The sequence below is a fragment of the Sphingopyxis sp. 550A genome (assembly GCF_053569535.1).
Window position 1 is genome coordinate 3,911,930 of the sequence record NZ_CM131615.1, and the last position, 109,489, is coordinate 4,021,418.

General features: G+C 65.4%; 118 protein-coding genes and 1 tRNA gene (2 of these 119 cut by a window edge). 48 read left to right on the forward strand and 71 right to left on the reverse strand.

Features of this window, described 5'->3' with window-relative positions; translation table 11 throughout:
- The 23 genes from rpsE to rpsL form a co-directional block, all read right to left on the reverse strand.
- Nucleotides 1-480: the 5' portion of a 30S ribosomal protein S5 gene (gene rpsE / locus ACVENA_RS18905; protein ID WP_297664171.1), read on the reverse strand. The gene continues 225 nt to the left of window position 1, outside the view; the window shows 480 of its 705 coding nt (coding positions 1-480); the start codon lies at nt 478-480; the stop codon falls past the left edge of the window.
- 2 nt (nt 481-482) lie between these two features.
- A complete protein-coding gene (gene rplR, locus ACVENA_RS18910) occupies nt 483-836 on the reverse strand; it encodes a 50S ribosomal protein L18 (RefSeq protein WP_105999115.1) in 354 nt (117 codons plus the stop codon).
- A 3-nt stretch (nt 837-839) separates the two neighbouring features.
- Nucleotides 840-1,373: a 50S ribosomal protein L6 gene (gene rplF / locus ACVENA_RS18915; RefSeq protein WP_449326638.1), complete on the reverse strand. Its 534-nt coding sequence runs from the start codon at nt 1,371-1,373 to the stop codon at nt 840-842.
- Nucleotides 1,373-1,777 (reverse strand): 30S ribosomal protein S8, encoded by a 405-nt coding sequence (rpsH, locus tag ACVENA_RS18920; protein ID WP_058454357.1) that lies wholly within the window; start codon nt 1,775-1,777, stop codon nt 1,373-1,375. Before rpsH ends, rplF begins: the two co-directional genes overlap by 1 nt.
- Nucleotides 1,778-1,789: 12 nt before the next feature.
- On the reverse strand, nt 1,790-2,095 hold the full coding sequence (gene rpsN, locus ACVENA_RS18925; protein WP_257546109.1) for a 30S ribosomal protein S14: 306 nt from the start codon (nt 2,093-2,095) through the stop codon (nt 1,790-1,792).
- 50 nt (nt 2,096-2,145) lie between these two features.
- The gene (rplE, locus tag ACVENA_RS18930; RefSeq protein ID WP_137892237.1) at nt 2,146-2,724 is read right to left on the reverse strand and encodes a 50S ribosomal protein L5; all 579 of its coding nucleotides are present in this window, start codon (nt 2,722-2,724) and stop codon (nt 2,146-2,148) included.
- Nucleotides 2,717-3,034, reverse strand: coding sequence for a 50S ribosomal protein L24 (rplX, locus tag ACVENA_RS18935; protein WP_257546113.1), 318 nt, complete (start codon nt 3,032-3,034; stop codon nt 2,717-2,719). Before rplX ends, rplE begins: the two co-directional genes overlap by 8 nt.
- A gap of 2 nt (nt 3,035-3,036) precedes the next feature.
- A complete protein-coding gene (gene rplN / locus ACVENA_RS18940; RefSeq protein ID WP_056341829.1) occupies nt 3,037-3,405 on the reverse strand; it encodes a 50S ribosomal protein L14 in 369 nt (122 codons plus the stop codon).
- A gap of 58 nt (nt 3,406-3,463) precedes the next feature.
- The gene (gene rpsQ / locus ACVENA_RS18945; RefSeq protein WP_449326639.1) at nt 3,464-3,736 is read right to left on the reverse strand and encodes a 30S ribosomal protein S17; all 273 of its coding nucleotides are present in this window, start codon (nt 3,734-3,736) and stop codon (nt 3,464-3,466) included.
- A gap of 12 nt (nt 3,737-3,748) precedes the next feature.
- A complete protein-coding gene (gene rpmC / locus ACVENA_RS18950) occupies nt 3,749-3,952 on the reverse strand; it encodes a 50S ribosomal protein L29 (protein ID WP_257546124.1) in 204 nt (67 codons plus the stop codon).
- A gap of 5 nt (nt 3,953-3,957) precedes the next feature.
- Nucleotides 3,958-4,389: a 50S ribosomal protein L16 gene (rplP, locus tag ACVENA_RS18955; protein WP_257546126.1), complete on the reverse strand. Its 432-nt coding sequence runs from the start codon at nt 4,387-4,389 to the stop codon at nt 3,958-3,960.
- Nucleotides 4,390-4,400: 11 nt separating this feature from the next.
- Nucleotides 4,401-5,108, reverse strand: a complete 708-nt coding sequence (gene rpsC / locus ACVENA_RS18960; protein ID WP_257546128.1) for a 30S ribosomal protein S3 — start codon at nt 5,106-5,108, stop codon at nt 4,401-4,403.
- A gap of 1 nt (nt 5,109) precedes the next feature.
- The gene (gene rplV, locus ACVENA_RS18965) at nt 5,110-5,490 is read right to left on the reverse strand and encodes a 50S ribosomal protein L22 (RefSeq protein WP_054589690.1); all 381 of its coding nucleotides are present in this window, start codon (nt 5,488-5,490) and stop codon (nt 5,110-5,112) included.
- Nucleotides 5,490-5,765: a 30S ribosomal protein S19 gene (rpsS, locus tag ACVENA_RS18970; RefSeq protein WP_037556370.1), complete on the reverse strand. Its 276-nt coding sequence runs from the start codon at nt 5,763-5,765 to the stop codon at nt 5,490-5,492. The genes rplV and rpsS overlap by 1 nt, the downstream gene beginning before the upstream one ends.
- A 3-nt stretch (nt 5,766-5,768) precedes the next feature.
- On the reverse strand, nt 5,769-6,605 hold the full coding sequence (gene rplB, locus ACVENA_RS18975; RefSeq protein WP_297664148.1) for a 50S ribosomal protein L2: 837 nt from the start codon (nt 6,603-6,605) through the stop codon (nt 5,769-5,771).
- Nucleotides 6,606-6,627: 22 nt separating this feature from the next.
- Entirely contained in the window at nt 6,628-6,936 is a 309-nt protein-coding gene (locus ACVENA_RS18980; RefSeq protein WP_033074355.1) for a 50S ribosomal protein L23, read from the reverse strand.
- Nucleotides 6,929-7,555, reverse strand: coding sequence for a 50S ribosomal protein L4 (rplD, locus tag ACVENA_RS18985; RefSeq protein ID WP_257546142.1), 627 nt, complete (start codon nt 7,553-7,555; stop codon nt 6,929-6,931). Before rplD ends, ACVENA_RS18980 begins: the two co-directional genes overlap by 8 nt.
- A gap of 2 nt (nt 7,556-7,557) precedes the next feature.
- The gene (rplC, locus tag ACVENA_RS18990; protein WP_257546144.1) at nt 7,558-8,331 is read right to left on the reverse strand and encodes a 50S ribosomal protein L3; all 774 of its coding nucleotides are present in this window, start codon (nt 8,329-8,331) and stop codon (nt 7,558-7,560) included.
- Between the two features lie 318 nt (nt 8,332-8,649).
- Nucleotides 8,650-8,961, reverse strand: coding sequence for a 30S ribosomal protein S10 (rpsJ, locus tag ACVENA_RS18995; RefSeq protein ID WP_011543089.1), 312 nt, complete (start codon nt 8,959-8,961; stop codon nt 8,650-8,652).
- 147 nt (nt 8,962-9,108) lie between these two features.
- Nucleotides 9,109-10,302, reverse strand: coding sequence for an elongation factor Tu (gene tuf, locus ACVENA_RS19000; RefSeq protein WP_257546154.1), 1,194 nt, complete (start codon nt 10,300-10,302; stop codon nt 9,109-9,111).
- Between the two features lie 118 nt (nt 10,303-10,420).
- On the reverse strand, nt 10,421-12,514 hold the full coding sequence (gene fusA, locus ACVENA_RS19005) for an elongation factor G (RefSeq protein WP_257546156.1): 2,094 nt from the start codon (nt 12,512-12,514) through the stop codon (nt 10,421-10,423).
- Between the two features lie 96 nt (nt 12,515-12,610).
- Nucleotides 12,611-13,081 carry a 30S ribosomal protein S7 gene (gene rpsG / locus ACVENA_RS19010; protein ID WP_257546171.1) on the reverse strand — a complete coding sequence of 157 codons (471 nt, stop codon included), beginning with the start codon at nt 13,079-13,081 and terminating at the stop codon, nt 12,611-12,613.
- A 73-nt stretch (nt 13,082-13,154) separates the two neighbouring features.
- The gene (gene rpsL, locus ACVENA_RS19015; RefSeq protein WP_037515637.1) at nt 13,155-13,526 is read right to left on the reverse strand and encodes a 30S ribosomal protein S12; all 372 of its coding nucleotides are present in this window, start codon (nt 13,524-13,526) and stop codon (nt 13,155-13,157) included.
- Between the two features lie 320 nt (nt 13,527-13,846).
- On the opposite strand from rpsL, the gene ACVENA_RS19020 reads away from it, so the two are divergent.
- Entirely contained in the window at nt 13,847-14,341 is a 495-nt protein-coding gene (locus ACVENA_RS19020; RefSeq protein ID WP_449326640.1) for a DNA-deoxyinosine glycosylase, read from the forward strand.
- Here the strand turns inward: ACVENA_RS19020 and ACVENA_RS19025 are convergent.
- Complete coding sequence (locus ACVENA_RS19025; protein ID WP_449326641.1) at nt 14,338-16,728, reverse strand: S8 family serine peptidase; 2,391 nt, start codon at nt 16,726-16,728, stop codon at nt 14,338-14,340. The genes ACVENA_RS19020 and ACVENA_RS19025 overlap by 4 nt on opposite strands.
- A gap of 121 nt (nt 16,729-16,849) precedes the next feature.
- On the opposite strand from ACVENA_RS19025, the gene ACVENA_RS19030 reads away from it, so the two are divergent.
- Nucleotides 16,850-17,527: a pyrimidine 5'-nucleotidase gene (locus ACVENA_RS19030; protein ID WP_449328968.1), complete on the forward strand. Its 678-nt coding sequence runs from the start codon at nt 16,850-16,852 to the stop codon at nt 17,525-17,527.
- Nucleotides 17,524-18,363, forward strand: a complete 840-nt coding sequence (dapD, locus tag ACVENA_RS19035) for a 2,3,4,5-tetrahydropyridine-2,6-dicarboxylate N-succinyltransferase (protein WP_449326642.1) — start codon at nt 17,524-17,526, stop codon at nt 18,361-18,363. The genes ACVENA_RS19030 and dapD overlap by 4 nt, the downstream gene beginning before the upstream one ends.
- A gap of 88 nt (nt 18,364-18,451) precedes the next feature.
- Here dapD and gpmA read toward each other — a convergent pair whose 3' ends face one another.
- On the reverse strand, nt 18,452-19,138 hold the full coding sequence (gene gpmA / locus ACVENA_RS19040; RefSeq protein WP_449326643.1) for a 2,3-diphosphoglycerate-dependent phosphoglycerate mutase: 687 nt from the start codon (nt 19,136-19,138) through the stop codon (nt 18,452-18,454).
- Nucleotides 19,139-19,338: 200 nt separating this feature from the next.
- Between gpmA and ACVENA_RS19045 the strand changes: the two genes are divergently transcribed.
- Nucleotides 19,339-19,791, forward strand: a complete 453-nt coding sequence (locus ACVENA_RS19045) for an Hsp20 family protein (RefSeq protein WP_449326644.1) — start codon at nt 19,339-19,341, stop codon at nt 19,789-19,791.
- 101 nt (nt 19,792-19,892) lie between these two features.
- Here ACVENA_RS19045 and ACVENA_RS19050 read toward each other — a convergent pair whose 3' ends face one another.
- From ACVENA_RS19050 to ACVENA_RS19105, 12 genes are all read right to left on the reverse strand, one after another.
- Nucleotides 19,893-20,360 (reverse strand): GNAT family N-acetyltransferase, encoded by a 468-nt coding sequence (locus ACVENA_RS19050; RefSeq protein WP_449326645.1) that lies wholly within the window; start codon nt 20,358-20,360, stop codon nt 19,893-19,895.
- Nucleotides 20,357-21,466: a M14 family metallopeptidase gene (locus ACVENA_RS19055; RefSeq protein ID WP_449326646.1), complete on the reverse strand. Its 1,110-nt coding sequence runs from the start codon at nt 21,464-21,466 to the stop codon at nt 20,357-20,359. The genes ACVENA_RS19050 and ACVENA_RS19055 overlap by 4 nt, the downstream gene beginning before the upstream one ends.
- A complete protein-coding gene (locus ACVENA_RS19060; protein WP_449326647.1) occupies nt 21,463-22,074 on the reverse strand; it encodes a DUF4136 domain-containing protein in 612 nt (203 codons plus the stop codon). Before ACVENA_RS19060 ends, ACVENA_RS19055 begins: the two co-directional genes overlap by 4 nt.
- Before the next feature lie 69 nt (nt 22,075-22,143).
- Entirely contained in the window at nt 22,144-22,818 is a 675-nt protein-coding gene (locus ACVENA_RS19065) for a cell wall hydrolase (protein ID WP_449326648.1), read from the reverse strand.
- Nucleotides 22,819-23,015: 197 nt separating this feature from the next.
- Complete coding sequence (locus ACVENA_RS19070; protein ID WP_449326649.1) at nt 23,016-23,354, reverse strand: DUF1491 family protein; 339 nt, start codon at nt 23,352-23,354, stop codon at nt 23,016-23,018.
- Nucleotides 23,355-23,370: 16 nt separating this feature from the next.
- A complete protein-coding gene (locus ACVENA_RS19075; RefSeq protein WP_257546215.1) occupies nt 23,371-23,835 on the reverse strand; it encodes a PTS sugar transporter subunit IIA in 465 nt (154 codons plus the stop codon).
- A gap of 164 nt (nt 23,836-23,999) precedes the next feature.
- A complete protein-coding gene (gene hpf, locus ACVENA_RS19080) occupies nt 24,000-24,575 on the reverse strand; it encodes a ribosome hibernation-promoting factor, HPF/YfiA family (RefSeq protein ID WP_449326650.1) in 576 nt (191 codons plus the stop codon).
- A 43-nt stretch (nt 24,576-24,618) separates the two neighbouring features.
- On the reverse strand, nt 24,619-25,317 hold the full coding sequence (dnaQ, locus tag ACVENA_RS19085) for a DNA polymerase III subunit epsilon (RefSeq protein WP_449326651.1): 699 nt from the start codon (nt 25,315-25,317) through the stop codon (nt 24,619-24,621).
- Nucleotides 25,318-25,336: 19 nt separating this feature from the next.
- Nucleotides 25,337-25,960: a dephospho-CoA kinase gene (gene coaE / locus ACVENA_RS19090; RefSeq protein ID WP_449326652.1), complete on the reverse strand. Its 624-nt coding sequence runs from the start codon at nt 25,958-25,960 to the stop codon at nt 25,337-25,339.
- Nucleotides 25,957-26,772: a shikimate dehydrogenase gene (aroE, locus tag ACVENA_RS19095; RefSeq protein ID WP_449326653.1), complete on the reverse strand. Its 816-nt coding sequence runs from the start codon at nt 26,770-26,772 to the stop codon at nt 25,957-25,959. Before aroE ends, coaE begins: the two co-directional genes overlap by 4 nt.
- Nucleotides 26,769-27,368 (reverse strand): Maf family protein, encoded by a 600-nt coding sequence (locus ACVENA_RS19100; RefSeq protein WP_449326654.1) that lies wholly within the window; start codon nt 27,366-27,368, stop codon nt 26,769-26,771. Before ACVENA_RS19100 ends, aroE begins: the two co-directional genes overlap by 4 nt.
- Nucleotides 27,365-28,177: a pyruvate, water dikinase regulatory protein gene (locus ACVENA_RS19105; protein ID WP_449326655.1), complete on the reverse strand. Its 813-nt coding sequence runs from the start codon at nt 28,175-28,177 to the stop codon at nt 27,365-27,367. The genes ACVENA_RS19100 and ACVENA_RS19105 overlap by 4 nt, the downstream gene beginning before the upstream one ends.
- Nucleotides 28,178-28,537: 360 nt before the next feature.
- On the opposite strand from ACVENA_RS19105, the gene hemE reads away from it, so the two are divergent.
- The 8 genes from hemE to ACVENA_RS19145 all read left to right on the forward strand — a co-directional run bounded on the left by hemE (nt 28,538) and on the right by ACVENA_RS19145 (nt 34,062).
- Nucleotides 28,538-29,563: a uroporphyrinogen decarboxylase gene (gene hemE, locus ACVENA_RS19110; protein ID WP_449326656.1), complete on the forward strand. Its 1,026-nt coding sequence runs from the start codon at nt 28,538-28,540 to the stop codon at nt 29,561-29,563.
- A 9-nt stretch (nt 29,564-29,572) separates the two neighbouring features.
- Nucleotides 29,573-30,016: a CopD family protein gene (locus ACVENA_RS19115; protein WP_449326657.1), complete on the forward strand. Its 444-nt coding sequence runs from the start codon at nt 29,573-29,575 to the stop codon at nt 30,014-30,016.
- Nucleotides 30,017-30,211: 195 nt separating this feature from the next.
- The gene (gene rho / locus ACVENA_RS19120) at nt 30,212-31,468 is read left to right on the forward strand and encodes a transcription termination factor Rho (protein ID WP_257546235.1); all 1,257 of its coding nucleotides are present in this window, start codon (nt 30,212-30,214) and stop codon (nt 31,466-31,468) included.
- Nucleotides 31,469-31,478: 10 nt separating this feature from the next.
- The gene (locus ACVENA_RS19125; protein ID WP_449326658.1) at nt 31,479-31,772 is read left to right on the forward strand and encodes an antibiotic biosynthesis monooxygenase family protein; all 294 of its coding nucleotides are present in this window, start codon (nt 31,479-31,481) and stop codon (nt 31,770-31,772) included.
- Complete coding sequence (locus ACVENA_RS19130) at nt 31,772-32,425, forward strand: YjbE family putative metal transport protein (RefSeq protein ID WP_449326659.1); 654 nt, start codon at nt 31,772-31,774, stop codon at nt 32,423-32,425. The genes ACVENA_RS19125 and ACVENA_RS19130 overlap by 1 nt, the downstream gene beginning before the upstream one ends.
- Nucleotide 32,426: 1 nt before the next feature.
- A complete protein-coding gene (locus ACVENA_RS19135) occupies nt 32,427-33,146 on the forward strand; it encodes a YjbE family putative metal transport protein (protein ID WP_449326660.1) in 720 nt (239 codons plus the stop codon).
- A gap of 48 nt (nt 33,147-33,194) precedes the next feature.
- The gene (locus ACVENA_RS19140) at nt 33,195-33,629 is read left to right on the forward strand and encodes a hypothetical protein (RefSeq protein WP_449326661.1); all 435 of its coding nucleotides are present in this window, start codon (nt 33,195-33,197) and stop codon (nt 33,627-33,629) included.
- Between the two features lie 31 nt (nt 33,630-33,660).
- Nucleotides 33,661-34,062 (forward strand): DUF1489 family protein, encoded by a 402-nt coding sequence (locus ACVENA_RS19145; protein WP_449326662.1) that lies wholly within the window; start codon nt 33,661-33,663, stop codon nt 34,060-34,062.
- A gap of 91 nt (nt 34,063-34,153) precedes the next feature.
- On the opposite strand, the gene ACVENA_RS19150 is transcribed toward ACVENA_RS19145, so the two are convergent.
- The 3 genes from ACVENA_RS19150 to ACVENA_RS19160 are packed head-to-tail and all read right to left on the reverse strand — an operon-like array spanning nt 34,154 to nt 36,847.
- A complete protein-coding gene (locus ACVENA_RS19150) occupies nt 34,154-35,731 on the reverse strand; it encodes an FMN-binding glutamate synthase family protein (RefSeq protein ID WP_449326663.1) in 1,578 nt (525 codons plus the stop codon).
- Nucleotides 35,732-35,744: 13 nt separating this feature from the next.
- Complete coding sequence (locus tag ACVENA_RS19155; protein WP_449326664.1) at nt 35,745-36,143, reverse strand: nuclear transport factor 2 family protein; 399 nt, start codon at nt 36,141-36,143, stop codon at nt 35,745-35,747.
- The gene (locus ACVENA_RS19160; RefSeq protein ID WP_449326665.1) at nt 36,140-36,847 is read right to left on the reverse strand and encodes a dienelactone hydrolase family protein; all 708 of its coding nucleotides are present in this window, start codon (nt 36,845-36,847) and stop codon (nt 36,140-36,142) included. The genes ACVENA_RS19155 and ACVENA_RS19160 overlap by 4 nt, the downstream gene beginning before the upstream one ends.
- Before the next feature lie 96 nt (nt 36,848-36,943).
- Between ACVENA_RS19160 and ACVENA_RS19165 the strand changes: the two genes are divergently transcribed.
- The 9 genes from ACVENA_RS19165 to ACVENA_RS19205 all read left to right on the forward strand — a co-directional run bounded on the left by ACVENA_RS19165 (nt 36,944) and on the right by ACVENA_RS19205 (nt 47,998).
- Nucleotides 36,944-37,240: a DUF6489 family protein gene (locus tag ACVENA_RS19165; RefSeq protein ID WP_449326666.1), complete on the forward strand. Its 297-nt coding sequence runs from the start codon at nt 36,944-36,946 to the stop codon at nt 37,238-37,240.
- 44 nt (nt 37,241-37,284) lie between these two features.
- Nucleotides 37,285-38,568: a tRNA uridine-5-carboxymethylaminomethyl(34) synthesis GTPase MnmE gene (gene mnmE, locus ACVENA_RS19170; RefSeq protein ID WP_449326667.1), complete on the forward strand. Its 1,284-nt coding sequence runs from the start codon at nt 37,285-37,287 to the stop codon at nt 38,566-38,568.
- Nucleotides 38,569-38,834: 266 nt separating this feature from the next.
- Nucleotides 38,835-40,697, forward strand: a complete 1,863-nt coding sequence (gene mnmG / locus ACVENA_RS19175) for a tRNA uridine-5-carboxymethylaminomethyl(34) synthesis enzyme MnmG (RefSeq protein WP_449326668.1) — start codon at nt 38,835-38,837, stop codon at nt 40,695-40,697.
- A 67-nt stretch (nt 40,698-40,764) separates the two neighbouring features.
- Nucleotides 40,765-41,649 (forward strand): 16S rRNA (guanine(527)-N(7))-methyltransferase RsmG, encoded by an 885-nt coding sequence (gene rsmG / locus ACVENA_RS19180; protein WP_449326669.1) that lies wholly within the window; start codon nt 40,765-40,767, stop codon nt 41,647-41,649.
- Entirely contained in the window at nt 41,649-42,431 is a 783-nt protein-coding gene (locus tag ACVENA_RS19185; RefSeq protein ID WP_449328969.1) for a ParA family protein, read from the forward strand. The genes rsmG and ACVENA_RS19185 overlap by 1 nt, the downstream gene beginning before the upstream one ends.
- The gene (locus tag ACVENA_RS19190; RefSeq protein ID WP_449326670.1) at nt 42,432-43,388 is read left to right on the forward strand and encodes a ParB/RepB/Spo0J family partition protein; all 957 of its coding nucleotides are present in this window, start codon (nt 42,432-42,434) and stop codon (nt 43,386-43,388) included.
- Between the two features lie 269 nt (nt 43,389-43,657).
- A complete protein-coding gene (locus ACVENA_RS19195; RefSeq protein ID WP_449326671.1) occupies nt 43,658-44,152 on the forward strand; it encodes a DUF4402 domain-containing protein in 495 nt (164 codons plus the stop codon).
- Nucleotides 44,153-44,359: 207 nt separating this feature from the next.
- Complete coding sequence (locus ACVENA_RS19200; RefSeq protein WP_449326672.1) at nt 44,360-45,190, forward strand: fimbrial biogenesis chaperone; 831 nt, start codon at nt 44,360-44,362, stop codon at nt 45,188-45,190.
- 33 nt (nt 45,191-45,223) lie between these two features.
- Nucleotides 45,224-47,998 carry an MSCRAMM family protein gene (locus ACVENA_RS19205; RefSeq protein WP_449326673.1) on the forward strand — a complete coding sequence of 925 codons (2,775 nt, stop codon included), beginning with the start codon at nt 45,224-45,226 and terminating at the stop codon, nt 47,996-47,998.
- A gap of 7 nt (nt 47,999-48,005) precedes the next feature.
- Here ACVENA_RS19205 and ACVENA_RS19210 read toward each other — a convergent pair whose 3' ends face one another.
- Nucleotides 48,006-48,368, reverse strand: coding sequence for a glycine zipper 2TM domain-containing protein (locus tag ACVENA_RS19210; RefSeq protein ID WP_449326674.1), 363 nt, complete (start codon nt 48,366-48,368; stop codon nt 48,006-48,008).
- 122 nt (nt 48,369-48,490) lie between these two features.
- Complete coding sequence (locus ACVENA_RS19215; RefSeq protein WP_449326675.1) at nt 48,491-49,105, reverse strand: glutathione S-transferase family protein; 615 nt, start codon at nt 49,103-49,105, stop codon at nt 48,491-48,493.
- Nucleotides 49,106-49,214: 109 nt separating this feature from the next.
- Here ACVENA_RS19215 and ACVENA_RS19220 point away from each other — a divergent pair, with 109 nt between their 5' ends.
- The 4 genes from ACVENA_RS19220 (at nt 49,215) to ACVENA_RS19235 (ending at nt 53,830) form a co-directional block, all read left to right on the forward strand.
- Nucleotides 49,215-49,910, forward strand: coding sequence for a helix-turn-helix transcriptional regulator (locus ACVENA_RS19220; RefSeq protein WP_449326676.1), 696 nt, complete (start codon nt 49,215-49,217; stop codon nt 49,908-49,910).
- 111 nt (nt 49,911-50,021) lie between these two features.
- Nucleotides 50,022-51,542: an NAD(P)/FAD-dependent oxidoreductase gene (locus ACVENA_RS19225; RefSeq protein WP_449328970.1), complete on the forward strand. Its 1,521-nt coding sequence runs from the start codon at nt 50,022-50,024 to the stop codon at nt 51,540-51,542.
- Nucleotides 51,543-51,545: 3 nt separating this feature from the next.
- Nucleotides 51,546-52,001, forward strand: a complete 456-nt coding sequence (locus ACVENA_RS19230; protein WP_257546273.1) for a GtrA family protein — start codon at nt 51,546-51,548, stop codon at nt 51,999-52,001.
- Nucleotides 51,998-53,830 (forward strand): hypothetical protein, encoded by a 1,833-nt coding sequence (locus tag ACVENA_RS19235; protein ID WP_449326677.1) that lies wholly within the window; start codon nt 51,998-52,000, stop codon nt 53,828-53,830. Before ACVENA_RS19230 ends, ACVENA_RS19235 begins: the two co-directional genes overlap by 4 nt.
- On the opposite strand, the gene msrB is transcribed toward ACVENA_RS19235, so the two are convergent.
- The 4 genes from msrB to ACVENA_RS19255 all read right to left on the reverse strand — a co-directional run bounded on the left by msrB (nt 53,831) and on the right by ACVENA_RS19255 (nt 58,074).
- Nucleotides 53,831-54,319, reverse strand: coding sequence for a peptide-methionine (R)-S-oxide reductase MsrB (gene msrB, locus ACVENA_RS19240; RefSeq protein WP_449326678.1), 489 nt, complete (start codon nt 54,317-54,319; stop codon nt 53,831-53,833).
- A 70-nt stretch (nt 54,320-54,389) separates the two neighbouring features.
- Nucleotides 54,390-55,646, reverse strand: coding sequence for a cytochrome P450 (locus tag ACVENA_RS19245; RefSeq protein ID WP_449326679.1), 1,257 nt, complete (start codon nt 55,644-55,646; stop codon nt 54,390-54,392).
- A 248-nt stretch (nt 55,647-55,894) separates the two neighbouring features.
- Nucleotides 55,895-57,127 carry an ABC transporter permease gene (locus tag ACVENA_RS19250; RefSeq protein ID WP_449326680.1) on the reverse strand — a complete coding sequence of 411 codons (1,233 nt, stop codon included), beginning with the start codon at nt 57,125-57,127 and terminating at the stop codon, nt 55,895-55,897.
- Complete coding sequence (locus ACVENA_RS19255; RefSeq protein WP_449326681.1) at nt 57,124-58,074, reverse strand: ABC transporter ATP-binding protein; 951 nt, start codon at nt 58,072-58,074, stop codon at nt 57,124-57,126. The genes ACVENA_RS19250 and ACVENA_RS19255 overlap by 4 nt, the downstream gene beginning before the upstream one ends.
- Before the next feature lie 68 nt (nt 58,075-58,142).
- Between ACVENA_RS19255 and queG the strand changes: the two genes are divergently transcribed.
- Entirely contained in the window at nt 58,143-59,195 is a 1,053-nt protein-coding gene (gene queG, locus ACVENA_RS19260; RefSeq protein ID WP_449326682.1) for a tRNA epoxyqueuosine(34) reductase QueG, read from the forward strand.
- 55 nt (nt 59,196-59,250) lie between these two features.
- Here the strand turns inward: queG and ACVENA_RS19265 are convergent, their stop codons facing one another.
- Together ACVENA_RS19265 and ACVENA_RS19270 are read right to left on the reverse strand one after the other, a co-directional pair.
- Nucleotides 59,251-59,628, reverse strand: coding sequence for a hypothetical protein (locus ACVENA_RS19265; protein WP_449326683.1), 378 nt, complete (start codon nt 59,626-59,628; stop codon nt 59,251-59,253).
- On the reverse strand, nt 59,625-60,302 hold the full coding sequence (locus ACVENA_RS19270; protein WP_449326684.1) for an EI24 domain-containing protein: 678 nt from the start codon (nt 60,300-60,302) through the stop codon (nt 59,625-59,627). The genes ACVENA_RS19265 and ACVENA_RS19270 overlap by 4 nt, the downstream gene beginning before the upstream one ends.
- 108 nt (nt 60,303-60,410) lie before the next feature.
- On the opposite strand from ACVENA_RS19270, the gene ACVENA_RS19275 reads away from it, so the two are divergent.
- The gene (locus ACVENA_RS19275; protein WP_449326685.1) at nt 60,411-61,409 is read left to right on the forward strand and encodes an adenosine kinase; all 999 of its coding nucleotides are present in this window, start codon (nt 60,411-60,413) and stop codon (nt 61,407-61,409) included.
- A gap of 123 nt (nt 61,410-61,532) precedes the next feature.
- Here ACVENA_RS19275 and ACVENA_RS19280 read toward each other — a convergent pair whose 3' ends face one another.
- The 3 genes from ACVENA_RS19280 to tsaD all read right to left on the reverse strand — a co-directional run bounded on the left by ACVENA_RS19280 (nt 61,533) and on the right by tsaD (nt 65,171).
- Nucleotides 61,533-63,071, reverse strand: a complete 1,539-nt coding sequence (locus ACVENA_RS19280; RefSeq protein WP_449326686.1) for a lipopolysaccharide biosynthesis protein — start codon at nt 63,069-63,071, stop codon at nt 61,533-61,535.
- 76 nt (nt 63,072-63,147) lie between these two features.
- The gene (locus tag ACVENA_RS19285) at nt 63,148-64,140 is read right to left on the reverse strand and encodes an NAD(P)H-dependent glycerol-3-phosphate dehydrogenase (RefSeq protein WP_449326687.1); all 993 of its coding nucleotides are present in this window, start codon (nt 64,138-64,140) and stop codon (nt 63,148-63,150) included.
- Nucleotides 64,137-65,171 (reverse strand): tRNA (adenosine(37)-N6)-threonylcarbamoyltransferase complex transferase subunit TsaD, encoded by a 1,035-nt coding sequence (gene tsaD / locus ACVENA_RS19290; protein WP_449326688.1) that lies wholly within the window; start codon nt 65,169-65,171, stop codon nt 64,137-64,139. The genes ACVENA_RS19285 and tsaD overlap by 4 nt, the downstream gene beginning before the upstream one ends.
- A gap of 347 nt (nt 65,172-65,518) precedes the next feature.
- Between tsaD and hemC the strand changes: the two genes are divergently transcribed.
- Genes hemC through ACVENA_RS19315 form a run of 5 tightly spaced genes read left to right on the forward strand, consistent with a single transcriptional unit; the run spans nt 65,519 to nt 70,439 of the window.
- Nucleotides 65,519-66,472 carry a hydroxymethylbilane synthase gene (hemC, locus tag ACVENA_RS19295; protein ID WP_449326689.1) on the forward strand — a complete coding sequence of 318 codons (954 nt, stop codon included), beginning with the start codon at nt 65,519-65,521 and terminating at the stop codon, nt 66,470-66,472.
- Nucleotides 66,469-67,155: a uroporphyrinogen-III synthase gene (locus tag ACVENA_RS19300; RefSeq protein WP_449326690.1), complete on the forward strand. Its 687-nt coding sequence runs from the start codon at nt 66,469-66,471 to the stop codon at nt 67,153-67,155. The genes hemC and ACVENA_RS19300 overlap by 4 nt, the downstream gene beginning before the upstream one ends.
- Nucleotides 67,156-67,177: 22 nt before the next feature.
- Nucleotides 67,178-68,080 (forward strand): hypothetical protein, encoded by a 903-nt coding sequence (locus ACVENA_RS19305; RefSeq protein ID WP_449326691.1) that lies wholly within the window; start codon nt 67,178-67,180, stop codon nt 68,078-68,080.
- A gap of 42 nt (nt 68,081-68,122) precedes the next feature.
- Entirely contained in the window at nt 68,123-69,325 is a 1,203-nt protein-coding gene (locus ACVENA_RS19310) for an acyl-CoA dehydrogenase (RefSeq protein ID WP_449326692.1), read from the forward strand.
- Nucleotides 69,318-70,439 (forward strand): CaiB/BaiF CoA transferase family protein, encoded by a 1,122-nt coding sequence (locus ACVENA_RS19315; protein WP_449326693.1) that lies wholly within the window; start codon nt 69,318-69,320, stop codon nt 70,437-70,439. Before ACVENA_RS19310 ends, ACVENA_RS19315 begins: the two co-directional genes overlap by 8 nt.
- Before the next feature lie 56 nt (nt 70,440-70,495).
- On the opposite strand, the gene ACVENA_RS19320 is transcribed toward ACVENA_RS19315, so the two are convergent.
- Nucleotides 70,496-72,754, reverse strand: a complete 2,259-nt coding sequence (locus ACVENA_RS19320; RefSeq protein ID WP_449326694.1) for a TonB-dependent receptor — start codon at nt 72,752-72,754, stop codon at nt 70,496-70,498.
- Between the two features lie 194 nt (nt 72,755-72,948).
- On the opposite strand from ACVENA_RS19320, the gene ACVENA_RS19325 reads away from it, so the two are divergent.
- A complete protein-coding gene (locus tag ACVENA_RS19325; RefSeq protein ID WP_449326695.1) occupies nt 72,949-73,584 on the forward strand; it encodes a TetR/AcrR family transcriptional regulator in 636 nt (211 codons plus the stop codon).
- Nucleotides 73,585-73,783: 199 nt separating this feature from the next.
- Here the strand turns inward: ACVENA_RS19325 and metW are convergent, their stop codons facing one another.
- Together metW and metX are read right to left on the reverse strand one after the other, a co-directional pair.
- On the reverse strand, nt 73,784-74,371 hold the full coding sequence (gene metW, locus ACVENA_RS19330) for a methionine biosynthesis protein MetW (RefSeq protein ID WP_449326696.1): 588 nt from the start codon (nt 74,369-74,371) through the stop codon (nt 73,784-73,786).
- A gap of 4 nt (nt 74,372-74,375) precedes the next feature.
- Complete coding sequence (metX, locus tag ACVENA_RS19335) at nt 74,376-75,497, reverse strand: homoserine O-acetyltransferase MetX (RefSeq protein WP_449328971.1); 1,122 nt, start codon at nt 75,495-75,497, stop codon at nt 74,376-74,378.
- 91 nt (nt 75,498-75,588) lie between these two features.
- On the opposite strand from metX, the gene hisC reads away from it, so the two are divergent.
- Together hisC and ACVENA_RS19345 are read left to right on the forward strand one after the other, a co-directional pair.
- Nucleotides 75,589-76,704 carry a histidinol-phosphate transaminase gene (gene hisC / locus ACVENA_RS19340; protein WP_449326697.1) on the forward strand — a complete coding sequence of 372 codons (1,116 nt, stop codon included), beginning with the start codon at nt 75,589-75,591 and terminating at the stop codon, nt 76,702-76,704.
- Nucleotides 76,704-77,606, forward strand: a complete 903-nt coding sequence (locus ACVENA_RS19345; protein WP_449326698.1) for a prephenate/arogenate dehydrogenase family protein — start codon at nt 76,704-76,706, stop codon at nt 77,604-77,606. Before hisC ends, ACVENA_RS19345 begins: the two co-directional genes overlap by 1 nt.
- A 144-nt stretch (nt 77,607-77,750) precedes the next feature.
- Here ACVENA_RS19345 and ACVENA_RS19350 read toward each other — a convergent pair whose 3' ends face one another.
- From ACVENA_RS19350 to ftsE, 4 genes are read right to left on the reverse strand one after another with little or no spacing between them, the layout of a single operon-like run.
- Nucleotides 77,751-78,485, reverse strand: coding sequence for a lysophospholipid acyltransferase family protein (locus tag ACVENA_RS19350; RefSeq protein WP_449326699.1), 735 nt, complete (start codon nt 78,483-78,485; stop codon nt 77,751-77,753).
- Nucleotides 78,486-78,496: 11 nt separating this feature from the next.
- Complete coding sequence (locus tag ACVENA_RS19355) at nt 78,497-79,027, reverse strand: YdcF family protein (protein ID WP_449326700.1); 531 nt, start codon at nt 79,025-79,027, stop codon at nt 78,497-78,499.
- Entirely contained in the window at nt 79,024-79,929 is a 906-nt protein-coding gene (locus ACVENA_RS19360; protein ID WP_449326701.1) for a cell division protein FtsX, read from the reverse strand. The genes ACVENA_RS19355 and ACVENA_RS19360 overlap by 4 nt, the downstream gene beginning before the upstream one ends.
- A gap of 7 nt (nt 79,930-79,936) precedes the next feature.
- Nucleotides 79,937-80,659 carry a cell division ATP-binding protein FtsE gene (ftsE, locus tag ACVENA_RS19365; protein WP_449326702.1) on the reverse strand — a complete coding sequence of 241 codons (723 nt, stop codon included), beginning with the start codon at nt 80,657-80,659 and terminating at the stop codon, nt 79,937-79,939.
- A 158-nt stretch (nt 80,660-80,817) separates the two neighbouring features.
- On the opposite strand from ftsE, the gene ACVENA_RS19370 reads away from it, so the two are divergent.
- Nucleotides 80,818-81,594 (forward strand): zinc-ribbon domain-containing protein, encoded by a 777-nt coding sequence (locus tag ACVENA_RS19370; protein WP_449326703.1) that lies wholly within the window; start codon nt 80,818-80,820, stop codon nt 81,592-81,594.
- A 39-nt stretch (nt 81,595-81,633) separates the two neighbouring features.
- On the opposite strand, the gene ACVENA_RS19375 is transcribed toward ACVENA_RS19370, so the two are convergent.
- Nucleotides 81,634-82,695: a YeiH family protein gene (locus ACVENA_RS19375; protein WP_449326704.1), complete on the reverse strand. Its 1,062-nt coding sequence runs from the start codon at nt 82,693-82,695 to the stop codon at nt 81,634-81,636.
- A 313-nt stretch (nt 82,696-83,008) separates the two neighbouring features.
- On the opposite strand from ACVENA_RS19375, the gene ACVENA_RS19380 reads away from it, so the two are divergent.
- Nucleotides 83,009-84,349: a tyrosine-type recombinase/integrase gene (locus ACVENA_RS19380; protein ID WP_449326705.1), complete on the forward strand. Its 1,341-nt coding sequence runs from the start codon at nt 83,009-83,011 to the stop codon at nt 84,347-84,349.
- A 611-nt stretch (nt 84,350-84,960) separates the two neighbouring features.
- Here the strand turns inward: ACVENA_RS19380 and ACVENA_RS19385 are convergent.
- On the reverse strand, nt 84,961-85,134 hold the full coding sequence (locus ACVENA_RS19385; protein ID WP_449326706.1) for a hypothetical protein: 174 nt from the start codon (nt 85,132-85,134) through the stop codon (nt 84,961-84,963).
- A gap of 257 nt (nt 85,135-85,391) precedes the next feature.
- Here ACVENA_RS19385 and ACVENA_RS19390 point away from each other — a divergent pair, with 257 nt between their 5' ends.
- From ACVENA_RS19390 to ACVENA_RS19430, 9 genes are all read left to right on the forward strand, one after another.
- A complete protein-coding gene (locus tag ACVENA_RS19390) occupies nt 85,392-86,525 on the forward strand; it encodes a hypothetical protein (protein ID WP_449326707.1) in 1,134 nt (377 codons plus the stop codon).
- Nucleotides 86,526-86,837: 312 nt separating this feature from the next.
- Nucleotides 86,838-87,449, forward strand: a complete 612-nt coding sequence (locus ACVENA_RS19395) for a hypothetical protein (RefSeq protein ID WP_449326708.1) — start codon at nt 86,838-86,840, stop codon at nt 87,447-87,449.
- The gene (locus tag ACVENA_RS19400) at nt 87,446-88,192 is read left to right on the forward strand and encodes an HAD-IIB family hydrolase (protein WP_449326709.1); all 747 of its coding nucleotides are present in this window, start codon (nt 87,446-87,448) and stop codon (nt 88,190-88,192) included. The genes ACVENA_RS19395 and ACVENA_RS19400 overlap by 4 nt, the downstream gene beginning before the upstream one ends.
- Before the next feature lie 154 nt (nt 88,193-88,346).
- Complete coding sequence (locus tag ACVENA_RS19405; RefSeq protein ID WP_449326710.1) at nt 88,347-90,617, forward strand: glycosyltransferase family 4 protein; 2,271 nt, start codon at nt 88,347-88,349, stop codon at nt 90,615-90,617.
- 12 nt (nt 90,618-90,629) lie between these two features.
- Nucleotides 90,630-91,931 (forward strand): glycoside hydrolase family 130 protein, encoded by a 1,302-nt coding sequence (locus ACVENA_RS19410; protein WP_449326711.1) that lies wholly within the window; start codon nt 90,630-90,632, stop codon nt 91,929-91,931.
- Nucleotides 91,932-92,060: 129 nt separating this feature from the next.
- A complete protein-coding gene (locus tag ACVENA_RS19415) occupies nt 92,061-92,714 on the forward strand; it encodes a DUF72 domain-containing protein (RefSeq protein WP_449326712.1) in 654 nt (217 codons plus the stop codon).
- A complete protein-coding gene (locus ACVENA_RS19420) occupies nt 92,714-93,673 on the forward strand; it encodes an NAD(P)/FAD-dependent oxidoreductase (RefSeq protein WP_449326713.1) in 960 nt (319 codons plus the stop codon). The genes ACVENA_RS19415 and ACVENA_RS19420 overlap by 1 nt, the downstream gene beginning before the upstream one ends.
- A gap of 81 nt (nt 93,674-93,754) precedes the next feature.
- Nucleotides 93,755-95,902, forward strand: a complete 2,148-nt coding sequence (locus tag ACVENA_RS19425) for a catalase (protein ID WP_449326714.1) — start codon at nt 93,755-93,757, stop codon at nt 95,900-95,902.
- Between the two features lie 12 nt (nt 95,903-95,914).
- Complete coding sequence (locus ACVENA_RS19430; protein WP_449326715.1) at nt 95,915-97,147, forward strand: NAD(P)/FAD-dependent oxidoreductase; 1,233 nt, start codon at nt 95,915-95,917, stop codon at nt 97,145-97,147.
- 7 nt (nt 97,148-97,154) lie between these two features.
- On the opposite strand, the gene ACVENA_RS19435 is transcribed toward ACVENA_RS19430, so the two are convergent.
- The 5 genes from ACVENA_RS19435 to ACVENA_RS19455 form a co-directional block, all read right to left on the reverse strand.
- Entirely contained in the window at nt 97,155-97,289 is a 135-nt protein-coding gene (locus ACVENA_RS19435) for a hypothetical protein (RefSeq protein WP_449326716.1), read from the reverse strand.
- A gap of 408 nt (nt 97,290-97,697) precedes the next feature.
- The gene (locus tag ACVENA_RS19440) at nt 97,698-97,919 is read right to left on the reverse strand and encodes a hypothetical protein (protein ID WP_449326717.1); all 222 of its coding nucleotides are present in this window, start codon (nt 97,917-97,919) and stop codon (nt 97,698-97,700) included.
- 8 nt (nt 97,920-97,927) lie between these two features.
- Nucleotides 97,928-98,236: a hypothetical protein gene (locus tag ACVENA_RS19445; RefSeq protein WP_449326718.1), complete on the reverse strand. Its 309-nt coding sequence runs from the start codon at nt 98,234-98,236 to the stop codon at nt 97,928-97,930.
- Nucleotides 98,237-98,830: 594 nt separating this feature from the next.
- The gene (locus ACVENA_RS19450) at nt 98,831-100,021 is read right to left on the reverse strand and encodes an IS91 family transposase (RefSeq protein WP_257546699.1); all 1,191 of its coding nucleotides are present in this window, start codon (nt 100,019-100,021) and stop codon (nt 98,831-98,833) included.
- A gap of 5 nt (nt 100,022-100,026) precedes the next feature.
- The gene (locus ACVENA_RS19455; RefSeq protein WP_257546696.1) at nt 100,027-100,935 is read right to left on the reverse strand and encodes a tyrosine-type recombinase/integrase; all 909 of its coding nucleotides are present in this window, start codon (nt 100,933-100,935) and stop codon (nt 100,027-100,029) included.
- Between the two features lie 628 nt (nt 100,936-101,563).
- On the opposite strand from ACVENA_RS19455, the gene ACVENA_RS19460 reads away from it, so the two are divergent.
- Nucleotides 101,564-101,640 (forward strand) — tRNA-Arg (locus ACVENA_RS19460).
- Here the strand turns inward: ACVENA_RS19460 and ACVENA_RS19465 are convergent.
- The 5 genes from ACVENA_RS19465 to ACVENA_RS19485 all read right to left on the reverse strand — a co-directional run bounded on the left by ACVENA_RS19465 (nt 101,611) and on the right by ACVENA_RS19485 (nt 107,574).
- Nucleotides 101,611-103,218, reverse strand: a complete 1,608-nt coding sequence (locus ACVENA_RS19465) for a recombinase family protein (RefSeq protein ID WP_449326719.1) — start codon at nt 103,216-103,218, stop codon at nt 101,611-101,613. The two genes, ACVENA_RS19460 and ACVENA_RS19465, sit on opposite strands and share 30 nt — an antisense overlap.
- A 366-nt stretch (nt 103,219-103,584) precedes the next feature.
- A complete protein-coding gene (locus tag ACVENA_RS19470) occupies nt 103,585-104,667 on the reverse strand; it encodes a site-specific integrase (protein WP_449326720.1) in 1,083 nt (360 codons plus the stop codon).
- Entirely contained in the window at nt 104,664-106,424 is a 1,761-nt protein-coding gene (locus ACVENA_RS19475; protein ID WP_449326721.1) for a tyrosine-type recombinase/integrase, read from the reverse strand. Before ACVENA_RS19475 ends, ACVENA_RS19470 begins: the two co-directional genes overlap by 4 nt.
- 88 nt (nt 106,425-106,512) lie before the next feature.
- Complete coding sequence (locus ACVENA_RS19480) at nt 106,513-106,755, reverse strand: helix-turn-helix domain-containing protein (protein WP_449326722.1); 243 nt, start codon at nt 106,753-106,755, stop codon at nt 106,513-106,515.
- 303 nt (nt 106,756-107,058) lie between these two features.
- Entirely contained in the window at nt 107,059-107,574 is a 516-nt protein-coding gene (locus ACVENA_RS19485; protein ID WP_449326723.1) for a hypothetical protein, read from the reverse strand.
- A gap of 336 nt (nt 107,575-107,910) precedes the next feature.
- On the opposite strand from ACVENA_RS19485, the gene ACVENA_RS19490 reads away from it, so the two are divergent.
- On the forward strand, nt 107,911-108,510 hold the full coding sequence (locus ACVENA_RS19490) for a hypothetical protein (protein WP_449326724.1): 600 nt from the start codon (nt 107,911-107,913) through the stop codon (nt 108,508-108,510).
- Nucleotides 108,511-108,753: 243 nt separating this feature from the next.
- Here the strand turns inward: ACVENA_RS19490 and ACVENA_RS19495 are convergent, their stop codons facing one another.
- Nucleotides 108,754-109,489 carry the 3' portion of an IS110 family transposase gene (locus tag ACVENA_RS19495; RefSeq protein ID WP_449325887.1) on the reverse strand. 290 nt of this gene lie beyond the right edge of the window, so the window shows 736 of its 1,026 coding nt (coding positions 291-1,026); its start codon lies beyond the right edge, outside the window; the stop codon is at nt 108,754-108,756.

Here is a 109,489-nt window from a genome sequence, read left to right on the forward strand (position 1 = left end):
CGGGCCGCCGGCGATGATGCCGGTCCCGGCGGGCGCCGAGCGCAGCGTGACGTTGCCGGCGCCGAACACGCCACGGCCGTCATGATGCAGCGTGCGGCCGTCGCGCAGCGGAACGCGGATCATCGCCTTCTTCGCGGCAGCGGTCGCCTTCGAAATGGCTTCGGGCACTTCGCGCGCCTTGCCATGACCGAAACCGGCGCGGCCCTTGCCGTCGCCGACGACGACGAGCGCGGCGAAACCGAAGCGCTTGCCGCCCTTCACCGTCTTGGACACGCGGTTGATGTGGACGAGCTTTTCGATCAGCTCTTCGCCGCCATCCTCGTCGCGCGGGCGACGATCGTCGCGGCGGCCACGGCCACCATCACGACCGCCACGGCCGCCGTCGCGGCCACCGCCACGACCGCGGCGCGGAGCCTGGCCTTCGGTGGGGGCGGGGGCTGCCTCGGGGGCGCCTTCGGCGTTCTGAACTTCGTCTGCCATGATTAGAACTCCAATCCGCCTTCGCGCGCCGCGTCGGCCAGCGCCTTGATGCGCCCGTGGAACAGGAAGCCGCCGCGGTCGAACACGACCTGCGTCACGCCCGCTTTCTTGGCGGCGTCGGCAAGGCGCTTGCCGACGTCGGCTGCCGCCGCCGCAGTGGCGCCGGTCTTGCCGCGGACATCCTTGTCGAGTGTCGAAGCCGCTGCCAGCGTCTTGCCAGCGGCGTCATCGATGAGCTGCGCATAGATGTGGCGGCCCGAACGGTGCACCGAAAGCCGCGGCCGACCGGCGGCGCGCTGACGGAGCGCGGTGCGGACGCGCTGGCGGCGTTTTTGGAAAGTGGTAAGATGTGCCATGGCTTACTTCTTCTTGCCTTCTTTGCGGAAGATGTACTCGCCGCGATATTTGATGCCCTTGCCCTTATAGGGTTCGGGCTTGCGCCAACGGCGGATTTCCGCCGCGACCTGGCCGACCTTCTGCTTGTCGATACCGCTGATCTCGATCGTCGTATTGTCCGGCGTCTTGATCTCGATACCCTCGGGCACCGCGAAATCGACATCGTGGCTGTAGCCGAGCTGCAGCTTCAGATTCTTGCCCTGCGCGTTGGCGCGATAGCCGACGCCGGTGATCTCGAGCACCTTGGTGAAGCCTTCGGTCACACCCGTGATCAGATTCTGCACCAGCGTGCGCTGCATGCCCCAGAAGGCACGCGCCTCGCGGCTGTCGTTCGCAGGCTGAACCGAGATGCTGCCTTCGCCGACTTCATATTTGATGTTGTCGGAAAGCGGCATCGCGAGCGTGCCCTTCGGCCCCTTGACCGACAGCGTGCCGCCGTCGATCGCGGCGGTGACACCGCCGGGAACCGCCACTGATTTTTTACCGATGCGCGACATCAGAACACCTCCGCCAGCACTTCGCCGCCGACATTATGTTCGCGGGCTTCGGCGTCCGAAAGAACGCCGCGCGGGGTCGACACGATGGTGATGCCCAGGCCGTTGCGCACGATCGGCAGCTCTTTCGAGCCCGAATAGACGCGGCGGCCCGGCTTCGAGACGCGGGCCACGTGGCGGATCGCCGGCTGGCCCTCGAAATATTTGAGTTCGATGCGGATGCCCTTGTGCTGGCCCTTCGCGCCCAGCGATTCCTCGCTGTAGCCGCGGATATAGCCTTCGCGCTGGAGCACATCGAGAACGCGGACGCGCAGGGTCGAGGCGGGGGTCAGGACGCTGTCCTTCTTCGCCTGCTGGCCGTTGCGGATGCGGGTGAGCATATCACCCAGGGGATCGGTCATTGCCATCTTGTCAGTCCCTTACCAGCTCGACTTCACAACACCGGGGATCAGGCCCTTGTTGGCCAGATCGCGGAGCTGCACGCGGCACAGCCGGAATTTGCGGTAGTAAGCGCGCGGGCGGCCCGTCAGCTCGCACCGGTTGCGGATGCGGGTCGGGTTACCGTTGCGGGGGATTTCCGCCATCTTGAGGCGCGCGATCAGACGCTCGCCATCGTCGAGCGAGGTGTCAGCGGCCATCGCCTTCAGCTTCGCGTAACGGCCGGCATATTTCTTCACCAGCTTCTTGCGACGCTCGTTCTTGTTCGTCGAACTCAGTTTCGCCATGACTTAAGTTCTCTTTCCTTCTTGAAAGAGCCTGCCTGGTCCCAAAGGGATCAGGCGGCTTCCTTTTCCTGCGCTTCGATCGGGAAGGGGAAGCCGAACAGCTTGAGCAGTTCGCGGGCTTCCTCGTCCGTGCGAGCGGTGGTGGTGACGATCACGTCCATGCCGCGCACCTGGTCGATGCGGTCATAGTTGATCTCGGGGAAGATGATCTGTTCCTTGAGGCCCATGGCATAGTTGCCGCGGCCGTCGAAGCTCGTCGCCGACACGCCGCGAAAGTCGCGGATGCGCGGCATCGCGATCGTGATCAGGCGATCGAGGAACTCGTACATGCGTTCGCGGCGCAGGGTCACCTTGCAGCCGATCGGCATGCCTTCGCGCAGCTTGAACTGCGCGATCGACTTCTTCGCCTTGGTCACGACGGGCTTCTGGCCCGCGATCAGTTCCATCTCGGCGGCCGCGCTCTCGACCTTCTTCTTGTCCTGCGTGGCTTCGCCGACGCCCATGTTGAGCGTGATCTTCTCGATCTTCGGCACTTCCATCGCATTCTTGTAACCGAACTTCTCGGTCATCGCCTTGACGATCACATCGTCATAGCGCTTGCGCATGCGCGGGGTGTAATTGTCAGCCATTGATCGTCTCCCCGGACTTCACGGCCACGCGGACCTTCTTGCCGTCCTTGGTTTCAAAGCGGACGCGCGTCGGCTTGCCGGTCTTGGGATCGGCGAGCGCGACCTTGCTCGCGAAGAGCGGCGCTTCCTTGCGCTCGAGGCCGCCCTGCGGGTTCTGCTGGGTCGGCTTGCGGTGACGGGTGATGACGTTGACGCCCGCGACGACAACCTTGCCGTCCTTCGGCAGGCTCTGCGTCACTTCGCCGGTCTTGCCCTTGTCCTTGCCGGACAGGACGACGACCGTATCACCCTTCTTGATCTTGTTCGCCATGATCAGAGAACCTCCGGCGCCAGGCTGATGATCTTCATATAGCCGCGGCCGCGCAGTTCGCGGACGACGGGGCCGAAGATACGGGTGCCGATCGGCTCCTCATTCTTGTTGACGAGCACGGCGGCGTTGCTGTCGAAACGGATCACCGAGCCGTCAGCGCGGCGCACGTCCTTCGCGGTGCGAACGATGACGGCGCGATGCACGTCGCCCTTCTTCACCTTGCCGCGCGGCTGGGCTTCCTTGATCGACACGACGATCACGTCGCCAACGCCGGCAACGCGACGCTTCGAGCCGCCAAGCACCTTGATGCACTGGACGCGCTTCGCACCGCTGTTGTCGGCGACTTCCAATTGTGACTGCATCTGAATCATCGATGCACTTCCTTCTTCCTTGGCCTACCGGGGCACCCCGGCGGTTCCGTGAAACTCTTTACGCGATCTCGTCGGCCTTTTTCGCCTTGGTCGAGATTTCGACCTTGTCGAGAACCTTCCAGGTCTTCAGCTTCGAAATCGGCTTCGTTTCCTCGATGCGGACGGTTTCGCCAGCCTTGATGGCGTTGTCCTCATCGTGGGCGTGATACTTTTTCGAACGGCGGATGATCTTGCCGTAGAGCGGGTGCTTCACCTTCCGCTCCACCTTCACCACGACGGTCTTGTCGCCCTTGTCGGACACCACCGTGCCGGTCAATATGCGCTTCGGCATGGGTTGGTCTCCTTATTTGGCGGCCGAGCGCGCGCGCCCGGTCTGCTCGGTCTTGACGCGCGCGATGGTGCGACGCACTTCCTTGACCCGCGATGCCTTTTCCAGCTGGCCGGTGGCGGCCTGGAAACGGAGGTTGAACGCCTCCCGCTTCAGTTCGCCAAGCTGTTCGGCGAGCTGGTCGTCGGTCTTCTTGGTCAGATCTTCGGTCTTGGCCATGGCCCTCAACCCTCCAGGTGCGAGGTGTCGCCGAGGCGGGCAACGACCTTCGTCTTGATCGGCAGCTTCATCGCCGCGCGTTCGAACGCCAGCGCGGCCACCGGACCGGGGACGCCGTCGAGTTCGAACAGAATGCGGCCGGGCTTGACGCGGGCGGCCCAGAATTCAGGCGAGCCCTTGCCCTTGCCCATGCGGACTTCGGCGGGCTTCGACGACACGGGGACGTCAGGAAACACGCGGATCCAGAGGCGGCCCTGGCGCTTGATCGCGCGGCTGATCGCGCGGCGGGCCGCTTCGATCTGGCGCGCGGTGATGCGCTCGGGTTCCATCGCCTTCAGCCCGTAGGAGCCGAAGTTCAGGCTGGTGCCGCCCTTGGCGAGGCCATGGATGCGGCCCTTGAAAGCCTTGCGGAACTTGGTTTTTTTCGGTTGCAGCATGTCAGCAGTCCTTAGCGGCGATCGTCACGGGCCGGACGGACGCCGGTCGTCTGCGCATCGAGCATCAGACGGTCGGTCGCCATCGGGTCATGACCCAGGATCTCGCCCTTGAAGATCCAGACCTTGATGCCGCAGACACCGTAAGCGGTGTGCGCTTCGGCCTCGGCATAGTCGACGTTGGCGCGCAGCGTGTGCAGCGGCACGCGGCCCTCGCGATACCATTCGGTGCGCGCGATTTCCGCGCCGCCGAGACGGCCGGCGCAGTTGATGCGGATGCCTTCGGCGCCGAGACGCATCGCCGACTGCACCGCGCGCTTCATCGCGCGGCGGAAGGCAACGCGGCGCTCGAGCTGATCGGCAATGCCCTGTGCGACGAGCTTGGCGTCGACTTCGGGCTTGCGGATCTCGACGATGTTCAGCGACACGTCGCTGCCCGTCATCGCGCCGAGCTGCTTGCGCAGCTTTTCGATGTCGGCGCCCTTCTTGCCGATGATGACGCCCGGACGGGCGGCATAGATCGACACGCGGCACAGCTTTGCCGGACGCTCGATCACGACCTTCGAGATCGCGGCCTGCGGCAGGTGCTTGAACACGAACTTGCGGATCTTCAGATCCTCGACAAGCATGCGGCCATAGTCCTGGCCCTCGGCGAACCAGCGGCTGTCCCAGGTGCGGTTGACCTGCAGGCGCAGGCCGATCGGATTGCTCTTCTGGCCCATCTTACGCCTCTTCTTCCTGTTCGCGGACGACGATGCGGATGCGGCTGAAGGGTTTGACGATCCGGGTCGACTTGCCGCGGCCGCGAGCGTGCCAGCGCTTCATCGAGATCGACTTGCCCACGCTCGCTTCCTTGACGACCAGCGCGTCAACGTCGAGGTTGTGGTTGTTCTCCGCGTTGGCGACGGCGCTGGCGAGAACCTTGCGCACGTCGACGGCCATCGCCTTCTTCGAGAAGGCGAGGACGTTCATCGCGTCTTCGACCTTGCGGCCGCGGATCAGCGCAGCGACGAGGTTCAGCTTCTGCGCCGAGCCGCGAATCTGCGTGCCGACCGAGAGCGCCTCATTGTCCGCAACGCGGCGGGGGGACTTTTCCTTGCCCATTAGCGTTTGCCCTTCTTGTCGGCCGCGTGGCCGGGGAAGAAGCGCGTCGGCGCAAATTCACCCAGCTTCATGCCGACCATGTCTTCATTGACCGACACCGGCACGAACTTGCGGCCGTTGTAGACGTTGAAGGTCAGCCCGACGAACTGCGGCAGGATGGTGGACCGGCGCGACCAGGTCTTGATCGGCGCAGAGCTGCCGCCGTCCTGGGCCGTTTCGGCTTTCTTGAGGAGATGAAGGTCGACGAACGGACCCTTCCAGACCGAGCGAGCCATGGCTTACCTCTTCTTCTTCGCGTGACGCGACCGGATGATCATCTTGTCGGTCGACTTGTTGTGGCGGGTACGGGCACCCTTGGTCGGCTTGCCCCACGGGGTCACCGGATGACGGCCACCCGAGGTGCGGCCTTCACCACCGCCGTGCGGGTGATCGACCGGGTTCTTGGCAACGCCGCGAGTCAGCGGGCGCTTGCCGAGCCAGCGGCCGCGGCCCGCCTTGCCCAGATTGGTGTTCTGGTTGTCGGGGTTCGACACCGCGCCGACCGTGCCCATGCACTCGCCGCGAATGTAGCGCTGCTCGCCCGAACCGAGACGCACGATGACGAGGCCGCGGTCACGACCGACGACCTGCGCATAGGTGCCCGCCGAACGGGCGATCTGGCCGCCCTTGCCCGGCTTCATCTCGATATTGTGGACGATCGTGCCGACCGGCATCTGCGACAATTCCATCGCATTGCCCGGCTTCACGTCGGTCTTCTTGCCCGCGACGACGGTGTCGCCGACGGCCAGACGCTGCGGCGCCAGAATATAGGTCTGTTCGCCGTCCTCATATTTCACGAGGGCGATGAACGCCGTGCGGTTGGGGTCATATTCCAGACGCTCGACGGTGGCCGGCATGTCCCACTTGCGACGCTTGAAGTCGATGAAGCGGTACTTCTGCTTGTGGCCGCCCGCGATGCCGCGCGAGGTCACATGACCCTTGTTGTTGCGGCCGCCGGTCTTGCGCTTGCCTTCGGTCAGCGCCTTGACGGGCTTGCCCTTCCACAGCGACGACTTGTCGACGAGGATCAGGCCGCGCTGCGCGGGGCTGGTCGGGTTATAATGTTTGAGTGCCATTTTCTCTGCCTTCCCGAGCCGCTCAGACGCCCGTGGTGACGTCGATCGACTGGCCTTCGGCCAGGCGAACGATCGCCTTCTTCACGTCGCTGCGGGTGTAGGGCTTGCCCTTCCAGCGCTTGGTCTTGCCCTTGGTGACGAGCGTGTTGACGCCGACGACCTTGACATCGAACAGCGCCTCGACGGCCGCCTTGATCGCGGGCTTGGTCGCGTCATTCGCGACCTTGAACACCACGGCGTTGTTTTCGCTGAGCAGCGTCGACTTTTCGGTGATCACCGGAGCGAGGATCACGTCATAATGACGCGCATCGACAGTTTTTGCCTTAGCCATTGAAACGGGCCTCCAGCTTTTCGACCGCCGCGCGGGTCAGGACCAGCGTGTCGGCGCGGATGATGTCATAGACATTGGCGCCTGCTGCCGGCATCGCGTCGATGCCGATCAGGTTAGCCGATGCCATCGCGAAGCTGGCGTGGACCGCGTCACCGTCGATGAACAGGGCGCGGTTGCCGAGGTCGAGCTTGCCGAGCTTGCCGGCGAGCGCCTTGGTCTTCGCGTCCTTGAGCTCGAGCGTGTCGAGAACGACGATCTTGCCGCCCTTCGCCTTGTCGCTGAGCGCCATCTTCAGGCCGAGCGCGCGAATCTTCTTGTTCAGCGAGTGGCCGAAGGTGCGGGCCCGCGGGCCGTGCGCCTTGCCGCCGCCGATGAAGATCGGCGCCTTGCGGTCGCCGTGACGGGCGGTACCGCCGCCCTTCTGGCGACCGAACTTCTTGCCGGTGCGGGCAACGTCGCTGCGCTCGCGGGCGGCGCGGGCGGGACCGCGGCGCTTTTCGAGCTGCCACGCGACGACGCGGTGCAGGATGTCGGCACGTGCGTCGACGCCGAAGACGTCGTCGTTAAGATCGATGTCGGCGCCAGCCTTGCCATCGAGGGTCTGAACCTTGACCTTCATGATCAGGACTCCTGTGCGCCGTCGGCGGCCGCGGTGTCGACGACGGTTTCTTCGACCGGCGTTTCGACCGGCGCGTCAGCCGGGGCATCGTTGGTGTTGGCCGCGCTCTTGATGCCCGCCGGATAGGGGGCCTCGGGGTGACGCGGCAGCTTCACCGCATCGCGGACGAGCAGCCAGCCGCCCTTCGAGCCCGGGACCGAGCCCTTGACGAAGAGAAGGCCGCGCTCGACGTCGGTGCGGACGATTTCGAGATTCTGCTGGGTGCGATTGCGCGCGCCCATGTGGCCGGCCATCTTCTTGTTCTTGAAGACGCGGCCCGGATCCTGACGGTTACCGGTCGAACCATGCGCACGGTGGCTGATCGAAACACCGTGGGTCGCGCGCATACCGCCGAAACCCCAGCGCTTCATCGCACCGGCAAAGCCCTTGCCCTGCGTCACGCCCTGGATGTCGACGATCTGGCCGGCGACGAAATGGTCGGCCGAAAGCTCGGCACCGACGTCGAGCGTCGCGTCGTCGGCGACGCGGAATTCGACGAGCTTCGCCTTGGGCTCGACCTCGGCCTTGCCATAGGCGCCACGCTGCGGCTTGGCGACGTTCTTCGCCTTGGCCGAGCCGGCACCCAGTTGAACGGCCACATAGCCGTCGCGGTCCTTATCGCGCACGGAGACGACCTGGCAGCCTTCGAGGCTCAGGACAGTAACCGGCACGTGGCGGCCGTCGTCCTGAAACAGGCGGGTCATCCCCATTTTCTTCGCGATCACGCCAGTACGCATGATCATACTCCTCAACAGAGGCCGGGCGGACCATTCCGCACGGCTTGCGGGAAGCCGACAGGCAAAGCCCGGCGACTACCCTCCCAGCCCATGATTTCGATGCATCGCCCCGTCCGGGCTGAGGTGCCGCCTTCCTGCGAAGGTTGGCGGCGAGACGGGGGACGCAGCCCGGACCAAATCTCTTCCGAAGAAGACGTCCGGCGGTATCCTCCGAAACCTGATTGGTTCCTGCGAAAGCAGGAACCCAGGGCGGTTTCAGCGCGGCCTGTCGACCGCTTTACCCTGGGCTCCGGATCAAGTCCGGAGCACGCCGGCCATTTAGGCCAGCTTGATCTCGACGTTCACACCCGCGGCGAGGTCGAGCTTCATCAGCGCGTCGACCGTCTGCGGGGTGGGCTGCACGATGTCGAGCAGCCGCTTGTGGGTACGCACCTCGAACTGCTCGCGCGACTTCTTGTCGATGTGCGGACCGCGGTTCACGGTGAATTTCTCGATGCGCGTCGGCAGCGGGATCGGGCCGCGAATGAGAGCGCCCGTGCGACGTGCCGTATCGGCAATGTCGGTGGTGGCCTGATCGAGCACGCGGTGATCAAAGGCCTTCAGGCGAATGCGAATATTCTGCGTTTCCATGACTTATCCAGTCGAATCCCGTCTGACGATGCGAAAGAGCCGAAATGGCCTGCACCGAACTCCCTCGCGGAAGCCGGTCGGCCATCAAAAACCTTTAAGCTACGAGCCGCGCGAATCGATCCGAATCGCGCGGCTCGCGGCCCTATATTACTTTGTGATCGTCGCGACAACCCCCGCGCCGACCGTGCGGCCGCCTTCGCGAATCGCGAAGCGCAGACCCGGGTCCATGGCGATCGGAGCGATCAGCTTGACCGACAGCTGGACGTTGTCGCCCGGCATGACCATCTCGGTGCCCTCGGGGAGGATGACCTCGCCGGTGACGTCGGTGGTGCGGAAGTAGAACTGCGGACGATAGTTGGCGAAGAACGGCGTGTGACGGCCGCCCTCGTCCTTCGACAGGACATAGACTTCCGAGGTGAACTCGGTGTGCGGCGTGATCGAGCCGGGCTTGGCCAGAACCTGGCCGCGCTCGACTTCTTCACGGCCGACGCCGCGGATCAGCGCACCGATGTTGTCGCCAGCCTGGCCCTGGTCGAGCAGCTTGCGGAACATTTCGACGCCGGTGACGGTCGTCTTCTTGGTGTCCTTGATGCCGACGATTTCGACTTCTTCACCAACCTTGACGATGCCGGTCTCGACGCGGCCGGTGACGACGGTGCCGCGGCCCGAGATCGAGAACACGTCTTCGATCGGCATCAGGAAGGGCTTGTCGAGCGGACGTTCCGGCTGCGGGATCCAGCTGTCGACGGCTTCCATCAGCTTCAGGATCGCGTCCTTGCCGATGTTGTCGTCGCGGCTTTCCAGCGCGGCGAGGGCCGAACCGGCGATGATCGGAATATTGTCGCCGTCGAAGTCGCGCTTCGAAAGCTCTTCGCGGATTTCGAGTTCGACGAGCTCGAGCAGCTCGGGATCGTCGAGCTGGTCGACCTTGTTGAGGAAGACGACCATGGTCGGAACGCCGACCTGCTTCGCGAGCAGGATGTGCTCCTTGGTCTGCGGCATCGGGCCGTCGGCGGCCGACACGACGAGGATCGCACCGTCCATCTGCGCGGCGCCGGTGATCATGTTCTTCACATAGTCGGCGTGACCCGGGCAATCGACGTGCGCATAGTGGCGACCGTTGGTCTCATATTCGACGTGCGCGGTCGAAATGGTGATGCCGCGCTCGCGCTCTTCGGGCGCCTTGTCGATGTTCGCGAAGTCGACGGCCGCGTTGCCGGCGATGTTTTCCGCGAGCACCTTGGTGATCGCTGCGGTCAGCGAGGTCTTGCCATGGTCGACGTGACCGATGGTGCCGATGTTGCAGTGCGGCTTCGTCCGCTCAAATTTAGCCTTGGCCATGATGGTATAACCTTCTTGTTCAGTGTTTGCGTTGATCAGTCGCGGACGAGCCTGCTGAATCAGGCGCCGCCCTTAGAGGGTCTTGCCGCGCGGCGCAAGTCCGCGCGGCTTCGATCCGTCAGGCCATCTTGGCCTTCACTTCTTCGGCCACGTTGTTCGGCACTTCTTCATAGTGCGAGAACTGCATGGAGTATTGCGCGCGGCCCTGGGTGAACGAGCGGAGCTGGTTCACATAGCCGAACATGTTGGCGAGCGGGACCATGGCCTCGACCACCTGGGCGTTGCCCCGGCTGTCGGTGCCCTGAATCTGGCCGCGGCGGCTGTTGAGGTCGCCGATCACGTCGCCCATGAACTCCTCGGGAGTCACGACCTCGACCTTCATCACCGGTTCGAGCAGCTTGATGCCGGCCTTCGCCGCCACTTCGCGCATCGCCGCACGGCCCGCGATTTCGAATGCCAGCGCCGACGAGTCGACGTCGTGATAGGCGCCGTCCGTGAGCTTGATTTCGAAGTCGATGATCGGGAAGCCGATCATGTGACCGTTTTCGGCCGATTCGCGCATGCCCTTTTCGACCGACGGGATATATTCGCGCGGAATGTTGCCGCCCTTGATCTCGTCGATGAAGGTGATGCCCGAACCGCGCTCACCGGGAGCGACGCTGACCTTGACGCGGCCGAACTGGCCCGAGCCGCCCGACTGCTTCTTGTGGGTATAGTCGACGTCGACCGGCTTCGCGAGCGATTCGCGATACGCCACCTGCGGCGCACCGACGTTCGCTTCGACCTTGAACTCGCGCTTCATGCGATCGACGAGGATGTCGAGGTGAAGCTCGCCCATGCCCTTGATGATCGTCTGGCCCGATTCATGATCGGTCGAAACGCGGAACGAGGGATCCTCGGCAGCCAGGCGGTTGAGCGCGATGCCCATCTTTTCCTGGTCGGCCTTGGTCTTGGGCTCGACCGACAGCTCGATCACCGGCTCGGGGAATTCCATCCGTTCGAGGATGATCGGCGCGTTGGTCGCGCAGAGCGTGTCCCCGGTGGTGGTTTCCTTGAGGCCCGCCAGCGCGACGATGTCGCCCGCATAGGCTTCCTCGATATCCTCGCGGCTGTTGGCATGCATCAGCAGCATGCGGCCGATCTTTTCCTTCTTGTCCTTCACCGAGTTCAGATAGGTGCCCTTGGTGAGGGTGCCCGAATAGATGCGGGCGAAGGTGAGCGAGCCGACGAACGGATCGTTCATGATCTTGAACGCGAGCAGCGAGAGCGGCGCCGAGTCCGACGTCGCGCGCGAGTCGGGCTGGTCGTTCGCCGGGTTGATGCCCTGAACGTCGGGAATGTCGAGCGGCGAGGGCAGATAGTCGACGACCGCGTCGAGCAGCGCCTGGACGCCCTTGTTCTTGAACGACGAGCCGCACAGCACCGGCACGAAGGCCTGCGCCAGCGTGCCCTTGCGGAGCAGCGCCTTCAGCGTCGCGACGTCGGGAAGCGTGCCTTCGAGATAGGCCTCCATCGCGGCGTCGTCCTGTTCGACGGCGAGCTCGACCAGCTTTTCGCGATATTCGGCGGCCTTGTCCTTGAGATCGGCGGGGATCTCTTCATAGAAGAATTCGGCGCCCAGGCTTTCGTCCTTCCAGATGATCGCGCGCTCGTTGACGAGGTCGACGAGGCCGACGAAATCGCTTTCGGCGCCGATCGGCAGATAAAGGACGGCCGGAACCGCGCCCAGACGATCGATGATCGTCTGCACGCAATAATAGAAATTGGCACCGGTGCGGTCGAGCTTGTTGATGTAGCACATGCGCGGCACGCCGTATTTTTCGGCCTGGCGCCACACGGTTTCCGACTGCGGCTCGACGCCGGCAACGCCGTCGAACGCGGCGACCGCGCCGTCGAGGACGCGCAGGCTGCGCTCGACCTCGATGGTGAAGTCGACGTGTCCGGGGGTGTCGATGATGTTCAGGCGATGCTCGGGGCCCTTGCCTTCATCGGCCTTCCACAGACAGGTGGTTGCCGCGGACGTGATGGTGATGCCGCGCTCCTGTTCCTGTTCCATCCAGTCCATCGTCGCGGCGCCGTCGTGGACTTCGCCGATCTTGTAGGACTTGCCGGTGTAATAGAGGATGCGCTCGGTCGTCGTGGTCTTGCCGGCGTCGATGTGCGCCATGATACCGAAATTGCGATAGCGTTCGAGCGGATGGCTGCGTGCCATGGTCTTTTCCTTGGATTTGGGGAGCGGCCGGTTGGGCCGCTCCCGATATAGGAAGAATATTTACGATTGCGAGACGCCAGGGCGTCCCGCTTTCCCTTACCAGCGGTAGTGGCTGAAGGCGCGGTTCGCTTCGGCCATGCGATGGGTGTCTTCGCGCTTCTTCACGGCGTTGCCGCGGTTGTTCGACGCGTCGAGCAGCTCGCCCGACAGGCGCGCGGCCATCGTGGTTTCGCTGCGGTTGCGCGCCGCGGCGATCAGCCAGCGGATCGCCAGCGCCTGCGCGCGGTCGGGACGGACCTCGACCGGAACCTGATAGGTCGCACCGCCGACGCGGCGGCTGCGGACTTCGATGTTCGGGCGGATGTTCGCCAGCGCTTCGTGGAACACGCCGATCGGTTCCTTCTTGGCGCGGGCTTCGACCGATTCCAGGGCACCGTAAACGATGCTCTCGGCGACGGACTTCTTTCCGTCCAGCATGACGCTGTTCATGAATTTCGACAGCACGATATCCCCGAAACGGGGATCGGGCAGGATTTCGCGGCGCTCAGGACGACGACGACGAGCCATGGGTAATTCCTTTTACAACAGCATCCCGCCGCCAGAGCGTCGCGGGATGATCAAATAGCCGAAAAAGCGGACCTTATTTGGGTCGCTTCGCGCCGTATTTCGAACGGCTCTGCTTGCGGTCCTTCACACCCTGCGTATCGAGCACGCCGCGCAGGACGTGGTAACGCACACCGGGAAGGTCGCGGACACGACCGCCGCGGATCAGCACGACGCTGTGTTCCTGGAGGTTGTGGCCTTCGCCGGGGATATAGGTGATGACTTCGCGCTGGTTGGTCAGGCGGACCTTGGCAACCTTGCGGAGCGCCGAGTTCGGCTTTTTCGGGGTCGTCGTGTAGACACGGGTGCAAACGCCGCGCTTTTGCGGGTTTGCGTCCATCGCCGGAACCTTGGACTTCACCTTCTGGGGAGTCCGGCCCTTGCGGACCAGCTGGTTGATCGTGGGCATGAATGCTTCACCTTTATGTGTCCGCCCATCAGAGCGAACGGTTACTGTACCGCGGTGGATGAAGCTCCGGCCGCTTACCCGCCGAAAATGGCGGAAAACGGCCGACCTGATAACAGCAAAAGACCCCGGCGGAATCGCATTGATCCTCCGGAGGCTCCATCCGCGCCAGCAATGTTCAAGCGCTGTTGTAACTGAAAAAGGCGGCAAACCGCCCTTTTCGGTCGAGCGCGCCCCTAGCGGCGATTCCCCCGTCGGTCAAGGGGCGAGGCTTCGCGGTCGGTAATATTGTTGCGCCGCCGCGTCCGCGCTATCCCCTTGCCATGTCCGCGCCGCGCCACGCCAGCTTTGCCCCGCACGTCGCCCGCGATACGCGCCTGCTGATCCTCGGCAGCCTGCCCGGTGCGCGATCGCTCGCCGAACGGCAATATTATGCGCATCCGACCAATCAGTTCTGGCGCCTGCTCGGCGACGTCGTCGCCCGGCCGCTCGCGGCGATGCCCTATGCCGAGCGGCTGGCGGAACTGCACGCGATGAAGGTCGGGCTGTGGGACGTGATCCGCAGCGCCGAGCGGCACACAAGCAGCGACTCGCTGATCCGCGAAGCCGAGCCGCACGACCTGGCGGTATTGGTCGCCGATCTGCCCGCCCTCCGCATGATCGCGTTCAACGGCGGCAAGGCGGCGGCGATCGGCCGGCGCCAACTGCCGCCGCTCGAAGGCATTGCGATCGTCGACCTGCCGTCGAGCAGCGCCGCGCACACGATCGGCTTTGCGGCGAAGCGCGATCGCTGGCTCGCGTTGCGCGCCGCGCTTTAGAACCCCATCGCGAAACGGAGCGCCACGCCCTTGTCGTCGGGCAGCGCCGCGATGTGACCCGGATCCCCGCGCCACCATATGTTGGCGATGAGATCACCGCCGAACAGCGACAGCGCGTAGCTCGCCTCGGCCACCAGTTCGCGGCCGGTCGGGGCGAGATTATAGGTGCGCCGCGCAAAGGTTGCGGCGCCGGTGTCATAATCATAGGCGACGGGCAGCATCAGATCGAGGCCGCCATGCGTGACGCGCAGTGGCTGCGCTAGGCGCAGCGCGCCCCGATCGCCGGGCCCGAACAGCCCCGCCTTGGCAATGTCGAACGAAAAGGCGGCCGAGCGGAGCGTGCCGCCCGCGATCAACCCGCCGCGATCGGGCCGCGTCCACATCCGGCGCCACGCCCCCGACAGACTCCAGCCGCCGTCGAGATCGAGTCCGAGACTAGCGTCGCCGACGAGGCTGACCGCGCCGCCGGCTCCGAACACCGGACCGAGCCGCGCACCGAGAAGACTGTCCGATTCGCGAACCCAACTGCCCCCCAGGGCTGCGCGAAGGCGGCCGAAGCGCCCGTCCCACGCCGCCCCCAGCCGCTGATAGCGGCTGTCGCGGCCCGAGCGATAGCGAAGCAGCGGATCGTCCTGCCAGCGCGATCCCGACACCCAGCCATTCTCGGCGGTGAAGCTGAGCCTTTGTCCATGGCCGAGATCGCGACGAAGCAACAGCCCGGCACCCGGGCTCGCCGCGAAGCCGAGCCCCTCCTGCGCGGCGTCGCCGATCAGCATCGCGTGGTTCGATTCGCCGCGTTCGCCGGCAACGAGGCCGCTGAGGCCGCGCCCGGCGGCGAAGCCGATCCGCGTCCGATCGTCCAGCCGCGCGATCATCGACGCCGCGATCGTGCGCGCCTGCCGCGCATCGCGGTACGACAGCCCGGCCAGGGCATCGCCGCCGGGCGCGGTCAGGACCGAAAGCGCCAGCGCGTCCGACGCGGCGCTCTGCTGACGGACGAGACCGCCGATCGCGCCCGACAATTTGAAATCGGGGCGCCGCGGCATCAGCGATGCACCGAAATCGACGTTGAAGGCCCGGCCATATCCGTCGGTGACGAGCCCGACCGCGCGCCCCGCGCGCCCTACCCCCGCATCGCCCATCGGGCCGCCGAGCAAACCGAGCGCAGTGTCGAGCCGCACCGCGCGCGAGGTGCCCGCCAGGGTCGTGGCACCCATCGGCTGAAAGGCCCGGGCAATATCGAGAATGCCCTGCCCGAACACCGCGTCGTCGCCCGCCGCCCCCGCGTCGCGCGCCGACTGGTAAAGCAATTGCACGATCTGCTGGCTGGTCAGGTTCGGAAAGGCCTGCGCGATCAGCGCGACGGCGCCCGCGATCTGCGGCGCGGCAAAGCTGGTGCCGCTCAGCACGAAGACGAAGTTGCCTTCGGTCTCGAGCACCCCATCCTTATAGGCGCAGCACACATCCTCGCCGAGCGCCGCGAGATAGGATCCGGCATAGCTGCCGGCGCGGTTGCTGAAGCTGGAAATCACCCCCTGGTCGTCGACCGATCCCGCGATGATCACCAGCCCGCCGCCGGCATCGCGCAGGCCCTGCGCGAAAGGCTCGGGATTGTTCGGATCATTGCCGTTCGCGGTCGTATCGCCTTCGTTTCCGGCCGAGAGGACGACGATGATCCCCGCCGCGGTCGCGCGTGCCACCGCGGCGCGCAGCCCCGCTCCGGGCGGGTCTTCGCCGCCCAGCGAGATGTTGACGACGCGCGCGCCGGCGCTGATCGCGCGGTCGAGCCCCGCCGCGATCGCGCTGTCGCCGAAACGGCAACCGCTTTCGTCGTCATCGGGATCCTCGGTCGCACAGCTTCCCGGCCGGTCGGCGCGCAGCACGAGCAGGCTGGCGTTGAAGGCGATGCCGAAGGTGCCGGCATCATTCTTGCCGCCGAGCAGCACCTGCGCGACGTTGGTTCCGTGCGTTCCCTCGGCATTGATGCCGCGCGATCCGGCGAGGTCGGCCGAGGCGGACGAAATGCGCCCGGAAAATTCGGGGCTGTCCTCGTCGATCCCGTCGTCGATCACCCCCGCCAATATGCCCTGCCCGGTCGCGCCCGCCTGATAGGCGGTGATCGCACCATGGAAATTCACCCCGTCCGAGCGCCGCGTCTCGGCGGTGTCGAAATTGCCTGTCGGCGGCGGCGTGGGAGTCGGCGTGGGCGCTGGAGCAGGGGTAGGAGTCGGAGCGGGAGTAGGGGCCGGAGGCGGCGCAGGGGTCGGCGACGGCCGCGCTCCACCGCCGCCGCAACCGGCGAGCGACAGGGCAGCGACGCTCAGAAGCAGCGGCAGAGGTCGCCGGGCAATCTCCCGGACCGAACGGCGCCGCACGCTCTCCATCATCGCCCGTCTCCCCTATCCCCTCATGATCGTAGCATTTTCCGGTTTAGGCCCAAAGCCGTTGCCGCAAAGTAAAGCATCCGCCTTGCCGCCGCGCCGCCCGGCCCTTATGCGGCCGATCACCATGACCGTGCCGATCGACCATATCGACAATTGGATCTTCGATCTCGACAACACGCTCTATTCGCCGTCGGCGAAGCTGTTCGACCTGATCGACGCGCGCATGGGCGCCTTCATCATGCGGCTGCTCGATGTCGATGCGGTCGAGGCGCGGCGGGTGCAGAAGCAATATTTCCACGACCATGGCACGACGATGGCGGGGTTGATGCGGCACCACGGCGTCGATCCCGAGGCTTTTCTGGTCGACGTCCACGATATCGCGCTCGACCGGCTGACGATCGACACGCGGTTGCGCGCGGGCCTCGAACGGCTGCCGGGGCGAAGGCTGGTCTTTACCAATGCCGACGCCGACTATGCCGCACGCGTGCTCGAAGCGCGTGGGATCGCCGACCTGTTCGACGGCATCTGCGACATTCGCGTCACGCGCTACACGCCCAAGCCCGACGCGGGGGCCTATGCCGCGATGATCGACCATCTCGGCGTCGATCCGGCGAAGAGCCTGTTCGTCGAGGATATGGCGCGCAACCTGACCCCCGCCAAAGCGCTCGGCATGACGACCGTCTGGCTGGACAATGGCAGCGAAAGCGGCCATCGCGACCACCTGCCGGGTCATGTCGACTTTCACGTCAACGACATCGCCGATTGGCTCGACGACCTTCCTTTACCTTGGGGACTTTCATGACCGACCTGCAAACGACGATCAAAGCCGCCTGGGACGCGCGCGACACGCTGGGACTGGCCACGACCGGCGCGGTGCGCGAGGCGGTCGAGGCCGCGATCGCCGGGCTCGACGACGGCAGCTTCCGCGTCGCCGAGCGCGACGCCAGCGGAACGTGGCAGGTCAATCAGTGGCTCAAGAAAGCGGTGCTGCTGTCGTTCCGCCTCAATGACATGGAGATCATCGAGGGCGGGCCCGGCGGCGCGACCTGGTGGGACAAGGTGCCGTCGAAATTCGCCGGTTGGGGCGAAAACCGTTTCCGCGACGCCGGCTTCCGCGCCGTGCCGGGATCGATCGTCCGCCGCGGCGCCTATATCAGCAAGGGCGCGGTGCTGATGCCGAGCTTCGTCAATATCGGCGCCTATGTCGGCGAGGGATCGATGGTCGATGCCTGGGCCACCGTGGGAAGCTGTGCGCAGATCGGCGCCAACGTCCATTTGTCGGGCGGCGCGGGGATCGGCGGCGTACTCGAACCGCTGCAGGCAGGGCCGGTGGTGATCGAGGACGGCGCCTTCATCGGCGCGCGCGCCGAAGTCGCCGAGGGCGTGGTCGTGCGCGAGGGCGCGGTGCTGTCGATGGGCGTCTATCTCGGCGCCTCGACCAAGATCGTCGACCGCGCGACCGGCGAGGTCTTCATCGGCGAAGTGCCGCCCTATGCCGTCGTCGTCCCCGGATCGTTGCCGGGCAAGCCGCTCCCCGACGGGACGCCGGGCCCGTCGCTCTATTGCGCGGTGATCGTCAAGCGCGTCGACGCGCAGACGCGTGCGAAGACCGGCATCAACGAACTGCTGCGCGACTGATCCTGTCGTCGCCCCCGCAAAGGCGGGGGCCGCTATCGAGATAGTCCAAGGCCGACAGCGGCCCCCGCCTTCGCGGGGGCGACGGTTTTCAGCGTTCGCTCAGATAATAACGTTCGCGCGCCGTCAGGTCATCGCTCAGGTCATAGACGATCGGCTGGCCGGTCGGGATCTCCAGCCCGGTGATGTCGGCATCCGAAATGCCCGACAGATGCTTGACCAGCGCGCGCAGGCTGTTGCCGTGCGCCGAGATCAGCACCGTCTTGCCGGCCTTGAGCTCGGGCGTGATCGCGCTTTCATAATAGGGCAGAACGCGGGCGATCGTGTCCTTGAGGCTTTCGGTCGACGGGATCGCGATGCCGGCGTAGCGCGGGTCTTTCGACAGATCCCAGGGCGAATCGGCGGCGAGCGGCGGGGGCGGGGTGTCGAAGCTGCGCCGCCAGATCTTGACCTGTTCGTCACCGTGCTTCGCCGCGGTCTCGGCCTTGTCGAGCCCGGTGAGGCCGCCGTAATGGCGCTCGTTGAGGCGCCAGTCCTTGGTCACCGGTAGCCACAGGCGGCCCATCGCCTCGAGCGCCAGATTCAGCGTCTTGATCGCGCGCGTCTGGACCGAGGTGAAGCCGACGTCGGGGGCGATGCCCTTGTCCTTCATCAGCTCGCCCGCCGCCCACGCCTCGGCCGCGCCCTTTTCGGTGACGTCGACATCCCACCAGCCGGTGAAGCGGTTTTCGAGATTCCACTGCGACTGGCCGTGGCGGATGAGGATGAGCTGCGGCATGGTCTGTCCTTCGGCTGGAGGGGATTCGCCGCCCCATAGCGCGGGTTTTTGCCGAACGCCAATCGCCCCCTTGAAATGGTTTCATCCGTTACCAGATGGGGGGCATCCGGCCGCCGATACGGGGCCGGACGGCGATCGCGGCGCGTCGCATGATTCGGGCCGCGGTCCCTTTGCTTCGCTTTGACAGGAAGGAATGACCCATGCGTAACAGCTTCGACTGGACCCCCTATCGCCGTTCGACCGTCGGCTTCGACCGACTGTTCGATTTCCTCGAATCGAGCGGTTCCGCGGACAATTATCCGCCCTTCGATATCGAGAAGATCGCCGACGACCATTTCCGCATCACGGTCGCGGTCGCGGGCTTCAAGAATGACGAGATCGACATCACCGCGCAGCAGAACATGCTGACCGTCAGCGGCCGCAAGGCGCCGGTGAAGGAAGGCGAAGGCCGCCAGCTTCTCTACAGCGGCATCGCGACGCGCGCGTTCGAGCGCCGCTTCCAGCTCGCCGACTTCGTGCGGGTCGACAAGGCCGATCTCGCCGACGGGCTGCTCATCATCGACCTGGTGCGCGAAGTACCCGAGGCGATGAAGCCGCACAAGATCGCGATCGGCGGCGTGCAGCCGGTGATCGAGGACAAGAAGGCCGCCTGAGCCTTTTGAGCCTTGCCCTTCGGGGCATAGAACGGGGTCCGGCTCCCTCTCCCGGACCCCGTTTTCATAAGGTATTTTCGCGTCTTCGCGGCGACGCCGCGTTAGAGCCGCCGGGTCATGAAGCGGCTGAACGGGTCCGGCCGATAATCGGCGAAAGGCTCGCAATCCTCGAAACCGTGGCGCCGGTAGAGCGCCAGCGCGGGTTCGAAGGCTGCGCCCGATCCGGTTTCGAGGCTGAGCCGCTCGGCGCCGTGCCTCCGCGCTTCGGCGATGATATGGCCGAGCATCCGCGCGGCGACGCCCTGACGAAGGAAAGCGTCGGCGGTGCGCATCGACTTGATTTCGCCGTGCGTGCCATCCAGCATCTTGAGCGCGCCGCAGCCTGCCAGCACCCCCTCCTTGTGGATCGACCAGAAAGTCACGCCGCCTGCGCGCAGGCCGTCGAAATCGAGGAAGTGACAGCTTCCGGCCGGCGAATTGGCTAGCATCCCAGCGAAATGCCGTTCGAGCAGCGCCCGAATGGGCGCACCCGACAGATCATCCTCGACGATCCGCCAGCTATCGCTCACAGCATCTGGTCGAGCGTCTGAAGACAGGCGTGCGCGAGCAGCTTCGAGCGTTCGGGCGACCAGCCCTGCACCGGGTCGGGCAGGTCGCGATTATCCTTGAACGGCATTTCGAGCGTCATCGACACCGCACCGAAACGCTCGGCAAGCTGCGTCGTCGACATGCTGAGATTCGCCTGGCCCGGCGCCGAAAATTCATAGCCGAGCTCGACCTGAAAATCGGGGGTATTCGCGGCAAGCGCGGTCTGGAACGCCCGATATTTCGCGATCTGCGCGTCCTTCAGCGACGGAATGCCTTCAAAACCCGCGAGGAAGACCGCGGGGATCGCCTCGTCGCCATGGACGTCCATCGCCCAGTCGACGCCGCTTTCGTCCATCGCATTCCGCACGCACAGCACTTCGGGACTGCGCTCGATGGTGGGATTGTCCCATTCGCGGTTGAGGTTCACCCCGGCATAGTTGGTGCGCAGATGGCCGCGCCGCGACCCGTCGGGATTCATGTTCGGGACGATATGGAAGCGGCATTTGCCCAGCAGCGACCGCGCATGAGGGTCAGCGGGATCGGTGAGCTTTTCGAGCGCGCCTTCCATCCACCATTCGGCCATCGATTCGCCCGGATGCTGGCGCGCATAGAGCCAGACCTGCGTATCGCCGCTGCCCATTTCGAGGCAGTCGATCGGCTGGCCCTCGAGGCTGGTGCCGAGGCAGCGATAGGCCACCCCCTCGCATTCGGCGATCGTTGCGACCAGATCATGGTGGCGCTCCATCGAATAGGGCGCGAAATAGGCGATCCAGAGCAGCGGTCCTTCGGCGGTATGGCGGACCGTCAGCGTGCCGGCATCATAGCTGGTGTCGAGGCGGAACCAATGCTCGCGGTCATAGCTCGCGGCGGCGGCATAGCCGGGCCAGCCGTCGGGATAGGCCGAGTTCGCTAGGCCGGTGATCGCCAGTTCCAGCGGGTCGCCGACGCTGCAGGCGACGCGAAAGTGGAACCATTGATAGAAATCGGATTCGCGATCCTTGCGGATGGAAAGACGCGCCGAAGGGCCCTCGACGCTGTCCACGACGATATTGCCGCTGTCGAACGCGGCGTTGATGCTGATAGTCATGGGACGCTGATAGTGCGTCCCGATTCGCCGGGAAAGTCCTTGAATAGAGCTCCGGCCAATTTTGCGGCGGCGAGCGACGGCTGCGCGGCGGGCGCCTTCACCGGCACCGCGGTCAGCGCGCGGCCTTCCCAGATCGCCTGTCCGGTCGCGGCATCGTCGATGCGTACCGACAACTGGAGATCGGCCATGCGCTTCGGTCCGCCGCCGAGATTGATCCCGAGCCCGAGTCCGACCCCCGATCCATAGCTGCCGGTCGAACCGCCGCCCCCCACCGAGACGGGCGAGCGGCGGGCAGCAGGCGGCGGCTCGCTGCGCTCGAACGCGATGCGAACGAGCAAAGGCGCCTTTTCGTTGCTGCCCGCCGCGACGAGTCCTTGCCGCTGGAGCTGCTGATCGACCGCAGCACGGTAGCTGTTCCATTCGAGCGAGGGCATAGCCGCCGCCGCGCCGTCGAGTGGCGCCGTCGCAACCGCGTAGCGCGTGCCCGGCGCCCAGCCGGGAACGGCGTTATGGAAGCGGGTGACTTCGACGGGCGGGACCGCAGTCGCGCAGCCGCCTAGCGCAAGCGCCGCTGCACCGAGCAGGGCGACGGAAAGATGACGCATCATCTGCGCATCATGCGCCACAAAAAATGGCCTGGCAATGAACGGGATGCGGGTCGCGCCCCGTTCAAGGAATCAACGATAGAAGATATGATTGTCGATCGACGCGATGCGCGTCTTGCGCCAGCCCGGCGAGACATAGCGCGCGTGGAAGAAGAGGGCGCCCGGCGCCTGGGTCTTCCAGCTTCCGTCGCGCGCGATCTGCGCGATGGCGACGGCGTTGTTCCACTGGGCCGCGTTGCGGATCGCAGGCATCTTGCCGCCGCGCACGAAGCTGAACTGGCTCGGCTGGTGGACGACACCGCACAGGCTCTTGGGAAAGCGGCCCGACTTGGCGCGGTTGAGCACGACATGCGCGACCGCGAGCTGGCCCGCCAGCGATTCGCCGCGCGATTCGAAATAGACGGCGCCGGCAAGGCAGCGGAGTTCGGGATCGATGTCGGCCGGACGGTCGGTCGCGGCGACGAGTTCGGCGAGCGAGTCGACATCCAGCGTCGGCTTCGGCTCGGCCGCGGACTCGTCCCTGCTTTCGGAAAGGGGATTTTGGGGAAGTGTCACGACCGGCTGTTCGCTTGTCGTCGTGGCATCCGCCGGGTCGCTCTGCGGCGCATCGGCGCCCGGCAGGGTGATGGCGGGAAGATTCGCGCTCTCCGCGAGATCGCTCGCGAAGCCCGGTTCGGCCAGCAGCAGCATCGCGGTGGCCGTCATGCCGACGGCAGCCACGCTGGCGGCGTTCAAAATGCGACTCATATAATCCGTCAAAAGGGCGGCTGATGGACCGAAACCTCAAGACAGGCGGGTGAGCTATATTTGGCTCTATGCCGCCTGCGGCCATCATCCGACTGCGTGTCCGAACCGTTTTTCGGGCCCCTTGCCAAGGCAGGGCAACCCACGGAACGACCTACGCGTTATGGAATGGGCGCGACTTATTGTGCGCCGCAACAGAGTCAAGTTAACGCAGCCCACTCCGCGACGAGTTGTGGCGCATCTGCGATATCCAGTTCGACGATCCACAGGTCGGGATCGGCCTTTCGCCGCCGTTCCTGATAGTTTGCGCGGGCTTCACCATCTTTTGGGTCATCGGGGCCCACGGCCTGCCAGATATAGTGTCCGTCCAGCGAAAAGCGGCGTTCCAGCAACGGTCCGGGCTCGCCGCGATCGCTGCATTGGATGAGGATGGTCCCCGAGGTTTCGTCCCCCCGCGCGAGGATCGCCGCGAAGCCGCCGGCCGCTTCGGTGCGGCGGAGGAGGAGGTCGACGAGAAAGCGACTCTTGAGCCGAGCCACGGAAACGGTCGCGCGTCTAGGCCGCGTCGCGCGTTTCGGCGTCGACGAGCATCGCATAGAGCGCCTCGTCGCTTTTCGCGCCGCGCAGCCGTTCGGCGATGCTGTCGTTGCGGAGCATCCGCGAAACGCCGGCGAGCGCCTTCAGATGATCGGCGCCCGCATCGAGCGGCGACAGCAGCACGAACAGCAGGTCGACCGGCAGGCCGTCGACCGCCTGGAAATCGATCGGGCGGGCCAGTTGCAGGAACAGGCCGCGCACCCCGGTGAGGTCGGCCATCTTCGCGTGCGGAAGCGCGATGCCGCGCCCGAAGCCGGTCGAGCCGAGGCGCTCGCGCTCGAGCAAGGCTTCGCTGACTTCGCCGGCGTCGAGGCCGAGCGAGCGCGCGGCAAGATCACCGACGAGCGGGAACAGCGCCTTTTTCGAATCGAGCTGGACATGCGCGCGCACGGTCGCGGGATAGAGAAGGGAAGATAGGTTCATCGCTTTGGTCAAATCATATCCGCCGGGCGCCGCCCGGTTCATCCTGTTGGCAAACGATCATGGGATCGGTCGTGTGGCAGGCCCCGCCATCCGGGTATCAATGGGCGCGGCCCTTAGGCCGGATGGCGGAGAAAATCCAGTCCTATTGTCTGCAAGCTGCCGCCCTAGCGCGGCTCGACCCAGCCGATCGTGCCGTCGTCGCGGCGATAGACCATATTGTGCGAGCCGGTCTTGCTGTTGACGAACAAGAGCGCGTTGGTGTTGCGAAGGTCGAGCATCATCACCGCGTCGGACACGCTGCTGGTCGGGATATCGACGCGCGTTTCGGCGATGATCGCCGGCGCGTCGCCGGCCTCATCCTCCTCAGCACCGCCGTCGAACACGACATAGCTCGCATTTTCCACGAAATCGTCGATCGACGCGGCGGATTGGCCGTTGAGGTTTCCGCGGTCCTTCAATCGTCGCATATAGCGTCGAAGCTGTTTTTCGATGCGCTCGGCGGCCGCCTCGAAGGCGACATGCGCGTCCTGCGCCTGGCCGTGCCCCTTGAGCACGAGCCCCTGCATCACATGCGCGACGATATCGCACTGGAAGCTGTCGTGCGGCCCCTTGCCGAAGGTCGCGTGCGCGCCGAGCGCGCGGGAGAAATATTTATCGGCAATCGCGTTCATCCGGTCCGACACATGCGCCTGGAGCGCTTCGCCGGTTTCGATCTGGTGTCCAGAGACGCGGATTTCCATTTTTCTTCTCCTTCCAGAATCGCGGCGGCGGCCGGGGCCGCCGTCACGGACTATCGTGCCACAGCGGTCCTGTGAGCTTGGCGACGAATTCGGCATGGCGCGCCAGTTCGGCCGCGCTGGCGGCATGGGCGCGCGGTTCACGAAAGGCGCGCGGCGGCGCGGCGGCGCGAACGGGATCGGCGGCGGCATGCGCGGCCGGCGCGGTTTCCGCCGCCAGGCCGAGGCCGATCTGCCGCCCGCCGGTCATTTCGATATAGAGATGCGCGAGCAGTTCAGCGTCGAGCAGCGCGCCATGCTTGACGCGGTGGCTGCGGTCGATGCCGTAGCGCGTGCAGAGCGCGTCGAGGCTGTGCTTGGCGCCCGGATGGAGCTTGCGCGCCATCTGTACGGTGCAGCACATGCGCGCCATGTCGAGCGCGGGACGTCCGGCGCGCGCGAGCTCGGCATTGATGAAGCCGAAGTCGAAAGCGGCATTGTGCGCGACCATCGGCGCGTCGCCGAGAAAGTCGATCAGTTCGTCGACGCGGGTCGCAAACAGCGGCTTGTCGGACAGGAACTGGATCGACAGACCGTGTACCGCTTCGGCCTCGGCCGGCATATCGCGTTCGGGATGAAAATAGGCATGAAAGGTCCGGCCCGATTCGCGGCGGTCGATCAGTTCGATGCAGCCGATTTCGACCAACCTGTGCCCCGCTCTGGGGTCGAGTCCCGTAGTTTCCGTATCGAAGATTATCTCACGCATCTTCGAATCAATATTGCCCCTATCGGGCGCGGAAACAAGAGGCGATGGCGCGGATCTGACGGTGCGTCTCGCTTTTGGGGCGGCCCGTTTCGATCACGAAATCGGCGCGCGCGCGCTTGACGCGGTCGGCCACCTGCAGATGGCGGATCGCCTTCAGCTTGGCGCGCGTCATGCCGGGACGGCGCATCACCCGCTTGCTCTGCATCCACGTCGGCGCCGAGACGACGGCGATCGCCCCGACCTTGCGCCAGCCGCCCTTCTCGAACAGCAGGGGAATATCGAGGATGACGACCTCGCGGGCGCGATGCCGCATCAGGAATTTATGCTGCGCCTTCGCCACCGCGGGGTGAACGATCGCCTCAAGCGCCGCCAGCTCGTGCGTGTTGCCGAGCACGCGCGTGCCAAGCTCTTGCCGGTCGACGCCGTGCGGGCCGGTGGTGCCCGGGAAGCGCGCCTCGATCGCTGCGACCAGCGCACCGCCAGGCCCTTGAAGCCGGTGCACCTCGGCATCGGCGTCGAAGACGGGGACGCCCTCGCGCTCGAACATCGCCGCCGCGGTCGACTTGCCCATGCCGATCGAGCCGGTGAGGCCGAGGATGAAGGGGCGGCGCAATCGCGCGCCGATGGGGGTTCGGAAGCTCATGTGGTCAGCAGCGCGCGCAACTCGTCGTCGCGGCCTTCGGGCGGCGCCTTGCCGAAAAAGAGCTCGAAAGCGAGCGCCGCCTGCCCGATCAGCATGTCGAGCCCGTCGACGGTGTCGAGTCCGCGCGCTTCGGCGGCCTTCAGCAATCCCGTTTGCAGCGGCGCGTAGACCAAATCGTAGACGATCGCGTCTTCGGGAAGCGGCGACAGGTCGAGGTCGAGCGGCGGTTGCCCGATCATGCCGAGGCTGCTGCTGTTCACGAGCAGCGACACCGGGGGCAACCCGGCGTCGAGCGCGGCGACCTCACCCTTGAGGCCGAAGGCCGCCAGCAGGCCCATCGCTTTCAGCGGCGAGCGGTTCAGGATCGTCACAGGACCGACCTTGGCGCGGGCCAGCGCGAACAGGACCGCGCGCGCGGCACCGCCAGCACCGACGACCGCAACCGGGGCGCCATCGAGATCGAGCTCGGCGAGCGGCGCGTAGAAGCCCGCAGCGTCGGTGTTGGTCCCGACCAGCGCGCCGTCGGGCTGGCGCACGACGGTGTTCATCGCGCCGATCGTGCCGCGAATATCGCCGGGATCGTCGACGAAATCCATGATCGCGAGCTTGTGCGGAATCGTCACGTTGCAACCGCGCCAGTCGGGGTCGTCGCAGCGTTCGGCGATATAGGCAGCCAGATCTTCGGGCTTCACATGCGCGCGGCGATATTCGCCGTCGATCCCGAGCGCCTTCAGCCAGAAGCCATGGATCAGCGGCGATTTCGACTGGGCGATTGGGTCGCCAATTACCTCGGCATAGGGGATGCCGCTCATGCCGGGGCCAGCCCGGTCGCGCGCAGCCACGCCATCAGCGGCAGCATCGGCATACCGATGATCGTCCAGGGATCGCCCTCGACCCGGTCGAATAGTTGCACGCCCGCCCCCTCTATCTCATAGCAGCCGACGGTCCAGCGGATGCTGTCCCAGTGGCGCGCGACATAGTCGGCGATGAAGGCGTCCGGCAAGGGGCGCATCCACAGCTTTGCCTCGCCCACCGCGCGCCAAACAGGCGCACCGTCGCGCGCGGCGACCGCGGCGCTGAACAGGCGGTGCCGCGTTCCGGCCATGCGGCGGAGATGATCGGCGGCCTCTGCGGGGTCCGCGGGTTTCGTCAGCATCGACCCGTCGTCGAGCGCCAGCGTGGTGTCGGCGCCGATCACCGTGACACCGGGAAGCCGCGACGAAATCTTGACCGCCTTCGCTTCGGCGAGCGCGTCAGCGATATTGCGCGGCGTTTGCCCTGCCACGAGCAGCGAAGCGGTCAGCGCCTCCTCATCGACATGGGCGGCGGTCGTCTCGAAGGTGAGCCCGGCGGCGCGGAGCATCGCGGCGCGGCCGCTGCTCTGCGAGGCGAGAAGAAGCTGTGTCATGCCGTGCCGCGATCCTCGATCAGCTTGATCACCGCGGCGGCGGTCTCCTCGATCGAGCGGCGCGTCACGTCGATTACCGGCCAGCCGTTGTCGGCGAACATGCGCCGGGCATAGGCGATCTCGGCCTTGACCCTTTCGTCGTCGACATAGGCGGTTTCGGGTGCCTGATTGAGCGAGAGAAGGCGGTTGCGCCGTACCTGCACCAGCCGGTCGAGCCCGGTGGTCAGTCCAACGACGAGCGGGCGCTTCAGATTGTAGAGCGCGTCGGGTGGCGGCGATTCGGGAACGATCGGGATGTTCGCGGTCTTGTATCCGCGGTTGGCGAGATAGATGCTCGTCGGGGTTTTCGAGGTCCGCGATACCCCGGCGAGCAATATGTCGGCCTGCTCCCAATTCTCCCAGCCGATGCCGTCATCGTGCGCGACGGTGAATTGAATCGCCTCGACCCGCGCGAAATAGGCGGCGTCGAGCACATGCTGGCGGCCGGGGCGCGCCTTCGCTTCCTGTCCCAGCATTCGCGACAGCGCATCGGTGACCGCGTCGAGCGCGGGAACGAGCGGAAGGTTGAGCGCCTCCGCGCGCCGTTCGAGGCTGGCACGCAACTCGCCGTTGACCAGGGTGAACAGGATCATGCCGGGGCTCGCCTGCACTTCGGCGATGATCCGATCGAGATGCGATTCGGATCGCACCATCGGCCAGAAATGGCGCACGACCTCGACATCGTCGAACTGCGCGATCGCCGCCTTGGCGATATTTTCGAGCGTTTCGCCGGTGGAATCGGATATAAGGTGCAGGTGGAGCCGGTCCATAGCCCATATTTCGCAGCGGCGAAGGAAAAGGCAAGCGTGCAGGCTCGTTGCCCCCGCACAGGCAGAGCGACGGACACACGCTGTGGATAAGTTTCGGCATAACCGCCGGGACAAGATCGGCACGCAGGATTCATCCCCGACGCTGCCGATTCCACTCCACCGCTTGTCCACAAGCGATGAAATTTATCCACAGGCTGTGAATTAGGGGGAAAGCGGCCGGCGACTCCGTGACGTTACCTGTGACGCGTAGAGTCAATATGTTGGCAAAAGGGGCGCCCGCGCCTAAAGCCCCGCAATCCGCCGACCAACAAACCACTACAATCATCTTTAAATATATATGAAGAGAGAAAGAGGGACCGCGTGAAGGCGTCGTCGAAAAGCTTGCTGGCAACGCTGCGCGGGGTGCGGCAGGAGCAGCCCGCGCTGTGGCTGATGCGCCAGGCGGGGCGCTATCTCCCCGAATATCGCGCGCTCCGGGAAACCAAGGGGGGCTTCCTCGAACTCTGCTACGACAGCGAGGCTGCGGCCGAGGTCACCTTGCAGCCGATCCGCCGCTTCGGCTTCGACGGCGCGATCCTCTTTTCCGACATTCTCGTCGTTCCGCACGCGCTCGGACAGGATCTGTGGTTCGAGGCGGGTGAGGGACCGCGGCTCGCGCCGCCGCTCGTCGATACTACCCTGGCGTCGCTCGCCGCGATGCCGCAGCGGCTCGACCCGGTATACGCCACCGTCGCGCGCGTCGCCGATGCCTTGCCCCCCGAAACGACCTTCCTTGGCTTTGCCGGCAGCCCGTGGACCGTCGCGACCTATATGGTGGCGGGGCAGGGGTCGAAGGACCAGGCCGCGGCGCGGCGGATGGCGTTCGGCGATCCGGCTGCGTTCGGCGCGATCGTCGAGGCGATCGTCGATTTGTCGGTCGCCTATCTGTCAGGCCAGATCGAACAGGGCGTCGAGGCGGTCCAGCTCTTCGACAGCTGGGCGGGCAGCCTCAGCCCCGCGCAGTTCGAGCGCTGGGTCATCGCCCCCAATGCCGAGATCGTCCGCCGGCTGAAGGCGATCCATCCCGACACACCGGTCATCGGCTTTCCGAAGGGCGCGGGCGGCAAGCTCGCATCCTACGCGAACGAGACCGGGGTCGATGCGATCGGGCTCGACGAGACGGTCGATCCGGCCTGGGTCGACGCGGCGCTGCCACCGCATCTGCCGGTGCAGGGCAATCTCGACCCGCTCGCGCTCGTCGCGGGGGGCGACGTGCTCGACGCCGCGATCGATCGCATCCTTGCGGCTTTCCCCGATCGCCCCCATATCTTCAATCTCGGCCATGGCATCGTGCCCGACACGCCCATAGCCCATGTCGAACATCTGATCCGGCGCGTCCGTGGGTAGGCGGGACTTATGGCAGGTTTTCTGGGGGTAACGATGCTTTGGGTCAAAGCCGCGCACGTGATTTTCGTCATCTTCCTGATGGCGGGGCTGTTCATGATGCCGCGCTTCTTCGTCTATCACCACCAGTGCGCGGTCGGATCGGACGAGGACAAGAAGTGGATCGAGCGCGAGGATCGCCTGCGCAAGATCATCCTCAACCCGTCGATCATCCTCGTCTGGGTGTTCGGGCTGATGCTCGCCTTCAACGGCGATGTTTGGCGCGAGGGCTGGTTCCACGGCAAATTGCTGCTCGTCATCCTGCTCTCGGCCTATCACGGTTGGCTGATCGGCTATTTCAAGAAATTGCGCCGCGGCGAACGCCCGCTGACCGAAAAAAAACTTCGCCTCCTCAACGAGGTGCCGGGGATCGCCGCGGCAATCATCGTCATACTGGTGGTCGTGCGACCGTTCTGAGCCGCCGCCCCGACGCAGCCGCGATTGACTTGCGCAAAAGCGGGTTATAGGGGCCGATCAACCCCGCTTTCCACGCGGACGGTGCTTCCCGCGCCGAAGCTATCGCAAACGGCCGTCCCCCGGCCGGATAGGCATCCCTGCGGATGCACTGAAAACAAAGATTATTTCTCCTGAATTTCATCCTGGAATCCATCCATGCATCTTAAAGAACTCAAGACCAAATCGCCCGCCCAGCTCGTCGAAATGGCCGAGGAACTGGGCGTCGAGGGCGCCTCGACGCTGCGCAAGCAGGATCTGATGTTCTCGATCCTCAAGGAACTCGCCGAAGAGGGCGAGGAAATCATCGGGTCGGGGACGATCGAAGTCCTGCCCGACAGTTTCGGCTTCCTCCGTTCCTCCGACGCCAATTATCTCGCCGGGCCCGACGACATCTATGTCTCGCCGAACCAGGTTCGCAAATATGGCCTGCGCACCGGCGACACCGTCGAGGGCGAGATTCGCGCCCCGCGCGACGGCGAACGCTATTTCGCGCTGACCAGGCTGATCAGCGTCAATTTCGACGATCCCGAGGCGGTGCGCCACCGCGTCAATTTCGACAACCTCACCCCGCTCTATCCGAACCAGAAATTGTCGCTCGACACGGTCGATCCGACCGTGAAGGACAAGTCGGCGCGGGTCATCGACCTCGTCAGCCCGCAGGGCAAGGGCCAGCGCGCGCTGATCGTCGCGCCGCCGCGCACCGGCAAGACCGTGCTGCTCCAGAATATCGCCAAGGCGATCACCGACAATCATCCCGAGGTTTACCTCATCGTTCTGCTCGTCGATGAACGCCCCGAGGAAGTCACCGACATGCAGCGCAGCGTGAAGGGCGAGGTCGTCTCCTCGACCTTCGACGAGCCTGCGACGCGCCACGTCCAGGTCGCCGAAATGGTGATCGAAAAGGCGAAGCGCCTCGTCGAGCACAAGAAGGATGTCGTCATCCTGCTCGACTCGATCACGCGTCTCGGACGCGCCTACAACACCGTCGTGCCGTCGTCGGGCAAGGTGCTGACCGGCGGTGTCGATGCCAATGCGCTCCAGCGTCCGAAGCGTTTCTTCGGCGCCGCGCGCAACATCGAGGAAGGTGGTTCGCTCTCGATCATCGCCACTGCTTTGATCGATACCGGCAGCCGCATGGATGAAGTGATCTTCGAGGAATTCAAGGGCACGGGTAATAGCGAAATCGTCCTCGACCGCAAGGTTGCCGACAAGCGCATCTTCCCGTCGCTCGACGTCGGCAAGTCCGGCACCCGCAAGGAAGAATTGCTCGTCGAAAAGGGCAAGCTTTCGAAGATGTGGGTGCTGCGCCGCATCCTCATGCAGATGGGCACCGTCGATGCGATGGAATTCCTGCTCGACAAGATCAAGGACAGCAAGACGAACGAAGATTTCTTCGATTCGATGAACCAGTAAGTCCGCGCGCGTGGCGGTGGTCGAACTTGCCTTGCTGCCGGTTCGACCGGGGTCCGAAGCCGCGTTCGAGGCGGCCGTCGCCGAGGCGCGGCCGCTGATCGAGGCTTCGCCGGGTTTCCTCGGGCTCGAAATCCGTCCGCCGCTCGACGCCGGCCAGCCCTATCTGCTGATCGCGCACTGGCGCGCAGTCGCGGATCATCGCGAGGGGTTCCGGCGTTCGGACAGGTATGAGCGGTGGCGCGCGCTGCTGCATCCCTTTTATGATCCGGTTCCCACGGTCAGCTATTATGGAGAGCCGCTCTGATGGATTTTTCGGCGATCTTCACCGTCTCGGGGCTCGTGCTGCTCGGGCAGATCATCATCGGCGACCTCACCATGGCGGGCGACAACGTGCTGATCATGGGGACGATCGCCGGCCGGCTTCCCGAACGCGAACGCAAGCGGGTGCTGATGCTCGGCGTCGGCATGGCACTCGTTTTCCTGGTCACTTTCGCGACGATCGCGACGCAGCTTCTCAAGATCACCGGCCTCGTGTTCGCGGGCGGGCTGCTGCTGCTCTGGGTCGCCTATAATATGTATCGCGAGATACGGCCCACGCCCGCCGCCGGTCCGGTCGACGATCCCGAAACCCCGGAAATAGAGGGCGAACCGGCGAAGCAGACCTTTTTCAAGGCGGCGGTTTCGATTGCGATCGCCGACCTGTCGATGAGCATCGACAATGTCCTGCTCGTCGCGTCGATCGCGCGGGAAAATCCGGCCTTGCTGTTCGTCGGCATGACCTTCACGGTGATCGTCATGGGGCTGGCCGCCAATTATGTCGCCAAGCTGCTGCAGCGTTATCACTGGATCGCCTGGGTCGGACTGGTCGTGATCCTCTATGTGGCGCTGAAGATGATTTACGACGGCTGGGTCGATCCCGAGATCGGCCTGGGCCATTTGTTCGGATGGGTGCGCTGAGATGATCGTGGAATTGCTGAGTTTTGCCGCGGGCGCGGCGCCGTCGGCGGGAATCTGGGACGCGATCGTCCATGATTTCTCGAACATCACCGAACCCGCGGCCTTTGCCGCCTTTCTTCAGGTTCTGCTGATCGACCTTGTGCTCGCGGGCGACAATGCGATCGTCGTCGGCGCTCTCGCGGCGGGCCTGCCCGCCGACCAGCGCCGCAAGGTGATCCTGATCGGCGTCGGTGCCGCGCTTGTCCTGCGCATCGGCTTCGCGCTCGTCGTCCAGCAGTTGCTCGGCATCGTCGGGCTGGTGCTCGCGGGCGGCCTGCTGCTGCTCTGGGTCGCGTGGCGCATGTGGCGCGACCTGCGCGGCGGGCACGGCGAATCGGCGGGCTCGCCCGAGGTCGAGGGCGACGAGGAGTCAGGTCTGAAGCCCGCCAAGAGCTTTGCCGCCGCGGCGTGGGGCGTCGCGGTCGCCGATGTCTCGATGAGCCTCGACAATGTCCTCGCGGTCGCCGGCGCGGCCCGCGAGCATCCCGGCATCCTGATCGTCGGGCTGATCTTCGCGGTCGCGATGATGGGCGTGGCGGCGAACATCATCGCCAAATATATCGAGCGTTACCGCTGGATCGCCTGGGTCGGCCTCGCGGTGATCGTCTATGTGGCGGGCAAGATGATCTGGGAGGGTTGGCACGACGTCCATCCGCATTTCATGAGCTTTATCGGCGGCTGATCGGGCGCTGTGCTGGACAGCGTCTCTATCGCGCCGCATGACGGGTCCATGGCAGATGATGCGATGGTACCGATTGCGCGGATATTGGCGCGAGGTGAGGCGCTGACCGTCGCCGCGATGCTCGATGCCGCCGGGATCATCGTTCATGTCGGCGGCGAATATTATACGAGCGTTTCGCCCGACATCATTGCGATCGGCGGTTTCCGGCTGACCGTGCCGGCATGGCAATATGAGGATGCCTCGGAGATCCTTGCCGAGATGCTGACGGTTCCTGAGATTCAGCCCGGCGACCATATGCGGCGCGCGATCGGACGCCTGGCGCTGGCGACCATGGGGTCGGTCGCCGTCGTTCTTACCCCTTGTGCCGCGCTCTTCGGGGTGAAGGCCTTGATCGCCGTCCTCATCTCACCGGCGATGCTGCTTCAGCTTCCGGTCAATCCGCTGGGCCGGGGCGATTATTATCTGAGCCCCCGGACCGGTTGAACTCTCGACCCGGAGACCCGATCTGATGGTCATGTCCCAGCTCCACATGACCCGCGTCGCCGTGGGATGCCCCGACTATCCCTCGCTCGCCGCGCGGATTTCCGCGCGCAGCGAGACAGGGGAGGTTCGCTTCACGACGCGGTTCAAGCCGAAGCGAGCCGACCAACTGATCGGTGGCAAGCTGCATTTCATCGTCCGCCACACGCTCGTCGGCCGGGTCGAGATATTGCGCTTCGACGATCGCGACGACGGGCGGATCGACATCGTCTGCAAAGGGCTGCTCGAACGCATCCACCCGCAGCCGAAGCGCGCGCATCAGGGCTGGCGCTACCTGACCGACGCCGATGCCCCGAAGGGCATCGATGACGGCGACGGGATCGGCGATTTACCACCCGAACTCTATCGCGAGCTGGCGGAATTGAGCCTGATCTAGAGCATGATCAGTTCAGACTGAATCGTTATCCCGGCGAAGGCCGGGATGACGAGATAAGGAAGGTGGTGCTTCGGTCCAACCCCATCACGATCTAAAGCGCCGCGCGGAAACTGTTCGCGCGGGCCATCGCCCAATAGCGAGCGCTCGACACCGAATCGGGATCGGCGAGCAGCACGCCGCGGTCGTAGAATTTATAGATGCGGTCGATCGAATCCGAGCGTGCCGAATTGAGCCGTTCGTGCAGGTGGTGCGGCCGGATTGCCCAGGGATTGTCGAGCCCCATCGCACAGCTCAAATCCCACAGCGCCGACACCGTCGCGGTCTGAAAGCGGCGGACGCGCTCGGCCTTGTCCGCAACCACCAGTCCGCGCTGGCGACCGGGGTCCTGCGTCGCGATTCCGGTCGGGCATTTGTCGGTATGGCATTTGAGCGACTGGACGCAGCCGAGCGTGAACATGAAGGCGCGCGCGGCGTTCGACCAGTCGGCGCCGAGCGCGCAGTTGGTCGCGAGCCCCGCGCCTGAATGCACCTTGCCCGACGCCGCGAGCCGCACCTCTTCCTTGAGCCCGCAGCCGACGAGCGCGTTGCGCACGAAGATCAGCCCTTCGCGGAGCGGCATCCCGACGCGGTTGGAAAATTCGACCGGTGCTGCGCCGGTCCCCCCTTCGGCGCCGTCGACGACGATATAATCGAGGCGGATTCCGGTTTCGATCATCGCCTTCATGACGGCATAGATTTCGTGGGGCTGGCCGACGCAGAGTTTGATGCCGACGGGCTTGCCGCCTGAAAGCTCGCGCAGTTTAGCCGCCCACTCGACCATCTCGATCGGGGTCGCGAAAGCCGAGTGCGCGGCAGGGGAGATGCAATCCTGCCCTTCGGGAACGCCGCGCGTCGCCGCGATTTCGGCGCTGACCTTGGGCCCGGGCAACACCCCACCATGCCCCGGTTTCGCGCCCTGGCTGAGCTTGATCTCGATCATCCTGACCTGCTCGCTCTGCGCACGGTCGCGAAAGCGCGCGGGGTCGAAGCGGCCGGTCTCGTCGCGGCAGCCGAAATAACCGCTGCCGAGTTCCCACACGATATCGCCGCCATATTTGGCGTGATAGGGGCTGAAACCGCCTTCGCCGGTGTCGTGATAGAAATTGCCCAGCTTGGCGCCGAGGTTGAGCGCCTCGATCGCATTGGCGCCTAGTGAGCCGAAGCTCATCGCCGAGATGTTGAGCAGCGCGGCGTCATAGGGCCGCGAACATTGCGCGCCACCGACTGTCACCCGCTGCGTGCGGTCATGGTCGTGCTTCGGCGCGATGCTGTGGCTCATCCACTCATATTCGTCCGAATAGACGTCGAGTTCGGTGCCGAAGGGATGCGCGTCGAGATCGCCCTTGGCCCGCGCATAGACAAGGTCGCGCTCGGTGCGCGCGAAAGGACGGCCCTCGAGCGGGCTTTCGACGATATAGGAATAGAGGAAGGGTCGCAGCGCTTCGAACAGCCAGCGGATGCGCGCGATCAGCGGGTAGTTGCGGCGCAGGCTGTGCTTGCGCTGGACGGCGTCATACAGCGCGATCAGCAGCAGCGGCACCCAGGCCACCAGCGTCCAGCGCGCAGGCGGCCACCAGGTCGCGGCGGCGGCGAGCGCGATCAGGACGGGAAAGGCGATCCAGCGGAGCATCGGCGTATAGGAATCAGCCGGCCTGCGCCGCGAGCGTCGCCGCCATCTTTTCCCATACCTTGTTGATCGCCTTGAGCGGTCGCACCATCACCTTGAAATCTATGATCTTTCCTCCGCCATCCCAGCGGATGATGTCGACACCGTTGATCTGGATGCCGTCGAGTTCCGTCTGGAATTCCAGCATCGCCTGATCGCCGTCGACGATCTCGCGCAGATAGCGGAAATCGTCGCCGCCGAGCGCGTGGCTCGCCGCGTGGAGATAGGCGAAGACCTTGTCGCGGCCTTCCTGCGGTGTGTGGACGACGGGCGAGTGAAACACCGCATCCTCGGCGAGCAAGGCCTTCAGCGCCTCGGGATCGCCGCCGCCCGCCATATAGGCGTGCCAGGCGGCGAGACCGTCATGCGCGCTCATGCGAGCTGCTCGGCGAAGAAGGCGCGGGTGCGGCCGTCGGCGAGCTGAGCCGCCTCCTCGTTGCGCCGGTTACCGTGGGTCGCGGCGAAACCATGGTCGAGCCCTTCATAGTCATGGAGCGTGACTTTCGGGTTCGGATCGAGGCCCTCATGCATCTTCGCCTGCGCTTCGGGACTGACGAAATGGTCGTTCGTCGGAATATGGAGCAGCAACGGATGCGCGATTGCGTGGCTTTCGCCCAGCATCTGGTCGATCATCACCCCATAATAGCCGACCGATGCGTCGATGTCGGTGCGCGCCGCCGTCATATACGCAAGCTTGCCGCCGAGGCAGAAGCCGACCGCGCCGACCTTGTTCGCGCTTTGGCCGCGTGCCCAGCGGATGACAGCCTCGATGTCCTTCACGCCCTTGTCGGCATCGAACTGGCCGAAATAGCCGAGCGCCTCGTTCATTTCGGTCTCGATATCGGGGTCGAGCTCGATGCCGGGGGCAAAGCGCCAGAAGATATCGGGTGCAACCGCCAGATAGCCCTGTGCCGCCCAATCGTCGCATTTCTCGCGAATTCCGGCATTCACGCCGAAGATTTCGGGAATGACGATGATCGCACGCGATGAATCGGCGTCAGGACGCGCGACATAGGCGGGAATCGCGCCTTCGCCGTCGAGCGCGGCGATGGTGGTGTTCGTCGGGGAGGGTGCGGACATCGGGGAGCTCTCCTGTCTCTTGCTTCTTGGCGGGGAAAGCGCGAAGCTAGCGGGCCAACGGGCGCGGCTCAAGCGCCGAAGGGGGAAGGCCAGGCGATGAAGTTCAATATCGAGATCGATTGCACGCCCGAAGAGGCGCGTCGGCTGTTCGGGCTTCCCGACCTCGAGCCGCTCCACGACATCTATCTGTCGCGCGTCAAGGAACTGATGGCGAAGGGGATCACCCCCGACATGGTGCAGGCGATGGTCAAGAGCTGGGTACCGATGGGCGAAAGCGGGCTGGGTCTGGTCCAGTCGTTGCTCGGCCAGTTCGGCGGCGGATTGATGGGCGGCGCGTCGAAAGCGTCCGACAAGGGCGATGACGACAAATCCGCCAAGGGACGCAAGAGCTGAACCAAAGCCTTGTAAGCGACACGATTTTTGCGCTGTCGAGCGGGATGCCGCCGGCGGCGATCGCCGTCGTGCGCATCAGCGGACCCGCAGCTGGGCCGGCGCTCGAAGCGCTGGCCGGGCGATTGCCCACGCCCCGCCGCGCTTCGCTGACCGAGCTGAGAGATGCTGCGGGGGCGCCGCTAGACCGGGCGCTTCTGCTGTGGTTTCCGGGACCGGCGACCGCGACGGGCGAGGATCTGGCCGAACTGCATCTGCACGGCGGCCGCGCGGTGGTTGGGGCGGTCGAAGCGGCGCTTGGCGCATTGCCGGGACTGCGCCGCGCCGAGCCGGGCGAGTTCACGCGCCGCGCCTTTCTGAGCGGCCGGATCGACCTTGCCGAGGCCGAGGGACTTGCCGATCTGCTCGCGGCCGAAACCGAGAGCCAGCGGGTACAGGCGCTCGGCATGGCGAGCGGCCATGTGTCGCGCGCGGTCATGGGCTGGCAGGAGCGGCTGCTCGGGTTGATGGCGGGGGCCGAGGCCGAGCTCAATTTTGCCGATGAAGATGATGTCGAGGTTTACGAAGGAGCCGCGCAGCGATTGGTGAGCCGGATGGCGGAGCTAGCCGCCGAGCTTGGCGAATGGCTGGCGCGGCCGGCGGCGGAGGTGATCGCCGAGGGGCTGTCGGTGGTGATCGCGGGACCGCCGAATGCCGGTAAATCCACTCTTATCAATGCTTTGGCCCAGCGCGAGCTGGCGATCGTGTCGCCGGTCGCGGGGACGACGCGCGACGTGATCGAGACGCCGCTCGCGCTCGATGGGATCGCGATGCGCTTTTCGGATACGGCCGGTATCCGCGCCCAAAGTGCCGATGATGTCGAAGCGATCGGAATCGGCCGCGCGAAAGCAGCGGTCGAGGCGGCCGATATCCTGCTCTGGCTCGGACCGCCGGCGGACGCGCCCGCGCATCCGCGTCGCATATTGATCGCCGCGCAGGCCGACCGCTGGCGCGGCGATGCCGCGGCAGGGGCTAAGGCGGCGCGCTGCGATCTGATCCTGTCGGCCGCGACGGGGGAAGGGATGGACCGGCTCCACGCCGCGATCGTCGAAATGGCACGCACCCTGCTGCCGCGCGAAGGCGAAGCCGCGTTGCGCCAGCGCCAGCGCGCCGCGCTTGCCGAGGCGAGAGACTGGCTTTCGATCGATCCGGACACGCGCGAGGCCGGGGATATGATCCTGATTGCCGAGCGCTTGCGGCTCGCGGCGGTGGCACTCGACCGCATCACCGGGCGCGCGGGGGTCGAAGATATGCTCGACGCATTGTTCGGGCGCTTCTGTATCGGCAAATGATGTTCCACGTGGAACAGCTTCGTCGCAAAGTGTGGGCGAAGCCCCTTTTTCTCACACAAAGACACAAAGAGGGCGCGACCGTGCGATAGGGCGGCCCTCTTTGTGTCTTTGTGTGAGATCGATGGGATTCGGGAAGAAATTATCTCACACAAAGGCGCGAAGGCGCAAAGAAGAAGATCGTGTTCTTCGCGCCTTTGTGTGAGATAATATTGGGCGCTACGCGCCGATGGATTTGGAGGCGGCTTTGGGTTATGGGCGCCGCGATCATGCAAAATGAAACGAAATTCGATGTCATCGTCGTCGGCGGTGGACATGCCGGGACCGAGGCGGCCGCGGCGGCGGCGCGGCTTGGTGCACGCGTCGCGCTTGTCAGTTTCGATCCCGCGCTGATCGGCACGATGTCGTGCAATCCCGCGATCGGCGGACTCGGCAAGGGTCACCTGATGCGCGAGGTCGATGCGCTCGATGGCTGGATGGCGCGCGCCGCCGATGCCGCGGCGATCCATTACCGGATGCTCAACGCGTCGAAGGGCGCGGCGGTGCAGGGACCGCGCATCCAGGCCGATCGCAAACTCTATCGTGAAGCGATTCAAACCTTGCTCGCGGCAGAGGAGGGGATTCGCGTCGTTGCGGGCGAAGCCGCCGCGCTGGTGCTGTCGCCGGACGGCACGCGCGTCGAGGGACTCGAGCTCGGCGACGGCGCCCGCCTGGAGGCCGGGGCGGTGGTGCTCGCGACGGGAACGTTCCTTGGCGGGCGGCTCTTTCGGGGCGAAGAGCGGATGGAAGGCGGCCGCATCGGGGAGGTCGGTGCCCATCGTCTCGCCGAGCAGCTTCGCGCCGCCGACCTGCCGATGGCGCGGCTCAAGACCGGTACGCCGCCACGCCTCGATGGCCGGACGATCGACTGGGCACGCCTCGAGGAGCAGCCGTCCGATGACGGCGACTGGACCTGTTCCACGTGGAACAGCGCGCGAAACGTGCCGCAGATTTTCTGTGCGATCACGCGCACCAACCCCGCGGCGCACGCGATCATCGCCGCGAATCTCGACCGCTCGCCGCTGTTCACCGGCGCGATCGGCGCCGCCGGGCCGCGCTATTGCCCGTCGATCGAGGACAAAATCCATCGCTTCGCCGACCGCGACGGACATCAGGTGTTTCTGGAGCCCGAAGGACTCGATTCGCCGCTCGTCTATCCCAACGGCGTTTCGACCTCGCTTCCCGCCGATGTCCAGCTCGCGATGCTGCGCACGATGGCAGGGCTGGAAAAGGTCGAGATGACGGTGCCCGGTTATGCGGTCGAATATGACCATATCGATCCGCGTGCGCTCGATCGGGGGCTGCAGGTCCGCGCCATCGGTGGGCTATACTGCGCGGGGCAGATCAACGGCACGACCGGCTATGAGGAGGCCGCCGCGCAGGGGTTGGTCGCGGGCGCCAATGCGGCGCTCGGCGTTCAGGGCCGTGTGCCGATGATCCTAGACCGCTCTGAATCCTATATCGGGGTGATGATCGACGATCTGGTGTTGCAGGGCGTGACCGAGCCCTATCGAATGCTTACTGCGCGTGCGGAGTATCGCCTGCGCCTGCGCGCTGACAATGCTGCGACGCGGCTGACCCCGAAAGGGATCGCGCTGGGGCTCGTGCGGCCCGCGACGGCGGCGCTTTTCGAGGCGCGAATGGCCGAGCGGGCGGAGGCGCAGGCCCTGCTCGCGGCGCCGGTGGCATCGGCGGACTATGCCGCGATCGGCCTCGCGATTCCGGGCGATGGGGTCGCACGGCGGCGTATCGACCTGTTGCGTTTTCCGGACGTCACGCTCGAATCGCTCAAGGCTCTTGCGCCCGAACTCGCTGCGATCGACGCGGCGATCCTGTCGGAACTGGCCGAAGATGCGCATTATGCGCCCTATATTGCGCGGCAGGATGCCGAACTGCGCGCGCTCGCGGCGAACGAGGCGATCGTGCTCGATCCGGCGCTCGATTACGGCGCGATCGGCGGGCTGTCGCGCGAGATGGTCGAGCGGCTCTCGAAGGCCCGGCCCGAGACATTGGGACAGGCGGCGCGGATCGACGGGGTGACCCCGGCGGCGCTGACCGCGATCATGGTGCATGGGCGGCGGCGCGCGGCATAGCCGTTTCCAGGGTTTTGATTGTCTCACACAAAGACACGAAGAGGGACGGTCGGGCTCGCGGCGATTGGTGAAGGCATCGCGCGAAGCGCCCTACTTGATAAAGGCCGGTCAATATCTTCGCGAAGGTGAAAGTCAGAGCGGCATCTTTGTGTCCTTGTGTGAGATATTTTGGAACCGGCTTTTGGGGCTGGGGCATGTCTTTGCGCCTTTGCGTGAATCTATAAAAATGCCACGCAAAGGCGCGAAGAAGAAAGAGAGCTGGCCCGCTTTCGCGGGATTCGATCGGATGAGAGGGATGATGGTGAACGAGGTGTTGTCGAGCGAGGAGCAGGCGCGGGGTTGGATCGGCCACGCCTTGGCCCCGACCGCGCGGCAATGGGATCAGCTCGATCGCTTTGCCGCGATGCTCATCGCGGAGAATGAGCGACAGAATCTGATCGCGGCCTCGACGATCCCGAGTCTGTGGGTGCGCCATATCGCGGACAGCGCGCAATTGCTGGCACTTGATGCGAAGCGCGATGGGCTCTGGATTGACCTGGGGAGCGGACCGGGATTGCCCGGACTGGTGGTGGCGATTCTGAGCCCGCGGCCGATGCTGCTCATTGAATCGCGGCGGCGGCGGTGTGAGTTTTTGCGCGGGGTCGCGGCCGACCTCGATCTGACGCATGTCGAGGTAGTCGAAGCGCCGCTCGAACGCGTCGAGACGCAGCCGGCGGCAACGATCAGCGCTCGCGCTTTCGCGCCGCTCGACCGGCTGATTGCCTTGTCCACGCGTTTTTCCACCGAATCGACGCGCTGGCTGCTGCCAAAGGGACGAAACGCGGTTAAGGAACTGGCATTGTTGCCGCAGCCATGGCAGAGAATGTTTCACGTGGAACAGAGCCGCACCGATGCGGAGAGCAGGATTTTGATCGGCGAAGGTCGCATCGGCGCAGAGCAAAGAGGGAAATGATGATCCGCATTGCCGTGGCGAACCAGAAGGGGGGGGTCGGCAAGACGACGACCGCGATCAATCTGGCGACCGCGCTCGCGGCGACCGGGTGGCGGACGCTGATCATCGACCTTGATCCGCAGGGCAACGCCTCGACCGGGCTCGGCATCACGCAGGCGCAGCGCGAATTTTCGAGCTACGATTTGCTGCGTGCCGAGGCGACGATCGCCGAATGCGCGGTTCCGACCGCAGTGCCGCGGCTCGACATTGTTCCCGCTACCGTCGACCTGTCGGGCGCCGAGATCGAGCTGATCGAGTTCGCCGATCGTCTGCATCGTCTGCAACAGGCGCTGTCGGGCGCCGAAGCGGGGCAGTGGGATATCTGCCTGATCGACTGTCCGCCGTCGCTCGGCATGCTGACGCTCAATGCGCTGATCGCGGCCGAATCCTTGCTCGTGCCGCTCCAGTGCGAATTTTTCGCGCTCGAGGGACTCAGCCAGTTGCTGACCACCGTCGAGCGCGTGCGTGGGCGCTTCAATCCGCAATTGTTCATTCTCGGGGTCGCGCTCACCATGTTCGATCGCCGTAACCGGCTGACCGACCAGGTATCGGACGATGTTCGCGAGGTGCTGGGCCCGGTGGTGTTCGAGACGGTGATCCCGCGCAATGTCCGCCTGTCCGAAGCGCCGAGCCATGGGTTGCCGGCGCTGATCTATGACCATCGCTGCGCCGGGTCGGCGGCCTATATCGCGCTCGCGCGCGAGCTGATCGACCGCCTGCCCGATATTCGCAAGGCCGCTTAAATGTCTGATAATGAAAAGGAAATAGGCGGGCAGGCGCCACGAAAGCGGCCCTCGGGGCTCGGGCGCGGGCTGAACGCGCTGTTCGGCGATGCGGCGGTCGAGGCGCCAGTGCTCGCCTCGCCGGGCGCGGCGGCGAAGGCGGCGCCGGTGGCGGGCGACGCGGTCCAGCATGTCGCGGTCGCGTCGATTCGCCCGCTGCCGAACCAGCCGCGCCGCCATTTCGATGAAGCAGCGATCGCCGAGCTCGCCGATTCGATCGGTGCGCGCGGGTTGTTGCAGCCGATCATCATTCGCCATGCCCCGGATGGACATGGCTATCAGCTCGTTGCGGGCGAACGCCGCTGGCGCGCGGCGCAGCGCGCCGGGCTGCATCAGGTTCCCGCACTCGTCCGCGATCTCGACGACGCCGCGACCTATGAGATTGCGCTGGTCGAGAATATTCAGCGCCAGGATCTCAATGCGATCGAGGAAGCAGCCGCCTATCGCCGCCTGATCGACGATTTCGGCCACAGCCAGGAAGCACTGGCGAAGCTGGTCGGTAAATCGCGCAGCCATGTCGCGAATCTGATGCGCCTGCTCGATCTGCCGCAAGGGGTGCAGGATCTGGTCGGTGACGGCGCGCTGTCGATGGGCCATGCCCGCGCGCTGATCGGCGCCGACGGGGCCGAGGAGATCGCGCGCCGGATCGTCAAGGAGGGCCTGTCGGTCCGCGCAGTCGAGGCGCTGGTACGCGAAGGCAAGGGCGGAGGCCGCAACAAGGCGCCGCTCGAATATAAGAGCCTCGACGGCGGCCGCGATCCCGACATCGTCGCGGTCGAGCGCCATCTGTCCGAACTGCTGGGGATTGGCGTCGCGATCCACTATGCCGGCGGCGGCAAGGGGGCGCTGACGCTCAAATTCGCGTCGCTCGACCAGCTCGACATGATCTGCCAGCGGCTGAGCGGCGAGGGCATCTGACACCGGCCGATTCGCGCGATCCTTTTTTCGCTGCGCGCTTAATCTGTCCCGCGGCGGGCCGTTAACAGACCGAAGGCGATCTCCATGATCGACCCAATCATGGCTCAAGGCCTTGTTTTCGCTCGCTTGCTTCGCGCAACGCGGGCTATTCGTATATGCGCTGTTAACCATGCTTGTTGCGCAAAGCCTGAACGGGTGACCCGCTAAAGGGGTCGGCGAATGGGGTGGGATTTCCATTCGAGTTTCGACTGTTCAAGGGACCAAATCATATGCGCACCACTGGAATGAAGCGCGCCCTCGTCGGCGCCGCGATTGCTGCCTTTGCGATGAACGCCTCGGCGGCGCACGCCGCGACGGCCACGGCGACGGCCAAGGCGAAAATCCTCGCGCCGCTGACGATCGCCAACAGCACCGACCTCGATTTCGCGACGATCGTCAGCGGCACCGCCGCTTCGACCGTCACGGTTTCGACCGCCGGCGGCGTGAGCTGCGGCAGCGGCCTGACCTGCATCGGCACGACCTCGGCTGCGGGCTTCAACCTCGGCGGCACGACCGGCCAGGCCGTCACCATCAGCGTTCCGTCGACGGTGTCGCTGAGCTCGGGCGCCAACAGCATGACAGCCACGCTGACCTCGTCGGCGACCTCGATGACGCTCGCCGCGTCGGGCAACAGCTTCTCGGTCGGCGGCGCACTCAGCGTCGGCGCCAACCAGGCGGCGGGCAGCTATGCCGGGACGTTCACCGTCACCGCCAACTACCAGTAATCGGGTGGGGGCCGGCGAGCCTTGAGGGCTCGCCAGCCGACAAAAGGGCTTCGGAGCGCCAGTCTCCGGAGCCCTTTTTTGTGCGCGCGGCCCCGGTCCGGCCAGCCATCATGGTTAGCGAAATATCAACCATGATGGCGCAACAGGGATGCGACCAACCAAAGGAGCGGCGGCCGTCGCTCCGCAACGATTGTGGGGATCGTGTCTATGTTGCGCTTTATCAAGGGCTTTTGCCTGTTCTCGGCGGCTGCGCTCGGCACCGCTGCGCCGCCCGCTTTGGCTGCGGGCGACCTGCTCGTCGCGCCGACGCGCATCATTCTCGACGGATCGCGCGGCACCGAAGTGGTGCTCAACAATATCGGCAGCGAACCCGCGACCTATCGCATCAGTCTGGAAATCAAGCGGATGACCGCGGACGGCGGGCTCGACGAGATCGCCGAGGCCGATGTGACGCCCGCCGAGCGCGCCGCGCTCGGCATGATCGCCTTCAGCCCGCGCCGCGTGACGCTGCCGCCGAACCAGCCGCAGGTGATCCGAGTCGGGGTGCGCCTGCCCGAAGGGCTCGCGCCTGGCGAATATCGCGCGCACATGCTGTTCCGCGCGGTGCCCGACGCGGCGCCCGCGGTCGCGGCCGATCCCGCCAGGCCCGCGCCCACCGGCGTGTCGATCGCGCTGACGCCGATCTATGGCATCACCATTCCGATCATCGTCCGCGTCGGCGACCTCGGCGCGACCGCGACGATCGGCGACGCCCGGGTCGGTGTGACGAAGGATGGGCCGGCGTTCGAGTTCGACCTGGCGCGGAGCGGCAACCGCTCGGTCTATGGCGATATCGAGGTGACGCGGCCGGGGGTCGCCGAGCCGTTGCTGCTCGCGCGCGGGATCGCGGTCTATCCCGAGGTGGCGGCACGCAAGGTGTCGCTGCCCGTCCCGCCCGAACTCGCCGCGCAGCTCAGGGGGCCGGTGCATATCCGCTACAGCGAGGATCGCGACATCGGCGGCGGCACGATTGCCGACGCCGACCGGGTGGTGAAATAGGGCCGGGATTCGCGCGAAGACCGCGGGCGGGCGATGCTTCGCGCGGCGCTCCTGCGATGGCTTCCGGTGCTTGCCGCCGGGTTGACGCTGGTCGGGCTTGCCCCGGCCGGTGCGGCGGCTTTTGAAGAAAAGCCCGTCTCCGTCACCGCCGACGATTGGCGGCCGAACGAGGACGACCGCTGGCTGTTCGACCTGCGATCGGGTCAATACCGCCTCGGCGACGGGGTGCGCGGGTATCAGACGCCGCAGGGGATTTGCGTCGACCTGGGCGACATGGTGCTCGCGCTCGACCTTGCGGTGCGCGTCGACAAGAAGTTGCGCCGCGCAACCGGCTGGGTATTCGACGAGCGCCGCGACCTGCTGATCGACCGCGAGGCGGGGCAGGTGCGCGTCGGCAGCCAGAGCTATACGATCGGCGCGACCGCGATCCGCGACACGCCGGCGGGCTGGTGCGTCGATCTGGACGGGCTGAACCAGTGGCTCGGCGTGCCGATCACCGCCGACCTGTCGAACGCGGTACTGCGCATCGACGCCAAGGAAAAGCTGCCCTTCCAGCTCGCGGCCGAGCGGCGCGCTAGGGCGGCGGGGCTGCGTCCGCAGGCGTCGTTCGACCTTGCGAGCCTGCCGCAGGCGACGCGGCCCTATCAGGCGTGGGCGACGCCGTCGGTCGACGTCGTCGCCTCGGCGGGAGTGGTGTCGGACCGGAAGGGCGGCTCCTATGCGCAGGCGCGCTACGAGATTTTCGCCGCGGGTGAAGCGCTCGGACAGAGTTTCGACGCGCGGCTGTCGTCTAACGACAAGGGCGTTCCCGACAGTTTGCGGATGCGCCTCTATCGTACCGATCCCGAGGGGCGGCTGCTCGGCCCGCTCCATGCGACCCATTATGCGGTCGGCGACGTCAGTTTGCTGTCGACGGGACTGGTCGTGCAGAGCGCGCCAGGGCGCGGCGCGGTGATCACCAACCGCCCGGTCGAGCGCCCCGACAGCTTCGACAAGACGAGCTTTCGCGGCGACTTGCCCGCGGGGTGGGACGCCGAACTCTATCGCAACGGGCAATTGCTTGCCTTCACGAATCCGAATGGCGACGGCCGCTACGAATTTCTCGATGTGCCGCTGCAATATGGCGCGAACCGCTTCGAGATCGTGCTATACGGGCCGCAAGGCCAGATCAGGCGTGAAATCAGGCAGTTGCAGGTGGGAGTCGATTCGATCCCGCCGCAGCAGACCTGGTATTGGGCGGGCGTCGCGCAGGAAGACACCGACCTGATCGAATTCGCCCGGCACGGCGGCGCGTTCCGGCGCGGCTGGCGCGGCACCGTCGGGATCGAGCGCGGGCTCGATACGCGCACCTCGATCGCCGCCTATTTTCACAGCCTGATGATCGAGAACGTCCGCCGCAATTATGGCGAGGCGGCGGTGCGCCGCTCGATCGGCCCGTCGCTGCTCGAGGTTGCGGGAAGCTACTCCGATGACGGGGGGAAAGCGCTGCGCGCAAGCTGGCTTGCGGCGTTCGGCGAAACCAATGTTCGCGCCGATGCGATGCGCGGCTGGGGCGGTTTCGTCTCCGATCGCTTTGTTGGTGGAATTACCGGGCTTTATTCGCTGGCGGTCGATCAGGCGGTCAAGCTCGGGCGGACGGTCGTGCCGCTGCATGTCGACCTGGCGCAGATCGACCGTGCCTCTGGCGCGTCGAACCTGCAGGCGTCGGGCCGCGCGTCGCTGAGCTTTCGCGCGCTGACCTTCACCGGGCAGATCGACTGGAGTCACACGAAAGCGCCCGGCGGGTCCGACCCGCCCGACAATCTGACCGCGACATTGCTTGCCAACGCCCGGATCGGGCGCGTCCGCCTGCGCGGCGAGGCGCGCTTCGCCTTGTCGGGGCAGGAGGCCGACACGCGGCTTGCCGTCGTCGGCGAATGGGCGGGGAAGGGCGACGCTGAATGGCGTGCCGAGCTCGGCTATGACAAGGGGCTCGCGCGTGGCCGTGCGGGGCTAGGATATACGCGCCGTTTCAAGACGTTGCAGCTTAGCGGTTTCGGCGAGGTGGCGACCGACGGCTCGGTCGCGGTGTCGCTGTCGCTCGCCTTCAGCTTCGGGCCCAAGCCCGTCGGCGGCGGCTGGCGTGTGTCGAGCGAGAAGCTCGCCGGGCGCGGTCAGGTGAGCGCCGACGTCTTCATGGACGATAATGGCGACGGCATTCGTCAGCCGGGCGAAGCGGCGCTGAAGGGCGTGCCGCTGACCGCCGGCAACGCCTTCATCGAGGCCGCGACCGACGCGAGCGGTCGGGCGACGATCGACGGGCTCGAACCCTTTCGCCCGGTGATGATCGGCATCGACGCGGGCAGCCTACCCGATCCCTATGTCCAGCCCGCGCTGCCCGGCGTCGTCGTCACGCCGCGGCCGGGGGTCGCGACGCGCGTCCTGCTGCCGATGACCGCGGCGGGCGAGATCGAGGGAGTGATGATCCGCGATGGCGGCAATCCGATCGAGGGCCTCGCGCTCGAACTCGTCGATGCCGAGGGGCGGGTGCGCGCAACGACGCTGACCGAGTTCGACGGCTATTATCTTTTCGAAAGCGTGGCTTACGGTCGCTATACGGTCCGTCCGGCAAAGGCGTCCGCGACGGCGTTGCGTCTCGATCCCGCGCTGGCGATCGGCGCCGCACCCGGCAAGGCGGCACCGCGCGTCAAGCTTGGCACCGTGGCGCTGAGGCCGATCGCGCGGGCGCTGGCGGCTGGGGCGGCGGCGCCCGGCGAAGGCAGCAGCGCCCGCGGCCCGCCGGCGGAGGACACCGGCGGGCCGTCGTGACCGCGTCCTAGCAGCGGCCGCCGCGGCCGATTTCGCGCCCGATCAGCGCGCCTGCCGCGCCGCCGATGATCGTCCCCGGCGTGCGGTCGCCGTAGCGGTCGACTTCGCGGCCGAGAAGCGCACCGGCCGCCCCGCCGACGATCAGCCCGGTCGTCCCGCTGCCGCGGCGGCAATAAGAGCGGTCGCGATAATGGCCGCGGCGATAGTCGCGGCGGTAATCCCGGCGATAATCGCGATAGCGATCATGGTCGCGGTCGCGATAGCTGTAATGGCGGTGATGCCGGTCGCGGGCGTCGGCCTCGGCCGGCAGGGCGGCGACGGCGCTGACGCCGATCAGCGCGGTGAGTGCCAGTTTCTTCATCCAGATCATGGTTCGTTCCAACTGTTTCGGTCCCGATGCCATCCTAGGATGCGAAGCTGGCGCCCCGCTGAACCGGCGGCTGATCTCGCTCGGTTCGACTTTTGCCATGGGCGTTTCGTCGCGCCGTGCGATCAGGCGGCGAGGCGTTGCACTCCCGACGCCGCGTCGAGCGCCTGGCCGCGCCGGATCGCCGGCCGTTCGTTGCAGCGCGCGATATAGGCGTCTATCGCATCGCTCTCGGGAAAGACGCTGCGACCGAAGGCAAGCGCGCTGGCGACGAGAAAATCGGCGGCCGAATAGGTATCGCCGAGCAGATAGGGACCGCGGGCGAGCGCGGTTTCGACGCGGTGCAGCACGGCGTCATAGGCACGCCGCTTGAGCGGCGATGCATCGAGCTCGCCCGCGAATCCCGCGAACATCGCGGGCTCCAGCTCGGCCGCATACCAGGCGAGCCAGGTCAGATAGGCGCCGCGGCGGGCATCGCCGGGCTGCGGTGCGAGGCCCTTTTCGGCGAAGCTGTCGCAGAGATAGAGGGTGATCGCGACCGATTCGGCGAGAAGCTGGCCGTCATGCTCGATCGCCGGAACCCGCTTGTCGGGATGCGGATTGGCGGGGTCGCCCTTGCCCTCTCCGGTCATCGGGCGGAAGATCGACACCGGATGGATCGCATAGGGCTCGCCGAGTTCTTCGAGCAGGCCGATGATGCGTGTCGAGCGGCTTTGCGGCGCGTGATAGAGAGTGATCATCGAAAATCTCCTTTGAAGATGGCGGCCGGGCTTGCCGTCCGCTGCGCAGCATCTGTAGGACAGGCCTGCTGACAGCATATTGTCAGCAGGAAATGGGAGGGCCTGAATCTTGCGGCGAGCCGACCGGCTGTTCCAGATCATCCAGCTGCTGCGCCGCTCGTCGCGCCCGGTCACCGCGCGCGAAATGGCGGGGGAGCTCGAGGTGTCGGTGCGCACCGTCTATCGCGACGTCGCCGACCTGATCGGTCAGCGCGTGCCGATCCAGGGCGAGGCCGGGTTCGGCTATGTTCTCGGCGCGGGATACGACATGCCGCCGCTGATGCTGACCGCCGACGAGATCGAGGCGGCGGTGCTCGGCGCGCAATGGGTCGTGGGGCGCGGCGATCCGGCGCTCGCCAACGCCGCGCGCGACCTGATCGCCAAGATTGCCGCCGCGATTCCCGACGAGCTGCGCCCGATTCTGGCCGAACCAACGACGGGCACCGGTCGGCCGCATGCTCAGCTCGCCGACGGCATCGACATCGCCCGCACGCGGCGGTGGATCCGCGAAGGGCGCAAGATCCGGCTTGCCTATCGCGACGAAAGCGGGGCGGCGAGCGAGCGGGTGATCTGGCCGATCGTCATCGGCTATTTCAACGACCGGCGGACGCTGGCCGCCTGGTGCGAGCTGCGCGGCGATTTCCGGCATTTCCGCGCCGATCGCGTCGCCGCCGCGACCTTCCTCGACGATCGCCACGGCGAACGGCCCGCGGCGCTGCGCCAGCGCTGGATGCGGACGATCCGCCGAAAGGCTGGCGACATCTGAATTTCCGCGCCGCCGGGGCGACTTCTCCTTCGGATTAACCACTTCTTAGCCATGTTTGGGCACAGCGATGGAACTTGCCTGTGGGGGACTATTCCAGTGACCAATGCCCAAATGTCGAACAACCGGCCGACGAGCGCCGACGTTGCCATTGTCGGTGCCGGCCCGGCGGGGCTGACCGCCGCCTATCTGCTGACCAGGCAGGGGTACAAGGTGACGGTGATCGAAAAAGATCCTGTCTATGTCGGCGGCATCAGCCGCACCGTCGAACATGAGGGCTTCCGCTTCGACATCGGCGGCCATCGCTTCTTCTCGAAAAGCCAGGAAGTCGTCGATCTGTGGAACGAGATATTGCCCGACGATTTCATCCAGCGCCCGCGGATGAGCCGCATCTATTACGAGGGTAAATTCTATTCCTATCCGCTGCGCGCGTTCGAGGCGCTGTGGAACCTCGGCATCGTCCGTTCGACCCTGTGCATGGCAAGCTATGCCAAGGCGAAGCTGTTCCCGAATCGCACGGTTCGCAGCTTCGAGGACTGGACGATCAATCAGTTCGGGCGGAAACTCTATTCGATCTTCTTCAAGACCTATACCGAAAAGGTGTGGGGGATGCCGTGCGACGAAATGTCGGCCGACTGGGCGGCGCAGCGCATCAAGGGGCTCTCGCTCGGCGCCGCCGTGCTCGACGGGCTGAAGCGCAGCCTCGGGCTCAACAAGGCGCCGAACGACGGCATGGCGACCAAGACCCTGCTCGAAACCTTCCGCTATCCGCGGCTCGGGCCGGGGATGATGTGGGAGGCGGCGCGCGACAAGGTCGTGGCGGGCGGCAACCATGTGCTGATGGGACATGGTTTCAAGCAGCTCACGCAGGATCAGGTCAGCGGCCGCTGGCGGCTGACCGCGAACGGGCCGGACGGCGATGTCGTGATCGACGCCGCGCATGTGATCAGCTCGGCACCAATGCGCGAACTCGCGGCGCGCATCCATCCGCTGCCCGCCTGTGCGCTCACCGCGGCGCCGAAGCTCAATTATCGCGACTTCCTGACCGTCGCGCTCAAGATCCGCTCGGAGGATCTGTTTCCCGACAACTGGATCTATATCCACGACAGCAAGGTGCAGGTCGGCCGCGTGCAGAATTTCCGCAGCTGGTCGCCCGAGATGGTCCCCGACCCGGCGATCGCCTGCGTCGGCCTCGAATATTTCTGTTTCGAGGGCGACGGGCTCTGGTCGTCGAGCGACGCGGATCTGGTCGCGCTGGCGACGAAGGAAATGGCGATCCTTGGCCTCTGCGATCCGAACGATGTCGTCGGCGGCGCGGTGGTGCGGCAGGAAAAGGCCTATCCGGTCTATGACGACGATTATGCCGCGCATGTGGCGACAATGCGCGCCGAGCTCGAAACGCGCTATCCGACTCTGCACATGGTCGGGCGCAACGGGATGCACCGCTACAACAACCAGGATCATGCGATGATGACCGCGATGCTGACGGTGCGCAACATCGTCGCCGGCGAGCGTGTCTACGACATCTGGGGCGTCAACGAGGACGCCGAATATCATGAAAGCGGCAGCGAGGGCGAGCAGGCGGCGCTTGCGTCGGTTCGCGAGGTTCCCACCCGCGTCGCCAAGGCGGCCTGAGCCATGGCCGAGGGCGTCGAAGCGATGCGGAACCCCGTCATCCGCCTGATCGACCTGGTTCGACGCGGCGAAGCGCGCTGGCTGAACTATCTGCTCGCCAGCGGCCTGGCGCTCGGCAGCGATGCCGGGCTGTTCCTGCTGCTGATGGGCGCCGGACTGACGCCGATGATCGCGTCTGCGATCGGCTATTGCGCCGGCATCCTTGTCCACTGGCTCGTTTCGAGCCGGCTCGTCTTCGCCGACGGCGCGGCAGCGCGCGGCACCGGGGAGCGGCATCGGCAGAAACTGCTGTTCATCGGATCGGCGCTGATCGGGCTGGCGCTGACGACCGCGATCGTCGGCGTCGGCACCGCGCTCGGGCTCGATCCGCGGCTGGCGAAGCTGGCGGCGATCGTCGTCAGTTTCCAGGCGACCTATCTGCTGCGTCGCCACATCGTTTTCCGGGCCGCCGTGGCATGACCGACGCGGCGCCGCCCGCATCCAAGGCGGCGGACAAAAGCTTCAGCTCCTGGCTGACGCCGGTCCGGATCGCGCTGATCGTCTGGGCGGCGATGAGTCTGATCGCGATCGTCGCGCGCTGGCACGCGATCGCGACGCTCGAGCTCGGCGATACCGACGATGCGATGCGGATGGCGCAGGTCCGCGACCTGCTCGCCGGACAGGGCTGGTGGGATCTCACCCAATATCGCGTCAATCCCGCGGGCGGCGGCGTGCTGATGCACTGGTCGCGTATCGTCGACGCGCCACTGGCGTTCGGGATCCTCCTTTTGAAGCCGCTGCTCGGCCAGCCGCTGGCCGAGCAGGTGGTGATGACGCTGTGGCCGCCGCTGCTCGGCGCGGCGCTCAGCGTTGCGTGCGTACGCGGCTATCGGCATTTGTCCGACCGCCGAATTGCCTATGTCGTGCCGCTCTATCTCGTCGCCGCCGCTTTCATCGTGATCCAGCTTCGCCCGCTCAGGGTCGATCATCACGGCTGGCAGATTTTCTTCGCGATGCTGATCATGGGACAGGCGCTGCGGCCGGCAACCGGCCGCGCGGGGGTGATTGCGGGGTTGAGCGCCGCGGCGCTGCTCGCCATCTCGATCGAGGGGCTGCCCATCGCCGCGCTGTTCGCGGCGCTCGCCGCGCTGCGCTGGGCGCTGCATGGGCGCGCCGACGACCGGGCGCGGCTCGCCGGCTATATGGGTGGGCTCGCGGGGGGCGCGGCTGTCTTCCAGTTTCTGACGCGCGGCCCCGCCGGGCTCGCGGGCCATTGGTGCGATTCGTTGTCGGCGCCCTATATCGCCGCCTTTGCCGTTGCCGCCGCCGCGATTTTCGCGATCGGCTGGGTCGCTCCGGCGCGGCGCTCGATCCGCTTCGTCGCGCTCGGCGGCGCGGCGGTGCTTGCCGCCGGAACGCTGGTGGCGGTCGAGCCGCTGTGCGCCGCGGGGCCGTTCGCGACGCTCGACCCGATCGTCGTCCAATATTGGTATCGCAACGTTCTCGAAGGCCAGCCGGTGTGGGCCTCGTCGGCGACCACCATGCTGCTCGTCATCGTCCCGTCGATTGTCGGGCTCGCCGGGTCATGGCTCGCGTGGCGCGCCAGCGAGTGCGCCGACGACCGGCGGAACTGGGCGACCGTCATCGCCGCGCTGCTCGGCGCGGCGGCGCTGTCGCTGCTTGTGCTGCGCGCCGCGGGCACCGCGCAGCTTTTCGCGCTGCCGGGCTGCGCCTGGCTGGGGCTGCGCATCTGGACGCGCGCGCGGTCGATCACCGCCCTGCTGCCGCGCGTTGCCGTGTCGGCGATGGCGGCGCTCACGCTGCCGCTGCTGGGCGGCATAGCGGTCGTGGCGATCGCCGGCCTCGTCTTTCCGGCGATCAAGGCCGACCGGAATGAGATTCAGAAAAGCGTCGCGGAGCGGACCTGCATCGATTCCGCGACCGTTGCTGCGCTTGACCGCCTGCCGCCGACGGTGCTGCTGACCCCGATCGACCTTGGCGCGCCTTTGATCTTCTGGACACATCATTCGGTGGTCGCGACGCCGCATCACCGCAATCGCGAGGCGATGGCCGACACGCTGCGCATCTTCATCGGCGATCCGGCAAAGGCCGAGGCGCTGGTGCGCAAGCAGAAGGCGACGCTGATCGTCTATTGCCCGGGCGCCGATGATTTTTCGCAATATCGCCGCGTGAGCAAGGCGTCGCTTGCGGCGCGCCTCTATGCCGGAAAGCCGCCCCGCTGGCTCGAACGCGTTGCCTTGTCCGGCGACAGCGGCCTCGCGGTGTGGCGCGTCAGGCCGGCGGATTGATCAGGCGGGGGTGAAGCGCAGCGCGGCGCCGTTCATGCAATAGCGTTTGCCGGTCGGTTTCGGCCCGTCGTCGAAGACATGGCCGAGGTGCCCGCCGCAACGGCGGCAATGGACTTCGGTGCGCGCGACGCCGATCTCATGGTCGGTCGAGGTCGCCACCGCACCCTTCAGCGGCGCCCAGAAACTCGGCCAACCGGTGCCGCTCTCGAACTTGGTCTTGCTCGAATATAGCGGCAGCGCGCAGCCGGCGCAGGCGAAAATCCCGGCGCGATGCTCGTTGTTGAGCGGGTCGGTGAAAGCGCGCTCGGTCGCTGCCTGGCGCAGCACCTTATATTGCATCGCGGTCAGCCGCTTTTGCCATTCGGCGTCGGACAATCGCCAGCCGGGTTCGGCGAGCGGGCGCTTGCCGGGTTTGGCGAACAGCATCGGCGCGGCGATCAGCGCGCCGCCGAGCGCGAGACCGGAAAGAAGATAGCGGCGTTCGATCATGTCGGGCGTCCTCATGCCCTCTTGTTCGCGCCGAATCTGCGCCCGGTTACGGCCCCGAGTCAATATCGCGTCAATATTGCTCCAGTTCGACCTGCATGTGGCGATAGCCGTGGACGAAACAGGCGTTGACGCGCTCGGGCTCGGCCAGCACGTTCACGCGCAGGCGCCGCTTCTGCATTTCGGAGATCAGCGTCGTGAGCTGCAGCTCGGCGACGCGCGCGCCGACGCAACGGTGGATACCATAGCCGAAGGCGAGGTGGCGGCGAGCATTCTCACGGTCGACGATGATCCGGTCGCCGTCGGGGAAAATCTCCTCGTCGCGGTTCGCCGAAGCATACCAGAGGGCGAGCTTGTCGCGCTTCCTGATCTGGTGGCCGAACAGTTCGGTATCCTCGAGCGCGGTGCGCCGCATGTGCGCGAGAGGGGTCTGCCAGCGGATGATCTCGTGCATCGCGTTGACCGCGAGGTCGGGATCGTGGTTCGCCTCCAGCTTCGCGCGCTCTTCAGGGAAGCAGTGGAGGCCATAGGCATAGGCCGACATCGAATTGCGCGTCGTGTCGTTGCCGCCGACGATGAGCAGGATGAGATTCCCCATGAACTCATTCTCGCTCATATGCTTCATCGCGTCGGACTGGAGCATGATCGAAATGAGGTCATGGGTGCCGGGGTTCTGCGCCTTGCGATCCCACAATTGCTTGAAGGCGCCGCCCATCTCGAACGCGGTGGCGAGGCGGGCGTGGCGCTCCTCGACGGTGTTGAAGCTTTCGATGTCGCCGAGCGCGTCGGACCAGCGGGTCAGATTGTGGCGGTCCTCCCACGGGAAATCGAAGAGGATCGCGAGCATGTCGGTGGTCAGTTCGATCGACACTTTCTCGACCCAGTCGAAGGGCTTGCCGACCGGCAGCGTGTCGATCAGCGCCGCGGTGCGCGCTTGCGTGTCGGCGCGCATCCGTTCGATCTCGGACGGGCCGAAGGCAGGGGCGACGGTGCGGCGCTGCGCGGTATGCTGCGGCGGGTCCATCGCGATGAACATCGGCATCGGCACATCGCCTTCCTGCAGATGCTCGATCCCGTCGCCGGCGACGGTGATGCCGCCATATTCCCAGCTTGACGAGAATATCTTGGGCAGCGCCTCGATATGCTGGATCGGCTTGTAGGTCGTCACCGACCAATAGGGGCCGAATTTCGAATCCTCGCAATAATGGATCGGCGATTCGGCGCGGAGCTGCCGCATCGGTTCCTGCCAGCGGTCTTCGCGCCACAATTCGGCGCGGCTGACGTCGAGGGGATCGGCGATCTCGGGGTCTTGGCGAATCACGGTAGCCATGGGAGCACTCCTCTCGGGGCCGTCTCGTGCGGCCGATTCCGTTGCAGAATGCCACTATTTACAGCTTTGTCAATGCGGGGCCTCGTCGGCTTTGGAGTGAAGACGACATCCCCCATCTTCGTCATTCCGGACTTGATCCGGAATCCATTCTCTCAGCGCTGCGTGAATGGACCCCGGATTAAGTCCGGGGTGACGATGCTGCTTATGTCCGCAATCGGTTGCTAGCCGCCTTCGCCAATCCCAGATGCTCAGGCCCGCTTCCGCTTCCAGACTTTCCAGCCGCTGCCGCCGCTCAGCACGCCTGCGCGAAAGAGGCGGACCGACAGATAGACCACCAGCGCGACCCAGATCGCCTGCCAGCCGAGCGCGAGCAGGTGGATGCCGTGGCCTTCGTCGGTCGCGGCCCGCGCCGCCATTGCGAAGGGCGAGGAGAAGGGGAATATCTGCGCGAAGGTCGCGAGACGCGAACCCGGCGCGCTCGCTGCGGCGGCCGACAGGCTGAACATGCCGACCTGAAAGATGGTGATCGGCAGGCTGAGCATCTGAATCTCGCGCACCGTCCCCGCCTGCGCTCCGACGCCGAGGAACACCGCGCCCAAAAGCAGGAAGGCCATGACGAAATAGGCAAAGCCGACCCCGATGAAGAAGGGCCAGCCGCTCGCCGGGGCGACCGCGAGCGCGGCGGCGGGCTTGCCCGCGGCGGCGATGGCGGCGGGGTCCAGTTGCGTCGCTGCGACGAAGCCGCCGGCGATCGCGACGAGGAGCCAGAAGGCGATGAACAATATCGCGACGCCGAGAAAACCGAGCAGCTTGCCGAGGAACACGCTTTCGAGCGGCACCGCGGCGGCGAGAATCTCGATCACCTTGTTGCCTTTCTCCTCGGCGAGCGAACTCACCGTCTGGCCGGCGAGCAGCAGGGTGACGAGGAAGATGACGAACACCGCGCCGAATCCCAGCGATTGCTGCGCCGCGATGCTCGTCCCGCCGTGGGTTAGCGCTTCGAAATGCGGTGCGATCGGCGGCGGCGCGCCGGCGACCCGGCCGCGCACCACTTCGCCCGCGATCAGCGCGAGATAGCGGCCGGCGCTGCTTCCCGCCTCGCGCTCGACGATATGCGGCGCGGTCAGCGGGCCGCTCATCACCGCATAAGTGTCGCTGCCTTTCTCGCGCGCCACCGCGACGGGATCGAGCGCCGCGCTCGCGAGACGGACTTCGAGCGTCGCCTGTTCGCGCGGCATCGCGGCGCGCAGGCTTTTGTCGGCGGCGCGCAGCGCCTCGACATCGCCGGCGTCGGCGATGGCGACGATGCGGCCCGCGCCGCGCGCGCTGTCGGCAAGCTGCGAGGCCCCCATGCCCCCCACCAGTCCCATGCCGACCATGAACAAAGGCGCGAGCAGGAAGAGCAGGAAGGTCGGCGTCGCGACGATCGCCAGAAAGTCGCGGCGCGCGATGACGAGCAGATTGCGAAGGAAAGGAGTCATGCCGCGTCCTCCTCGATCGCGTCTTCTTCGGGGTCGCCGTCGAAACCGGCGTCGACCTGGCGGACGATGTGGACGAAGGCGTCGTGCAGCGCCGGCCGTGCGATCGACAGGCCTGCGACGCCGTGGCCGCCGGCGGTGATGCGCGCGAGCAAGGGCTCGACCGCGCTGTCCTCGATCGCGAAATGCCAGGCTTCGCCGCGGCGTTCGGCGCCGGGGGGAAGCAGCGCCGCGACCGTGTCGCTGCCGTCGCGCGGGGTATAGCGCACCTGCATCGGCAGCAGCGCGCGCGCGTCGTCGACCGTTCCCTCGAAGCGGCGGGCCGAACGCGCGATGATCGCCAGCCGGTCGCAGAGGCGCTCGGCATGGGCCATGACGTGGGTCGAAAAAAGGATCGTCGCGCCGCGCCCCTGTTCGCGCCGCACGAGCGTTTCGAGCCGCTCCTGATTGACCGGGTCGAGCCCCGAGAAAGGCTCGTCGAGGACGATCAGGTCGGGCGCATGGACGATCGAGCCGATGAGCTGAACCATCTGCGCCATGCCCTTCGACATCTTGCGGATTTTCTCGTCGATTACGCGTTCGAGCCCGAGTTCGGTCATGAAGGTCGCGGCACGCCGCCGCCCTTCGGACCAGTCGAGCCCGCGCAGCGCGCCCATGAAGGCGATCGCCTCGCGCGCCTTCATTCCCGGATAAAGCCCGCGCTCCTCGGGGAGGTAACCGATGCGGTGACGCACCGCCTGCGGCCGATGGCCGCCGAGCAGCCGGCTCGTCCCTTCGTCGGGATCGACAATGCCCAGCATCATGCGCAGGCTGGTCGTCTTGCCCGCGCCATTGGGACCGAGCACGCCGTAAATGCATCCCGCGGGAACTTGCAGCGACACATGGTCGACCGCCTTGAAGCTGTCGAAATATTTGGTGAGGCCGGTCGCCTCGACGCTGAACTCGGTCAAATGCTGGTCCCTGACATGCGGTTTCACCGGACTATGGCACGAAGGCGACGGTCGCGTATAGAGCGCCAATGGTTGCCGAAGCCTTGCCCGCGCTGGAGGAGCGATTGGAAGCCGTGGCCCGCGAGCATGGCTTTGCGGCGTTCGGCATCGCGCGCGCAGACGCCGCCCCTGAAACTGCGGCGCGGCTGAACCAGTGGCTTACTGAGGGGTGCCACGGCGACATGATCTGGATGGAAAGTCGTGCCGCGCAGCGCGGGTCGCCGCAGGGGTTGTGGCCCGAGGTCCGCTCGGTGATCGCGCTCGGCATGAGCTATGCGCCCGCGCAAGATCCGCTAGCGCTGGCGGGCGTCCCCGATCGCGGCCGGATTTCGGTCTATGCGCAGGGCGCCGACTATCATGACGTCGTCAAGCGGGCGCTGAAGGCGGTCGCGCGCTGGCTCGTCGCCGAAGCACCGGGGGCCGAGGTCAAGGTGTTCGTCGATACCGCGCCGGTGATGGAAAAGCCGCTCGCCGCCGCCGCCGGGCTCGGCTGGCAGGGCAAGCATAGCAATATGGTCAGCCGCGCGCATGGGAGCTGGCTGTTCCTGGGGGCGATCTACACGACGCTCGACCTCGTGCCGTCGGCCGGTGTGCGCGACCGCTGCGGCAGTTGCACGGCGTGCCAGGACGCCTGCCCGACGCAAGCCTTTCCCGAGCCCTACCGCGTCGATGCGCGGCGCTGCATCTCCTATCTCACCATCGAGCACGACGGACTGATCCCGGTCGAGCTGCGCCGCGCGATCGGCAATCGTATCTATGGCTGCGACGATTGCCTTGCGGTCTGCCCGTGGAATAAGTTCGCCGATACCGCCGCGCGCCACCGCGCCTTCCTGCCGCGCGCCGAACTGGCGGCGCCGTCGCTCGCCGACCTGCTCGTGCTCGACGATGCGGGCTTTCGTCAGGTGTTTGCAGGGTCGCCGATCAAGCGCATCGGCCGCAACCGCATGGTGCGCAACGCGGCGATCGCGGCGGGAAACAGCGGCGATCGGACGTTTACCCGGCGGCTGGAGGAACTTACCGGCGACGAATCGCCGATGGTCGCCGACGCGGCGGCATGGGCGCTCGCCGAATTGACGTCATGATGCCGTGTCATTGCGAGCGAAGCGAAGCTACGCTCCTCGCAATGACGGGCCCTTTTTATCGCCGCAGCGCGCTGATGCAGCTATCGACATTGGCGTCGCGCCCGTCGGGGGTGCGCGCGTCGACATAGGTGGCGATCGGCTCGGCGCCCTGCTTCGGTGCGTAATAATAGATATCGAGAATGCAGGGCGACCCGGCAAATTGCAGCTTGCGGCCCATGCCTTCCTTGACGTCGAGCCGGGGCTTGCCGAACAGCGACAGCGCGGCACTGGCGTCATGCCCGACCAGGCTGTTGTTCTGGGTGATGCGCGGCGCCGTCGGCGGCGGCGCGGGCCGCGCGGCGGGCTGGGCCGGGCGCGGGACCGCGGTCGCGGCGCAGCCGCCGAGCGTGGCCGCGAGCGCCGCGACGGCGATCAGCCTGATATGTCTCGTCATTCTTCCCCATCCCTCAGATGCAACAGGTGGACGGCCATAGCGGCGCCGACGATGGGGGCCAACAGATTGGCGACGGGCACCAGAAAGCTTGCGGCGGATAGTGCGCCGAGCGACCAGCGCGCGCCACGGCCGAGGCGCGGCCGGTCGGGGTGGCGCGCGAGGACCATCGCTTCGAGATCGCGGCCGAGCAGCGCCGCATTGAGGACGAAGGCTAGCAAAGGCGCGCCGACCGCGGTGAACAGCAACACGATATAGAAGGGCAGCGCGACCAGGTTCACCGCGACCAGCCGGCCGACCGAGGCGAGGCCGAGGCGCAGGCTCCGGGCGAAGCTGACCGGCACCGCACGCGCCGCGGCGGCGGGATAGTGACGCCCCTCGACATCGGCGACGATACCGTCGGCGAACAGCCCGATGACGAGGATCGCCACCGCACGGAACAGCAACCAGCTTGCCGCGATCAGCAGCAGCACGACGAGCACGCCCGCCATGTCCAGCGTGGCGCCGTCGAACCAATTCCAATGGTCGAGCGCCCAGCGCGCGGCGAAGAAGATCGCCCCGCCCGCGATGACGAAGATCAGCAGCGTCAGCGCGAGGCTTGCCGCCAGCACTCGCAGCACGCGCGGATGCGGCAGGTCGCGGAGCGCGAGTAGCAGGGCGTGGACGGCGCGGGCCATGCGGCAGGGATGGCGCGGCGACGGGCCGCGCGTCAAGCGTCGCGCTTGCCTTGGCGGGACGCGCCCCCTAAAGGCGCGCGCAGCTTTCCCTACAGAACAGGAATTTTCATGGCTGCCACCGCCCGTTTCGATGTCGTTGCGATTGGCAACGCGATCGTCGACGTGATTGCCCGCGCCGACGACGCGCTGATCGAGGCCGAGGGGCTGGCCAAAGGGTCGATGCGGCTGATCGACGCCGGGGAAGCGGCGCGGCTCTATGCGGCGATGGGGCCGGCGGTCGAGATGTCGGGCGGCTCGGCGGCGAACACCCTCGCCGGGATGGCGGCGCTCGGCCGGCGTTGCGCCTTCATCGGCCAGGTCGCCGACGACCAGCTCGGCCAGGTCTTCACCCACGACCTGACGTCGCTGGGCGTCGCCTTCGAGACGCCGCCGCTCGCCGAAGGCGACCCGACCGCGCGCTGCCTGATCTTCGTCACTCCCGACGGGCAGCGGACGATGAACACCTTCCTGGGCGCGTCGCAGAATCTGGGCCGCGAATCGCTCGCCCCGGCGCTGATCGCCGATGCCGACATCCTCTATCTCGAAGGCTATTTGTGGAACGCCGACGCCTCGCGCGCGGCAATGGCCGAAGCGATCGGACTTGCGCGCGCGGCGGGCCGCCGTGTCGCCTTCACCCTGTCCGACACCTTCGTCATCGCGGCGCATGGCGAGGATTTCCGCCGCATGATCGCGGCGCGCGAGATCGATATCCTGTTCGCGAACGAGGCGGAGCTGCTCGAACTCGCGCAGGAACAGGATTTCGAGACGGCGCTGGCCAGCGTCGCGGCCGGCGTGCCGCTGCTCGTCGTGACGCGCAGCGAAAAGGGCGCCGTCGCGGTGATGAACGGCGCGCGCACCGCGGTTACGGCCGAGCCGATCGATCATGTCGTCGATACCACCGGCGCCGGCGACCTGTTCGCCGCCGGTTTCCTGTCGGGACAGGCTCAGGGACGCAGCATCGCCGATTGCCTGACGATGGGTGCGGTCTGCGCGCGCGAGATCATCGCACAGGTCGGCCCGCGTGCGCAAACCGACCTCGAGGCGAAAATCGCCGAGCGGCTGAGCTGATCCTCCGCATATCATGATCCTGTTCCCCCGCGAAGGCGGGGGGTCCATCTCCGGTTGGTGCAAGATGGAACCGGCGGGAGATGGGTCCCCGCCTTCGCGGGGACACAGCCGGAGAAGTGACCATCAGGCGGCGGGTTCCGCCTCCTCCGGATGCTTTCGGAACAGCGCGCGGTCGGCGGGGCCGAAGCCGCGCGTCCAGATCAGCCAGGCGTAAATGCCGAGGATGACGGGAACGCCGATGAGCAACTCGGCCCATTCGGGAAGCTGTGTCGCTCCCCAGCCGAGCACCGCGGCGCCCGCCGTCGCCCAGACGAGCGCCCAGCGCAGGCTGTTCACCGGCGCGCCGAGGACATGCGCGAGCAGCCGCGCCTTGACCAGCGAGGCGAAACCGAGCGCGAGCATCAGCGCCAGCGCGACCGCCGCGGCATAAGTGATCGGGTCGAGCCCCATCGACCGCGCGACGAGGATCAGCGCGACGCTGAGCACTGCCTGCAGCGCGAGCGTCGCGAGGCTGATGAGCAGGTTGCGGTGGCGCGCGACATAGACGAGCGCCGCTTCGCTGACGACCGCGGTAGCCGCGACCACTTCGGCCGCGAGCAGGAAGGCGAGCGCCCCCGCGCCGCCGACGAACTGCGGCCCGACGAGCCCCATCACCGCTTCGCCCGGAATGCCGAGCGCGAGCGCGATCCCCGCCTGCGCGGCGATGATCCAGAAGCCGACCTGGCTGACCTGTGCCGCCACCGCCGCGAATTTATGCTCGGCGAGGTTGCGCGTGATCACCGGGCCGAGGATCGGTTCGAAACTGGTCTTGAGCTTTTGCGGCAGCGACGCGACCTGCTGTGCCATATAATAGATGCCGTAGATCGTCGGCGAAGTGAACTGGCCGAGGATGAACAGGTCGAGACGGCGCGTCCCCCATTCGATCGCGTCGGCGGCGGCGAGCGGCGCGTTGCGGCGCGCGACCATGATCAGGTGCGACGGCTGCGGCCGCCAGACGCCGGGACCGCCATAGTGGCGGATCATCGGGATCAGCGCAGTCAGAAAGGCACCGACCATCGCCGCCGCATAGGAGAGCATCAGCCCGTCGCGCGGCGATACGAACCAGAAACCGGCGGCAGCGATGCTGATCACCCACGGCTCGACGATGGCCCGCGCGCGCACCGTCGCGCCGATGTCGAAACGATAGGCGCAGGCGGCGAGCGCGACGTCGGTGCCCGCGATCGCGAAGACGAGCAGCGCCATCCAGCGATCGGTGCTGTCGATGTCCCCCGCCGGAAACATGATGTTCGGCAGCAACAGAAGGATTGCTGATCCGATCGCCGAGGCGAGGAAGGCGACGAACATGCCGTCCCACACGACGTGGCGATGATCGGCCCCCTCGGCGCTCAATTGCTCGGCAAGACCGCGCTTGAGGCCGAGCGTCGCAAGCTGCGCGACGAGCTCGATGACGAGCACCGCAAAGGCGAAGCGCCCGACCGCTTCGGGTCCGTACCAGCGCCCCGCGAAATAGAGAAAGGGCAGGCGCGCGACGAGGCGCATGATGAAGCCGAGGAAATTGGTGCGCCCGCCCTTGGCGAGCGCGGCGGTGTCGGCGTCGGCCTGCGCCAATCCAGGCTCGGTCGATGCGGGGCTGCGCGCGGCTGCGCTGTCCGTCTGGCTCAAGCCTCGCGCCCCTTCTGCTGTTCCCCGCCCATCAGTCTAGCGCGCGGGGGGGAGGCAGGCAATTGCGATAGGCGGGTCATCGCCCCTCGGATCGGAGCGGGCGGCTGAGCAGAGCCTGAATGGCTTCGCCAGCGCGAATCTCGCCGGCGACGAGCCGCGCGACCGCGTCGGTGATCGGCATCTCGATCCCGTCAGCGCGCGCCGCGGCGGCGATCACCGGCGCGCTGAACGCGCCTTCGGCGACGGTACGGCGGTCGGTCATCAGCGCCGACGCCTCGGCGCCGCGCCCCAGCCCCTGACCCAGCGCGAAATTGCGCGAGTTGGACGAGGTGCAGGTCAGCACGAGGTCGCCGAGCCCCGCGAGCCCGGCGAGTGTTTCCGCCTCGGCGCCGCGTGCCAGCCCGAAGCGTGTCATTTCGGCGAATCCGCGGCTGATCAGCGCTGCGCGCGCGTTGAGCCCCAGTCCGGCACCGTCGACGATGCCGCAGGCGATCGCGAGAATATTCTTGACCGCGCCGCCGATCTCGGCGCCGATCATGTCGGTCGACACATAGGGGCGGAAATGCGGGCGGGCGAGTGCTCGCGCAAGCGCTTCGGCGGTCGCGGCGTCGGTGGCCGCCAGCGTGATCGCGGTGGGCAGGCCGGCCGCGACTTCGTGCGCGAAGGTCGGACCCGACAGCACCGCCAGCGGTCGGCCGGGACAGATATCGCGCGCGATGTCGATCGGGAAAGCGAAGCTCCCCGCCTCCATGCCCTTGCTGCAAAAGATCAGCGGCGCATCGCCGGCGGGCAGGTCGGCCAGCACCGCGCGCAGAAAGGGCACCGGGACGACGACGAGCAGCGCGTCGCATGCCGCAAGATCCGCGAGCGCGCCGGTCGCGGCGAGCGAAGGCGACAGCTTGGCGTCGGGCAGGAAAAGCGGGTTACGATGTTCGGCATTGATCGCCGCGACCACCTCTTCCTCGCGCGCCCAGAGGCGCACCGGCGCGCCCTCGGCGGCCAGCAGTTGCGCGAGCGCGGTGCCCCAGGCGCCGCCGCCGACCACCCCGAAACGATGATATGACGTCATGCTTTCACTCCGGCGCCGCGCACCGCCTCGGCTTCAGGGTCGAGCGGCCAGCGCGGCCGTGCGGCGGTGTCGAGCGGGTCGGTCAGCCCCGCGGCGAAGCGCTCGGCGCCCGCCCAGGCGATCATCGCGCCATTGTCGGTGCAGAGCCACAGCGGCGGTGCGACGAAGGGTTTGTCGAAGCGCGCGGCGAGATCGGTCAGCGCGGCGCGAATCGCGCCGTTCGCGGCCACCCCGCCCGCGACGACGAAAGCCGTCGCGCCCGGGCATGCGGCGAGCGCGATGCGGCTGCGATCGACGAGACAATCGACCACCGCCTGCTGGAAGGAGGCGGCGAGGTCGGCGGTGCCATGCTCGCCCGAAGCGGCGGCGCGCGCGACGGCGCTCTTGAGTCCGGCGAAGGAGAAATGCGGCTCGGCGCTGCCGACGAGTGGGCGCGGGAGCGGCATCGCGCGCGGATCGCCATCCCTTGCGACGCGCTCGACCGCCGGGCCGCCGGGATAGCCGAGCCCGAGCAGCTTCGCGGTCTTGTCGAAGGCTTCGCCCGCGGCATCGTCGATGGTCGTCGCAAGGCGGCGATAGGCGCCGACGCCTTCGACGCGCAGCAATTGGCAATGACCGCCCGAGACGAGCAGCAGCAGATAGGGAAATTGCAGATCGGGATCGGCGAGCCGCGGGCTCAGCGCATGGCCTTCGAGATGATTGACCGCGATCAGCGGCTTGCCCGCGGCATGCGCGAGCGCCTTGCCGGTGACGAGCCCGACCATCACCCCGCCGATCAGTCCCGGCCCCGCGGTCGCGGCGACCGCGTCGACGTCGGCGAGCGACACGCCCGCATCGGCGAGCACGCCCTCAACGAGCGGCGCGAGCCGGTCGACATGCGCGCGCGCGGCGATTTCGGGGACGACGCCGCCATAGGGCTGGTGCTCGGCCTCCTGCCCCGCGACGCGGTGCGCGAGGATGCGCCGTTCGCTATCGACAAGCGCCGCCGCGGTTTCGTCGCAGCTTGATTCGAGGCCGAGGATGAGGGGCATATATAGTGCGCCCATACCCGCGCGAAGGGGCGGGGGGCAAGCGGCGGTGTCGGGGGAGATTCGCGCAGAGCGCGCAAAGAAGGAAGAAAGTGCACGCAGAGACACGGAGAAGGTCGTCGATCGATTGGAATATTATGATCGTCATTGCGAGGAGCGTAGCGACGAAGCAATCCAGAGCCCGCGTAAACTGCTCTGGATTGCTTCGCTTCGCTCGCAATGACATTCCTGATAAGTCGGTCGACGATCTTCTCCGCGTCTCCGCGTGAACAAAATCTCTGCGCGCTCTGCGGCCTCTGCGCGAATCCCTTTATCTTCCCTTTGCCCCCACAAAGCCTTAGCAGGCGCGCATGGCCTCGATCCCGCTTCCCACGCCCGTGAACCCGCTCCGCATCGGCACTCGCGCCTCGCCGCTGGCGATGGCACAGGCGCATCTGGCGGCGGCCGCGCTGGCAAAAGCGCATGATCTGGCGCCCGAAGCGCTCGAAATCGTGCCGATGACCGCCACCGGCGATCGCATTCAGGACCGCGCACTGGCCGAGCTCGGCGGCAAGGCGCTGTGGACGCGCGAACTCGACGCGGCGCTCGATGCCGGGGCGATCGATATTGCGGTGCATAGCCTGAAGGATGTCGAGACGCTGCGCGATCCGCGCTTTGCATTGGGGGCGATGCTCGAACGCGCCGACCCGCGCGACCGGCTGGTGCTGCGCGAGGGGGTGGAGGCGGCGACGATTGCCGATCTGCCGCACGGTGCGCGGCTGGGGACGAGCAGCCCGCGCCGCGCGGCGCAGGTGATGCGGATCCGCCCCGATCTCGTTCCGGTGCTGCTGCGCGGCAATGTCCAGACGCGGCTTGCCAAGCTCGCCGCCGGCGACGCCGATGCCACCCTGCTTGCCGCGGCCGGGCTCGAACGGCTCGCGATGCACGATATCGGGCGGGCGCAACCGATCGGCCTGCTGCTTCCGGCGGCGTCGCAGGGCGCGATCGGGATCGAGGCGCGCGCCGACGATGCAGCGACGCTGGCGCTGCTGGCGGCGGTCGATCATGGCCCGACGCACCGCGCGGTGATGGCCGAACGCGCCTTGCTCGCGGCACTCGGCGGCGATTGCCGTTCGCCCGTCGCGGCGCACGCGCACTGGCAGGATGACGGCAGTCTGCGGCTCGATGCCGAAATCTATTCGGAGGATGGCGCGGAGCATGTCGCGGGCCATGCGATCGTGACCGGCGAAGGCGACGCCGAGGCGCTTGCGCACCGACTGCTCGGGGACGCGCCCGACGCGGTGCGGCGCCTGTTCACGGCATGATCGGCGATCTGCCGCTCGTCGTCACCCGTGCCGATCCCGGCGGCGCGGCGACCGTCGCGCGGGCGCGAGCTGCTGGTCTCGATGCGCGGCATATGCCGTTGTTCGCGGCGCGCGCGCTGGCCTGGTCGCCGCCAGATCCGGCCGGGTTCGATGCGCTGCTGCTGACCAGCGCGCAGGCGGTGCGGCTCGGCGGGCCGGGTTTGGCCGCGCTGGCGGTGCTGCCGGTCTGGGCGGTGGGCGAGGCGACGGCGGCGGTCGCGCGCGCCGCGGGGCTGACCGTCGCCGTCACCGGGCCCGGCGACGGGCAGGGGCTCGTCGACGCCATGGCGCCACGGGGGGCCGCGCGGCTGCTCTGGCTGTGCGGGCGCGACCGCTCGACCTTCGATGCTGCGGGAATCGCGATCGCCCCGCTTCCGGTCTATGCGGTCGATCCGACCTCGCCGCCGCCCGGCTGGGACGCGCTCGTCGCCGCGCCGGCGGTGCTGATGGCACATTCCGCGCGCGGCGCGGCGCGGATTGCCGAACTGATCGGAAGCGAGCGTAAGCATTTGACCTTGCTGGCGATCAGCGCCTCCGCCGCTTCCGCCGCGGGTGCGGGATGGGCCGAAAAGGTGGCTGCCGCCCGCTCCGATGACGCGGCGATGTTGGCAGAAGCGTCTGCTTTGTGCCACAAGGGGCGCTGACAGGGTCGTTCGAAAGAGACACATGACAATCGACAGCATCGAACGGGCTCCGCTGGCCGACAGCGAAGCCCCGGTGAAAAGGCTTTCGGTGCGCGCGCTCTTCATCGCTGCGGTCGTCCTGCTGATCGTCGGCGTTGTCGGGGGCGGCTGGGCGATGAGCCGCTGGCTCGCCAGCGACGCGCCGCCGGTGACCCGCGCGGTCGATACGCCGGCGCCCGGTGGCGTGCTCAAGGTCATAACCGGCGGCACGGCCAACCCGCCGGTCGTGCCGCCGGTGGTCGTCGCGCCGATCGACGGTGCCGACGCGCTCGCCGCGCGCGTCGCCGAACTCGAACAGCGCCTGTCGCGCATCACCCTCCAGGCCGAATCGGCCTCGGGCAACGCCTCGCGCGCCGAGGGGCTGCTCGTCGCCTTCGCGGTGCGCCGTGCGCTCGATCGCGGCCTGTCGCTCGGCTATCTTGAGGCGCAGCTTCGCCTGCGCTTCGGCGACGATCAACCCAATGCGGTGAAGACGATCATCGAGACGTCGCGTGAGCCGGTGACGCTCGAGCAGCTTCGCGCCGACCTCGACGCGATCGCCCCCGAACTCGTCGGGCGCAGCGGTGACAAGGGCAGCCTGTGGACCGGCATCAAGCGGGAAATCGGTGAATTGTTCGTGGTGCGGCCCGCGGGAACGCAGTCGCCCCGCGCCACCGAGCGACTCGATCGCGCCCGCCGCTATCTGACCAGCGGGATGGCCGACAAGGCGATCGTCGAGGTCGAGGCGATGCCCGGCGCGGCGGCGGCGGGCGAGTGGCTGATCGATGCGCGCCGGTACAACGAGGCGCGGCGCGCGCTTGACCTGATCGAGACCGCAGCGATATTGGAGCCGCGCGACGGCCCCGCCGTCGCCGCGGCCCGCACGGCGGCCACGACCACCCCGTAACGCGTCTCCCGACGGGGCCGCGTCCAACAGAAAGCGCGACCCATGGCCCTCGCCGATCCGCAGCGCATCGAAACGCTCGATCCGTTCGACCCCCTTCAGCTCGCCGACCAGCTCAGCGAAGAGGAGCGGATGATCCAGGGCGCCGCGCGTGCCTATGCCGAGGGCGAGCTGCTGCCGCGTGTCACCTCGGCCTTTCTCGAAGAGCGCTTCGACCGCGAGATCATGCGCGAAATGGGCCAGCTCGGGCTGCTCGGCGCGACGATCGATCCCGAATATGGCGGCGCGGGTCTGAATTACGTCAGCTACGGCCTGATCGCGCGCGAGGTCGAGCGGATCGATTCGGGCTATCGCTCGGCCTGCTCGGTGCAGAGCTCGCTCGTGATCCATCCAATCAACGCCTATGGCAGCGAGGAGCAGAAGCGCAAATATCTGCCCGGCCTTACCTCGGGCGAGCTCGTTGGCTGCTTCGGCCTCACCGAGCCCGACGCGGGCAGCGACCCCGGCGGGATGCGCACCCGCGCCGAGAAGGTCGAAGGCGGCTATCGCCTCAAGGGCGCGAAGATGTGGATCACCAACGCGCCGATCGCCGACGTCTTCGTCGTCTGGGCGAAATCCGACGCGCACGACGGCGCGATCCGCGGCTTTGTGCTCGAAAAGGGCATGAAGGGCCTGTCGGCGCCGAAGATCGAGGGCAAGGTCAGTCTCCGCGCCTCGATCACCGGCGAAATCGTCATGGATGGGGTCGAGGTCGGCGAGGATGCGTTGCTGCCGCACGTTTCGGGACTCAAGGGACCGTTCGGCTGCCTCAACCGCGCGCGCTACGGCATCGGCTGGGGCGCTATGGGCGCGGCCGAATTCTGCTACGAGGCGGCGCGCAATTATACGCTCGAACGCAAGCAGTTCGGGCGCCCGCTCGCGGCGAACCAGATCGTGCAGTTGAAGCTCGCGAACATGCTGACCGAGATTTCGATGGGGTTGCAGACGGCGCTGCGCGTCGGGCGGCTGATCGACGACGGCCGGCTGATTCCCGATGCGATCAGCCTGCTCAAGCGCAACAATTGCGGCAAGGCGCTCGATATCGCGCGCGTTGCGCGCGATATGCACGGCGGCAACGGCATTTCGGCCGACTATCACGTCATCCGGCACGCGGTGAATCTGGAGACGGTGAACACCTATGAGGGCACGCACGACGTCCACGCGCTGATCCTCGGCCGCGCGATCACCGGGATCAGCGCTTTTGCCTAAACCGTTGGAGGGCATCCGTGTCGTCGAACTCGCGCGTGTTCTCGCCGGGCCGTGGAGCGGGCAGTTGCTTGCCGATCTCGGCGCCGAGGTGATCAAGGTCGAGCGGCCGGGCGGCGGTGACGACACGCGCGAATGGGGGCCGCCGTTCGTGACGGACGCCGACGGCGCCAATCTCGGCGCGGCCTATTATCATAGCTGCAACCGCGGCAAGCGCAGCATCGCGATCGACATCGCAAGCGCCGCGGGGCAGGCCGAGGTGCGCGCGCTGCTGGCCGATGCCGATGTCGTGATCGAGAATTACAAGGTCGGCGGGCTCGTCAAATATGGGCTCGACCCGGCGCGGCTGCGCGCCGATTTTCCGCGGCTGATCGTCTGCTCGATCACCGGCTTCGGCCAGACCGGCCCCTATGCGCACCGGGCGGGTTACGACTATATCGTTCAGGCGATGAGCGGTTTCATGTCATTGACCGGCGAGCCCGACGGCGCGCCGCAAAAAGCCGGCATCGCCTATGCCGACATCTTCACCGGCATGTATGCGACCGTCGCGATCCTCGCGGCGCTGCGGCGCCGTGACGTCACCGAGGCGGGCGCGCATGTCGACATGGCGCTGCTCGATTCACAGGTCGCGGTGCTCGCGAACCAGGCCGCCAATTATCTTGCGAGCGGGGTGGTGCCGAAACGGATGGGCAATGCGCATGTCAATGTCGTGCCCTATCAGGTCTTCGCCACCGCCGACGGCCAGCTCGTGATCGCGGTCGGCAACGACGGCCAGTATCGCAAGCTCTGCGCGATTCTGGGGGTGCCCGAATGGGGCAGCGATCCGCGCTTCGCGACCAATGCCGCGCGGCTCGCGAACCGCGCCGAACTGATCCCGCTGCTCGCGGCAAAGATCGCGGCATGGGACGCGCAGCCCCTGTCGCTCGCGCTCGAGGCCGAGGGGGTGCCCGCCGGACCGATCAACGATCTCGCCGGCGTCTTCGCGGACCCGCAGGTGATCGCGCGCGGAATGCGCTTTCGCCCCGAAGGCGCGTCGATCGACGGCGTCGCCAGCCCGATCGTCATCGACGGCGAACGCATGGTCGCCGCAACGGGCGCGCCGCCGCTGCCGGCATAAAAAAGGGGCGCCGCTGCGGACGCCCCTTTCCCCCCTTTTTTCAAAGGACCGGCGGATCAGAATTTGACCCCGGCGCGCACGGTGAAGGTGCGCGGCGCGCCGTAATAGGCGGTCCGGATGCTCCCGATGCTCGAAAATTCCTGTCCGTCGGTCTTGTAGTTCTTGTCCGACAGATTCTGGCCATAAAGGCCGAGGCTGAATTTGCGATCGCTGTCTTCCCAGACGATCCGGGCGTCGTGCAGCCAATAGCCCTTTTGGAACAGGCCGGCGATTTCGGTGGTCGTGCCGATGAGCGTGTTGTCGACCGCGAGTGCGGTGGTCGAGCGGTAGCGCGTTTGGCCGCCGATCGTCAGGAAACCCGAGCCGCCGAGATCGGCCTCATATTGCGCGCCGAAGCGCATCGTCCATTTCGGCGCGAAGGCGGGACGCTGGAGCGCGCGGCTGCCGTTCGGGAAGCGTGCGTCGTTGAATTCCTTATATTCGGCGTCGAGATAGCCGATCTGCGTATCGAGCAGCAGGCCGGTGACCGGGGTCAGGGCGAGTTCGAGTTCGGCGCCGCGGATCTGCAGCTTGCCGGCGTTGAGGACGCTGAGCACGGGCAGCGGCAATCCGGTATCCGGATCGGTATCAACCCCCGACACGCGGGCCTGGAAGTCCTTGTAGTCGTTATGGAAGACGGCGATGCTGAAGCGCGCAATATTGTTCACCCGACCCTTGAATCCGGCTTCGTACGACCAGACTTTCTCGGGCGCGTAAGCGGTCGATTCGGCGACGCTGTTCGCGCGGCCGTTGAAGCCGCCCGATTTGAAGCCTTTAGCCGCGCGGGCGTAGAACATCAGATTGTCGCTGAAGCGATAGTCGATCGATGCCATCGGCGACCAGTCGTCCCAGCTCTGCTTGCGTGCAAAGATATAAGGAGCGACGCTGCTGAACAGCGGATTGTCGGAAAAGGTCGAGGTGGTGCGCCAGTAATCCTTCTTTTCGTCGGTATAGCGAAGCCCGCCCGAGATGCGCAGTGCATCGGTCACCGCGAAGCTGACATTGGCATAGGCGGCATAGCTTTTGGTCGTCAGCGTGTCGTCGATCGTCCGCAGGAAGGTCGGATTGCCGAACAGCGGACCGATCAGATCGTCGGCATAAGCCTCCTGATGCGAGGTGATGTCTTCCTTGAGATAATAGAGGCCGCCCACCGCCTGCACCCGGTCGCCGGTATAGGTGAGCTGCAATTCCTGACTGAACTGCTTTTGATGGACACCGACGAAGACGTCGCCCATCTCGAGTTCGGTCGCATCGATATCGACATAGTCGTCCGTCGTCAGGCGGCGATAGGCGGTGATCGATTTCAGCGCCAGATTGTCGGCGATGTCCCAGGTCGCTGCGGCGTTGGTGCCCCAGTGGCGCAGCTTCGTCGAGTTGGGCAGGCCGGGCGTCGTGCGTCCCGTGAAATCATAAGCCTTGGGATCGGGGTTCGCGGGCAGCGCCAGCGCGGTGCCGCCGAACAGATAGGTCAGCGAGTTGAGCGGCTGGCCGACGGTCATTGCGGCATCGTCGCGCGAATAGTCGATCGAGACATCGAGGCGGAAATCGGCGCTGGGCGTGAAGGCGATCGCGCCGCGCGCGGCGATCGTGTTCTTGTCGTTATAGTCGCGATCAAGCACCCGGTCCTCGACATAGCCGTCGCGGCGTGCGTGCATCACCGCGAAGCCGGCGGCGAGCGTATCCGACACCGGGCCCGAGGCCGAGGCTTTCACCTCGAACTGGTCATAGGAGCCATAGGCCATCGAAACGCCGCCGCGGAAGGTCTGGTCGGGCTTGCGCGTCACGACCTTCAGCGCGCCGCCGATAGTATTCTTGCCATAGAGCGTGCCCTGCGGCCCACGGAGCACTTCGACACGTTCGAGATCGAGCAGGTCGAGCTGGGTGCCGCGGATGCGGCTGTAATAGACATCGTCGACATATACTCCGACAGCCGGGTCGAAAGTCTGCAGGGCGTCGGGCTGGCCGATGCCGCGGATATAGATATTCGTCGCATTCGACGAACCGCGCCCCTGCACGATATTCAAATTGGGGACTGCGCCTTGCAGTCCCGTGGTGTCGCTTGCCTGAATGCGTTCGAGCGCGCGTTCGGAAAAGGCCGAAACCGATACCGGAACCGTCTCCAGCCGTTCCTCGGTGCGTCGTGCGGTCACGACAATATCCTCGCCGCCGGCGCTCGCGCCTTCTTCCTGCGCGAAGGCCGGCGGCGCGATGACGAGCAGGCCGAGTGCGCTGGTCGCGAGGGCGGTGTTGCGGAATCGGTGAGCGAACGGACGCATGATCATCTCCCAGGTCACGGGGCGAACGATCGCCCGCTTTTGAATTCTTGGGCCTGGTCTTGCCAAGCCGCGCAAGGGTCTATAATGAAACATGAACCAAGTTTCAACTTGGAATATGCATCGGTCGCTTTTTGCTTGCCAGTGGTGCCGAAATGCCACGATGCAGAAAGCGTAGCGGGGAGACGGGAAGGCGCATGGATCAGCCGCAGTCAGTGCCGGAGGCCGCCGAGGGCGAAAGCCGCGACAAGACGCCGCGCACCGAGCGCGGGCGCCGCACCTTGCGCAAGCTGCTCGACGCGGCGGCGGTCGAATTCGGCGAGCGCGGTTTCCACGATGCGTCGATCAGCGGCATCACCCGCCGTGCCGGCACCGCGCTCGGCAGCTTCTACACCTATTTCGATTCCAAGGAGGAAATCTTCCAGGCGCTCGTCCGCCACATGAGCGAGCTGCTCCGCGATCATGTGACGCCCGAGGTGCAGGCGGCCCCCGACGAGATCAGCGCCGAACGCATCGGCCTCTTGTCCTTCCTCGGCTTCGTGCGCGAGCATAAGGAAATCTACCGCATCATCGATGAGGCCGAATTCGTCGACTATGCCAGCTATCGCCGCCACTATGAAACGACGGTCGAGCGCATGCGCCAGCGGCTCGAGGCGGGCGCCGCGCGCGGCGAGATCCGCGCGGACGCGAGCGAGGTCCACGCCTGGGCGATCGCCGGGATGAACGTCTTCCTCGGTATGCGCTACGGCCTGTGGGACGAGAGCGCTGATATCGGCGAGGTCGCGCGGATCGCGAACGACATGCTCGCGAACGGGTTGAAGAAGAAGGATTAGCTGGTCGCTGCCTTCGTGGTTGCGATGGCCGCAAACGACCGCGTTGAGGTGGGAAGCGGAGTTTTTTTCTTTCGCCATCCCGGACTTGATCCGGGATCCATTCCCTCAGCGCTGCGTGAATGGACCCCGGATCAAGTCCGGGGTGACGAGGAAAGATTAGGTCGGCTTTCAGTCGAAAGCGCCACGGGGGTAATGCGGATCAGCCCCGCGAAATCAAAAAGATCGCGTGTTCGGCGCGCCAGCTTGCAGCGGCGTCGCTCGTCGGGCGGTCGCCCGACAGATACCAGGCCTGTTCGACCCGGATCCCCTTGTCGCAAACGAGGTCGCGAAAATCGCTGACCGTCACATGGTGGATGTTCGGCGTTTCGTACCAGGCCACTGGAAGCAGCCGCGTCACCGGCATCCGCCCGTTCCACAGGAGCGCGAGCCGCACCCGCCAGTGCGCGAAATTGGGGAAGCTGACGAAGGCGCGCGGCGCGATGCGGAGCAGTTCGTCGACGATGCGGTCGGGACGCTCGGTCGTCTGGAGCGTTTGCGACAGTATCGCATAGTCGAAACCGCCCGCGGGATAGTCGGCGAGGTCGCGGTTCGCGTCGCCCTGCACCACCGACTGGCCGCGCGCGATCGCGGCGGTGACGTTGGCGGGGTCGATCTCCAGCCCGCGCGCATCGACGCCCGCGTCGCGCAGCGCCGCGATCAGCGTGCCGTCGCCGCAGCCGACGTCGAGGACGCGCGCGCCCGCCGGCACCGCATCGGCGATGATCGCAAGGTCGGGGCGCAGCGTCACGGCGTCAGCGCTCCGCTTTGAGCGCACCCGCGACGAGGCGATCGAGCGCGGGGACGTCGAGGAGAAAGCTGTCGTGGCCGAAGGGCGCCGACAGCTCGACGAAGCTCGCCGCCGCTCCGACGCTTTGCAGCGCCTGGACGATGCGGCGCGATTCGCTGGTCGGATAGAGCCAGTCGGTGTCGAAGCTGACGAGCGTGAAGCGCACGTCCTTGGCGCGCGCGAAGGCGCCGGCGAGCTGGCCTTCATGGGGCTCGGCGAGGTCGAAATAGTCCATCGCACGGGTGATGTAGAGATAGGCGTTGGCGTCGAAGCGGTCGGTGAAGGCGAGCCCCTGGTGCCGCAGATAGGATTCGACCTGGAAATCGGCGTCGAAACCGAAGCTCTTGATGTCGCGCGCCTGCAGGCGGCGGCCGAATTTCTCGGTCAGCCCTGCTTCGGACAAATAAGTGATGTGCGCCGCCATCCGCGCGACCGCGAGGCCCTTGGTCGGCGTGCAGAATTTGTCGTAATAATCGCCGTCCTGCCAGTCGGGATCGGCCATGATCGCCTGGCGGCCAACCTCGTGAAACGCGATATTCTGCGCCGAATGCCGCGCCGCGCTGGCGATCACGATCGCCGAGGCGAGGCGGTCGGGGTGCGCGGCGGCCCAGGCGAGCGTCTGCATTCCGCCCATCGATCCGCCGATGACGGCATGAAGCCGATCGATGCCGAGATGGTCGAGCAGCATCGCCTGCGCGCGCACCATGTCGCCGATCGTGATGACGGGGAATTTCATGCCGAGCGGCGCGCCGGTCGCGGGATCGGGCGTCGCGGGGCCGCTCGTCCCCATGCAACTGCCGAGGACATTGGCGCAGATCACGAAATAGCGATCGGTGTCGACCGGCTTGCCCGGCCCCACCATGCGCGCCCACCAGCCGGGCTTGCCCGTCGCCGGATGGTCGCTAGCGACATATTGGTCGCCGGTCAGCGCATGGCAGACAAGCACCGCGTTCGACCGCGTGGCGTCGAGCGTGCCATAGCTTTCATAGGCGATCGTCACCGATGGCAGCGTCTGTCCGCTGTCGAGCGGCAGCGGCGTGGGAATCGTCACGCTCTGGTGCCGGATCTGGTGGAGAAGGCTCGCCATCGGTAGCGCGGAGCTAAGCGCGCGCACGGAGGCTGTCAACGTGCTGGACGAGATGCTGGACTTGGGGGCCAGAGCCGCTAAACGGCGCGGCATGACCGACAGCAGCGCGACCCTCACTCCGAAGCCGTGGATCAGCGGCATCGCCCCCTATGTTCCGGGTAAATCGGCCGGTGCCGATGGTCGCCCGCTGATCAAACTCAGCGCGAACGAAAATCCGCTCGGCACCGGCGCGAAGGCTCGCGAAGCGTTTGCCGCGGCGCAGGGCGCGGCCGACGCGCTGTCGCGCTATCCCGATCCCGGCGCGGCGGTGCTGCGCGAGACGATCGCGGCGAAATACGGACTCGACCCGGCGCGCGTGATCTGCGGCAACGGGTCGGACGAACTGCTCCATCTCGCCGCGGGCACCTATGCCGGGGCGGGCGACGAGATTCTCTATGTCCGCTATGGCTTCGCGGTGTACGAGATCGCCGCGCGGCGCGTCGGCGCGACGCCGGTCGAGGCCGACGACCGCGATTATGCGACCGATGTCGATGCGCTGCTTGCCGCGGTGACCGAGAGGACGCGCGTCGTCTATCTCGCCAATCCGAACAATCCGACCGGCACTCTCGCGACCAGGGAAGAGGTGGCGCGGCTCTATGCCGGGCTGCCGAAGAATGTCCTGTTCGTGATCGACCAGGCCTATTCCGAATATCTGAGCGCGAACGAGGACGACGGCGGGCTCGAACTGGCGAAGACCCAGCCCAACGTCTTCGTCACGCGCACCTTTTCGAAGATCCACGGTCTTGCCGCCGAGCGGATCGGCTGGGGCTATGCCGCCGCCGAGGTGATTTCGGCGCTGCACCGAATCCGCTTGCCGTTCAACGTCACGCGCGCGGGACAGGCAGCGGCGGTCGCCGCCCTCGGCGATGATGATTTCGTGAACGCCAGCCGCGAGCATAATGCCAAATGGCGCGCGTGGCTCGCGCAGGAACTCGAAGCGCTCGGCAATCACGGCGTCCGCGTCGTGCCCTCGGCGACCAATTTCCTGCTTGTGTTGTTCGAGGGCAAGGTGAGCGCCGAGACGGTCTACAACCGGCTGATGGACGCGGGCTATATCGTCCGCTGGCTGCCGGGGCAGGGGATTCCGCAGGCGCTCCGCATGACGATCGGCACCGAGGACGAGACGCGCGGGCTCGCGGCGGCGATCCGCGCCGCGTTGGCTGACTGATGACGGTCGCGCACGTTACCATCGTCGGGCTCGGCCTGATCGGCTCGTCGATCGCGCGTGCGGCCCGCGAGCGGCTGCCGCAGGTGACGGTGACCGGCCACGACGCCAGTGCCGAGGTGCGCGCCGAGGCCCGCGCGCTCGGTTTCTGCGATAGTGTCGCCGACGATCCGGCGGCGGCGGTTGCGCATGCCGACCTCGTGATCCTCGCGGTGCCGGTCGGATGCATGGCCGAGGCAGCGGCGGCGCTCGCGCCGGGGCTGCGCGCCGATGCGATCATTTCCGATGTCGGTTCGTCGAAAAGCGGTGTCGCCGACGCGCTCGCCAAGGCGCTTCCCGGCCATCTCGTCATTCCCGCGCACCCTGTGGCGGGGACCGAGAACAGCGGCCCCGCCGCAGGCTTCGCGAGCCTGTTCGAAGGGCGCTGGTGCATCGTCACTCCGCCCGCGGGCGCGCCCGATGACGCCGTCGCGGCGGTCACGGGTTTCTGGCAGGCGCTCGGCGCGAAGGTCGAGACGATGGAGGCTGCGCACCACGACCGGGTGCTCGCGGTCACCAGCCATTTGCCGCACCTCATCGCCTATACGATCGTCGGCACCGCGAGCGAGCTCGAGGAGGTGACCGAGAGCGAGGTGATCAAATATTCGGCGGGCGGCTTCCGCGACTTCACCCGCATCGCCGCGAGCGATCCGGTGATGTGGCGCGACGTCTTCCTCGCCAACAAGGAGGCGGTGCTCGAAACGCTGCAGCGTTTCAACGAGGATCTGACCGTGCTCCAGCAGGCGATCCGGCGCGGCGACGGCGGCAAGCTGGAGGACTGGTTCACGCGGACGCGGGCAATCCGCCGCTCGATCATCGAGCAGGGGCAGGACGACGCAGCACCCGATTTCGGGCGGAAACATTAGACGCCACTTCAATTCCCGTTCGTGTCGAGCCCTTCGACTGCCTTGCAGGCGCTCAGGATAAACTTCGATCTTTGGTCGAAGTCGAGACATCCAGCGAGATAGCGCCACGCCGATGGGCATCTCGACTTCGCTCGATACGAACGGTTAAGGTTGGTCTGCTCCGCCCGCCAGCAACGCCTCGGGCGGATTGAGCGCATTGATCGCGCGCCACACGCGCTCCTCGGCCTCTTCGCGCGGCAGGCCGGCGGGGATCGTCTCGCCGACCCGGTAGGTGATCGTCCCCGGCCATTTGACCCAGCGCCGCGGCGGATAGGCGATGCCGCTGTTCACCGCGACCGGGATCACCGGCACGCCGAGCATCCGGTAGACGCCTGCAAAGCCCGACCGCAGCGGCGGCGCTTTTCCATGCGGAACGCGCGTACCCTCGGCGAACAGCACCAGCGGGCGGTCGGCGGCAAGCGCGGCCTTGGCGGCGTTCAGCATCGCGCGCATCGCCTTGCCGCCGCCATCGCGGTCGACCGGAATCAGGCCGTAAAAGCGTGCTGCCTGCCCCCAGACGGGGATCGAGAAAAGCTGCTCCTTGGCGAAAACCGCGGGATGTTTGAACAGCATCGGCTGCTCGATCGTTTCGAACGCGCCTTCATGCTTGAAGACATAGAGCACCGGAATGTCGGGCATCTCGCCCTCGATCATGATCCGCTGGCCCAGCACGAAGCGGCAGATCAACCGGTGGAATTGGCCCCAGATGCGCACGAACCAAATCGTCGCATGGTGTGAAATCGGCAGCGAGATGACCGCGCCGATCGAGCTGAAGCTGCTCATCAGGACGAACAGCAGCCAGAAGAGGAGCGAGCGGATGAGGGCGATGGTATAGCGCATCGGCGCGACTTCTAGAGCCCGAGCAGGCCGCCCGCCAGCCCGGCGAGATACTTGTGATATTCGCGGAACAGCGTCGCGAAGCTCGGATGGCTGCGCACCGCGTCGGGCAGGATCGTTACCTTGGCGCCGAGTGCGCGACCGAGCTCATATTGCGCGCGGCGCATGTGCCAGTCGGTGGTGATCAGGCGAATGCTCCTATAGTTGCGCCGCGCAACCCAGGCCGCGACCTCGGTCGCGTTCGAGCGCGTATCCTCGGCCTCGAATCCCAGCGCGATGCAGCAGTCGAACAGCTTTTGCGGGCGCTTATATTCGGCGGCGAGCTCCTTCGGCTTCACCTCGCGCGCGACGCCGCTGATCAGCAGGCGCTTCGCCTCGCCCTTTTCGAGCATTTCGAGCCCGCGGTCGATGCGTCCGGGACCGCCGGTCAGCACGACGATCGCGTCGGTCTTCTGCGGCGGCGCGGGCAGCGGCAGCAGCAGGGCGAACCAGGCGAAGCCCAGCACCCAAGCCAGAAACAGAAGAGAAATCAGCCGTTTGATCATAATATCTTCTGAAGCGCGGCGAGCAGGGTCTGCCGCGCGGTCAATGCCGCGAGCGCGATAGCCAATAGCGGCAGCGCCAGCAAGAGCGCCCAGCCCCAAGGCCCGAGCGACGCGGTCGCGGCGAGCCCGGCGGTGACCCCCGACCATTCCCAGCCGATCAGCAGCAGGATCGCCGCGGCGACCGCGGTGCCGAGGGCAATGCCGTAGGCGGTATCGATCGCGATCCGCCGCTGAAACAGGCGGGCGATCTGCCGGTCGGTCGCGCCGATCATGTGCAGCATCTCGATCGTCGCATAATGGGTGCCCAGCGCGGCGCGGGCGGTCATGATCACCACCGCTGCGCTCGCCGCGATCATGAGCAGGACGAGTGCGCCCGCGACCCAGGCGAGCGAGCGGATCAGCCGCGCGACGGGGCCGAGCCATTCGGCGTGCGGGATGATCCGCGCGCCCGGCGCCTCGCGCGCGACGAGCGCGCGGAGCTGGCGCATGGGCGCGGCGCGGTCCTCGCCGACGAAGTCGATGTCAACCAGCGCGGGTAGCGGTAGCGAGTTCAGGACCGGGTCGTCACCTTCTGTGCTGCCGAACCATTGGCCGAGCGTCGCACGGAGCTCGGCGGGCTCGACCGCGCGCGCCGATCGGACGAAGGGCTGCCCCGCCGCGGCGCGGCGCACCGCCGCCGCCTGCTCGGCACGGGCGACCGGGTTGGCGGTGACGATCTGCACCGTCACCCGCCCGGCGATCGCGGCGCCGATCGCGTTCGCCGAGCGTGCAAGGCCGACACCCGCGGCGGCGGCGAGCAACGTCAACAGCATCAGGATCGCGATCACCCATGGGGTCGGCCCCGACAGGCGACGGTCGGGAAGCAGGCGGCGATGCTGAACGGGGACGCGCGGTATGATCATGTCAAAATCACGATCTGTTCGGCGGATAGCGCAGCGCGCCGGTGGGATCGGACAGCCGTCCCTTTTCGAGCCGCATCATCTGCGCATTCTCGATCCGGCTGATCAGGTGGATGTCGTGGGTCGCGACGACGACGGTGGTGCCGAGGCGATTGAGCGCCTCGAACAATCCGAGCAGACGCCCTGCCATTTCGGGATCGACGTTGCCCGTCGGCTCGTCGGCGACGAGCAATTGCGGCCGCGCGATCACTGCGCGCGCGATCGCGACGCGCTGCTGCTCGCCGCCCGACAGTGTCGGCGGAAAGGCTTCCGCACGCTCGCCCAGCCCGATCCAGCTCAGCATTTCGCCGACCGGCCCCGCCAGATCTTCCTCATTCACCCCCGCGATGCGCAGCGGCAGCGCAATATTGTCGCGCGCGCTCAGATGCGGGATCAGCCGGAAATCCTGGAAAACGACGCCGATGCGGCGGCGAAAACCGGGCAGGCGATGACGCGGCATGCTCACCAGATCCTCACCGAACAGGCGGATCAGACCGCGGCTCGGCCGCTGCGCAAGATAGAGCATCTTCAAAAGCGACGTCTTACCCGCACCCGAAGCGCCGGTCAGGAAATAGAAGCTGCCGGGCTGAAGGTTGAAGCTGATGTCGCTCAAGACTTCGGCATCGGGGCCGTAACGCAGTCCGACGCCGTTGAACTCGACCATCGCGCCACCGGGACGGGGCGGCGGCGTCATGACGCCATCCGGGCGCGATCGGGCGCCTTTTGCGGGGCGCGAGGCATGGGAGCAGCGGCGCTCATGGCGTTGCCTGTTACACGGCTGTCCACCGACGTAAAGCGCGAAGCGCGACACGGTGCTTGCAACGCGCGAATCGGCGTGTTTAGAGGGGCTCCATGATCCTCGCCTGTCCGTCCTGCCATACGCGCTATGTCGTGCCCGATACCGCGATAGGTGCAACGGGGCGAACCGTGCGCTGCGCCAATTGCCGTCATAGCTGGTTCCAGGAGCCGCCCGCGCCCGCGACACCCGTTATGGCGCCCGCCGCGCCCGAGCCGACATCGGCACCCGCACCCGTGTCCGCCGCGTCGGCACCAGAGCCGGCGCCGGTTGTCGCATCGCCGGTCGAGGAGCCTGTTGCCGAACCGGCGCCCCCGCCGCCACCCGAAGCCTTTGCCGTTCCCGAACCGCAGGTGGTGGTCCCGCCCGCCGAGGACGCGCCGCTGCCCTTTCGCCGCCCGCGCCGCAACCCGGCGAAGCGCTGGACCTGGATCGCGGGCAGCGCCGCGGCGCTGATGCTTGCCGCGACCGGCGCGCTCTACTGGTTCGGCCTGCCGGGCTGGGCGCAGGGCCTCGGCATCCCCGGCATGGCTGACGAGCCCGACCTCGTCATCGAACTGCCGCCGAACCAGGATCATCGCGAACTGCCCGACGGCACCATCTATTTCGCCGCGTCGGGGGTCATCATCAACCCGACCGACCGCGAACAGCGCGTCCCGCCGATCCTCGCCGAGCTGCGCGACGCGCAGGGGACGATCGTCTATAGCTGGACGATCAAGCCGCCGGTCCGTACGCTGCCGCCCAACGAGAAGGTGAATTTCAGCGAGGCGAAGCTCGACATCCCGCGCCGCGCGACGCAGCTTACGGTGAGCTGGGCGCTACCGAAGGGCTGATATTACAAGAACTTGATGTGACGTCGCGCCGCCTGGGCGTCACATCAATTCGACGGCCGCCAGGGACAGCAGGAAGCTCGTCAGGGTGGCGACGATGATCGGCGCAAAGCTGCGCCATCCCTGATCGAGGAGCAGGTGGAGGCGTGCCTTCATCGCAGTGGCGACGATCGCCAGCAGCAGCAGCGCCTGCGCGGCGATGTTCGCGCCATGGACCGCGGACTTGGGCAGCGCGACCAGCGAATTGACCGCCGCGAGCGCCAGAAAGCCCAGGATGAACCAGGGCAAGCGCAGCGGGATGCGGCGCTTTTCGGTCGCGTCGCCGTCGGCGCGCGCCAGCCACAGGCCGACGAGCATCAGCATCGGCGCGAGCAACGCGACGCGGGTCAGCTTGACGATCGTCGCGACCTCGCCCGCCTGCGGCGAGAAGGAAAAGCCGCCGCCGATCGCCTGCGCGACGTCGTGGATCGACGCGCCGATCAGGAATCCCGCCTGCGTGTCGGACAGGTGCAGTTCGGTCGCGAGGATGGGATAGAGCGTCATCGCGAGCGCGCTTGCGACGGTGATCCCGACGAGCGTCATGGTGAAGCGCGCCTGATCGACGCGCTTGTCGCCGATCAGCGAATAGAGCGCGAGCGCGGCCGACGCGCCGCAGATCGCGGTCGCGCCGCCCGCGAGCAGCGCGGCGTGGCGGTCCTGTCGGAACAGCGATGCGCTGGCGACGGTGATCAGGATGACCGCGAGCATGATGACGATCAGCAGCGCGAAGGGCAGCGGTCCCAGTTCGGCGAGCTGTTCGGCCGTGATCCGCGCCCCGACGAGGACGATCCCGACGCGCAGCGCGGTCTGCGACATCAGGTCGAGCCCGGCGTGGGTGCGCCGGTCCTGCGACAGGAAGCTCATCGCGAGGCCGATGAGCAGCCCCATCAGCACCAGCGGCGCGGCATAATGGTCGGCGAGCCACGCCGCGGCGAGCGCCGCGATCGCGGTGACGAGCGTGCCGGGCAGATAATCGCGCCAGCGCCGCTTTGCGGGCGGCGCTGCCTCAAGGTGCATTTCACCATAAAGGTCGGCTGCCATCGGCCAGCTCTGTTCGGTCGCCATGCGATCCCTCCGCTTCATCGCCCGCTTCGCATATCCGCGCGCCGCGGTCGATAGGCCATTGCTGGCGCGCCGTTGGCTTGCTAGAGGCCGCGCTCTACCGGCACCCGTAGCTCAGCTGGATAGAGCGCTGCCCTCCGAATTGGTACCAAGGTACCCACCCTTGTGTACCCGATCGCGCGCTAACACACTATTTTCAGATGTTTTTCTCTGGATGGTTCTGCCGGCAAACCGACATGCGTATCCGAGGGTTCGCTAGGGTTTTCGTCCAGGTGATTACGTATCGCTTACGACGGAACTTCGTCGGAGTGATGTTATGCCGCGACTTACAAAACGCACTGTCGATGCTGCTGAGCCAGCGTCCAAATGCTATGTCCTTTGGGATGGGGATATCGCGGGCTTCGGCCTGCGCGTTTATCCTTCCGGGAAACGAACCTACATCATCCAGTACCGCAACGGGCGACGGTCACGCCGCTTCACCATTGGAAGCCATGGTATCTGGACTCCCGAGTCCGCCCGCAAAGAAGCGATCTCCCAGCTTGGGCGCGTCGCGCGCGGCAGCGACCCGGCCGAAGAGAAAATCATCAACTTCGAAGCCATGACCGTCGCGGAACTGATCGAACTTTACATCGATGACATGAACAAGGGGCTCATTCTGGGAAAAAGCGGTCGGCCCAAGAAATTGTCGACGATCGCCACGGATACCGGCCGGCTTCGGAACCATATTCGGCCGCTGCTGGGATCGGTGGCTGTAAAAGACCTCAAGCGATCGCTGGTCGTTCGAGCCATGCGCGACATCATGGCGGGTACAACCCGAGCGACAGTGAAAACGGACAAGCTACGCGGCAAGTCGGTTATTCGAGGAGGCCACGGCACGGCGACACGCACTATAGGTGTGTTCGGCGCGATGCTCACCTATGCTGTCGATCTTGGCATGATCGAGCATAATCCCGCCCATGGCATAAGGCGTCCGAAGGGCAATGTTCGCGATCGCCGGCTGAGCGAGGCCGAGTATCACATCCTTGGTGAGATTTTGCGAGAAGCCGAGAAGGATGCCGCGCTCCGCATCACCGTCGATATCATCCGTCAGATCGCGCTCACTGGATGCCGACGTAGCGAGATCATCAAGCTCAAATGGACCGAGTGCGATCTTGCCGGGAGTTGCCTGCGGCTCGCCGAAACCAAGGAAGGCGCCTCCGTCCGGCCGATCGGGCTTCCCGTTGTCGAATGGTTCGAGCAAGCTCGGAATAGTGCGCAAGGCCCATATGTATTCCCTGGCAGAGATCGCGAGCAGCCCTTTGGCTATTTTCAGACGCGTTGGACGCAGATCGTCAAAGACACGCCCCTCGCCGGGGTCACGCCGCATGTGCTCCGCCACAGTTTCGCGAGCATCGCGAACGACCTGGGGTTCACCGAGATCACGATTGCATCGCTGATTGGCCACGCGAAAGGCTCCGTCACCGGGCGCTATATCCATACCCTCGACACAGCGCTCGTAATGGCTGCCGATAATATCAGCGGGTATATCGCCGGCCTGCTGGATGGTGTGACGTTCAAGCAAAACCGGTACGCTATGGATCGGTCGACCCGAAAGGCTGCGCTCGCGCGATTTCTTTCGGATGCCACCGGCGATGAGGCGGGTCGGCTGGCAGCCTAAAGATGCTTATCGGCTTGTCGCTCACACTGCCCAGAGCCTGCCTTGCAACTTATCCCAGCGGTGCTCGTCCCTGCGTCCGAAGCTATCTTCAGTAGGCGGGCCGCGAGGCATCGGGCTATAGTTCTCGGAGGGATGAATGTCGCCGGATTGAAGCGGATCGGCATCCCCGATAAGTCGTGCAGCACATAAGACGAACATATGACAGACATACTGCCAACCGCCACCACTCATAGTATAAGGTGGCTGCAACGGCTACAAAACAGGGGACGCGGGCAATAGGCCCGAAGCAGGCGGCTCGCGCCTTCCACGCCGTCAGGTTCGCGAACGACAACGGGCGGCCACTGAACCTTCTTATAAGTATAAATTTCGACCTTCTCGGCATCGCGCCAGACGAGGCGACGTCCTTCTTCCAGAGGGTGTGGGCGAGGGTCAGCCGATGGTGGGCCTACCAACGTAAGAAAGAGAGGCCGTTCGGACCGTTTGACTACTATGTCGTTCATGAACATCCCGAGGGAGGGGCAAGGAACGTTCACGTATTCGTGCGTGCGCCGGATGGAGGGCGGGATGATTTTGAATCCATCGTCCGGCACCGTCTCGAGAAAATGGCCAAGCTAGATTGCCTCGGTCGAGCGATCCATTTTCTCGATGTTGAGAAAGCCGGGGGTGTTGCGAAGTACACGCTCAAGGGCATTCAACCCGCATTCGCCGATCACTTCTTCATGACGGCCAGTGATCAGGGTTTCATTCCCGGGCGCCGTATCGCAATCAGTCGAAGCATAGGTCATGCTGCGCGGGCGAGAGCGGGTTGGATTCGCAAGCGCCGTCCGAAAAGGTAGTTAGCGGTCATGCTTCTGTTTTTGGATTCCGTAGCCAACCGTCCGCACTCAAGCCAAAAGACGTGCCAGACGGTACATGCTGTCGATCTTGGCAGTATCCGGCAAAATCCTGCCTTCGCGCGCTCGCCCGCCTGTGGCAAACAGCCTCGGACAATCGGGGGTAATCCATGGCGAGACGAGGAAGCGGAACGGGCGGGCGTGGTCAGGTGATGCCGAAGCTCCGGGAGTTCGAGCCGATGAGCTGGTATCGGCATCGGCGCCCAAGCGAGTATATCGCTCATATGCTTACAGAGACCGGACGGCTCGGTTTCCAGATGCATGAGATAGAGGCCAGCGGTCGGCCTCCGAACCGCCAGACTGTTCTCTCGGACATCATCGACTGGCTGACCGATCATCCGGGCGAAAATTACGCGAATCTTCTCGACTGGAAGTCCTTTGACTTCGAACAGCTGGCTTCCCGGTTTGACCGTCAGCGTGACGCAAAGCCCCGGATCGAAATTTCCGCCGCGATTACAAAAATGGAGAATCTATCGGTTAGATGGCATCCGATGGGCTGGCATGCGGCGCCACCCAACTGGAGCGGTATCCGAGACGATTTCAACATGATCGGCCAAAAGTCGTGGTCCGCCGCCCCCGACTTCCGCTGGTTCCGCGGAGATCAGGAAATCGGCTTCAACACCCGACCGACGAACGAGCTCATGTATATTCGCGGCGTTGGCAATCTGAATCCGGAGCCGCGCGAATTTGGGCCTTATGCGACATTCAATCGCGACGTCGTCGACGGAATCCTGATCGGGGCGGTCCGCGCGGCATTTGAAAATCTGATCGAACAGCTTCGTCACAGTTTCGAGGTCGAGGTGCTCGATGAGTTCGATTTCGAGATTCGCGAGTTTGATCGGGGTGGCGACGAGTTCTCGAGCAGATTTCCCGTTCGCAGGGTAGTTGATTGGTCTCTGGAGAGCGCGTCAGTCTTAAACGAGCGGCGCACTCAGGAAGCGGCAGTGGCGCGAGAGGCGGACGCTCGCGTCGATCTGGGTCAGTTCGACGAGCGTCACGGTTGCACCCTTGCGCTGCTGGCGGACGCGCTCGCCGTCGCGGCGCGTCCAGGAAAGGGCGGAGCCGTTCCGTCGGCCGAACAAATCAACAAGGCCGCCGCTAAGGATTTGCGAGGGCGGGGCGCAACCTTAAGCGCTGGCGATGTACGCAGATTCCGCTTGTTGCTCGAAGAGTTCCAGCCTGAATCGTTGCCAGACGAATTGCGGCCTCCTCCGCCAGTCAGGCCGACTCCAGACGGCGGAAATGTGGTTTCTCTCGCCGACCGACCGCGACGTAGCGACTGATCGAGCGCGGTGCGGCATTCGGTAGGACCCCTATCGACTTGGATGTTCCGCGAGGTCTGCTTTGCGCCCGATGTAAGTCGTAACGGGCCGCAAAGCGGCTGCCCGAAACCTGCTGTTCGCAAATGTCGTAAAAGGGCAAGCCCGTTGCGAAGGCAGTAGGGACATATGGGCGGCGTCGCGTCGGTCAGCGACAATTCTGAATGCGTGCTCATTGTAATCGAGGGCAGGTGACACCACCTCTATTATATCGCCCGCTTCCATCGCGTGCCGGCGACTGAGAGACCATTGCGCTCCCGCTGAAGGAGCAAAATCATGGACCTCAACCAACTTCTCCACCACCATCAGATGGCGTTGATGGCCGTGAGTCAGGCGCGACGCGAGGGGCAGGCGACGCCAAACTTTGACCTGCCGCGCTATTATGCCAAACGGATCAACGAATATCGCGAGCGGCGCGGCTTGAGCGGCGATGCCGAGGCTATCGCCGATCTCGCGGTATCACCTGCCGACGCCGTTAAAGCGCCGGGCGATCTGGTCAGTGATGTACTGATCGCCGAATTGCTCATGGCGAAGGCCTTCGAAAAGGCGATACACCAGCATCGCGCTGCCGGCAGCGACGGAGTTGACGATCCGGTCGTCGATATTCGCGCTACCCTTCTGGCGGTCGGGCGCGACTTCTATCGCTCCCTTGGCGTGGAGGACGGCCCTCTCGCCGCCGCGATCGATGAAGCTGCGTCACGCTCGGCGTGGGAAGGCGAAGGCGGAGGCCTGCGTCCACCGGGCGACGAGGAGGATGGCATCATCCGGACCTATGTCGAGCAATTTGCGGTGGGCGACTATCGCTATTCGAACCTTGTCGACGCCAAAGCCGCCGCGCGGCGGCAGCGTGACGCGGCGAGCGGCGGTCACGGAGCGACGCCTGCATGAAACGACTGATTGCCTTCGATCTTGATGGAACGCTTGCCGAAAGCAAGCGGCCGATGGAACCCGCAATGGGTGAGGCGCTTGCCGATCTCCTCGGCGTGGCAGATGTCGCGGTGATATCTGGCGGCGACTGGCCGCAATTCGAAAAACAGGTGGCGACGCGCCTTCCCGAGCGCGCGGACCTTGCCCGGCTCTGGCTCATGCCGACAACCGGCACCAAGCTTTACACGTTCCGCTCGGCCGCGTGGCAGCTGCGCTATGCCGAAATCTTTGCCGATGCGGAGAAGCGACGCATATTCGAAGCCTTCGATGCGGCGTTACTGGCGACCGGGTTCGTTCCCGAAACGGTCTGGGGCGAACGGATCGAGGATCGCGGGAGTCAGATCACCTTTTCGGCCTTGGGTCAGGAAGCGCCGATCGATGCCAAGGAAAAGTGGGATCCCGACTTCGCCAAACGCAAGGTGATCCAGGCAGAGCTCCGCAGGCGTCTGCCAAGTCTGTCGATCAACATGGGCGGGGCGACGTCGATCGACATCACCCGCGAAGGCGTCGACAAGGCCTATGGGCTGACCCGGCTTCGCGACGAGAGTGGTATCCCGCTCGATGCGATGATGTTCATCGGCGACGCGATTTTCCCCGGCGGCAACGACTATCCCGCGAAGACGCTCGGACTCGACACGATTTGTGTGCGCGATCCGCGAGAAACGCTGGCGGTTATTTCGACCATCGTTGCCTGCCTGAAATGACCGGAGTTCGGCGCGGAGCGGGTATCCGGCGGAACAAACGCCTCGCTGATTTGTTCTATTTCCGGACGCGCCGCAGCTTTGCGCTGCACGTCCCAACACAATCAATCTGTTTGGGTGAGGCCTTCTGCCGCTTCATTTTGGAAGGTAAAAACCTGTGTACGAAGCTCCCGATCGCACGTCGTTCGACGAAGGCCTTGAGGCTTGTCAATCGCTCCGTCCCGCCGTCGCGCCGACCCTCCGGGTCGCACTGATTGGCGGCTTCCTTCCCCGGCGCTGCGGCATCGCGACCTTCACCGCCGATATATATGCATCGCTTGCGGCGGCGGCGCCGGAGATAGCCGTAGACGTCTATGCGATGGCGCCCGCGGCGACCCCGACCATATTCGACCCGGTGGTCCGTTCCGCGATTACCGAGGGTGACGCCGACAGCTTCATCGATGCGGCAAAACAGATCGAAGCGAGCTGCGCCGACATCGTCTGGCTGCAGCACGAGTTCGGCCTCTTCGGCGGGCTGGCCGGGGACATAGTGCTCGAACTCGTGGACCGGGTTTCCGCGCCGCTCATCATCACGCTTCACACGGTGCTTGCCGAGCCCGACGCCGATCAGCGCCGCGTCATGGATCGGCTGATCGCGCGCGCGACCAAGCTGGTCGTGATGTCCGAACGCTCGCGCGACCTGCTGCGCAGCGTCTATCATGCCGATGAAGATCAGATCGCCATGATCGCGCATGGCGTACCCGACCGCCCGTTCGGCCGCGCATCGCAGTTCAAGCCGCAGTTCGGATTCGCCGGCAAACAGGTCGCACTGACCTTCGGGCTCCTGTCGCCGGGCAAGGGGATCGAGGCGGTCATCGAGGCACTGCCCGCGATCGTCGAGGATCACCCCGACTTCCTCTATTGCATCGCGGGTGCCACGCATCCCAATTTGCTGGCCCAAAAAGGCGAAGCCTATCGCGAGGGGCTTCAGGCGCTCGCTGTCTCGCTTGGGGTCGATGCGCATGTCCGCTGGATCAATGCGTTCATGGACACCGACGATCTGCTCGATCTTCTCGAGGCGGCCGACATCTATGTGACGCCCTATACCGGTGCGCAGCAATCGACGTCGGGCACGCTCGCCTATGCGATGGCGCTGGGCAAGGCCGTGATCTCGACTCCTTATGTCCATGCGGTCGAGCTGCTCGCCGACGATCATGGCGTGCTGGTCCCCTTCAACGACAGCGAATCGATCGCGAACGAGATCCGGTATCTGCTCGGCGATGCCGACCGGCTGCTGACGCTGCAGCGCCGCGCCTATGATCGCAGTCGCGACATGATCTGGCCGGTGTTTGCGGAGCGAAGCTGCGCGCTGATCGCGGAAAGCCGGGTCGTGCCGAAAGCCGCGCCCATTCCCGAACGGATAGGCATCGACGGTTTCCTGCGCATTTGCGACGATACCGGCATCATCCAGCACAGCGTTCATAGCATTCCTGATCGCGCGCACGGCTATTGCGTCGACGACAATGCGCGCGCGCTGATGCTGATGCATCGGCTGGACGACGACGCGCTCGGCAGGTGCGGGCAACTGACCTCGGTCTTTGCGGCGTTCGTGCAGCATGCCTGGAATCCCGGCCGCGGCGAATTTCGCAACTTCATGGGTTTCGGACGCAATTGGCTTGAAGATGTGGGTTCCGAGGATAGCTGCGGGCGAACCCTGTGGGCTATCGGTGCGACAGCGCGCGACGCGCGTGATTCCGGTCTGCGGCAATGGGCGCACGAGCTGTTCGAGCGTACCGCGGCGTCCGCGCTGGATTTTCAGTCGCCGCGCGCGATCGCCTTTGCGATGCTCGGCGCCGACTTCGTCCTCGCGACGCATCCCGAGCATGATCTGGCGAATCGGATATTGCGCCGCGGCGCCGACCGGCTGATCGCGCTCTACGATGTCGCGGCGCGGCCGGATTGGCGATGGTTCGAGCCGGTGCTCGCCTATGACAATTGCCGCCTGCCCGAGGCCATGCTGCGCGCGGGTGTGCGGCTGGAGCGTGCGGAGGTCATCGCGTGCGGAGTCGAGACGCTGCGGTGGATTAATGACGTCCAGATGGCGCCCCAGGGTCATTATCGACCCGTTGGTTCCGACAGCTTCGGTCAATCCTATGAGCTGCCGCGACCATTCGACCAACAACCGCTGGAGATATGGGCTGCGATCGATGCCGCTTCGGCCGCCTATGACGTCACAGGAGACGATATCTGGCTGGCGCATGCGCGGCGCGCGTACGAGTGGTTTTCCGGATACAATGATCGCGGCGTGATCGTCGGCAATGTGCTGACGGGCACCAGCAAGGACGGCATAAACCCGCGCGGACTCAATTTGAATGAGGGCGCAGAATCGGTTCTCGCCTATCAGCATGCGACCTATGCCATTCGGGATTTCGTCCGCAAGGTCGGCTGAAAGGACAATCATTTGCATTTGGTCCAGCATGAACTGCGGTTGCACGCCGATCCGACGCGCGTCGTCGTGCGGCCCTTTCATCTGGCCTGGCAAGCGTCGGGCCCTGATCTCGAACGCGTGCAGCGGCTGGCGCGCGAGATCGTTGCCCTCAATCCCCGCACCGTACGGGCCGAACTTGGGGTCGTGCTGCGCGACTTTGCCGATCGACACTGGCAGATCGAAAAAGTGTTTGAGGATCGTTTTGACGAGATCGAGCCCAAGCTCGGGCTTGAAGGTCTGGCGCTCAAACGCGAAACCCGGCTGCTGATCGGCGCCTATTTCTGTCACGAATATAGCTATGCCGCGGCCGCCTTGATGAACCCCAGCGTCGTGCGCCATCCCGATCAAAGCGGGTTACAGGAAGGCAGCATCCGCATCCTGCTTTCGCTGCGGGCGGTCGGCGAGGGCCATATTTCGACGATCGCCTTTCGCGAAGGGATCATCACCCACGATCGCGAACTGACCTTGCTGCCGCAACCGGGCTTCGCCACCGCGGCCATGTTGGGCCCGCACCGCGACGACAAGCCCGACGATGTCGTCTCGCTCTATCGGCAGAAGGACAGCACTCTCTCGGGAACCGTGATTTTCCCGATCACCGAGGCACAGCGCAACGGCCTCGAGGATTTGCGGCTGCTCGAGTTCGAGCGCGACAGCGGCAAGAGCGAGTGGATCGGGACCTACACCGCCTATAGCGGCCGCGACATCCAGTCCGAATTGCTCCGCACGCGCGACTTCAGGGATTTCACGCTGACCCCGATCAAGGGCAAGGCGGGACGCAACAAGGGCATGGCGCTGTTTCCGCGCAAGATCGACGGACAATTCTGCATGATCGGTCGGCAAGATGGCAAAAACCTCTATCTGCTGCGCTCGGACGCTGTCGATCAGTGGGAGGACGGCGAATTGCTGCTGGAGCCGCGCTTTCCATGGGAACTCATCCAGATCGGCAATTGCGGTGCGCCGATCGAACTCGACGAGGGCTGGCTGGTACTGACCCACGGCGTCGGCGCGATGCGCAAATATGCGATCGGTGCGGTGCTGCTCGACAAGGCCGATCCGTCGAAAGTCATCGGCCGGACGCCCAATCCGATCCTCTCCGCCGCTGACGAGGACCGCGAAGGCTATGTCCCCAATGTCGTCTACACCTGCGGAGCGATCCGCGTCGGCGACGATATTTTCCTGCCCTATGGCGTGGCCGACAGTTCGGTCTGCTTCGCGTTCGTTGCGATCTCGGAAATTCTCGCGGCAATGGAATATCCAGGACGCCCGGCGGGTTGAGATCGCAGTGATGTTGCTGTGCTGCATCCAGTTGACGGATGTCGGCGTTCTTCAGTCATGACGTGGCGGATCGGAACGGCAGGCTGGAGTATCGCGTCGCAATATGCCGGCCGGTTTCCGGATACGGGCATGGCGCTCGAACGCTATGTGCATCACTTTTCGTGCGTCGAGATCAATTCCTCCTTTTATCGGTCGCATCGCCCCACCACCTGGACGCGGTGGGCGGAGATCGTACCCGCGGACTTTCGCTTTGCGGCGAAAGTGCCGCGCACGATCACGCATGAACGCCGCCTTCGCGATTGCGGTGATTTGATTGCGCGTTTCGTCGAGGAAACCGCAGGCCTAGGCTCGAAGCTTGGCGTCCTGCTCGTTCAGTTGCCGCCCAATCTGGCCCTTGATGTCAAAGCGGCCGAGAGCTTCTTTGCCGAGCTTGGAGCCGCAACATCCGCTCGCGTCGTTTGCGAGCCGCGCCACCCGAGCTGGTTCGAAGCCTACCCGGAGCGCTTGCTGGCAGACCTCAAAGTGGCGCGCGTCGCGGCCGATCCGGCGCGCGTTCCGGCGGCCCGGCTGCCGGGCGGCTGGCGCGGGCTGTCCTATTGGCGCCTTCACGGGTCGCCTATCATGTATCGCTCGCCTTATGGCGCGGAGCGAGTCGCCGGCTATGCGGCTCTGATCGCGCGCGAGCATAAGGGAGCGGAGCCACCCTGGTGCATTTTCGACAACACTGCCGCGATGGCGGCGATGGGTGACGCGTTTGAGCTTGTTTCGCAGGTGTCGCGCTGATGCAGACGGAACGGCGTCCGGATGCCGACACCATAGATGTTCTGATCGTGGGTGCGGGCCCTGCCGGTCTTGCGGCCGGCTTGTATCTCGCTCGCTATAGGCGCCGAGTCCGGATCGTGCACGACGGCAGTTCGCGCGCGCTCTGGGTCCCGCGCTCGCGCAACGTCCCCGGTTTTCCCGACGGAATCGTGGGAGCCGATCTCATCGCGCGGATGAGCGACCATGCGACACATTATGGCGCCGAGATTGCCGAGGGGAAAATTGTCGAAATCGCGCGGCGAGACGATGATGGCGGCTTTCGCGCAATCCTCGAAGGCGGTGCGATCATCGATGCGCGCGGGCTGATCCTCGCGACCGGCGTCGATACCAATCTTGCGCAGCTCGACAGCGGCGATCACGACAACGCGGTTCAGAACGGCGTGCTGCGCTATTGTCCGATCTGCGACGGTTTCGAACATAGCGGCGAGCGGATCGCGGTCCTGGGCTCCGATCTCCACGGCGCCGCCGAAGCGATGTTCCTGCGGCAATATTCGAGCCACGTCACGCTCATCCCGAAATGGCAGGTGGCGCTGACCGATCGGCAGCGGAGCGAACTTGAAGCGAGCGGCGTCGACGTTCTCGAAGGCCGGGTCCTGCGCCTTGATGCAACCGAGGAAGCGATGTTCGTCGCGATCGAGGGCGAAGCCGCGCCGCGCCGGTTCGACACGCTCTACCCGGCGTTCGGATCGACGCCGCGCAGCGAGCTTGCCGCCATGCTGGGGCCGCTGACCGACCCCAATGGCTGCATCCCGTTCAGCGCTTTTTCGGACGGACTGCTTCCCGGCGTTTATGCCGCGGGCGACGTCCTTGAAGGTCTCGACCAGATCAGCGTCGCGATGGGGCAGGGCGCGATGGCGGCAACGCGTCTCCACAACTGGCTCCGCGAACAGGACGGGCATGTGATGGCCGACCAGAAATAAGACGGTCTGGGTCGTGGAGCGAAACTTCGGAGTGAGCGGCGGGTTGAGAACGCATACGCCCTCCGATCCAAGGAACCGACCATGGCCAAGAAGCCCGCACCGTCCCCTGCGACCGACCACGCCCTTCGCGACCATCAGCCGGGAGAGCGCCGGATCACGCCGACCGACAGCCGGGGCAACGGCGACGAACTGCATCAGGACGTCGGAGATGGGGTTGCCGATCCGGCCGCCTATCTCACCGACAATTTCGGCCATCGCATTTCGGACAACCAGAATTCGCTGCGCGCCGGGACACGCGGCCCGACGCTGCTCGAGGACTTTGTCCTCCGCGAAAAGATCTTCCATTTCGACCATGAGCGCATCCCTGAGCGCATCGTCCACGCCCGCGGCTCAGGAGCACATGGCGTGTTCGAATGCACCAAGGCGATCCCTGGGCTGACCAAGGCTTCGATCTTCCAGAAGGAGGGTGCGACTTGCCCGGTCTTCGTCCGCTTCTCGACTGTCGCCGGCGGCGCGGGCTCAGTCGACACCCCGCGCGACGTGCGCGGCTTTGCGGTCAAACTCTACACCGACAGCGGTAATTGGGATCTCGTCGGCAACAATATCCCGGTGTTCTTCATCCAGGACGCGATGAAATTCCCCGACCTCGTTCACAGCGTGAAGATGGAGGCCGATCGCGGCTATCCGCAGGCGGCGAGCGCGCACGATACCTTCTGGGACTTCATCGGGCTGATGCCCGAGGCGATGCACATGATCATGTGGGCGATGTCCGACCGCACGATCCCGCGGAGCCTGCGCATGATCGAGGGCTTCGGCGTCCACACCTTCCGCTTCGTCAATGAAAAGGGCGAGGGCAGGTTCGTCAAATTCCACTGGAAGCCGGTGCTCGGCATCCAGTCGACGACATGGGACGAAGCGGTCAAGATCGCCGGCGCCGATCCCGATTTCCATCGCCGCGACCTGTTCGAGGCGATCGACGCGGGCGACTTCCCGGCGTGGGATCTCGGCGTGCAGGTGTTCGACGAGGCGTTCGCCAAGAAGCAGCCTTATGACGTGCTCGACGCGACGAAGCTGATCCCGGAGGAAGATATCCCGGTCGAGATCGTCGGACGCATGACGCTCAACCGCAACGTCGACAATTTCTTCGCCGAAACCGAACAGGTCGCTTTCCTGCCGTCGAACATCATCCCGGGGATCGATTTCAGCAACGATCCGCTGCTGCAAGGCCGGCTTTTTTCCTATCTCGATACGCAGAAGTCGCGGCTGGGCACGACCAATTTTCACCAGATCCCGATCAACGCGCCCAAATGTCCGTTCCACAATTTCCAGCGCGACGGGATGATGCAGACGCTCGTGCCAACGGGGCGCGCCAATTACGAACCCAACAGTCTTGCCGAAGCCGGAGAGAATGGCGGTCCGCGCGCGAGCGCCGAAACGGGCTTCTCGACCTTCACGGCCAATGACGAGCGGAACGACCCTGCGCAGAAGCTGCGCATCCGCGCCGAGCTTTTCGCCGATCATTTCAGCCAGGCGCGACTGTTCTACCTGTCGCAGACCGCGAATGAGCAGGCGCATATCTCCTCGGCGCTGGTGTTCGAATTGTCGAAGGTCACGCTCGATCATGTCCGCGCCCGCGTCGTCGGCCAGCTTCGCAACATCGATGAGGATCTCGCGACGCGTGTCGCCATGGGGCTCGCCATCGATCTGCCGGCGAAGGAAAAGGCTGCGCGGGCGCCGGTTGATCTCAAAACGTCCGACGCGCTGTCGATCCAGAAGAATGCCGACGATACGATGGAGGGCCGCAAGGTCGCGATCCTCTTTGCCGAAGGATCGGACAAGGCGGTGATCGACAAGCTGAAGGGCGACATCGAAAGCGCCGGCGGCACCGCCTTCCTCGTCGCGCCGAAGGTCGGCGGGATCAAGGTCAAGGGCGGCACGCTCAAGGCCGACGGCCAGCTCGCGGGCTCGCCCTCGGTGCTGTTCGACGCCGTGGCTTCGATCCTGACCGAAGAACAGGCCACCGTGCTTTCGGCGCAGGGTGCGGCGGTGCAGTGGTTCATGGACGCCTATGGCCATTGCAAGACGATCGCGCATGACGAGGCGACGCAGTTGCTGCTCGACAAGGCGGGGGTCGAAAAGGACGGCGGTGTCGTTGCGATCGACAAGTTCGAAAGTGTGGGCACCCGGCGTCATTGGGCACGCGAAGCCAAGGTGCGCGATCTTGCCTGATCGTCTGTCCTGGTGAGCCGCGCATCGGCGACCCATCACCGCGATCTCCGGACCGGCCAGTCGATCTGGTCGGCACGGCGACGTCCTGCGATCGCTGCGCAGCCGCTGACAAGGGACATTGCGTGCGATGCGGTCGTCGTGGGGGCCGGCGTGTCGGGCGCGCTGATCGCGGAGGCGTTGTCGGACGCGGGGCTCAAGACCGTTATCGTCGATCGCCGGGGGCCGGCAGAGGGATCGACTGCGGCGTCGACCGCGATGCTGCAATATGAGCTCGACACGCCGCTGACCTTGATGGCCGAGCGGATCGGGCGCGAAAGGGCCGAACGCATCTGGCGGCGATCGCGCCAGTCGGTCGACGCGCTACGCGAACGGACCGAGCGGCTGGGCCTTGCCGTCGATGGTGCGACGCGCGGTTCGATCTATCTTGATGGCAATGTCCTCGATGCTGATGGGCTTGCGCTCGAAGCCGACGCCCGGCGACGCGCGGGGTTCGAGGTCGAGCTGCTCAAGCCCGCCGCGGTGCAGGAGCGATATGGGATCAAGGGACGCCATGCGCTGATCGGTTTCGGCAATTATTCCGCCGATCCGCGTCGTCTCACGGCGGGTTATCTGAACGTCGCACTGGCTCGCGGCGCGCGGCTCTATTCACCCGTCGATATCTGCGACATCGCGCCAACGGACGATGGGGTTGTCTTGGTATCGGCTCGCGGGCCGAGCGTTCGCGCACGCCATGTCGTCATGGCCACAGGCTATGAGATGATGAAGGGAATCCCGCGGAAGGGAAACAAGATCATTTCAAGCTGGTCGATCGCGACCCGCCCACAACCCCGCGCCATTTGGCCGACGGCCGCAATGATCTGGGAAGCCGCCGATCCCTATCTCTACATCCGAACAACCCCGCGCGGAGAAATCATCTGCGGCGGCGAGGATGAGGAAATCGGTGACGCGGCTCTTCGCGACGCGAAGCTCCCCGACAAGGCAGCGACGCTGTCGCGAAAGCTTGCTGCCCTGTTGCCGGCAGTGGACGCGACGCCCGCGTATAGCTGGGCCGGCAGTTTCGGCGACAGCCCGGTCGGGACACCGACCATCGGCCGCATTCCCGGCATGCCGAACTGCTATGCCGCGATGGGATATGGCGGGAACGGCATTACCTTTTCAATGATGGCCGCGCAGATGCTACGCGGCCTGATTTGCGGTTATGGCGATCCCGACGCCGATCTGGTCAGCTTTCACCGCAGCTTTTGACGGCGCGTCAGCGATTGCCCTTCGGCTTGGCGGTCATCCGCACCGCGGAGGCCTCCTGGGCTGCGAGTGCGGTCGGCGGCTTCGCCTTGGCGGCTTTGGGTTTGCGAATCTCGCGATTGCTGCGTTTTTGCGATTTGGCCATGTCGGATATCTTTCTTGGGTTTCAGGATGCGTGTTCGCGAACGTGCTAGCGAGCCGTTTGCGTCCGCAATCTGTTGAGCGGAAAATAGGGGCGATGCTGATAGGGAAAGGCTGTCAGACGCCGACGGATCCCTTCGATCAGGCGCCCATATCGGTCGATCGCCGAGGGATGTGTCGCGGCGGCGTATCGCACGAGCGCGATCTGCTCGTCTTCGAGCAATTGAATGAGGCACATCGTGTGTGCTCCTGCATCAAGCGAGAGCACGGATCGTCCCTCTGTCACATGGAGCTTGTTCGATTTCAGGTGATGGGATGTCTATAGCACATCCCGATAAATGTGCGGCACGAATACCGATGCTATTCAAGCTCGGCAGAGACGTTCGCACACCGCGGAAATCTCGCGCCGGCCTCATGGTCGTTCATGCGTGGCCGGTGGGCGATAGAAGCGGTGACGGAGGACATTGCCATCGATCAGGTGACCGCGGAGCCGAAGGCGCATTTCCTCGGCGCCGGAGCCGGATGTGCAGACAAGGCGGGTACCGCCCGACTGAAGCGGCTCGATCGCACTGATGCTGACACCTTGCAGAAGGCACAGGCGCTTGACCTCGCCCTCCGGCAGCGAAATGTTCATCGCGCGGCTCATTTGAATCCCGGGCCGCTCGGCCAGCCGCGGATCGCTGCCGCAACCAGTGCATATCCCTCGGGGCTCGCGGTCGCGACTGTGAGCGGGCGGCCGCCGAGCGCGGCGTTGTCGGTATTCAGAAAGGCTATCGCCGGATCCCGTCCGCCCATCGTCAAGAAGGCGAGCTGACTGATGTCCCCTTGGCGCCGTGCGTCATCCAGGGCGAATGGACTACGGCTCTTGCGGAAAAATCGGCTCGATTGCGGTCTCAATGGGACACGAGCGTCCGGGACCGGCGACTGGGGTTGATCGGGATCGGGCGGCATGGGGGGCTCCTGCTTGTAAGCGGGAGCACGAGGTCTCTCAGCCGCGGCCGCCTACGATGAACGTATGCCACGATGATCGCTATATGGGCGCGCCGGCCAAGATTATAAGATGTCGCGCCGATCATCTGACGGATATCGGGAATCTGAGCCTTCAGCGCCTATTCGGTTCCTGCGAAACGTGATTACGCCTCGATTGCACGAACCAGTGCGGAGATTGGCCTTCCAGGCGAACGCCGGGGAATATTTGGAGCGTCTGCCAGTTTCGTTCGATCGCCAAAAGCCGCCGGTCCGCCACCGTTGAGAGTTTCGGACGCCGCCAGGCGTCGGAAAGTCTTCGATGCCCGAACCGCGGTGGTCATGGTGTGAGCTATGGGGAAAGCTGTTTTGCGGAGATCGTGGGGTAGCTAGGTGCTGCCGAAAAGCGGACGTGCGCGATAGCGGACCGTCTGCATATGGGTCGCAAAAGCGGACGCCGAAAAGCGGGCGGACCGATTTTGGTGGTGCGACGTCTGCTTTTGGGCAGCCCCGTCGCGAGCGGGTCCGCTTCCAGGCGCGGGTCTGCCCTGGACGAGGAAGGCGACGGGCCGTGCCGGGTCACGGCGCCGGTGTCCCGGGTGCGAGGGATGGCGGTGGCGGCGCGCGGGACTGGTAGCGGCGCTCGAAGACCTCAATGATGATCATGGTACCGCCGCAGCACGGGCAGGTCGGTCGGGGCTCTGCATCGTCGGCGGGCTCGTCGGTCGGTGGGGGTGCGACATCGAGCAGGCGGCGGGCGCGTTCGAGATGATCCTTGCGGTGTGCGCTGGCGAGGAGGCCATAGTGGCGGATGCGGTGGAACCCGCGCGGCAGGGCGTGGAGGAGGAAGCGGCGGATGAACTCGTCGGCGCCGAGCGTCATGACCTGCTGCCGTCCAGCGCCGGCCTTGCGGTAATCCTTGTAGCGGAAGGTGACGCCTTCCTCATCGAACCGGAGGAGCCGACTGTTCGATATGGCGACCCGGTGGGTGTAGCGCGCGAGATAAGCGAGCACGGCCTCGGGACCAGCGAACGGCGGCTTGGCATATACGACCCAGCGCTTCTTCCTGACGGGAGAGAGGTGCCGCAGGAAAGCACGTCGTTCGCCAAGATGAGTGAGGCTGCCAAAGAAGGCGAGCTTGCCGGCATCGTGCAGCGCGCGAAGGCGGGTTAGGAACAAGCGTCGGAACAGGGCACCAAGGACGCGGACCGGGAGCAGGAAGGCTGGGCGTGCGGATATCCAGCGCGTTCCATCGCGGGAGATGCCGCCGCCGGGCACGATCATGTGGATGTGCGGATGATGGGTGAGCGCCGAGCCCCAGGTGTGGAGGACGGCGGTGATGCCGATCCGGGCACCGAGGTGCTTCGGGTCGGCGGCGATGGTCAGCATCGTATCGGCCGCGGCCTTGAACAGCAGGTCATAGAGGGGCGCCTTATTGTGGAAGGCGATCGCGGCAACCTCGGCAGGCAGGGTGAACACGACGTGGAAATAGCCGACTGGGAGCAGATCGGCCTCGCGCGCCTCGAGCCAACTGCGCGCCGCAGCGCCCTGGCACCTGGGGCAGTGCCGGTTGCGGCAGCTGTTATAGGCGATCCGCCAGTGCCCGCAGTCGGTGCAGGCCTCGACATGCCCGCCGAGCGCGGCGGTGCGGCAATGTTCGATCGCCGACATGATCTTGAGCTGGTGCAGGCTCAGATGCCCGGCATGGGCGGCGCGGTAGGTTGGCCCGGCAGCGCGGAAGATGTCGGCGACCTCGAGTGAGGCGCGCATCGACCTCAGCCGTCGGGCGCTTCCTCGCTGGGCGATGCGAGCGCGAGCCTGTCGAGCGGGCTGACGATCGAGCGAACGGTCCTCGTCGCAACCTGGGTGTAGAAGGCGGTGGTGTTTAGCTTGGCATGGCCGAGCAGCGCCTGGATGACGCGGATATCGACACCGTCCTCGAGCAAGTGGGTGGCGAAGCTGTGGCGCAGCGTATGCGGTCCGACGCGCTTGTCGATGTCTGCTGCTTCAGCGGCTTCGACGACGACACGGTAGAGCTGGCGGGTGCTGATCGGCGCCGCTGTGCTCTGTCCGGGAAAGAGCCAGCCGTCGGGGACGAGGATGCCCTGTTGCCGCCCGGCGCGCCACCAGTCGCGCAGTAGCAGGAGCAGCCCTTCGGGCAGCATGGCATTGCGGTATCGCCCGCCTTTACCGTGCTCGATCCGGAGCAGCATCCGCTTGCTGTCGATATCGCTGACCTTGAGCGCCGACACCTCGGCGACGCGCAAGCCCGCGCCGTAAGCGACCGACAGCGCCGCCTGGTGCTTCAAGGAGCGCGTGGCATCGAGCAGGCGCTTCACCTCGGCCATGGTGAGGACGACCGGGATCTTGCGTACCTGCCTGGTGCGGACCAGCTTGCGCGCGAGGTCGGGGCGGTCGAGCGTGTGCGTGAAGAAGAACCTCAGCGCGCCGACGATGCTGTTCATGGTCGGCGCCGGGACGCCGGCTTGTTGCTGCTCGATCTGGAACTGCCGGATATCCTCGGCGCTTGCGGTGTGCGGCGAGCGCCCGAGCCAGGTCGCGAACCTCCCAACGTCGCGCAGATAGTTACGCTGCGTCTCCTTCGAGAAGCGGCGCATGGTCATATCGTCGATCAGGCGCTGGCGCAGCGGGCTGATCGGGCCAATCTGGATAAGTTCATTCATCGTTCGACTCCTCAGGTGAAGGAGCCGAAAGGGTCTGCCTGCGGCAGCCCACGTTCAATCAGGCGATGCGCTCGAAGGGCTGCTTTACATCGAGGCTAGCGCCAATCCGCGCAGCGGTTCGTGCAACGGCCATTCTCAGCATACGCTCCTTTACGTACGATATCACACGACATGGCACGCAAGAATGTGAAAGGTATGGATTATTTTTCCGAACTGGATGATGAAGAGTCCTGCCGAAACGGTTTGAAGAAACGAATGAAATAAATTGCTCGAACGCGCACGTGGCGCTCAACAATCTGATTGCTGGCATCGCGCCAGCTTGCTAGAGGCCCCAGCCTACGCACCCGTAGCTCAGCTGGATAGAGCGCTGCCCTCCGAAGGCAGCGGTCAAGCGCCAATTTCTCGGTAAATTTCTTTCTCGTCGATTGAAATTAAACGATTTTTCGGCCGAAAATCGCGTACCAAATAGGTTCGGTTCTTTCACGTAAGCATGACGTAAGCATACTACTTAGTATCATAGCGTACGAAGGGTTTTGCTGGCGTAGGCCGATGCTACCGATCCTGTCTCGGCGTTCCGCATCGAATCCGTTGACCGATGCCCGTCGAACCGGCTAGGCACCGCCCCGAAGCACCCGTAGCTCAGCTGGATAGAGTGTCGCCCTCCGAAGGCGAAGGTCACAGGTTCGAATCCTGTCGGGTGCGCCATTCCCGAACAAAAGACAGAACTGCAGGTGTGGTTTCGCCCACACCTGCAGACGCGCTTCGGGCGAGCACGGCTTTGGATCCGCTAATGCGGATTTCCCGGTCGTTGACCCGCACCTCGCTGAGAAGCAGCCGGGCGTAAGCCTGACGCAGATCTGGCGGACCATTGTTCAACTTTTCACGCAGTAGCAGCGCAAATTTCTCGATCTTCTCCAGAGTAATAGCCGGTTCGGCCATCGCTAGGCGGCGGGTCAGATCGGAAATCTGGTCGACAAGCTCGTCGCGCCGGAACCGAAGATTGACCAGTCGCTCCCGCATTGAGGCGTCCTCGGCATCCATCAGACCCTTCTCGACCAGTTCCAGCAGCCGGGCGATACCAGCCTCGGCTTCCTTATGGTCCTGGCGCATCTGACGCAGGCGATCCCGGTTGCGGTCCTCGCGCTCGATCGCTGTGCGCAGATATTCGTCGAGCAGGGCGACGAGGTGATCCGGCTGCAATATCTGCTTTGATACTTCGCCGATCACAATGTCATCGAGCTTGTCCATCGGCATGCGCAGTCCCTTGCAGCCGAACGGGCCTTCCTTGAGACGGGTCGAGCAGCAGTAATAGCGATACTGCCCGCCCTTGCCGGTGTTCTGGATCAGAGCTGCCCCGCAATGGCCGCAGCGAGCGACACCTGCGAGCAGTGTCGGGGAGTTGACGATGCGCGGGGCCACCCGTTTGGGCGCACGGCTCTGCAGCAGTGCCTGCACGGCGTTGAACGTCTTCTCATCGATGATGGCGGGCACCATGAATGGCACCCACTCGGAAGGCGGGCGCGGCCGCCCGTTGCGGCTGTCGGTGCGGTTGAAGTGGTGCAGCCCGTGATAGGTGGTGGAGGTCAGGATGTCGTGAACGCCGCCGGTCGTGAACCTGCGCCCTCGCCGGAGGATGCCGCGCTCGTTGAGCCATGTGGCGATGGCTTTCACACCCATCGGGCGGCCTTCGGTGCCGGAGGCCATGTCAAAGATCATCCGAACGACCCGCGCCTCGGCCTCGTCGACCACCAGCACTTTCTTGTCCTTGTTGCCTCGGCGCTCAGCGATCTCGACGCCGTAGCCATAGGGCGGTCGCGAACCGTTCCAGAAGCCCTGACGAGCGTTCTCCAGCATGGCGCGGTGAACGTGTTTGGCGGTTTCCCGGCTCTGATGCTCGTCGAAGATGTGCAGCAGCTTGCGGAACATCTCGCCGGTCGGGTCTTGTCCGACCTCCTGCGTGATCGAGACCAGTTCGACCCCGGCCTTACGCAGTTCACGGATATAAAGCTCAGAATGCAGCGAGTCGCGGCTGAAACGGCTCAGGGAATGCACGACCACCAGATCGAAGGGCTTGTCCGTCCGTTTCGCCGTGTGGATCATCTCCTGGAACACGGGCCGATCTTCGTCGAGGGCGGAAGCCCCCGGCTCGGAGAAGACTTGCACCACCTCGATGCCCTGCCGTGCGCACCATGTGCGGCATTGAACGATCTGATCGGGGATCGACAGATCGCGCTCGGCCTGCCGTGCGGTTGATACGCGGACGTAGATTGCCGCCCGCGTCATGGCCGATCACTCCTCGCTGAACAGGATCGCGTCGATCTCCCTGCCAAGATAAGCCCGCAGGATCGCCACTTCGTCGCGCAGCACGGGCATGATTGGTGGAAGGTCACTGACCAATGCCTGCCGTCCATCGACTGGCAGCCTGACCGGAGAGGAAGGCGCAGCCCGCCTGCGCCGGATAATGATCCGGCCACTGCGCTTTGACGCAGGGCAGCCCTTCGATACGGGGCAGGAGGCGGGCTGGGCGTCCATCTCCCATTGTCTACGGGAACTGCCCCGAGGCAACCAAGGCCCGATTTTACGGGTGGGACAAGGTTTATACCACTCGCTCGACTTTGCGGGTCGAAAGAAATTGATTGCACAAGACTATCAGGCATCTTCGCGCTCCTTCCGCGCCGTCAGCCGCGCCACTGCGGCGGCTCTTCGCGCCTCGAAGGCCGACTGCACCGCTTCGTGAGCGCGGGCTCCATCGGCGAGAATGTAGTATTTATGTGCAGTCTGGTGGTCGGCGTGGCCGAGGAGGTCCGGCACAAGCGCCACCATGTCAGGGTCGTGATCGACGAAACTGCTAGCCGCGATGCTGCGGGCCAGATGCGGCCAGATATGACGTCCGAAGGCGTCCTTTGTGCGCTTTTCGATCTGGGCGCGGATCGGAGCGTCACCCATCGGCTCTCCCCAGCGGTCGATCCAAAGCCGGTCAGTTTTCGGCCCGCCGCCCCGCATCAGCAGTCTGCGGCGATGATCACGCAGCCAGACGTCGATGTAGGGAGCGAGGGACTGGGGTAGTTCGGCCTGATAGGGATGAGAGGTCTTGGTCTCTTCCTCGGTGAAGAAGAGGAGGTAGCGATCGCCGTCGAATAGCAGATGTCGCCCGATCTCGATCGCCGTCAGGTTGGCGATCCTGACAGGACAGCAGGCAAGAACAGCAATCAGCAAGCCATCGCGCATGCAGGTCGCGGCATGATAGCGATCACCCATCTCAAGCGCCCGATCGATCAGATCGACGCCCAGCGACAAAAGCTGCCGGGCGTCGACCATGTGGGCACGCTTGTCCTTTTCCGGCCTGGCAATGGCCTTGAGGTTGCGGATGACGGTCCGCAGCCAGTTCCAGTCCTGGCCGGGAGCTATCGCCATGATCATCCGGGCGAAGCCCTCGAAGATCATTTCCACGCTGCAGGACGCGACCCGGTCCTGAAGCTGGATGAGGAACAGGCGCACGCGATCAGGTGCCACTCTCGTTTCGGGCGGTACCCCGGCATCCAGCCAGCCATTACGGGTGAGGAACGACAGCCACTGGCCGTACCCCTGCTCGACATTGCGACAGCGGGCCGCGCTCCACTTGCTGGCGGGGTTGGGGGCGTCCAGAAAACTTCTGGCCTCGCGGGCCTCACGGTAACGCAACTGGTCAACGGCGGGCCATTGGGCAGGCTTGAGGCAAAGAGGAGTGCTCACAACACGTCCTCCACCTCGTTGAAGCTGAAATTCTCGGCTTTATGAGGCTTTGCCCTACGCCTGACCCTGATCCGTGCGGTGTCGCGGCTGCGCAGGATATGCTCCTGGAAGTGACGAGATGCCTGCCGCTGCTTGGGCCGGGCATAATAGTGACGGGTCGTGTTGATGTCGCGGTGCCCGAGATGCTGGCTGACGGTGAAAATGCCCTCTGGGTTGTCCTTCAGGTAGAGTTCCGCCGAAATGTGACGGAACTGATGCGGTGTGATGGCTACCCCCAGCACGCGCTTCGATTGGGCACCGATGGCATAGGCCATGGTCTTGGGGGCGATGCAGGTCCCATCCGCCGCCGGGAACAGCCAGGGCGAGGGATCGGGACAGAGTTTCGGCCGCCACTCACGCAGATAGGTTTCCAGCAGCACCACGGTTTGATCGGGAAGTCTGAAGCGCAGCTCTTCCTCGTTCTTCACCTCCGCACCGCCATGCTCGATGATCCAGAACGCATCCTTGCCGTGGCCGATCTTCCGAATAGATTTGCCGAGTTCGAGGCTGACGAGATTGGCGCGGCGGACGCTGCACACCAGCAGCAGTTCGATCGCCATGGCGGTTCGGGCGAGCGTGGCTGATCCGCGCCGGTCGGGATTTTTCATGGCGCGCTCAAGCAGGATGAAGGGCAGAAGCTGCAACTGATCGGCGAACCGCTGATCGTCGAGCTTGTCGAGCAAGGCGCGGTTCTTGGCGGTCATGCCTCGCCTGTGTTCGCGCTGATCGCGGACGCTCTTAAAAATCTGGTCCAGCCGGGCGAGTTCGTTATTGGGCAGGCCACACCAGCGACCGATGGTGCGAGCGCGTAATGCCAGCTGGAACATTTGCGGCGTGATCGTTCCGCCTGCGCGTTCGTGCAGGAAGCGCAGGACCTGATCAACGTGTTCCGGCCTGACCACATCTGAAAGCGACGTCAGCTCCGACAGGGACGTGCCAGTGTGAACCAGAGCCGAGACGATGACCGTTACATTGAAACCATATTGCTGGATTGTGCCGGGCTTGAGGGCCTTGTGGCTGTTGGTTTCAAAGCAGGTCTTCGAAGCGAGCGAAGCGAGGAAGGCGTCGAGTTCCTCCACCAGCGTGGACGGCCATTCGGCCTGATCGATCCAGTAGCTGGTTCGCTTGGGCTCAGGCGGCGTGAGTTGGGGAAGGTCGTCACGCGAGGCAGCGACCTTGTTCCAAGCCTTGATACTGCCGCGCAGCGTATCCAGCCAGTTTCCGATCATGGCCTCATCGCGCACATGGGTCTCGAACCGTTCGATCACGGCATCCGACATATGACGCGGTAACACGCCCTGGCCTGACGCGAAGTGGAACAGGCGGGAAGTGGCGCGCTGCATCTTCGTGTCGAGCGATGCCTGCAACGCGCCCCAATCGCCGGTGAGCGGATAGCGCGAGCGCGGATTAAACAGCCTGCCCCTGGCGAGACGAAATGCCTTACGCAGACGGGATTTGAGGTTGGCGAAGGACTGCTCGGACATGCCCGCCATTGCCGGAGATACATGCCCCAGCCGCTCAAAGATGGCGCGCTGGTTGGCCGCTACGTCCAGCAAGCCGTGGCCGATAATCTCGTCGACGCGCTTGATGGCAGAGCGGAGCAAGGCAATTTCCGAAGTGGGCAGATCACATTCGAGCAGATATTCGCGCAAATGCTCAAGCGTTAGAAGCGATTTTTGCTGCTCCGAATGGCTGTTGTTATGGTCATTCTTGTTCATTGTTATTCACCGTTGCTCAAGCGATAAAAATTGTGAAACCCCTTATATACTATTCCCTGCGTGTAGTTCTTTGGGGTATTCACAAGAGTCAGATCACGTCACCTCGCAGGAATTTGACGAGGTCCGCCTTGTCGATCCTGACGCGCCCCTTTTCCTTGGAGCGATAGGCTGGCAGGCCCTCGGCGCGAATCCAGCGGCGGATGGTGGGCTGGGATGCCTGGGCGAAGGTCGCGGCCTGGCGCACCGTCAGCAGTTCCACGGGCATGGTCACGACCGGAGCGGGATTCTGCAGGGGCGTAGTAGAAGTTTTCTTGCGCGGCACCTTGATCACGTCGTTCCTCCTTCCAACTGTGGACCACGCCACCGGGAGGAGATTGCTGCGCTGCGCGATGTTGATGCCGCCAAGTGGCGGCGGGTTATCGCCGGACAATCACCTCAGCGCCTCGTCGGCGGCGTGGGTGATCAGGGATACTGCGCATCATTGCGCAAAAGACCACAAGTGATTTCAGGGGTGGGACAAAACTTAACCCACTGATCGCAAAAGCAGGGGCGCGGCTCGCGTTGCGTAAGTGGGTCTATGGGCATGGGACGGTTCATAGCCGGGTCCCATGCTCCACTGTTCAGAGGGTGGTGGTCAGTCCAGCGTGACAGTTGCCAGCAGCTTCGTCAGGGCAGCTTCCTTGTTCAGCAGGCCACGCGAATGCGGGACCGCCCCTGCCGAGACCAGCGCCTGCTCGAATACGGCATATTGCTCTTTGTTGAGATACATCACGACAGCTCTGGTGTCGGGATCGACCGTGTGGCCACGCAGGTGCATCTTCAGTTCATGCGCCGTGACGGCTTCGGCGAGCGTCAGGAGTTCTTTCGCGTTGTCCGCATCAATGTGGGGCGCAAGGTGCGATAGCTTGGTCCAGCCGATACGGCGCAGACGATCGGGCGCGATACCCAGCGCATGAAAGCTGCGATCGATCTGGGCAAGGTGATAGGCCTTGCGCGGCCCGATGCCGAGATTCTTCGCGACCGATACGAAGTCGTCAGGGTGCTCGTCTTGTATCTCGCGCAGATAACGGGCTGCTTCGAGGAAGTGGTCTCCGATCATGTCGACAAATGCCTGCGGCACATGCGGCGCCTTGTTCTTGTGTCCTTTCATTTTGAATAAGCCTTTGAAGTTGTTGGGACTTATTCTCTATGGATAAAGCACTGGCGAACAAGGTTTTTTGCCGACAGACATGCGCAAATCATCCAATTTTTGTTCAGCCATAGCCATTTGCGCTGCTCGCCCCCGCATGCGCGGCATCTTTCTTTGACAGATCATTTTGGCTATCAGTGCGCTGCTCCTGAGACACGCGGGAGCGGGGCGTGGAAACCCCTCTTGAGACACCTCGGTCGCCGATTTCGGAGGCCGGGTGGCATGCGCGCATGTCCAGCCGGCTTGCCGGTAAAGGCGCATGCGCTCGTTGTCTCAGCGGGTTTCCAACATCCGGCTTTGGCCGTCGCCCCAGGATCAAAGGGGCGACGGAGGGGCAACATCGAACACGCATCAATTTCTACAGCACCGGCCTTCGGCATCGCCGATGTGATCACCAAGGTATCGCAGGTCGCATTCGGCAAGCCGCTGGTCACGAATGTCCTGCGGGGGCATGTGGCCGAGGCAATCATCGCTCTCGCTCTGGAACCGGAATGGAGCTTGTGCAGCGCCGATTACGCCGGTTGGGACTTCGAGCGGGCGGACGGCCTCCGGCTTGAGGTGAAGCAATCGGCCGCGATGCAATCATGGTCCACCGGCAAGCCGAGCAAGGCGATCTTCGATGTCGCCGCCCGCACGGGATATTGGGAGAGCGGCACGGAGTGGATCGCGAAGGAGGGGCGTCCCGCGCACCTTTATGTCTTCGCTCACCACGGCGTCTATGGCGATCATGCCGATCATCGCGACCCGGCGCAGTGGGAGTTCTATGTCGTGCCAACCTCCGCGTTGCCCGATGTGAAGCAGATTTCACTCAGCCGGATCAAATTGATCGCGGCGGCTGTTGCGATTGATAGCCTGGCCGTCACGGTGCGTAGCACGGCACATTCCACTTCAAGTTGAAAGTCGGTGCTGTCAAACGGCCCTTTAATTGCGGGTATCTGTCAAGCCTGCATATTGATCCGAACCGGGGTCATGGTCCTTTTCGAGGTCATGCCTCATGATGATGTCCGGGTCGGATGCCTCAACGTGCGCAACGCGGTCCTGGAAGTCCGCAGCCGTTTGAACGAGGTCACCGCAACCACCGTCCCGGTGGATCATCACAGGTCTGGCGTCAGGCCTGCAATCTCAGGGTGGGTATGACGGTCAGGCAGGCTGCTTCCCCCACTCGAACTCGGTTCCATCCACCCAGATACAATGAAGGATGATGGCGAGCTTTCGGGCGACCGCGACCTGCGCCTTCTTCATGCCACTTCGCTTCGCAAGCCGCAGCCCCCACGCCTTGAGCGAGCACCACCGCTTGGTTCGATGGAGCAGCACGCTGGCCGCCTCGAACAGATAGGCGCGTAACAACCGGTCGCCCCAGCGCGAGATTTTTCCCGTGACGTCCATTTCACCCGATTGCTTTCGGCGGGGCGTAAGTCCGAGATAAGCGCCAACCTTTGCCGCATTCTGGAAACGGGTTGGATCGTCGATCGTGTGACGATATGTCAGGGCCGTGACGACGCCAATGCCCGGCACGGTCATGAGCCGCCGCGTCGTTTCATCCTCTCGCGCAAGGTCGCGGATTGTTCGGTCGATCTTTTCCAGTTCGCTACAAGTCTGTTGGTGCACGGATAGCAGCGGCCGAAGAATGGGGCCGAGAGCATGGCCATCGGCGATGAGGTCGTTGACCCGCCGTTGGAATTGCCCGCCGGCAGCGCGTGGAAAGAGCAGACCGCATTCCTTCAGCATAGACCGCATCTGGTTTTCGAGGTCGCGCCGGACCCGTACCAATCGGGATCGACACACGAGGATGGATCGCGCGGTCTGGCTTTCTTCACTCTTGACGGCAACCTCCCGATACCAGCCGACCCGGACGAGTTCCGCCAAACCGCGAGCA

What these genes read in the sequence shown, in the direction of transcription:
- ACVENA_RS19265 (WP_449326683.1), bottom strand. Translation starts at nt 59,628, where the DNA reads ATGACGAGACATATCAGGCTGATCGCCGTCGCGGCGCTCGCGGCCACG.
- rplE (WP_137892237.1), bottom strand. Translation starts at nt 2,724, where the DNA reads ATGGCTGACAATTACACCCCGCGCATGCGCAAGCGCTATGACGATGTG.
- ACVENA_RS19360 (WP_449326701.1), bottom strand. Translation starts at nt 79,929, where the DNA reads ATGATCATACCGCGCGTCCCCGTTCAGCATCGCCGCCTGCTTCCCGAC.
- ACVENA_RS19235 (WP_449326677.1), top strand. Translation starts at nt 51,998, where the DNA reads ATGACCGACGCGGCGCCGCCCGCATCCAAGGCGGCGGACAAAAGCTTC.
- rplX (WP_257546113.1), bottom strand. Translation starts at nt 3,034, where the DNA reads ATGGCGAACAAGATCAAGAAGGGTGATACGGTCGTCGTCCTGTCCGGC.
- gpmA (WP_449326643.1), bottom strand. Translation starts at nt 19,138, where the DNA reads ATGCCGCAGCTCATCCTCATCCGCCACGGCCAGTCGCAGTGGAATCTC.
- fusA (WP_257546156.1), bottom strand. Translation starts at nt 12,514, where the DNA reads ATGGCACGCAGCCATCCGCTCGAACGCTATCGCAATTTCGGTATCATG.
- rpsQ (WP_449326639.1), bottom strand. Translation starts at nt 3,736, where the DNA reads ATGCCGAAGCGCATATTGACCGGCACGGTGGTGTCCGACAAGGGCGAC.
- tsaD (WP_449326688.1), bottom strand. Translation starts at nt 65,171, where the DNA reads ATGCCCCTCATCCTCGGCCTCGAATCAAGCTGCGACGAAACCGCGGCG.
- ACVENA_RS19055 (WP_449326646.1), bottom strand. Translation starts at nt 21,466, where the DNA reads ATGACTATCAGCATCAACGCCGCGTTCGACAGCGGCAATATCGTCGTG.
- ACVENA_RS19300 (WP_449326690.1), top strand. Translation starts at nt 66,469, where the DNA reads ATGATCGGCGATCTGCCGCTCGTCGTCACCCGTGCCGATCCCGGCGGC.
- ACVENA_RS19060 (WP_449326647.1), bottom strand. Translation starts at nt 22,074, where the DNA reads ATGATGCGTCATCTTTCCGTCGCCCTGCTCGGTGCAGCGGCGCTTGCG.
- ACVENA_RS19190 (WP_449326670.1), top strand. Translation starts at nt 42,432, where the DNA reads ATGTCTGATAATGAAAAGGAAATAGGCGGGCAGGCGCCACGAAAGCGG.
- ftsE (WP_449326702.1), bottom strand. Translation starts at nt 80,659, where the DNA reads ATGACGCCGCCGCCCCGTCCCGGTGGCGCGATGGTCGAGTTCAACGGC.
- ACVENA_RS19250 (WP_449326680.1), bottom strand. Translation starts at nt 57,127, where the DNA reads ATGACTCCTTTCCTTCGCAATCTGCTCGTCATCGCGCGCCGCGACTTT.
- rplC (WP_257546144.1), bottom strand. Translation starts at nt 8,331, where the DNA reads ATGCGTACTGGCGTGATCGCGAAGAAAATGGGGATGACCCGCCTGTTT.
- hpf (WP_449326650.1), bottom strand. Translation starts at nt 24,575, where the DNA reads ATGGAAATCCGCGTCTCTGGACACCAGATCGAAACCGGCGAAGCGCTC.
- ACVENA_RS19075 (WP_257546215.1), bottom strand. Translation starts at nt 23,835, where the DNA reads ATGAACCTATCTTCCCTTCTCTATCCCGCGACCGTGCGCGCGCATGTC.
- rplF (WP_449326638.1), bottom strand. Translation starts at nt 1,373, where the DNA reads ATGTCGCGCATCGGTAAAAAATCAGTGGCGGTTCCCGGCGGTGTCACC.
- ACVENA_RS19320 (WP_449326694.1), bottom strand. Translation starts at nt 72,754, where the DNA reads ATGCGTCCGTTCGCTCACCGATTCCGCAACACCGCCCTCGCGACCAGC.
- ACVENA_RS19400 (WP_449326709.1), top strand. Translation starts at nt 87,446, where the DNA reads ATGAAACGACTGATTGCCTTCGATCTTGATGGAACGCTTGCCGAAAGC.
- ACVENA_RS19475 (WP_449326721.1), bottom strand. Translation starts at nt 106,424, where the DNA reads ATGAACAAGAATGACCATAACAACAGCCATTCGGAGCAGCAAAAATCG.
- coaE (WP_449326652.1), bottom strand. Translation starts at nt 25,960, where the DNA reads ATGAGCTTCCGAACCCCCATCGGCGCGCGATTGCGCCGCCCCTTCATC.
- ACVENA_RS19380 (WP_449326705.1), top strand. Translation starts at nt 83,009, where the DNA reads ATGCCGCGACTTACAAAACGCACTGTCGATGCTGCTGAGCCAGCGTCC.
- rpsS (WP_037556370.1), bottom strand. Translation starts at nt 5,765, where the DNA reads ATGGCTCGCTCGGTCTGGAAGGGTCCGTTCGTCGACCTTCATCTCCTC.
- ACVENA_RS19440 (WP_449326717.1), bottom strand. Translation starts at nt 97,919, where the DNA reads ATGAACATTTCGCTGCCGGAGGGCGAGGTCAAGCGCCTGTGCCTTCTG.
- rpsH (WP_058454357.1), bottom strand. Translation starts at nt 1,777, where the DNA reads ATGGCAATGACCGATCCCCTGGGTGATATGCTCACCCGCATCCGCAAC.
- ACVENA_RS19135 (WP_449326660.1), top strand. Translation starts at nt 32,427, where the DNA reads ATGATCGTGGAATTGCTGAGTTTTGCCGCGGGCGCGGCGCCGTCGGCG.
- rplD (WP_257546142.1), bottom strand. Translation starts at nt 7,555, where the DNA reads ATGAAGGTCAAGGTTCAGACCCTCGATGGCAAGGCTGGCGCCGACATC.
- hisC (WP_449326697.1), top strand. Translation starts at nt 75,589, where the DNA reads ATGACCGACAGCAGCGCGACCCTCACTCCGAAGCCGTGGATCAGCGGC.
- ACVENA_RS19025 (WP_449326641.1), bottom strand. Translation starts at nt 16,728, where the DNA reads ATGATGGAGAGCGTGCGGCGCCGTTCGGTCCGGGAGATTGCCCGGCGA.
- msrB (WP_449326678.1), bottom strand. Translation starts at nt 54,319, where the DNA reads ATGATCGAACGCCGCTATCTTCTTTCCGGTCTCGCGCTCGGCGGCGCG.
- ACVENA_RS19370 (WP_449326703.1), top strand. Translation starts at nt 80,818, where the DNA reads ATGATCCTCGCCTGTCCGTCCTGCCATACGCGCTATGTCGTGCCCGAT.
- rpsL (WP_037515637.1), bottom strand. Translation starts at nt 13,526, where the DNA reads ATGCCCACGATCAACCAGCTGGTCCGCAAGGGCCGGACTCCCCAGAAG.
- ACVENA_RS19145 (WP_449326662.1), top strand. Translation starts at nt 33,661, where the DNA reads ATGTCCCAGCTCCACATGACCCGCGTCGCCGTGGGATGCCCCGACTAT.
- ACVENA_RS19215 (WP_449326675.1), bottom strand. Translation starts at nt 49,105, where the DNA reads ATGATCACTCTCTATCACGCGCCGCAAAGCCGCTCGACACGCATCATC.
- ACVENA_RS19245 (WP_449326679.1), bottom strand. Translation starts at nt 55,646, where the DNA reads ATGGCTACCGTGATTCGCCAAGACCCCGAGATCGCCGATCCCCTCGAC.
- rplB (WP_297664148.1), bottom strand. Translation starts at nt 6,605, where the DNA reads ATGGCACTCAAACATTATAACCCGACCAGCCCCGCGCAGCGCGGCCTG.
- metX (WP_449328971.1), bottom strand. Translation starts at nt 75,497, where the DNA reads ATGGCGAGCCTTCTCCACCAGATCCGGCACCAGAGCGTGACGATTCCC.
- ACVENA_RS19210 (WP_449326674.1), bottom strand. Translation starts at nt 48,368, where the DNA reads ATGATCTGGATGAAGAAACTGGCACTCACCGCGCTGATCGGCGTCAGC.
- ACVENA_RS19185 (WP_449328969.1), top strand. Translation starts at nt 41,649, where the DNA reads ATGATCCGCATTGCCGTGGCGAACCAGAAGGGGGGGGTCGGCAAGACG.
- ACVENA_RS19375 (WP_449326704.1), bottom strand. Translation starts at nt 82,695, where the DNA reads ATGGCGACCGAACAGAGCTGGCCGATGGCAGCCGACCTTTATGGTGAA.
- rplP (WP_257546126.1), bottom strand. Translation starts at nt 4,389, where the DNA reads ATGCTGCAACCGAAAAAAACCAAGTTCCGCAAGGCTTTCAAGGGCCGC.
- ACVENA_RS19115 (WP_449326657.1), top strand. Translation starts at nt 29,573, where the DNA reads ATGGCAGGTTTTCTGGGGGTAACGATGCTTTGGGTCAAAGCCGCGCAC.
- rpsJ (WP_011543089.1), bottom strand. Translation starts at nt 8,961, where the DNA reads ATGGAAACGCAGAATATTCGCATTCGCCTGAAGGCCTTTGATCACCGC.
- ACVENA_RS19450 (WP_257546699.1), bottom strand. Translation starts at nt 100,021, where the DNA reads ATGCGCGCCTCACTCGAGGTCGCCGACATCTTCCGCGCTGCCGGGCCA.
- ACVENA_RS19165 (WP_449326666.1), top strand. Translation starts at nt 36,944, where the DNA reads ATGAAGTTCAATATCGAGATCGATTGCACGCCCGAAGAGGCGCGTCGG.
- rho (WP_257546235.1), top strand. Translation starts at nt 30,212, where the DNA reads ATGCATCTTAAAGAACTCAAGACCAAATCGCCCGCCCAGCTCGTCGAA.
- ACVENA_RS19155 (WP_449326664.1), bottom strand. Translation starts at nt 36,143, where the DNA reads ATGAGCGCGCATGACGGTCTCGCCGCCTGGCACGCCTATATGGCGGGC.
- rpsC (WP_257546128.1), bottom strand. Translation starts at nt 5,108, where the DNA reads ATGGGCCAGAAGAGCAATCCGATCGGCCTGCGCCTGCAGGTCAACCGC.
- ACVENA_RS19345 (WP_449326698.1), top strand. Translation starts at nt 76,704, where the DNA reads ATGACGGTCGCGCACGTTACCATCGTCGGGCTCGGCCTGATCGGCTCG.
- ACVENA_RS19310 (WP_449326692.1), top strand. Translation starts at nt 68,123, where the DNA reads ATGGCCCTCGCCGATCCGCAGCGCATCGAAACGCTCGATCCGTTCGAC.
- mnmE (WP_449326667.1), top strand. Translation starts at nt 37,285, where the DNA reads ATGCCGCCGGCGGCGATCGCCGTCGTGCGCATCAGCGGACCCGCAGCT.
- rplR (WP_105999115.1), bottom strand. Translation starts at nt 836, where the DNA reads ATGGCACATCTTACCACTTTCCAAAAACGCCGCCAGCGCGTCCGCACC.
- ACVENA_RS19225 (WP_449328970.1), top strand. Translation starts at nt 50,022, where the DNA reads ATGTCGAACAACCGGCCGACGAGCGCCGACGTTGCCATTGTCGGTGCC.
- ACVENA_RS19105 (WP_449326655.1), bottom strand. Translation starts at nt 28,177, where the DNA reads ATGGACCGGCTCCACCTGCACCTTATATCCGATTCCACCGGCGAAACG.
- ACVENA_RS19395 (WP_449326708.1), top strand. Translation starts at nt 86,838, where the DNA reads ATGGACCTCAACCAACTTCTCCACCACCATCAGATGGCGTTGATGGCC.
- ACVENA_RS19485 (WP_449326723.1), bottom strand. Translation starts at nt 107,574, where the DNA reads ATGAAAGGACACAAGAACAAGGCGCCGCATGTGCCGCAGGCATTTGTC.
- ACVENA_RS19100 (WP_449326654.1), bottom strand. Translation starts at nt 27,368, where the DNA reads ATGACACAGCTTCTTCTCGCCTCGCAGAGCAGCGGCCGCGCCGCGATG.
- ACVENA_RS19465 (WP_449326719.1), bottom strand. Translation starts at nt 103,218, where the DNA reads ATGACGCGGGCGGCAATCTACGTCCGCGTATCAACCGCACGGCAGGCC.
- ACVENA_RS19160 (WP_449326665.1), bottom strand. Translation starts at nt 36,847, where the DNA reads ATGTCCGCACCCTCCCCGACGAACACCACCATCGCCGCGCTCGACGGC.
- ACVENA_RS19200 (WP_449326672.1), top strand. Translation starts at nt 44,360, where the DNA reads ATGTTGCGCTTTATCAAGGGCTTTTGCCTGTTCTCGGCGGCTGCGCTC.
- ACVENA_RS19435 (WP_449326716.1), bottom strand. Translation starts at nt 97,289, where the DNA reads ATGGCCAAATCGCAAAAACGCAGCAATCGCGAGATTCGCAAACCCAAA.
- ACVENA_RS19305 (WP_449326691.1), top strand. Translation starts at nt 67,178, where the DNA reads ATGACAATCGACAGCATCGAACGGGCTCCGCTGGCCGACAGCGAAGCC.
- ACVENA_RS19385 (WP_449326706.1), bottom strand. Translation starts at nt 85,134, where the DNA reads ATGACCTATGCTTCGACTGATTGCGATACGGCGCCCGGGAATGAAACC.
- dnaQ (WP_449326651.1), bottom strand. Translation starts at nt 25,317, where the DNA reads ATGCGTGAGATAATCTTCGATACGGAAACTACGGGACTCGACCCCAGA.
- ACVENA_RS19020 (WP_449326640.1), top strand. Translation starts at nt 13,847, where the DNA reads ATGTCCGCGCCGCGCCACGCCAGCTTTGCCCCGCACGTCGCCCGCGAT.
- rplN (WP_056341829.1), bottom strand. Translation starts at nt 3,405, where the DNA reads ATGATTCAGATGCAGTCACAATTGGAAGTCGCCGACAACAGCGGTGCG.
- ACVENA_RS19230 (WP_257546273.1), top strand. Translation starts at nt 51,546, where the DNA reads ATGGCCGAGGGCGTCGAAGCGATGCGGAACCCCGTCATCCGCCTGATC.
- ACVENA_RS19205 (WP_449326673.1), top strand. Translation starts at nt 45,224, where the DNA reads ATGCTTCGCGCGGCGCTCCTGCGATGGCTTCCGGTGCTTGCCGCCGGG.
- ACVENA_RS19270 (WP_449326684.1), bottom strand. Translation starts at nt 60,302, where the DNA reads ATGGCCCGCGCCGTCCACGCCCTGCTACTCGCGCTCCGCGACCTGCCG.
- ACVENA_RS19275 (WP_449326685.1), top strand. Translation starts at nt 60,411, where the DNA reads ATGGCTGCCACCGCCCGTTTCGATGTCGTTGCGATTGGCAACGCGATC.
- ACVENA_RS19445 (WP_449326718.1), bottom strand. Translation starts at nt 98,236, where the DNA reads ATGCCGCCCGATCCCGATCAACCCCAGTCGCCGGTCCCGGACGCTCGT.
- ACVENA_RS19415 (WP_449326712.1), top strand. Translation starts at nt 92,061, where the DNA reads ATGGCGCTCGAACGCTATGTGCATCACTTTTCGTGCGTCGAGATCAAT.
- ACVENA_RS19130 (WP_449326659.1), top strand. Translation starts at nt 31,772, where the DNA reads ATGGATTTTTCGGCGATCTTCACCGTCTCGGGGCTCGTGCTGCTCGGG.
- ACVENA_RS19325 (WP_449326695.1), top strand. Translation starts at nt 72,949, where the DNA reads ATGGATCAGCCGCAGTCAGTGCCGGAGGCCGCCGAGGGCGAAAGCCGC.
- ACVENA_RS18980 (WP_033074355.1), bottom strand. Translation starts at nt 6,936, where the DNA reads ATGGCTAAGGCAAAAACTGTCGATGCGCGTCATTATGACGTGATCCTC.
- ACVENA_RS19150 (WP_449326663.1), bottom strand. Translation starts at nt 35,731, where the DNA reads ATGCTCCGCTGGATCGCCTTTCCCGTCCTGATCGCGCTCGCCGCCGCC.
- ACVENA_RS19195 (WP_449326671.1), top strand. Translation starts at nt 43,658, where the DNA reads ATGCGCACCACTGGAATGAAGCGCGCCCTCGTCGGCGCCGCGATTGCT.
- rplV (WP_054589690.1), bottom strand. Translation starts at nt 5,490, where the DNA reads ATGGGCAAGGAAAAGTCCCCCCGCCGCGTTGCGGACAATGAGGCGCTC.
- rpmC (WP_257546124.1), bottom strand. Translation starts at nt 3,952, where the DNA reads ATGGCCAAGACCGAAGATCTGACCAAGAAGACCGACGACCAGCTCGCC.
- rpsN (WP_257546109.1), bottom strand. Translation starts at nt 2,095, where the DNA reads ATGGCGAAACTGAGTTCGACGAACAAGAACGAGCGTCGCAAGAAGCTG.
- tuf (WP_257546154.1), bottom strand. Translation starts at nt 10,302, where the DNA reads ATGGCCAAGGCTAAATTTGAGCGGACGAAGCCGCACTGCAACATCGGC.
- ACVENA_RS19420 (WP_449326713.1), top strand. Translation starts at nt 92,714, where the DNA reads ATGCAGACGGAACGGCGTCCGGATGCCGACACCATAGATGTTCTGATC.
- rpsG (WP_257546171.1), bottom strand. Translation starts at nt 13,081, where the DNA reads ATGGCTCGTCGTCGTCGTCCTGAGCGCCGCGAAATCCTGCCCGATCCC.
- ACVENA_RS19425 (WP_449326714.1), top strand. Translation starts at nt 93,755, where the DNA reads ATGGCCAAGAAGCCCGCACCGTCCCCTGCGACCGACCACGCCCTTCGC.
- ACVENA_RS19045 (WP_449326644.1), top strand. Translation starts at nt 19,339, where the DNA reads ATGCGTAACAGCTTCGACTGGACCCCCTATCGCCGTTCGACCGTCGGC.
- aroE (WP_449326653.1), bottom strand. Translation starts at nt 26,772, where the DNA reads ATGAGCGGCATCCCCTATGCCGAGGTAATTGGCGACCCAATCGCCCAG.
- ACVENA_RS19030 (WP_449328968.1), top strand. Translation starts at nt 16,850, where the DNA reads ATGACCGTGCCGATCGACCATATCGACAATTGGATCTTCGATCTCGAC.
- ACVENA_RS19140 (WP_449326661.1), top strand. Translation starts at nt 33,195, where the DNA reads ATGGCAGATGATGCGATGGTACCGATTGCGCGGATATTGGCGCGAGGT.
- ACVENA_RS19455 (WP_257546696.1), bottom strand. Translation starts at nt 100,935, where the DNA reads ATGAATGAACTTATCCAGATTGGCCCGATCAGCCCGCTGCGCCAGCGC.
- ACVENA_RS19065 (WP_449326648.1), bottom strand. Translation starts at nt 22,818, where the DNA reads ATGAGTCGCATTTTGAACGCCGCCAGCGTGGCTGCCGTCGGCATGACG.
- mnmG (WP_449326668.1), top strand. Translation starts at nt 38,835, where the DNA reads ATGCAAAATGAAACGAAATTCGATGTCATCGTCGTCGGCGGTGGACAT.
- dapD (WP_449326642.1), top strand. Translation starts at nt 17,524, where the DNA reads ATGACCGACCTGCAAACGACGATCAAAGCCGCCTGGGACGCGCGCGAC.
- ACVENA_RS19355 (WP_449326700.1), bottom strand. Translation starts at nt 79,027, where the DNA reads ATGATCAAACGGCTGATTTCTCTTCTGTTTCTGGCTTGGGTGCTGGGC.
- ACVENA_RS19285 (WP_449326687.1), bottom strand. Translation starts at nt 64,140, where the DNA reads ATGACGTCATATCATCGTTTCGGGGTGGTCGGCGGCGGCGCCTGGGGC.
- hemC (WP_449326689.1), top strand. Translation starts at nt 65,519, where the DNA reads ATGGCCTCGATCCCGCTTCCCACGCCCGTGAACCCGCTCCGCATCGGC.
- queG (WP_449326682.1), top strand. Translation starts at nt 58,143, where the DNA reads ATGGTTGCCGAAGCCTTGCCCGCGCTGGAGGAGCGATTGGAAGCCGTG.
- ACVENA_RS19350 (WP_449326699.1), bottom strand. Translation starts at nt 78,485, where the DNA reads ATGCGCTATACCATCGCCCTCATCCGCTCGCTCCTCTTCTGGCTGCTG.